The organism is Paenibacillus sp. P32E, assembly GCF_001909085.1.
In the GTDB taxonomy this organism is placed as follows: Bacteria; Bacillota; Bacilli; order Paenibacillales; family Paenibacillaceae; genus Paenibacillus_AQ; species Paenibacillus_AQ helianthi.
Window position 1 is genome coordinate 115,343 of the sequence record NZ_LVYY01000007.1, and the last position, 86,309, is coordinate 201,651.

The 86,309-nt window shown below is 48.3% G+C and carries 89 protein-coding genes (1 of these 89 cut by a window edge); 24 read left to right on the plus strand and 65 right to left on the minus strand.

Annotated features, from left to right (window positions below; all coding sequences use genetic code 11):
* Positions 1–95, plus strand: the final stretch of a protein-coding gene (locus tag A3848_RS08375) for an MDR family MFS transporter (RefSeq protein WP_074084494.1). The gene continues 1,144 nt to the left of window position 1, outside the view; the window shows 95 of its 1,239 coding nt (coding positions 1,145–1,239); its start codon lies off the left edge, out of view; its stop codon occupies positions 93–95.
* Between the two features lie 143 nt (positions 96–238).
* Here A3848_RS08375 and A3848_RS08380 read toward each other — a convergent pair whose 3' ends face one another.
* Entirely contained in the window at positions 239–1,195 is a 957-nt protein-coding gene (locus tag A3848_RS08380) for a helix-turn-helix transcriptional regulator (protein WP_074084495.1), read from the minus strand.
* Between the two features lie 120 nt (positions 1,196–1,315).
* Between A3848_RS08380 and A3848_RS08385 the strand changes: the two genes are divergently transcribed.
* Together A3848_RS08385 and A3848_RS08390 are read left to right on the plus strand one after the other, a co-directional pair.
* Positions 1,316–2,251, plus strand: coding sequence for a Gfo/Idh/MocA family protein (locus A3848_RS08385; RefSeq protein ID WP_074084496.1), 936 nt, complete (start codon positions 1,316–1,318; stop codon positions 2,249–2,251).
* 352 nt (positions 2,252–2,603) lie between these two features.
* Entirely contained in the window at positions 2,604–3,002 is a 399-nt protein-coding gene (locus tag A3848_RS08390; protein WP_256702234.1) for a hypothetical protein, read from the plus strand.
* 164 nt (positions 3,003–3,166) lie between these two features.
* Here A3848_RS08390 and A3848_RS08395 read toward each other — a convergent pair whose 3' ends face one another.
* Together A3848_RS08395 and A3848_RS08400 are read right to left on the minus strand one after the other, a co-directional pair.
* The gene (locus A3848_RS08395; RefSeq protein WP_178381937.1) at positions 3,167–3,982 is read right to left on the minus strand and encodes a hypothetical protein; all 816 of its coding nucleotides are present in this window, start codon (positions 3,980–3,982) and stop codon (positions 3,167–3,169) included.
* A 317-nt stretch (positions 3,983–4,299) separates the two neighbouring features.
* A complete protein-coding gene (locus tag A3848_RS08400; protein ID WP_074084498.1) occupies positions 4,300–4,809 on the minus strand; it encodes a GNAT family N-acetyltransferase in 510 nt (169 codons plus the stop codon).
* Between the two features lie 181 nt (positions 4,810–4,990).
* Here A3848_RS08400 and xerS point away from each other — a divergent pair, with 181 nt between their 5' ends.
* Both xerS and A3848_RS08410 read left to right on the plus strand, forming a co-directional pair.
* The gene (gene xerS / locus A3848_RS08405) at positions 4,991–6,073 is read left to right on the plus strand and encodes a tyrosine recombinase XerS (RefSeq protein ID WP_074084499.1); all 1,083 of its coding nucleotides are present in this window, start codon (positions 4,991–4,993) and stop codon (positions 6,071–6,073) included.
* Positions 6,074–6,106: 33 nt separating this feature from the next.
* Positions 6,107–6,937, plus strand: a complete 831-nt coding sequence (locus A3848_RS08410; RefSeq protein ID WP_083612019.1) for a pentapeptide repeat-containing protein — start codon at positions 6,107–6,109, stop codon at positions 6,935–6,937.
* 173 nt (positions 6,938–7,110) lie between these two features.
* Here A3848_RS08410 and mobB read toward each other — a convergent pair whose 3' ends face one another.
* The 9 genes from mobB to A3848_RS08455 all read right to left on the minus strand — a co-directional run bounded on the left by mobB (position 7,111) and on the right by A3848_RS08455 (position 14,230).
* Entirely contained in the window at positions 7,111–7,683 is a 573-nt protein-coding gene (mobB, locus tag A3848_RS08415) for a molybdopterin-guanine dinucleotide biosynthesis protein B (protein WP_074084500.1), read from the minus strand.
* Positions 7,684–7,702: 19 nt separating this feature from the next.
* The gene (locus tag A3848_RS08420; protein WP_074084501.1) at positions 7,703–9,004 is read right to left on the minus strand and encodes a molybdopterin molybdotransferase MoeA; all 1,302 of its coding nucleotides are present in this window, start codon (positions 9,002–9,004) and stop codon (positions 7,703–7,705) included.
* A 203-nt stretch (positions 9,005–9,207) separates the two neighbouring features.
* On the minus strand, positions 9,208–9,711 hold the full coding sequence (locus tag A3848_RS08425) for a DUF4178 domain-containing protein (protein ID WP_074084502.1): 504 nt from the start codon (positions 9,709–9,711) through the stop codon (positions 9,208–9,210).
* A gap of 56 nt (positions 9,712–9,767) precedes the next feature.
* Positions 9,768–10,178, minus strand: a complete 411-nt coding sequence (locus A3848_RS08430; protein ID WP_074084503.1) for a DUF350 domain-containing protein — start codon at positions 10,176–10,178, stop codon at positions 9,768–9,770.
* 126 nt (positions 10,179–10,304) lie between these two features.
* Positions 10,305–10,976, minus strand: a complete 672-nt coding sequence (locus A3848_RS08435; protein ID WP_074084504.1) for a PspA/IM30 family protein — start codon at positions 10,974–10,976, stop codon at positions 10,305–10,307.
* A 62-nt stretch (positions 10,977–11,038) separates the two neighbouring features.
* Positions 11,039–11,386, minus strand: a complete 348-nt coding sequence (gene lpdD / locus A3848_RS08440; RefSeq protein WP_074084505.1) for a prenylated flavin chaperone LpdD — start codon at positions 11,384–11,386, stop codon at positions 11,039–11,041.
* Between the two features lie 87 nt (positions 11,387–11,473).
* Positions 11,474–12,406 (minus strand): dihydroorotate dehydrogenase, encoded by a 933-nt coding sequence (locus A3848_RS08445; protein WP_074084506.1) that lies wholly within the window; start codon positions 12,404–12,406, stop codon positions 11,474–11,476.
* On the minus strand, positions 12,399–13,103 hold the full coding sequence (locus A3848_RS08450) for a dihydroorotate dehydrogenase electron transfer subunit (protein ID WP_074084507.1): 705 nt from the start codon (positions 13,101–13,103) through the stop codon (positions 12,399–12,401). The genes A3848_RS08445 and A3848_RS08450 overlap by 8 nt, the downstream gene beginning before the upstream one ends.
* An 86-nt stretch (positions 13,104–13,189) precedes the next feature.
* The gene (locus A3848_RS08455; RefSeq protein ID WP_074084508.1) at positions 13,190–14,230 is read right to left on the minus strand and encodes an NADH:flavin oxidoreductase/NADH oxidase; all 1,041 of its coding nucleotides are present in this window, start codon (positions 14,228–14,230) and stop codon (positions 13,190–13,192) included.
* 253 nt (positions 14,231–14,483) lie between these two features.
* Here A3848_RS08455 and A3848_RS08460 point away from each other — a divergent pair, with 253 nt between their 5' ends.
* Complete coding sequence (locus A3848_RS08460; RefSeq protein WP_074084509.1) at positions 14,484–15,377, plus strand: polysaccharide deacetylase family protein; 894 nt, start codon at positions 14,484–14,486, stop codon at positions 15,375–15,377.
* A gap of 90 nt (positions 15,378–15,467) precedes the next feature.
* Here the strand turns inward: A3848_RS08460 and A3848_RS08465 are convergent, their stop codons facing one another.
* Positions 15,468–16,136, minus strand: a complete 669-nt coding sequence (locus A3848_RS08465; protein ID WP_074084510.1) for a 3D domain-containing protein — start codon at positions 16,134–16,136, stop codon at positions 15,468–15,470.
* A gap of 365 nt (positions 16,137–16,501) precedes the next feature.
* On the opposite strand from A3848_RS08465, the gene ppk1 reads away from it, so the two are divergent.
* Complete coding sequence (ppk1, locus tag A3848_RS08470; RefSeq protein ID WP_074084511.1) at positions 16,502–18,604, plus strand: polyphosphate kinase 1; 2,103 nt, start codon at positions 16,502–16,504, stop codon at positions 18,602–18,604.
* Here ppk1 and A3848_RS08475 read toward each other — a convergent pair.
* The 4 genes from A3848_RS08475 to A3848_RS08490 form a co-directional block, all read right to left on the minus strand.
* A complete protein-coding gene (locus tag A3848_RS08475; protein ID WP_074084512.1) occupies positions 18,570–20,099 on the minus strand; it encodes a Ppx/GppA phosphatase family protein in 1,530 nt (509 codons plus the stop codon). The two genes, ppk1 and A3848_RS08475, sit on opposite strands and share 35 nt — an antisense overlap.
* A 117-nt stretch (positions 20,100–20,216) precedes the next feature.
* Entirely contained in the window at positions 20,217–20,939 is a 723-nt protein-coding gene (locus tag A3848_RS08480) for an amino acid ABC transporter ATP-binding protein (protein ID WP_074084513.1), read from the minus strand.
* Positions 20,926–21,585 (minus strand): amino acid ABC transporter permease, encoded by a 660-nt coding sequence (locus tag A3848_RS08485; protein WP_074084514.1) that lies wholly within the window; start codon positions 21,583–21,585, stop codon positions 20,926–20,928. The genes A3848_RS08480 and A3848_RS08485 overlap by 14 nt, the downstream gene beginning before the upstream one ends.
* A 143-nt stretch (positions 21,586–21,728) precedes the next feature.
* Positions 21,729–22,547, minus strand: coding sequence for a transporter substrate-binding domain-containing protein (locus A3848_RS08490; RefSeq protein WP_074084515.1), 819 nt, complete (start codon positions 22,545–22,547; stop codon positions 21,729–21,731).
* Between the two features lie 342 nt (positions 22,548–22,889).
* Here A3848_RS08490 and A3848_RS08495 point away from each other — a divergent pair, with 342 nt between their 5' ends.
* Positions 22,890–24,635, plus strand: a complete 1,746-nt coding sequence (locus A3848_RS08495; RefSeq protein WP_074084516.1) for an alpha-glycosidase — start codon at positions 22,890–22,892, stop codon at positions 24,633–24,635.
* Positions 24,636–24,745: 110 nt separating this feature from the next.
* Here the strand turns inward: A3848_RS08495 and glgA are convergent, their stop codons facing one another.
* Together glgA and glgB are read right to left on the minus strand one after the other, a co-directional pair.
* A complete protein-coding gene (gene glgA / locus A3848_RS08500; protein ID WP_074084517.1) occupies positions 24,746–26,170 on the minus strand; it encodes a glycogen synthase GlgA in 1,425 nt (474 codons plus the stop codon).
* A 42-nt stretch (positions 26,171–26,212) separates the two neighbouring features.
* Positions 26,213–28,132 carry a 1,4-alpha-glucan branching protein GlgB gene (gene glgB, locus A3848_RS08505; protein WP_074084518.1) on the minus strand — a complete coding sequence of 640 codons (1,920 nt, stop codon included), beginning with the start codon at positions 28,130–28,132 and terminating at the stop codon, positions 26,213–26,215.
* A gap of 216 nt (positions 28,133–28,348) precedes the next feature.
* Between glgB and A3848_RS08510 the strand changes: the two genes are divergently transcribed.
* On the plus strand, positions 28,349–29,572 hold the full coding sequence (locus tag A3848_RS08510) for a glucose-1-phosphate adenylyltransferase (RefSeq protein ID WP_074084519.1): 1,224 nt from the start codon (positions 28,349–28,351) through the stop codon (positions 29,570–29,572).
* Between the two features lie 79 nt (positions 29,573–29,651).
* On the opposite strand, the gene A3848_RS08515 is transcribed toward A3848_RS08510, so the two are convergent.
* The 5 genes from A3848_RS08515 to A3848_RS08535 form a co-directional block, all read right to left on the minus strand.
* On the minus strand, positions 29,652–31,079 hold the full coding sequence (locus A3848_RS08515; protein ID WP_074084520.1) for a sensor histidine kinase: 1,428 nt from the start codon (positions 31,077–31,079) through the stop codon (positions 29,652–29,654).
* Positions 31,076–31,774 carry a response regulator transcription factor gene (locus A3848_RS08520; protein ID WP_074084521.1) on the minus strand — a complete coding sequence of 233 codons (699 nt, stop codon included), beginning with the start codon at positions 31,772–31,774 and terminating at the stop codon, positions 31,076–31,078. The genes A3848_RS08515 and A3848_RS08520 overlap by 4 nt, the downstream gene beginning before the upstream one ends.
* Positions 31,767–33,050, minus strand: coding sequence for a hypothetical protein (locus A3848_RS08525; RefSeq protein ID WP_178381938.1), 1,284 nt, complete (start codon positions 33,048–33,050; stop codon positions 31,767–31,769). The genes A3848_RS08520 and A3848_RS08525 overlap by 8 nt, the downstream gene beginning before the upstream one ends.
* Positions 33,051–33,086: 36 nt before the next feature.
* Positions 33,087–33,812, minus strand: coding sequence for a phosphonate ABC transporter ATP-binding protein (locus tag A3848_RS08530; RefSeq protein ID WP_074084523.1), 726 nt, complete (start codon positions 33,810–33,812; stop codon positions 33,087–33,089).
* A gap of 95 nt (positions 33,813–33,907) precedes the next feature.
* On the minus strand, positions 33,908–35,086 hold the full coding sequence (locus A3848_RS08535) for an MFS transporter (RefSeq protein ID WP_074084524.1): 1,179 nt from the start codon (positions 35,084–35,086) through the stop codon (positions 33,908–33,910).
* Positions 35,087–35,224: 138 nt separating this feature from the next.
* Here A3848_RS08535 and A3848_RS08540 point away from each other — a divergent pair, with 138 nt between their 5' ends.
* The 3 genes from A3848_RS08540 (at position 35,225) to A3848_RS08550 (ending at position 37,861) form a co-directional block, all read left to right on the plus strand.
* On the plus strand, positions 35,225–36,142 hold the full coding sequence (locus A3848_RS08540) for an ArsR/SmtB family transcription factor (protein ID WP_074084525.1): 918 nt from the start codon (positions 35,225–35,227) through the stop codon (positions 36,140–36,142).
* Positions 36,143–36,275: 133 nt separating this feature from the next.
* The gene (locus A3848_RS08545) at positions 36,276–37,028 is read left to right on the plus strand and encodes an HAD family hydrolase (RefSeq protein WP_074084526.1); all 753 of its coding nucleotides are present in this window, start codon (positions 36,276–36,278) and stop codon (positions 37,026–37,028) included.
* Between the two features lie 98 nt (positions 37,029–37,126).
* Positions 37,127–37,861, plus strand: coding sequence for a DsbA family protein (locus A3848_RS08550; protein WP_074084527.1), 735 nt, complete (start codon positions 37,127–37,129; stop codon positions 37,859–37,861).
* A gap of 113 nt (positions 37,862–37,974) precedes the next feature.
* Here the strand turns inward: A3848_RS08550 and A3848_RS08555 are convergent, their stop codons facing one another.
* Together A3848_RS08555 and A3848_RS08560 are read right to left on the minus strand one after the other, a co-directional pair.
* Entirely contained in the window at positions 37,975–40,272 is a 2,298-nt protein-coding gene (locus A3848_RS08555) for a type IA DNA topoisomerase (RefSeq protein WP_074084528.1), read from the minus strand.
* A gap of 104 nt (positions 40,273–40,376) precedes the next feature.
* Positions 40,377–42,086 (minus strand): proline--tRNA ligase, encoded by a 1,710-nt coding sequence (locus tag A3848_RS08560; protein WP_074084529.1) that lies wholly within the window; start codon positions 42,084–42,086, stop codon positions 40,377–40,379.
* A gap of 677 nt (positions 42,087–42,763) precedes the next feature.
* Here A3848_RS08560 and A3848_RS08565 point away from each other — a divergent pair.
* Complete coding sequence (locus A3848_RS08565; protein ID WP_256702235.1) at positions 42,764–44,623, plus strand: methyl-accepting chemotaxis protein; 1,860 nt, start codon at positions 42,764–42,766, stop codon at positions 44,621–44,623.
* Positions 44,624–44,752: 129 nt separating this feature from the next.
* On the opposite strand, the gene A3848_RS08570 is transcribed toward A3848_RS08565, so the two are convergent.
* The 3 genes from A3848_RS08570 to thyA all read right to left on the minus strand — a co-directional run bounded on the left by A3848_RS08570 (position 44,753) and on the right by thyA (position 47,805).
* On the minus strand, positions 44,753–46,240 hold the full coding sequence (locus A3848_RS08570; RefSeq protein ID WP_074084531.1) for a glutamate synthase subunit beta: 1,488 nt from the start codon (positions 46,238–46,240) through the stop codon (positions 44,753–44,755).
* Between the two features lie 235 nt (positions 46,241–46,475).
* Positions 46,476–46,967, minus strand: a complete 492-nt coding sequence (locus A3848_RS08575; RefSeq protein WP_074084532.1) for a dihydrofolate reductase — start codon at positions 46,965–46,967, stop codon at positions 46,476–46,478.
* A gap of 43 nt (positions 46,968–47,010) precedes the next feature.
* Positions 47,011–47,805 carry a thymidylate synthase gene (gene thyA / locus A3848_RS08580; RefSeq protein ID WP_074084533.1) on the minus strand — a complete coding sequence of 265 codons (795 nt, stop codon included), beginning with the start codon at positions 47,803–47,805 and terminating at the stop codon, positions 47,011–47,013.
* Between the two features lie 460 nt (positions 47,806–48,265).
* On the opposite strand from thyA, the gene A3848_RS08585 reads away from it, so the two are divergent.
* The gene (locus tag A3848_RS08585; protein WP_143192361.1) at positions 48,266–49,051 is read left to right on the plus strand and encodes an alpha/beta fold hydrolase; all 786 of its coding nucleotides are present in this window, start codon (positions 48,266–48,268) and stop codon (positions 49,049–49,051) included.
* A gap of 154 nt (positions 49,052–49,205) precedes the next feature.
* On the opposite strand, the gene lpdA is transcribed toward A3848_RS08585, so the two are convergent.
* From lpdA to pdhA, 4 genes are all read right to left on the minus strand, one after another.
* Complete coding sequence (gene lpdA, locus A3848_RS08590; protein ID WP_074084534.1) at positions 49,206–50,618, minus strand: dihydrolipoyl dehydrogenase; 1,413 nt, start codon at positions 50,616–50,618, stop codon at positions 49,206–49,208.
* 3 nt (positions 50,619–50,621) lie between these two features.
* Complete coding sequence (locus tag A3848_RS08595) at positions 50,622–52,277, minus strand: 2-oxo acid dehydrogenase subunit E2 (protein ID WP_074084535.1); 1,656 nt, start codon at positions 52,275–52,277, stop codon at positions 50,622–50,624.
* Positions 52,278–52,430: 153 nt separating this feature from the next.
* A complete protein-coding gene (locus tag A3848_RS08600) occupies positions 52,431–53,408 on the minus strand; it encodes an alpha-ketoacid dehydrogenase subunit beta (protein WP_074084536.1) in 978 nt (325 codons plus the stop codon).
* 15 nt (positions 53,409–53,423) lie between these two features.
* The gene (gene pdhA, locus A3848_RS08605) at positions 53,424–54,491 is read right to left on the minus strand and encodes a pyruvate dehydrogenase (acetyl-transferring) E1 component subunit alpha (RefSeq protein WP_074084537.1); all 1,068 of its coding nucleotides are present in this window, start codon (positions 54,489–54,491) and stop codon (positions 53,424–53,426) included.
* A gap of 265 nt (positions 54,492–54,756) precedes the next feature.
* On the opposite strand from pdhA, the gene A3848_RS08610 reads away from it, so the two are divergent.
* Positions 54,757–55,488 (plus strand): alpha/beta hydrolase, encoded by a 732-nt coding sequence (locus A3848_RS08610; protein WP_074084538.1) that lies wholly within the window; start codon positions 54,757–54,759, stop codon positions 55,486–55,488.
* Between the two features lie 152 nt (positions 55,489–55,640).
* On the opposite strand, the gene A3848_RS08615 is transcribed toward A3848_RS08610, so the two are convergent.
* Positions 55,641–56,105: a low molecular weight protein-tyrosine-phosphatase gene (locus A3848_RS08615; RefSeq protein WP_074084591.1), complete on the minus strand. Its 465-nt coding sequence runs from the start codon at positions 56,103–56,105 to the stop codon at positions 55,641–55,643.
* 155 nt (positions 56,106–56,260) lie between these two features.
* On the opposite strand from A3848_RS08615, the gene A3848_RS08620 reads away from it, so the two are divergent.
* On the plus strand, positions 56,261–56,902 hold the full coding sequence (locus tag A3848_RS08620; RefSeq protein ID WP_074084539.1) for a thiamine diphosphokinase: 642 nt from the start codon (positions 56,261–56,263) through the stop codon (positions 56,900–56,902).
* A 276-nt stretch (positions 56,903–57,178) separates the two neighbouring features.
* The gene (locus A3848_RS08625) at positions 57,179–57,685 is read left to right on the plus strand and encodes a C40 family peptidase (protein ID WP_074084540.1); all 507 of its coding nucleotides are present in this window, start codon (positions 57,179–57,181) and stop codon (positions 57,683–57,685) included.
* 69 nt (positions 57,686–57,754) lie between these two features.
* On the opposite strand, the gene A3848_RS08630 is transcribed toward A3848_RS08625, so the two are convergent.
* From A3848_RS08630 to A3848_RS08720, 19 genes are all read right to left on the minus strand, one after another.
* Entirely contained in the window at positions 57,755–58,513 is a 759-nt protein-coding gene (locus A3848_RS08630; RefSeq protein ID WP_178381939.1) for a winged helix-turn-helix domain-containing protein, read from the minus strand.
* Positions 58,514–58,632: 119 nt separating this feature from the next.
* Positions 58,633–58,938, minus strand: a complete 306-nt coding sequence (locus A3848_RS08635) for a Dabb family protein (protein WP_074084542.1) — start codon at positions 58,936–58,938, stop codon at positions 58,633–58,635.
* 15 nt (positions 58,939–58,953) lie between these two features.
* Entirely contained in the window at positions 58,954–60,012 is a 1,059-nt protein-coding gene (locus tag A3848_RS08640; protein WP_074084543.1) for a ThiF family adenylyltransferase, read from the minus strand.
* Positions 60,013–60,081: 69 nt separating this feature from the next.
* Positions 60,082–61,635, minus strand: a complete 1,554-nt coding sequence (locus tag A3848_RS08645) for an ABC-F family ATP-binding cassette domain-containing protein (protein ID WP_074084544.1) — start codon at positions 61,633–61,635, stop codon at positions 60,082–60,084.
* A gap of 154 nt (positions 61,636–61,789) precedes the next feature.
* Entirely contained in the window at positions 61,790–63,310 is a 1,521-nt protein-coding gene (locus A3848_RS08650; RefSeq protein ID WP_083612010.1) for a serine/threonine-protein kinase, read from the minus strand.
* Between the two features lie 107 nt (positions 63,311–63,417).
* Positions 63,418–64,485 (minus strand): SAM-dependent methyltransferase, encoded by a 1,068-nt coding sequence (locus A3848_RS08655; RefSeq protein WP_074084545.1) that lies wholly within the window; start codon positions 64,483–64,485, stop codon positions 63,418–63,420.
* On the minus strand, positions 64,482–65,264 hold the full coding sequence (locus A3848_RS08660) for an ABC transporter ATP-binding protein (protein ID WP_074084546.1): 783 nt from the start codon (positions 65,262–65,264) through the stop codon (positions 64,482–64,484). Before A3848_RS08660 ends, A3848_RS08655 begins: the two co-directional genes overlap by 4 nt.
* On the minus strand, positions 65,264–65,587 hold the full coding sequence (locus tag A3848_RS08665; RefSeq protein ID WP_074084547.1) for a thioredoxin family protein: 324 nt from the start codon (positions 65,585–65,587) through the stop codon (positions 65,264–65,266). The genes A3848_RS08660 and A3848_RS08665 overlap by 1 nt, the downstream gene beginning before the upstream one ends.
* Positions 65,584–65,928 (minus strand): cyclic-phosphate processing receiver domain-containing protein, encoded by a 345-nt coding sequence (locus A3848_RS08670; RefSeq protein ID WP_074084548.1) that lies wholly within the window; start codon positions 65,926–65,928, stop codon positions 65,584–65,586. The genes A3848_RS08665 and A3848_RS08670 overlap by 4 nt, the downstream gene beginning before the upstream one ends.
* The gene (locus A3848_RS08675; RefSeq protein WP_074084549.1) at positions 65,925–66,779 is read right to left on the minus strand and encodes a deoxyribonuclease IV; all 855 of its coding nucleotides are present in this window, start codon (positions 66,777–66,779) and stop codon (positions 65,925–65,927) included. The genes A3848_RS08670 and A3848_RS08675 overlap by 4 nt, the downstream gene beginning before the upstream one ends.
* The gene (locus A3848_RS08680) at positions 66,769–67,584 is read right to left on the minus strand and encodes an Fpg/Nei family DNA glycosylase (RefSeq protein WP_074084550.1); all 816 of its coding nucleotides are present in this window, start codon (positions 67,582–67,584) and stop codon (positions 66,769–66,771) included. Before A3848_RS08680 ends, A3848_RS08675 begins: the two co-directional genes overlap by 11 nt.
* A gap of 45 nt (positions 67,585–67,629) precedes the next feature.
* Entirely contained in the window at positions 67,630–68,418 is a 789-nt protein-coding gene (locus A3848_RS08685) for a TIGR01457 family HAD-type hydrolase (RefSeq protein WP_074084551.1), read from the minus strand.
* 300 nt (positions 68,419–68,718) lie between these two features.
* Positions 68,719–69,681, minus strand: coding sequence for a ribonuclease Z (rnz, locus tag A3848_RS08690; RefSeq protein WP_074084552.1), 963 nt, complete (start codon positions 69,679–69,681; stop codon positions 68,719–68,721).
* 198 nt (positions 69,682–69,879) lie between these two features.
* A complete protein-coding gene (metH, locus tag A3848_RS08695) occupies positions 69,880–73,257 on the minus strand; it encodes a methionine synthase (protein WP_371916086.1) in 3,378 nt (1,125 codons plus the stop codon).
* 186 nt (positions 73,258–73,443) lie between these two features.
* Positions 73,444–73,866 carry a FixH family protein gene (locus A3848_RS08700; protein ID WP_074084554.1) on the minus strand — a complete coding sequence of 141 codons (423 nt, stop codon included), beginning with the start codon at positions 73,864–73,866 and terminating at the stop codon, positions 73,444–73,446.
* A 223-nt stretch (positions 73,867–74,089) separates the two neighbouring features.
* Positions 74,090–74,875: an HAD family hydrolase gene (locus A3848_RS08705; RefSeq protein WP_074084555.1), complete on the minus strand. Its 786-nt coding sequence runs from the start codon at positions 74,873–74,875 to the stop codon at positions 74,090–74,092.
* 36 nt (positions 74,876–74,911) lie between these two features.
* Entirely contained in the window at positions 74,912–75,439 is a 528-nt protein-coding gene (locus A3848_RS08710) for a hypothetical protein (protein WP_074084556.1), read from the minus strand.
* 84 nt (positions 75,440–75,523) lie between these two features.
* Positions 75,524–75,697 (minus strand): DUF896 domain-containing protein, encoded by a 174-nt coding sequence (locus A3848_RS08715; protein WP_074084557.1) that lies wholly within the window; start codon positions 75,695–75,697, stop codon positions 75,524–75,526.
* 110 nt (positions 75,698–75,807) lie between these two features.
* A complete protein-coding gene (locus tag A3848_RS08720) occupies positions 75,808–76,221 on the minus strand; it encodes a LysM peptidoglycan-binding domain-containing protein (RefSeq protein WP_074084558.1) in 414 nt (137 codons plus the stop codon).
* Positions 76,222–76,460: 239 nt separating this feature from the next.
* Here A3848_RS08720 and lexA point away from each other — a divergent pair, with 239 nt between their 5' ends.
* The 3 genes from lexA (at position 76,461) to A3848_RS08735 (ending at position 78,193) form a co-directional block, all read left to right on the plus strand.
* Positions 76,461–77,087: a transcriptional repressor LexA gene (gene lexA, locus A3848_RS08725; protein ID WP_025704214.1), complete on the plus strand. Its 627-nt coding sequence runs from the start codon at positions 76,461–76,463 to the stop codon at positions 77,085–77,087.
* 237 nt (positions 77,088–77,324) lie between these two features.
* Positions 77,325–77,663 carry a L,D-transpeptidase gene (locus tag A3848_RS08730; protein WP_074084559.1) on the plus strand — a complete coding sequence of 113 codons (339 nt, stop codon included), beginning with the start codon at positions 77,325–77,327 and terminating at the stop codon, positions 77,661–77,663.
* Positions 77,664–77,815: 152 nt separating this feature from the next.
* Positions 77,816–78,193, plus strand: a complete 378-nt coding sequence (locus tag A3848_RS08735; protein ID WP_074084560.1) for a hypothetical protein — start codon at positions 77,816–77,818, stop codon at positions 78,191–78,193.
* Positions 78,194–78,288: 95 nt separating this feature from the next.
* On the opposite strand, the gene A3848_RS08740 is transcribed toward A3848_RS08735, so the two are convergent.
* From A3848_RS08740 to A3848_RS08755, 4 genes are all read right to left on the minus strand, one after another.
* Positions 78,289–78,753, minus strand: a complete 465-nt coding sequence (locus A3848_RS08740) for a hypothetical protein (RefSeq protein WP_074084561.1) — start codon at positions 78,751–78,753, stop codon at positions 78,289–78,291.
* Between the two features lie 115 nt (positions 78,754–78,868).
* On the minus strand, positions 78,869–79,087 hold the full coding sequence (locus tag A3848_RS08745; protein WP_074084562.1) for a hypothetical protein: 219 nt from the start codon (positions 79,085–79,087) through the stop codon (positions 78,869–78,871).
* Between the two features lie 126 nt (positions 79,088–79,213).
* The gene (locus A3848_RS08750; protein ID WP_074084563.1) at positions 79,214–79,399 is read right to left on the minus strand and encodes a hypothetical protein; all 186 of its coding nucleotides are present in this window, start codon (positions 79,397–79,399) and stop codon (positions 79,214–79,216) included.
* Between the two features lie 106 nt (positions 79,400–79,505).
* Positions 79,506–79,733, minus strand: a complete 228-nt coding sequence (locus tag A3848_RS08755) for a hypothetical protein (protein ID WP_074084564.1) — start codon at positions 79,731–79,733, stop codon at positions 79,506–79,508.
* Positions 79,734–80,145: 412 nt separating this feature from the next.
* On the opposite strand from A3848_RS08755, the gene A3848_RS08760 reads away from it, so the two are divergent.
* On the plus strand, positions 80,146–80,364 hold the full coding sequence (locus tag A3848_RS08760; protein WP_074084565.1) for a hypothetical protein: 219 nt from the start codon (positions 80,146–80,148) through the stop codon (positions 80,362–80,364).
* 111 nt (positions 80,365–80,475) lie between these two features.
* Here A3848_RS08760 and A3848_RS08765 read toward each other — a convergent pair whose 3' ends face one another.
* The 3 genes from A3848_RS08765 to A3848_RS08775 all read right to left on the minus strand — a co-directional run bounded on the left by A3848_RS08765 (position 80,476) and on the right by A3848_RS08775 (position 82,171).
* Positions 80,476–80,739, minus strand: coding sequence for a hypothetical protein (locus A3848_RS08765; RefSeq protein ID WP_074084566.1), 264 nt, complete (start codon positions 80,737–80,739; stop codon positions 80,476–80,478).
* 358 nt (positions 80,740–81,097) lie between these two features.
* Positions 81,098–81,457, minus strand: a complete 360-nt coding sequence (locus A3848_RS08770) for a YmaF family protein (RefSeq protein ID WP_074084567.1) — start codon at positions 81,455–81,457, stop codon at positions 81,098–81,100.
* A gap of 495 nt (positions 81,458–81,952) precedes the next feature.
* On the minus strand, positions 81,953–82,171 hold the full coding sequence (locus tag A3848_RS08775; protein WP_074084568.1) for a helix-turn-helix domain-containing protein: 219 nt from the start codon (positions 82,169–82,171) through the stop codon (positions 81,953–81,955).
* 510 nt (positions 82,172–82,681) lie between these two features.
* Here A3848_RS08775 and A3848_RS33550 point away from each other — a divergent pair.
* Both A3848_RS33550 and A3848_RS08780 read left to right on the plus strand, forming a co-directional pair.
* Entirely contained in the window at positions 82,682–82,861 is a 180-nt protein-coding gene (locus A3848_RS33550) for a DUF7667 family protein (RefSeq protein ID WP_483874429.1), read from the plus strand.
* Positions 82,858–83,094, plus strand: a complete 237-nt coding sequence (locus A3848_RS08780) for a hypothetical protein (protein ID WP_074084569.1) — start codon at positions 82,858–82,860, stop codon at positions 83,092–83,094. Before A3848_RS33550 ends, A3848_RS08780 begins: the two co-directional genes overlap by 4 nt.
* Positions 83,095–83,151: 57 nt before the next feature.
* Here A3848_RS08780 and A3848_RS31670 read toward each other — a convergent pair whose 3' ends face one another.
* The 4 genes from A3848_RS31670 to A3848_RS08800 all read right to left on the minus strand — a co-directional run bounded on the left by A3848_RS31670 (position 83,152) and on the right by A3848_RS08800 (position 84,505).
* Positions 83,152–83,382, minus strand: coding sequence for a hypothetical protein (locus A3848_RS31670; RefSeq protein ID WP_143186138.1), 231 nt, complete (start codon positions 83,380–83,382; stop codon positions 83,152–83,154).
* Between the two features lie 147 nt (positions 83,383–83,529).
* On the minus strand, positions 83,530–84,003 hold the full coding sequence (locus A3848_RS08790; RefSeq protein ID WP_074084570.1) for a YhjD family protein: 474 nt from the start codon (positions 84,001–84,003) through the stop codon (positions 83,530–83,532).
* Between the two features lie 12 nt (positions 84,004–84,015).
* Positions 84,016–84,249, minus strand: coding sequence for a hypothetical protein (locus tag A3848_RS08795; RefSeq protein ID WP_178381941.1), 234 nt, complete (start codon positions 84,247–84,249; stop codon positions 84,016–84,018).
* Positions 84,250–84,307: 58 nt separating this feature from the next.
* Positions 84,308–84,505 carry a hypothetical protein gene (locus A3848_RS08800; RefSeq protein ID WP_074084572.1) on the minus strand — a complete coding sequence of 66 codons (198 nt, stop codon included), beginning with the start codon at positions 84,503–84,505 and terminating at the stop codon, positions 84,308–84,310.
* Positions 84,506–84,719: 214 nt separating this feature from the next.
* Between A3848_RS08800 and A3848_RS32205 the strand changes: the two genes are divergently transcribed.
* On the plus strand, positions 84,720–85,616 hold the full coding sequence (locus tag A3848_RS32205) for a hypothetical protein (RefSeq protein WP_178381942.1): 897 nt from the start codon (positions 84,720–84,722) through the stop codon (positions 85,614–85,616).
* 176 nt (positions 85,617–85,792) lie between these two features.
* Here A3848_RS32205 and A3848_RS08810 read toward each other — a convergent pair.
* Positions 85,793–86,309, minus strand: a 517-nt coding sequence (locus A3848_RS08810; RefSeq protein ID WP_143192364.1) for a transposase, incomplete at its 5' end; no start/stop codon positions are given.

The following is an 86,309-nucleotide window of genomic DNA, read 5'->3' on the forward strand; positions in this document are numbered from 1 at the left end:
GTACAGCACTGGGGCTTCCTTTCCTCATTACCGCACACAAAAGACTGACTGCCAGAGAGCACACAGAGGCAAAAATCAGCTCGCAAAGTGCTTGACTCCACAAAGGACCTCTCCTGAACAGCATGAAACAAGACCCGTGTAAGCCAAAGCGCTTAGCGGGTCTTGTTTATGAGGAAGAGGGTTGTAATAGGTTAACATAATATATAATATGTTCCTTATGAATATTGCAACACTTCTTTCAAGAATACAACTTCTGCAGGAATACAAGCTGTTCCTGAATATATCTTCTAATTTCCGGGGGAGAGACGATTTCTGCTTCGTTCAGCAGATTCATTACCTGCCTGCTCGCGGATTCATAACTATACAGATTCAGCGTGTACTCCATGAGCTCATCCGATTCCAATACTCCGACAATTTCGTACTGCTTCATCCGCCGCTGCTGGTCCTTTCCGGTTTTCACAACTACAGGATAGTATTCCTCTTGCTTGCAGCTTTGCTTGAAAGACTCACTCCCTCGCAGCCAATATTCCTCCAGAGCGAAATCTTCTGGGATCATGTAATTGCCTTCCGTAACTTCGGCTGATGTGATCCGCTCGCACTTGAATGTACGAATAGCTTCTGCTGACTCGCAGTATGCCGCCAAATACCAATCTCCCTGCTTCACAATCAGTCCATAGGGCTGTACATTACGGCAAGTCAGATCCCCATTTACCTTACGGTATTGAATCTGAATACATCTGCACCTCCAGACCGCAGACCGAAGCTGCTCGAGACAAGGAATCTCAGTCCGTTCCTCCCACCATGGAGTGTTATCGTAATAAAACCGGTCTTTGGCCTTGCGGATATCCTCCTGGTAGGCAGCTGGCAACGTATTTTCCAGCTTCAGCAGCGCATTCCTAAGCATCAGTCCTGATTCAGTCCATGCATCAAAAGGAATCCCCATTCCCGTCAAGTACAGGTTAATTACCTCTTCCCCGTGCAGCTTTTGAAGATTAACGGTGTATCCCTCCATCAAGGAAATCCCGCCACCCGGCCCGGAAGTTGTCACCATGGGGATTCCCGATTCTGCCAAAACATCAATATCCCTGTATATCGAACGAACGGAGGTTTCCAGCGCTTCCGCCAGCTCTTTCGCCTTTATTTTCCCCCTGGATTCCAGTAGTAAAAGGATTGCAATCAAGCGATGCAGCCTCATTTCCAGCCCCCTAATACATTAGTAAAAGATTAAGATTTTCCGCTCTCGCTCTATTCTTGCCACTCTGATGTCAACAATATAAGTGTATGCTGAATGTATCAGAGAGAGGAGCTGTTGTAAATGAATATTGGCATACTGGGAACTGGCTTTGGAGCTTATCATGCAAGCCTGCTGGTAAAAATGAAAGGTATCAACCGGGTTGTTATCTTTGGTAGGAATGAAACCAAGCTTAATCAGCTGAAGGAAGAACTGGGGGTTGAAATCACTAACTCCATCAACGAAATCCTATCGGATGCCACGCTGGATGTGATTGATATCTGCCTCCCTTCCGGCCTGCACACTAAATATGCTATCGAGGGGCTGAAGGCTGGAAAACATGTGTTTTGCGAAACACCGGTTTGTCTGAGCTGCGAAGATGCTGCGGCTATGCTGCAGGCGGAGAAAATCTATGGAAAACGGATCATGGTCAACCAGTTTATCAAATTTGATCATGCGTATTCCTATTTGTACGAGGCAGTGCAGAGCGGGAAATATGGGAAGCTGCTTCACATATCCTTGAAAAGAGAAACTGCACCGTTATGGGGCGACCTTGGTTTAAGCAAAATTGCTACCCATCTGATGATTCACGAACTGGATATGGTATGCTGGCTGCTGGATAACCCTCCGCTCACCTCAGTTTGGGGAAGCAGCAGCGGACAAGACGGGCAGGCGCTGCTTCATGCGGTTTTAGGTACACCAGAGGTTTCAGCAGAGATCTTAGTCACCTCACAAATGCCTGCTTCGTATCCGTTCACTGTTGGCTATGAAGCCTATTTTGAACAAGCCAAGCTTGAATTTCATGAAATAGATTATCCGGACGGCAAGATTGATGCCACACTGTATGAGTATGGAGTTTCCGGGAAACAGGAGCTTGTACTGGAACAGAGTAATCCCTATGAGAAAAGCCTGTGCTATGCACTCCAATGTTTCCGGGACGGATCAACGTCGATGATCTCGCTGAAGCAAGCTGTGCTTGCTGTGGAAACTGCTTTTGAGATTACCCACAAATTATCTTGAGGTTACAGAACAAATATGGAAACCAGGCCCCCCCACCCTTTTTCTGTTTTTTAGTATTGCTGGATCGTCTATTGTTGTGTTTAGGCGATGTATGGTGGGAGGTGTTGCCGGGTTTGCTTTACTATTGTGAATTATTCATATGATGAAATAAGAGAATTTGTTATCCAAAATCTTGATAATTCGGCTTGTCGATTACATTACCGTTGAGTATAGTTTACGTATTCAATGTTATGTAAAGTATTTTGTATTTTATCATCAAAAGTATCCACTTCCCCCTATTTCCAGCAAATCGCCCGACTTCACGGCCCCTTTTTGCTATAATAAGGTAAATAGTGATGGGGAGGAATCTAATTTGAAAGATGACGAAAAGGTAGATGCAACCTATGTGGAATTTACAGGCAAGCCAGTTCCTAATAGGACTGATCTCCCCCACTCCCGGTACAGGAAAGAACCAGAAGATATAATCTGGCATACCGAAACTATGAGTGTAGACAGCTTTCATGAAGCACATGAATGGATAATGAGCGGACCCTACAACGAGATTGGATATCTCTACAATGGCTATATAACAACGAATTGGATGCTGGCCCATGTTCTTGTGTATGAATGGACTTGGCGGAATACAATTTCTGATCCTCAATTTCTGGTGTACACAAATTATGATTATACCCGTGAAGGCATACTGTACAAAGTTTGGGTTACCCCCGTATCAGCAGTCGGTGTACAAGAAGTAAGACCTGAAGAGTCCTAAAGAATTATAGATAAATCCTGATTAACGCAACCCAATTATAGTTAACATATTTATTATTATGTAATCTTACTGTGTAGGATTGGCTCCAATCAGCTTTGACTTGCATGAAAATAGGAAAAAGGCATACCGTTATAATACGGTACGCCTAATCTTCATTCCATTCGTCAATCGATATTCGCAACCTTCCACTCCCCTTGCTTGGTGCGCAGCAATGAAATCGTATAGCTCTGGTCGGCCTGATAGCCTTCATCCGTCATATACTGAAAGCTTACATCGAAATTTGCCCGCTGTGTACCTTCTGCAGGGATACCCTCATAGGTCATCTCTGTAAAACGGTAAGATGTCGAGGTATTGATGAAGAAGCTGAGGTAGTCTCCGGTTTCCGGTGAGTACATAGTGCTCATAAACTTTTTTTTATCATGTGCAACTATGGCCTGGAGACAGATCATGACCTCATTCAGCATCTGTCTGTTCTCTTTGCCCCCTCCAACATTAGGCTCCTGAATAAAAACTCCGGCAACCAGCGGTGTCCGTTTCTTCATGTATTGCACTTCTCTCAGGATATCTATGAACAGGGGCAGGAGCTCTTCCCGCTGCTCTGGTGTGGTTCGGATTTCAGCTTGATAGATTTGTTCTTTGGCTCGGATTCTGAATACATCCACCCTGCTGTTTCCATCGGGATAGCCGCCCTGGTATTCCTTATATTGAAGCAGAGCAGCAGCACCATCGGCTATTTCAGGTTTGTGTGCACCTGCCGGAGCAGAATCATCTGTCTGAATTTTCCGAAAAGAGATCCAGTTCGACTTGTCGCTTGTCCCCCATGCAGTTCTGCCGTTCCTCTCAAAACGGATTAAGTTCTCCGGCATAAATACCGCCAGCGGCAAATTCCGGTCACTGGAATAATCGGCCTTCAGCTCCGTTCCTCCAGTCGTATAGGCCCTTCCGCTTCCGTCATATTCAGGCACTTCGTCTTTGATCAATGAGACTGATTTTGCCGCAGGCAAAGAAGTTGCCCCAGCAGTAGGCACAGTAGTTGCAGTTGCAGATGGAGTGGAGCTAACCTGTGTCGGATTAGCTTTTGACTCCTGAGTATAAGAATTTGAATTACTGCTACAGCCTGAACTTATCGTAGCCATAGCAGATATGCAGCCTATCCAGAAGATTTTTTGGATGCTGGACATGAACAATCACCTCAATATCCAGACGCTGGAAATCTCTACATGTTGCACTCTATCGAACTATTTTGCTGCTTTATGCTCAATGAATGAGTTGTATATTCAATCCTGTTTTGGTTATTTTATTTATTCACTCTATTAATACTTAACGTGCTGAAATATTGACTGGGATTCCCCTGCCTGGAATTAAAACGTTCTTTGAATTCACCGCCTGTGTAGGAACCGATGACCCGGTGCCAGAAGTTGCGTGCGGGAGTATTGGCGCGAATCTGTGATACCTTCCAGTCACCAGGGAACATATCGAACAACCGGTGTGCTGCCCATGTGCCTACCCCGCTGCGGCGGTATTTTTGCATCACAAAAAACTCTGTCATGTAAAATTGCCCCTCCGAACTGCGAAGCAGCCTATCCACTAGGGCGAAGCCGGCAATCTTATCATCCACCGTAAATAAATAGGCGAATTTATTGTTACCGCTATTCCAGTAAGCCTCCAGGCCGGGATATGGCGGGAACATGCCGTCACGGTCCACCTCAAGCTCCAGATAGCGGGTAAAGTCATATAGATAAAACTGCATCAGCCTGCTGATGGTTTGGCGTTGCTCTTTGGGAACCAGCTCGATTCCAAGTTCCATGGGGTCACCTCTGAGATTCACTTTTATTACACATTCTATAACTTTGTCCCTTCAGGAGCAAGGCAGGCCCCTCATAAGAGCTGTGAATTCCGGCCAAAAGCCACGAAACATGATAAAATAGGAGGAAATCAGAAAGACTAGTCCGCTGAATACCAGAACCCTTAAGGCAGGTGAACAAGTTTTGAGCATTCAAAAAAACACTGACCGCACACATCTCGACCAAAAAGTGCTTCACATGCCATGGTTTGTGCAGCAGTTCATTGACTACAAACGTCCAGATCTCTCACCCTCTACCCTGCTGGAGTATATCCGCGACTATGAATCGTTCTTCGGCTGGCTTCGTGGCGAGGGACTTACCCAGGCCGCCAGCCTGGCAGAGATTACTTTGCTGGATCTGGAGACGTTGCATATGGACAGTATCGTCGGTTACCGCCTGCATCTGACAACACGTGCAGATGGTACAAATTCCAAAGTTACCGTCTCGCGTAAGCTGTCTGCCCTTCGTTCACTATTCCATTATTTAAGCCAGATCGCTGAGGACGAGAACTTCTATCCTTTGCTCAAACGCAACGTGATGGCCAAGGTTGAGATCAAGCGTATTCACAAACCTAAGGATACCGCCGCCAAGCTTAAAGGCAAAATTCTGGAGGACGAAGAACTGCTGGAGTTCGTAGGGTATATTTATGAAGGGTATGGGCGCGATATTGAAGCAAATAAGCAAGCCTATTATTCGTTTCAGCTCAACCGTGAACGCGATGCCTGTATCGCCAGCCTTATTCTCAACTCCGGCCTCCGTGTCTCAGAAGTGGTCAACCTTAATGTGGATGATCTGGATGTGAATAACAAGCTGCTGTACGTCTACCGTAAGGGTCACAATGATGAAACGTTCAAGACACCGGTCTACTTCCGGGAGCAAGCCAAAGATGATCTCTCCCTCTATCTAACGCTGCGCCAGTCCCGTTACAAAACGCCCAAGAAAGAAAAGGCATTGTTCATTGCTCTGCCTAACGGAAGTCATGAAGGCAAACGGATGACCAAGCGTGCAATCCAGGAGATGATTATCAAATACGCCAAACGGTTCGGTAAGCCGTACTTGACTGTGCACAAGCTACGCCACTCATTTGCCACGGACTATTATTTGCAAAATGATATCTACAAAACGAAGGAACAGCTCGGACACGCCTCAACGGAAACAACGGAAGTCTATGCCCATCTTACAGACAAAACAATGTCTGAAGCAATTGAGCGGCGTCTGGAGAGCTGAATACCCATCCACGGAGGGAGTTTATTGTCTCAAATGTTTCAACATATGGATTTACAGTCCAACTGTGAAGAGTGCTTCGGCCTTTGCTGCGCCGCATTGCCCTTTGCTGTATCAACAGATTTTGCTATTAACAAAAATGCGGGCCAGCCTTGTCCCAATCTTCGGGATGACTTCCGCTGCGGGATTCATACCGGCCTGAGAGCCAAAGGATTTAAAGGATGTACGGTATACGAATGCTTCGGTGCAGGCCCCAAGGTTTCCCATCACACCTTTGCCGGCCGGGACTGGCGAGCGGCTCCGGAATCAGCGGCTCTAATGTTCGAGGTCTTCCCGGTAGTGCGTCATCTCCATGAGTTGATGTACTATCTGACCCAAGCACTTGAGTTACCAGCCGCGGGGCCGATCCACAGCCAGCTCCATGCCGTACTTGAGCAGACTACGCGGATGACTCTACTGCCTGCCGAGGCACTGCTGCAGGTGGACGTGCCTACTCACCGAGCAGAAATTAACGAGTTGCTGCTGCGGACAAGCGATTTGGCACGTGATGCCGCTAGGCGTCAACTGAAGAATGTCCCCAAACGACCCAAAAACTATGGCAGAGGTGCCGACCTGATCGGAGCAAAGCTCAAAAGATCCGATCTGCGCTGTGTTAGCTTGCGTGGAGCTTATCTGATTGCGGCAGACCTCAGCGGGGCTGACCTGAGGGGAGCCGATTTGATTGGCGTTGATTTCCGAGACGCGAATCTCTGCGGGGCCGATCTCACAAATACCCTCTTCCTGACCCAATCCCAGCTCAATGCTGCAAAGGGCGATGCATTAACCAAGCTTCCTGACGTACTCGCACGTCCTGAGCATTGGGCTTGATTGTAAACCTGCTGTCTACATCTCAACACTTTATTCCAGCAGTCTGTAAGAGCAGAACAGCGGCCTTGTGCTCCTCCTAGTGGGGAGCCGGGCCGCTGTTCTTTATGACGGGGTTCTATAAGACGTAACTTGTTCGATTACTGCTGCATTGTTGGATTTCTATTATGAATTTTTCATATGTTGAAATTTTGAAAATAAGATCGTTGCTGCCATAAAAAGCTGGCTAATTCTGCTTTTTCGTTAATGTCAAATCGACGAATACCCGGATTCTGCAGCAGAGAAGGATGATCTTGAATCGAATTCCACATGGCCGCTGCAATAATATGGCTCGTCCCGCTAAGTATATTAAGGTCTTCTTCACTACGGATCAATACGATTTTGGGATATCGTTCCTGCTTAAATCCCTCTACTAGCACAAAATCATACTCCGCAAAGGATTCGATCAGTTCATCCAGACTGCTTCCCCGTTCCTGAATGACTGATGTCCGTCCCCCGCTTGTGATGGCAACTGCCGAAGCCCCTGCCTGCCGCTGCTTCCAGGTATCCGTTCCCTCATGATCTATCTCAAATTCATGTCCGTCATGTTTAATTACCGCAACAGAACAGCCTCTCTGCCGCAAGAGCGGGATCAAGCCGCAGATAAGGGTCGTTTTACCACTATTTTTAAATCCGACAATCTGGCATACGGCAGGGCTGCTCCTTATATTCTTCAAGCACTTTTGCGATTGCTGTCTACGCCGCCTCATTTCAGCTGCCTCCCACCTTTTATGATCCAGCCATGCTCTCCAAGCCCCTAATTTCCCCGGGCAGCTTAAGCACTTTTACGGAATCACCTGCAGACAGGCCCCGTTCTTCCGGCGGAACCACAATTAAACAGTCACTGTCCTTGATCGTCACCATGACCGATGATTCGTCTATGCTGACCGGATAGGCGTAAAGGCGGCCCTCATGGATCTCAAGCCTGGAGCGGACAAACCGGGTATAGTTGTTCACTTTAGAATATTCTGCTCCAAGCACTGCTGTCCATTCCGGCAGAAAGGGTTGGACGGCTCCCTGCATTTGTAGGATAACTGGCCGAGCGAATAAATGAAATCCAACAAAACAGGCTCCTGGATTACCTGATAGTGCCAGCAAGAGCGTACCTCCACGCACAGCAGCCGTTGTCACACTTCCGGGACGCATGGTTACCTTATTAAACAACATGTCACCGCTGTTCTCGCGGATCAAATCACCCATGATGTCATAATCCCCGACCGATACCCCTCCGGTGGTAATCACCAGATCGTAGCTCTCAAGTGCCATCTGCACCTTGCTTCGTGCCAGTTCAATATCATCCACTATTGCTCCAAGCATTACCGGATCACCGCCGCTCTCCCGGACCAGTGCCTCCAGCATTGGCGAATTGCTGTTGCGTATTTTACCTGGAACAAGCGGTTCATGCACTTCCAGCAGTTCGGTTCCAGTTGCAAATATTCCTACCTTGGGTCTGCGGATTACCTTTACAAAGGGAATTCCGAAAGCCGCCAGAACCGCGATATCTCCCGCCTTAATCATGCTTCCTGCAGGAAGCACAAGCTCTCCTTCCCCCAGCTCAAAGCCACGCGGAGTGACATTCCGGCCCGCCTTGTGCAGCTTGCGGATGCCTACCTGGAGGAGACCGTCTACTTCCCTGCTCTCCGTAGCTTCAAGCATCACAACCGTATCCGCTCCCTGCGGTACCTGAGCTCCTGTCATTATGCGGGCAGCTGTCCCCCGCCGTATATCGACAGCTGGCACTGCTCCGCATGGAATGTTGTCCACAATGTCCAGCCAGAACAGATCCCCTTCATTCATCACCTCAGTATCAGCTGCAATAAGCGCATAGCCGTCCATACCAGAACGGTTAAAGGCCGGGAACGGATGCGGCGCATAGACAGGTTCAGCCAAATAACGTCCCGGACTTTGATATAAAGGCACTTCTTCTGTATCAAGCACCTTCGCATATTCAATGATCCTTGACTGGGCTTCCTTAACCTGGAGCGCCTTACGATGAAACTTAGAATGTGTTACTTCCTCTCTACTGTTCATATACACCCAACCTCTTCTATCCTGTATTTTTATTGCCCGAACAAAGCCGCCACTATTCTAACCTATTTTAACATGACAACCGGTGATACGATATTTGTTCAACGGTCTTACCCCAAAAAACAGATGCCTCCACAAAAAATGGAGGCATCTTGTCATGATCCATATGATAAAGCTGAAATTAGAAGAAACACTTGTACTGGACATCAGGCACGGATGACCTTTACATCTCCGGGGATCACCTTTTCACCCTCGTATAGCATAAACCGTCCATTCTGCCATTCAACGCGGAGAAGACGTGATTCATCGGACTGGTACTGCCAGACATGCTGTTGACCGCCGTTCATATAAGGAGTTTGACCTGTCACTGACGCATATCCCTCATATTCCTCTTCCAGATAATACGTATAATCGTCCAATTCCAAGGTTGCCGGGACCTCGGCAGGATCATCCAGACGCCCGTCAATCGGCTGATATAATGCGTACTGCAGCTGCTCCCGTTCTTCAATATGCAGGTAGGCAATACGGCTGCCGTCACGCAGGGTCAGAACCACAGCATTGCGGCCGCTGGTTTGCGTACGTCCAGTTACCTCATAGGTCACCAGCGATACCTCGCAAATATCTCCGGCAGACAGGTTCAACATGCTCTTGGGTACTGCCGGTGCCTCAGGTTTGGAGAAGATATTTCCAATACGTTTCCATATACTCAAATGAACCATTCCTTTTAAAGGTTTTGTACAACGCTTGATTTTGAATATCTAAGACCTCAGCCCTTGATAAAGGCCGCTATGATCAAAGCACCGGTCACATGCAGCGAGCCTGCCAATACACCGTAGCCTATTTTGCCCAGCATTGTACCATGATCCAGGTCGAGCTTCGCCCAGCGGAACAGAAGCAGTCTCACTAGTTTTTCCAAGAAGAATAACAGAACAAAGGATACTATAGAGACCACCAGTGCATCTCCCAAACTGTTCGTAGAGGCAATGGAGGACGATAGAATATAACCTTGTGCCAGCAGCTTAAGCACAAACCGCATGGTAACCGCCATATTTCCTGCCCGGATCTCTTCCAAATCGTTATAACGGGTAAAGAGCGAATCCACGTACATCAGCACACTCAACAGTACTGAGCCGCTCACCGTCCATACCACCATGGACACCAGAATGTGGAAATCCATTGTTTAGCCTCCGATGTTCAGTCTGCCTGCCCTCACGGGCAGCATAGAGAAGGCGAAGGAGAAACGTTCTTTCTGTCTCCCCTTCGCCTGTGGACACCAGCCTTATTTGCGGCTTATGCCAATATGTTATTGTTGTTTGTCGTACTGCTTCATCAGCGCAGCCAATTCATCTTCAACCGCCTGATCCTTGCCCAGCTTCTCGAATTCATCATCCAGCGATTTGTTGCCGGAGCTCATTTCGTTGCTGGCTTCTGCCTGGGCTTCCGCCTGCAGCATTTTGTCTTCCATGCGTTTCAGACCGGCTGAAGCGGAATCGGAGCTGAAGCCGCTCATGGCTTTATTAATTTCGGTTTGGGCCTTAGCTGCATTGTAGCGTGCAACCAATGTCTCGCGTTTGTTCTTCATCTGGGTAAGCTGTTTGCGCATTTCCTCCAGCTTGCCGCGCAGATTATCCGCAGAGGCCTTGTTCTGGTCAAAACTCGCCTTGTATTCCACAAGCTTAGCTTCTGCAGCCTTCTTCTCTTCCAGAGCGCGGCGTGCCAGGTCAGCATTGCCAGCTTGAGCAGCAGCATGAGCCTGCTGATTACGTTTGTTCACGAGTGCTTCCTGTTCTTCATAGAGCTGCTTGAATTTTTTCTCAATGGCGATTTGGGCCGCTACAGCTTTTTCTGCATCTTCCAAATCCTCCGTCATGTCACGAATGTATTGGTCCGTCATCTTGACCGGATCTTCCGCTTTGTCGATAATCGCATTCACATTGGACATTGTTAAATCACGCAATCTTTTAAATATAGACATGGTTCATTCCTCCAAAATAAAAGTGAGTTGCTCATTTGTTATCTTTTACGCAGGAAGTGCCATTATCGTTTCAAATTTTGCCCAAATAAATATTGATCGACTTTAAAGTTTACAATTTCCACAACCCTTGCAATGCCTTCCTGGGTCAAATGGTCGTAATGAATGCCCATAACTACGGTAACCGTCCGATGAAGTGCAGCAGCAACACGCATTGCAATCGACTCTGTGATCGTATGCTCCTTATGATGGGGTACTGCTGATGTTGTTACCTTGACGTCACCCGCATCCAAATAAGCGGTACTGGCTGCGCCGATGTGACGGGCGCCCCCGGTAATCAGCAGCAGCAAATCACGGCCGACCTCAGTGGCAGACAATTCAATATCGCCTGGGTCCAGCTCTGGAGAAGACATGAGTTTCTCCCCTTTTCCATTATATTAACCATTGCTCATAAAGATATCTCAGGGAAGAGAAGACTTGATTCTTCATACTGAAATCATCTAGATGATGCCACGGATTTCATCCAGAGACGAAATGCTCTCCTCTATCATAAACTGCTGCAATTCTTCAACAAGCGTACTGCCTGCGCGCAAATTCATGAAGTTATACGTTCCAACCTGAATTACTGTTGCCCCGGCCATAATAAATTCGATAATGTCTGTAGCCGAAGTGATTCCGCCCATGCCGATTACCGGAATGGTTACCCGATTCGCTACCTGGTGCACCATTCTCAGTGCCACCGGCTTGATCGCAGGCCCGGATAATCCGGCATATAAATTATTGAATACGCTACGGCGGCGGCGGACATCAATCTTCATCCCAGAGATCGTATTAATCAGTGAAATGGCATCTGCGCCTTCCTCCTGGCACATTTCAGCCATTCCCGCGATATCCTCAGCGTTCGGGGACAATTTCACAGCAAGCGGCAGCTTGGTTGCGGCTCTCACGGCACGGACTACCTCCTGTGCAGCAGGAGTTTTGACACCAAATGCGATCCCGCCTTCCTTAACGTTAGGGCAGGAAATATTCAGCTCAATCATATCCACCGCTGGTTTGCCGGCTGCGCTGCGCACTTCAGCATCACGCTGAATCAACTCCGCACCCAGCACATAGTCATGCAGTGTGTTGCCTCCCAGGTTCACCAAACGGGCAGTATCCAGCGTTTCCCAATAAGGAAGTTCTTTGGCGAGAAATGCTTCAACACCTGGATTCTCAAGTCCGACACTGTTCAGCATGCCCGAAGCCGTTTCAAATACACGGACACCAGGATTACCGGCCTTGGCATGAAGTGTAAGACCTTTGCCGGAGATGCCCCCCAGCAGCGATACATCATAGAGCTTGCTATATTCACGGCCAAACCCGAAAGTTCCGGAAGCCATGATGATCGGATTCTTAAAGTGGACACCTGCTATATTGGCTGTCAGATTAATCATTGAAGATCACCTCATCCGCGAGGAATACCGGTCCGTCAGCACAAGCCTTGCGCTGACCGTCACGGCAGGAGACACTGCATACGAGACAGGCGCCAATTCCGCAAGCCATACGGTTCTCCAGAGATAAATACACGTTAGGTCTCTTGCCAGCCGTTTCTGCGGCTATGCCTTTCAACTGAGCAGCTTTGAGCATCGGATGAGGTCCGCAGACAAAAATATGATCATAGCTGGTAAAATCTACGCTATCAAGCACTAAACCCCCAACATTGACTGTCAGTTCGGCAGCCAGAGGACGAAATGCTTCTGTACGAAATGCTTCTCGGCTGAAGCCCAGATAAATATCACTGCCAGGAAGCTCTTGGGCACAATAATACAGAGGCGCGATCCCAATTCCACCGCCTACCAGAGCAACCTTTCCCTCAACCGCCGGAAATCCGGTGCCAAAAGGTCCTTCGAGCTCAACAGAATCTCCGGGTTCCAGCCCAGCCAGTATCTTCGTTCCCTCACCCACCACATGATACAAAAAATCCACACCATCTTCGTTTACTTGATGTATGCTAAGCGGTCTGGACAGCAACGGATAGGCTCCCCATGCCCGCAACATGTAGAATTGCCCCATCGTTCCCCCGTGATCCCCCTCAACCCGAAGGTGATACACTCCATCCGCCAGCCGTTCGTTACTAATCACCGTCGCCAAGTTATCAAGCTCCTTCAAATTTAATCTTAATAACCATGCCTTAGAAGGAACTTAAAATCTGTGATAAAGTTCACATTCATAAGTGTCTATTTCCGCTTCCAAACTCCGCGTTCGTATGGCTTAGGCACATTAGCCTTATCAACTCCGCCAAGGGCTTCCTCGGCGTGAAGCGCCCAATACGGGTCACTTAACATCCCCCTGCCTACAGCTACAAGCTCTACTTTTTCCTCAGTCACAATAGACTGCGCCTCTTCATAGGATTCAAGGCGTCCGACTGCAATTACAGGGATCTGTAGCCCGCTGCGGATGTACTCTGCCAGATCAACCTGGTAGGCCGGCCCCGCATTGGGTCCACCATTTGATCCAATCGGTCCTTCACCGCCTGAGGACACATGAAACATATCCACTCCAGCAGCCTTGTAGCGCCGGCAGAATTCAAGAGCGTAGGTTTCATCATAACCGCCTTCTACGTATTCCTTGGCGGAGACCCGCATAATCAGCGGCATTTCAGCGGGAAGCACCTCCCGTACTGCCCGGGTCACCTGTTCCCCGAATAGCATCGGGTCTGCACCGTATTCATCATCTCTGACATTGGTCAGCGGAGAGTGAAACTGGTGAATGAGATAACCGTGTGCACCGTGAAGCTCAACGGTATCAAATCCTGCATCCACAGCCCGCCGTGCACCTTCACGGTAGGCTGCAATCAGTTCAACGATTCCTTCTCTTGTGAGCGCCTGCGGCGTCTTGGAGTTGGCGTCGAAAGGGATAGCTGAAGGTGCAACGGGAGGATCGGCATCCAGCGCCTTTCGGCCAGCATGTCCTAACTGAACAGCTATTTTGGCGCCATGAACATGTACAGCTTCAGTCAGTCTCCGGTACGCTTCAATTTGTTCATCGCTCCAGATTCCTGTATCTTGATTTGAAATCCGTCCATCCGGATGGATACCTGTCATTTCCACAATTATGAACCCGGTACCGCCGATGGCGCGGCTGACGTAATGAACGAAATGCCAATCATTTGGAGTACCATCCTGCTTGACTACAGCGTATTGGCACATTGGGGGCATCACGATCCGATTTTTTAAGGACAAAGCCTTTAACTCATAAGGAGCAAATAAATCCGGCATTTCCATTCCTTCCTTTCCGTTGTTCACGTATTCAATTTCGGGTTATTCTCCAATTTAGTATACACGTATTTTCTGCGCCGATAAATCTTAATCAGAAGCACGATAATCCAGCATAATTCAGTCTGCGGAAGGGAATAACAAGACAAGCATAATCATTTCCCGGAGATTCCAATCCCGATATTGTTTTTCTGTACAGGTTCCATTTATATAGTAAAAGTTTGGTTGCAGTATCATAAAAAGGAGGCGTACCTTGATGAAAAGCCTGCAGATAAGCCGATATCTGCTCATTTTAGCGATTGTCTGCTTCTGTCTGCTCAGCCCCGCTTCCGCCGGAGAGCTTGCAGCAGCCCATCCTGAGTTTCCCGGTTTGTTCCCACAGCTGGATAGTGGTACGAGACCTGTAACAGCACCCATAGAAGATCAGGCGATCCCCGCAGGTTCTTCACGTTCAGCGTCCCAATCACAAAAACGGGCAGAAACCCTTACCCTCAGCCAACTGCTGCGCAAATATCCTGAAACGATCAAGACACAAGGACCGCGGCGCAAACATATCGCACTCACATTCGATGACGTGCCGGACCCCCGATTTACTCCACAAGTGCTTGACGTGCTGCGCAGGTGTCATGTTCACGCCACTTTCTTTGTCGTGGGCAGCCGGGCAGAGAAACACCCCGAACTTGTGGCCCGGATGATTAAGGAAGGCCATGTCGTCGGCAATCATTCCTATAACCATCCGAAGTTTGGTGAAATCAGTGTAAATGCTTATAGGACCCAGATTATACGCACTGAAAATATCATCAATACGATGGCCGGCTATAAGCCGCGGCTGATCCGTCCTCCCTATGGAGACATCAATGAACAGCAGCTGAAATGGGCCAAAGCCCATGGGTACAAGCTAGTGAACTGGAATGTAGACTCCCTGGACTGGAAGGGGTTGTCGAAATCACAGGTACGGAATAATATCATTACCCACGCAGGCAAGGGCTCCATCATCTTGCAGCATGGCGGCGGGGGCCGGGGCAGCAATTTACGGGGAACAATCCAGGCTCTCCCTGAAGTGATCAACATCATGCGTAAACGGGGTTATACCTTTGTCACCATCCCGCAGATGCTCCAGGTCAGCAAAGAAAAGGAAGTAAGAAAATGAATATTAAATAGCACTGAACCTGAGATCCAAAAAAAAGGAAACGAGGACTGCCGGGCTTCGGCATGTTTCGTTTCCTTTTGAGTCTTGAGTCTATTCAATCACATACAGCTGCACATATTGGAAACCGAAATCTGAAACAAAGCTTTGACTGCCAGGGATAAAGATATCGATGCGGTTCCCTTTGATCGCACTTCCCATATCCGTTGCAGTGGCAAGAAATGCCTGCTTAGGCAACCCGGGATGGGAATACCCGGTTACCAGTACCTGAGTCCCAAGCGGGATCACACTAGGATCCACAGCAATGGTACCCAGCTTCAGCGGATTGCCAAAATAGTCAACTGCACCCCATTTGCCATTCTCGCTGGCTGCAGAGGAATAGGCTGTTGCTTTCACCTGAAGCACTTTGCCGTAGCTGTATTCTTTACCCCAGGCTTGAACTGTGTTGCTCTGCGGTTCTACACTTAAGAGTGACACTCCTGTTGATTCCTTAGCTGAGGGTTCAGCCGCCGCAACATTCTGTGTTTTGAGAATGCCAGGGATTGAGAGCCTAAGTCCAGGATAAATATTACTCGCTGGAATATTCGGATTGGCATCCATAATTTTATCCATGCTTATGCCATAATGATTGGATAGAGTATAATAGGTGGTAGTATCTCCTGCGATATGTATACTGTCTGCCTGGACGGGTGCGGCTTGTATCAGAGTGCTGATTCCTATGGCTGCAGCGAGTGCTGCAACGGCTCCAAATTTGATTTTCATGATTTCCTCCTTCATTAGTAGCGCAGTCAGACCCGGGGAAGATCCCTGTTCATGCTGCTTCAAAATAACTCCGGACGTATGTATGTTTCCTTATGCCCTGGTGTTTGTAAAACTAACAGTTATTAATATATCACAACTTTGTAACCTATGCCTAAGAAATTGTTACCATTTTGACAGAAATGGAGTTTTGAAGCGTTATCATTTGATTTAAAATTAACATATCTTTCAAAAATGCAGCTGAAAATTCATTATTTCGTTGCATCTTCTGAACATTTTCGCGCAAATTTTACACAGATTTAACATTTCTCCCTTGAGCAAATAGTAGAATGATAGAAGACAAAGACATTGAAGCACTTGGAGGGTCTATGAACGTGAATGCAGAAGAGAAAAAGAACATCCATACCAGCCCAGCAACAGCATATCTGAACCGTGATCTAAGCTGGATTGAATTTAACAGGCGTGTCCTCCAGGAGGCACAGGATATGGATAACCCGCTTATGGAGAGGGCCAAGTTCCTGGCGATTGTCTCCAGTAACCTGGATGAATTCATCAGTGTCCGTGTAGCGGGGATTCAGGATCAGATCCGGGCAGGCTATACAAAAAAAGATTTTACCGGTTACACCCCCTCCGGCCTTTATAAGCGCCTAATCAAAAGGGTCACTAAAATTATTGCCGACCAATACAGAACATACCGGGATATCTCCAGAAGTCTGCATAAAGAAGGTATCGTGTTTGTAAATTACGAAGACCTTACGCAGGCGCAGGAGCTCTCGATTGAACAATATTACCGGGACATTATTTTCCCTGTACTGACTCCAATGGCCGTAGACCAGAGCCGGCCATTCCCGCTCGTTCACAGCCAGTTTATCTATCTTGCGGTCGTGCTGACACGAAAGGGTAGTCTGGAAGAGGATCCTTATTTTGCAATTCTGCAGATCCCTTCCAATTTGCCCAGATGTATTCCACTTCCCCACCGTTCCAACAGCAAAAAACGTCAGTTTGTGTTTATTGAGGATGTAATCCGCCATCATATCCAGACTTTATTCAGCGGTTATGATCCAGTGGCCGTTAGTGAATTCCGCTTAACGCGCAATTCCGACCTTACTATTGATGAAGAAGGTGCGGAAGACCTGCTGGAAGAGATTGAAAAGGAGCTACGCAAACGGCGGAGAGGTGTTCCCGCCCGTCTGGAAGTACAAAAGGGGATTCATCCTTATGCCCTGGAACAGCTACAGGCTGAATTCGAGCTTGAAGATTTCGTGTTTGAGGTGGAGGGACCGCTGGATCTTGGTTTCCTGCGCGGTTTTGCAAACAGTCTAAAGGGCTTCTCCTATCTCCATGATGCTCCTATCGAACCGCTCTATCCGGCTGAATTCGATGAGAACGAGGATTTCTTCGAGGTGCTCCGGGAACGTGATGTACTGGTATACCATCCATATGAATCCTTTGATGCAATGACGGACTTCATCATTCAGGCTTCAGAGGACGAGCAGGTCATGGCCATCAAAATGACATTGTACCGCGTCAGCGGCAACTCTCCACTGATTACAGCACTGGCCAATGCCGCTGAATCGGGCAAGCAGGTCACTGTAGTCGTGGAGCTAAAGGCACGCTTCGATGAAGAGCGCAATATCGCCTGGGCGCGTAAGCTGGAGCAATCGGGCTGTCATGTAGTATACGGTCTGGTTGGCCTCAAGACTCATGCCAAGGTTACGCTGATTGTCCGCCAGGAAGGGCTTGAACTTCGCCGTTATGTACATGTCGGAACAGGCAACTACAATGACAGCACGGCTAAGGCTTATACTGACCTTAGCTTGTTCACCGCGAATAATGAGATCGGCCTGGATGCCTCCGAGCTGTTCAACCAGATGACAGGGTATTCCGCCAATTATGACTGGAACTCCTTCATCGTTGCACCGACCAATATGAGCCTTTCGCTTCAAAAGCTGATTCTGCGTGAAGCTGAGCATGCCGCCGCCGGGCGTCCATCCCGGATCATCGCCAAAATGAACTCCCTCTCCAATCAGGAGGTCATCGACAATCTGTACAGAGCAGCCCAGGCAGGAGTACCGATTGATCTGATTGTGCGCGGGGTGTGCTGCCTGCGTCCAGGGATTGAAGGACTTAGTGAACGCATCACTGTACGAAGCATTGTGGACCGTTTCCTGGAACATTCCCGGATCTATTATTTCGAGAACGGCGGCAACCCAGAGGTCTACTTGTCCAGTGCCGACTGGATGACACGTAATCTTACCCGGCGTATTGAATTGATGTGTCCCGTGAAAGACAGCCAAATCCGTAAACAGATTGTCAAGATTCTTGATCTGACGCTTAAGGATAATGTAAAGTCCAGTTTCCTGCAGCCGAACGGATACTACGAGCGTGCAGACGACAAAAAGGCCCCTTTCCGGAGCCAGTTCGCCGCTATGGATGTTACCCGCTGGAAGGGAAGCCGAGCTTTACCTTGAGCCCCCAAACATTCCTGAACGTTTTGAGGGCATTCTCAATGTCCTCCAGACCGATCAAGAGCTCACCGGCACCCTGCAGCTCCAGATCAAGCGTATTGCCGTGGAGGCGGGCTTCTAGTCCGCTTACGATACCAATCTCGGTACTATCCAGCGCAATGCATAGCTGTACGAGTGTACCAAGCTTATGAATCCATTCTTCGTCGGAAGCAAGTAAAATGTCCTTGTAGGTCTGGGACAATTTCTGCTTCCGGCTTTTTGTGCTGTAGGAGGCAATCAAAGCTCCCAGAATCAGCTGACGGTGGGTTAGTCCGCGGATCGGAGAGTTCATCAGCCAGTACCGCGTATGCCGCTTGGATTGATAATGGTTAATATTGGAGCCGGTCCGATGCAGCATGATTGACACGTAGATCAGCATCCGTTGCTCATCCCGGTCCCCTTCTGCACCAAATGCATCAAAGAGGCTGAGTGCCAGCTTAAAGATATGATCCAGATGCCGCTTCGATGTACGGATATCAAACCGGATGATCGTATTGAGACTGAATTCCAGCGCACTCTCCCGCACAGGCTGCTCCGGTTCGAGCAGGTCATGCAGCATGCCTTCCCGCAGGCCCTCTCCACTGATTAATGCCTCGCTGGCGCCAATATACTTGTAAACCGTGTGGAAAATAATCAGCCCCGAGACGATAATATCCCCACGGCTCTTGGACAGCCCCTCCAAATCTTTGCGCTTCTCATACGGAATAGTAGGCAGTGTCTCCATAAAGTGATCTATGGTCTCACTGGATAAGGTATAGCCGTGTGAATTCGGAAGGGAATAATCCCGCATCTTCTGGTCCAGCTTCCCCAGAGAGCGCAGAGTTCCACCAAGCCCGTAAAGCGGGAGTCCTGCCCCGCTGTTCAGCCAGTCATGCTCTACTAGTCTCCCTATCACATAGGCCTGAAGTTTACGTACTTGGTCTCCGTTCCAATTGCCACCATGGCTGAACATCAGATTTGTATTGACCGCACCGAACGGAAAAGAAATACTTTGCTGGTAGCGTCGTCCCCGAAATAAGGTGATTTCCGTGCTTCCGCCACCGATATCAATTACAAAGCCATCCTGAACATCAAAGGCATTAATAACGCCCAAAAATCCAAAGTAAGCCTCCTGGTGTCCGCTGATGACTTCAATATGAATCTCTGATGCCTCTGAAAGGTAGGTGATAATCTCCTCGGAATTTGCCGCATTGCGGATAGCCGCAGTGGCGCCGGCGCGGATTTTATCAACCTCAAAGGCGCTGCAAATCTCCTTGAACTGGTGCAGAACAGGAACAATGGTATTCATGTCCTTCCGCTCCAGCCTGCCGTCTTTTGTGATCTTTTCACTCAGACGAGCGGAGTATTTGCACTCCTTGATGATTTTGTAGCCTCCTTCTAGCGTAGTATCATATATTACAAGTCGAATAGAGTTGGAACCAATATCAATAATGCCAATCCGGCAAAGATCATCTCTCATCTGTATGTACTCCTTTTCAAGTTGATTGGACATTTATGTATACTATATCACCCATTCCGCTGCGAACCAAAAACAAACGGCCGCCGGAGAAAGGTTCCGGGGCCGTTTGGAGCTAATCTATAGAACTTTACTTAAGAAATCCTTCGTCCGGTCATGCTTTGGATTGCCGAAAACCTGCGACGGTTCGCCTTCTTCCACAATCACGCCGCCGTCCATGAACAAGATGCGGTCGCCTACTTCACGGGCAAAGCCCATTTCATGGGTAACGATTACCATCGTCATGCCATCTTCAGCCAGTTTCTTCATGACCTCCAGCACTTCACCGACCATTTCAGGATCAAGCGCCGAGGTAGGCTCATCGAACAGCATTACATGCGGCTGCATGGCGAGAGCCCGCGCGATGGCAATCCGCTGCTTTTGTCCACCGGAAAGCTGAGACGGATAAGCATCCCGTTTATCTGCAAGACCAACAGTGCGCAGCAGTTCAGTAGCGATTTTTTCTGCTTCTGATGCGGGCTGCTTTCTCACTTTCAATGGAGCCAGCATAATATTCTGCAGTACAGTTTTGTGTGGAAACAGGTTGAACTGCTGGAAAACCATACCCATTTTTTCCCGCGTCACGTTGATGTCATGCTTCTTGTCTGTAATTGATTCACCTTCAAAAGTGATTTCTCCGCCTGTAGGCTGCTCCAGCAGATTCAGACAACGCAAAAAGGTACTTTTGCCCGATCCGCTGGGGCCGATAACGACGACCACCTCTCCTTTTTGGATCTGCAGGTCAATGCCCTTCAGGATTTCCAGCTTACCGAAGCTTTTTTGCAGGTTCTTAACGGTGATCACCTGTTCTTAGCCTCCTTTCCAATAAACCAAGGATCTTAGACAATGTAAATGTCAGAATAAAGTACATTACAGCAATTACGAGCAAGGGATTCAGCCCTTCGTAGCTTATAGATGTAACGGATCTCGCTTCGAACAACAGATCGGCTACCCCAATCATTGAAACGATGGAAGATTCTTTAATGATGGTGATGAACTCATTACCGATAGCAGGCAGTACATTCTTGATGGCCTGGGGCAAGACTATATAACGCATCGTCATCCCTTGCCGCATACCAAGCGAGCGTGCTGCTTCTACTTGTCCGCGGTCCACACCTTGTATCCCGGCACGGAAAATCTCAGCGAGATACGCGGAGCTGTTAATAGTCAGTGTGATTGCCCCGGATTGAATCGGCGAAAACTCTATGCCAAATTCAGGAAGGCCGTAATGGATTAAAAACAGCTGGACCAGCATTGGTGTTCCACGCAGGAATTCCACCCAGGCTGTCGCAATGAAACGCAGTATCCACCACTTGGACATACGAAGCAAGGAAACTACAATGCCGAGCACAAATCCGAAGAATACCCCCAGCACAGCCAACAACAGCGTGTACTTCAAACCGGAAAGGAAAAAATTGCGGTACTCATAAGCAATATCGAATAAATTCATTTTTGGCATAACCTCCTGTCTGCAAAAAAATAGAAAACAGCGGATCACCGCCATTTTCATATCCACTCTTATTATTAAACCTTCCCCCGCAACATTCTGCAGGGGCAGTTAAAAGTAACCCTCCTAAAAGCAAGCCAGAAACATTACTTCTCGGCAAGCTCGCTGGCAGCAGCAACATACTCGTCAATCTTGCCTTCGGCTTTCAGGCGGGTCAGTGTCGCGTTAATTTGTTTCAGCAGTTCATCGTTGCCTTTTTTCACGCCAATTACATAACCGTCATCTGCAACCTCAGGTTTGGCATCTGTAATCGCCAGTCCTTTGACGTTCTTCACGAAAGCTTTGGCAACAGGTCCTTCCATAATAGAAGCATCTACACGGTTGGATTGCAGCTGCAGCACGATTTCGGAAATTTTCCCCAAGGAAGTCAACTGAGCACCTTCAATGCCTTTGGCGATGTCTTCCTGGATGGATCCGGTCTGCACACCCAGCTTGATACCTTTCAGGGAATCCATGGTTGCAAACTTGTCTTTGTCGGCTTCCCGCACAACAACAGCCTGCTCTGCTTTATAATAAATATCAGACAGTCCTACCGCCTTCTCACGCTCTGGAGTTGGACTTAGTCCGGAAATCACCATATCCACTCTGCCGCTGGACAGCTCATTGAGCAGGGAATCGAAGTTAAGGTCCTTGATGACGAGTTCAGCGCCCATATCCGCCGCAATATCTTTGGCAATGTCGATATCAAAACCCACAATGGTATCTTTGCCATCCACTACTTTATGGAACTCATAGGGAGGAAAATCCGCACTGGTTCCCAAAGTAAGTGTCTTGGCAGCAGCTTTGGTACCTGTATTCGCACTGGTGTCCGTAGCTGCACTATTGTTTTTGTTATTGTTGCCGCAGCCGGTCATCAGACCTGCTACCAGCACCATTCCTAGTGAAAGTTTACCCCATTTGTTCATTCTGTGTATCTCCCCTGTTCTCTTTAAGTTCTTAAGTTCTCTAAGTTGTCCCATTGACCGATTTATTATAAATCACTACGCATGAATATGCAAAGACAAATTTGTGACAAAGCTTGCTAAATGCAGAAGGAAAATCAGGAGCACTGCTCAGTCCCCCAACCATTTTGCACATGCTGTTAAAAGAAGTATATACTATATACTATGTACTATCTCCAATTACTCCCGGAATAACCGTGTTGGTTCATGCAGTCTCTGCCGGTGGTATTAACTTCTGAACTCACAAAACCTAAATTTATGTTTACCAAGCGAGTTTTATGCACAAAACTTTTAGGAGGTGCAATCATGCTAGTTGAGGCTATGTACCATGTTCCCCGCGACAAGTGGGCTTATGCCTACGATGCAAAGACTATACATCTGCGTGTTCGCACCAAACGGGATGATGTGGACTGTGTAGTAGCGCTTACCGGGGACAAATACAATTGGAAAGATACTTCTTACGATATTATGATGGAAAAAGCGGCCTCGGACGACATGTTCGATTATTGGGAAGCCGCGGTCCGGCCTAAATATAAACGCCTTAGCTACACCTTTCGTGTGAGCAAAGGCAACGAAACGGTATATCTGCTCGACAATGGCATCCGTTCGGAATGCCCGCAAGCACCCAACCATTTCTATGAGTTTCCCTACATCCACCAAATCGATCTGTTTCAGGTTCCAAAATGGGCCAAGGATGCGGTGTTCTACCAGATTATGACGGAACGGTTCGCCAACGGCGATCCTTCGAATGATCCGGAGGGAACGGAGGAATGGGGCGGGAAGCCGAAGCTGGACAACTTTTTTGGAGGAGATCTGCAAGGAGTGCTGGACCATCTGGACGATCTGCAGGAGCTCGGGATCAATGCGGTCTACTTCACTCCCCTTTTCGTGTCACCCTCCAACCACAAATACGATATTGTCGATTATAAGAAGGTCGACCCCCATTTCGGGGATAATGAGTTGTTCAAAACCGTTGTCGAAGAATGTCACAACAAAGGCATTCGCGTCATGCTGGACGCCGTGTTCAACCACTGCAGTGACAAGTTCCCGCCGTTTCAGGATGTTCTGGAGAAAGGCGAGTATTCGGTATACAAAGACTGGTTCCATCTGAACTCCTTCCCGGCCGAAATTGTCGACGGTATTCCTACGTATGACACTTTCGGTTTTTTTGGCAACATGCCGAAGTTCAATACAGCCAATCACGAGGTGAGGTCCTACCTGCTGGAAGTTGCTGAATACTGGATCAAGGAAATTAAGGTGGACGGCTGGCGGCTGGACGTTGCCAATGAAGTCGACCATCATTTCTGGCGGGACTTTCGCAAAGTGGTCAAAGCCGCCAATCCGGAAGCCTATATCGTTGGCGAAGTATGGAGTGACTCGTTGACCTGGCTGCTGGGGGACCAGTTCGATTCTGTTATGAATTATCCTTTTTCGGGTACGGTACTGGAGTTCTTCAACGGAGGGATGGACGGTATTACTTTCGGTCACCGGATTGGAGGCCTCCTGATGCGTTATCCGCAACAGACCAATGAAGTGGTCTTCAATTTGCTTGGCAGCCATGATACGCCCCGGCTCTTGACCGTATTAAACGAAGACAAGCGGAGACTGAAGCTGGCCGTTGTTTTTCTTTTTACTTTTATGGGTACGCCCTGCATCTATTATGGCGACGAAATCGGCCTTACCGGTAACGAGGACCCGGACTGCCGCAAATGCATGGAATGGGATGAAGCGAAGCAGGATCGTGAGTTGTATGATTTTTACCGGATGATGATTGCGTTGCGAAAGGAAAACAAGGCGCTGCGGGAAGGCCGCTTCCGCATTCTGCAGGCGTGTGAGAATGACCCGTGCATCGTATACGAGCGCTCGGATGACGTGATTCATTTTACGGTATGGATGAACAATTCTCCGGAACCCCGTATCCTTAGCCATCCCATGGAAACCGACGATTGGCAGGATGCGCTTACCGGAGCGTCTGTCGCCCCGGAAGACGGCATGATGCATATCTCGCTCGACCCTTACGGGTACCGGATTCTCAGCCGGGACTTGGGCTAAATGTTCTGAATGGTCGCAGCACTGCCTTTTGGCATCAGATAAACAAAGGACGTTCTGCAAAGATCAATATGATCTGCAAAACGTCCTTTTTATATACTTAAGCTTCTCTTCTACTCCAAAATACGGTTATAAATGTCAATGTACTGCTGCGCCGATACGTTCCAGCTGTAATCACCGGCAAACGCATTTTTGGTTACTTTTTTCCAGTGTTCCGGCTTCTGATAAAACGACACCGCCCGGCGGATGGTGTACATCATATCATGGGCGTTGTAATCCTTGAAGGTGAACCCGTTCCCCTCTCCGGTTTCCTCATTATAGGCATGTACGGTATCGTTCAACCCGCCTGTCTCGCGGACTACCGGAATACTTCCGTAGCGCAGGGCCAGCAGCTGGCCGATTCCGCAGGGCTCGAATTTGGACGGCATGAGGAACAGGTCGCTTGCCGCATAAATTTTGCGGGACAGTGCATCATTGAACAGGATTTGGGACGACAGCTTGGATGGATAACGCCACTGCGCCTCACGGAACCACCGTTCGTAGACTTCATCACCGGTGCCCAGCAGCACAAACTGGATATCATCATAATAGAGCAGCTCATCCAGCACACGCGTTAGGAGATCCAGACCTTTGGAGTCGACCAGGCGGGTGACCATCGCTAACATCGGGATATAAGGTGCGACCGGAAGTCCCAGCTCCTGCTGTAAGGCGAGTTTATTTTCGGCTTTTTTGGCCAAATTGGAACGGTATCGGGTGTAAATTTGCGGATCGCTGGCCGGATTATAGATCTTAGTATCGATCCCGTTGACGATCCCGCTCAGGCTGTCTGCCCGTGAGTTGAGCAGTCCATCCAGCCCATATCCATAATACGCCGTGCGGATTTCTTCAGAATACGTCGGACTAACTGTCGTGATATGATCGCTGTAGACAATGCCCGCTTTCATGTAATTCACATTCCCGTAATACTCTACACCGAGGAAGTAGCTGTCATCCAGACCCAGTAGTTCACCAAGCACCTCGTAAGGAAATACCCCCTGATACAGAAGATTATGAATGGTAAACACGGTACGGATTTCCTTGTAGAATGGATTGTGGCGGTAATGCCCCTGAAGAAGCATCGGAATCACCGCCGCATGCCAGTCATGACAGTGCAGCACATCCGGCTGAAAATCAATAATCTCCAGGCACTCCAGAACCGCACGGTTGTAGAAGGCAAAACGCTCGCCATCATCCATATAGCCGTAAATGCCGTCCCGTCCAAAATAATATTCGTTATCAACAAAGTATATCGGAATGCCGTCATAGACCAACCGTTCAATGCCGCAATACTGATTGCGCCAGCCGATCGGTACACTCAGAACAGCAACATGTTCCATTTGGGAAACAAATTTCTCTGGAATCCCCCGGTACTTAGGCAAAATCACCCGGACATCCACACCTGCTCCTTTCAGCGCTTTGGGCAACGCTCCAATGACATCGGCCAGCCCTCCCGTTTTGACAAACGGATGGGCTTCAGCTGCAGCGAATAAAACCTTCATATCTCGATATCCCCCTTAATTGTATGGACTGCGGTCCCTTTTTTATTTTACTGCCTTTCGGCCTGATTTCTTCAACACCAGGAAGCTTAGTGGGGGAATGGTTAGTTCAATGCTGTTGACCTGATTGTGCCATTCATATTTGGTGCTCTTCATCGGATCATTGTGCATACCCGACCCACCGAATTCTATATTCTCCGAGCTAAACAGCTCCTCATAGGTCCCCGGGCGAGGAACTCCAATCCGGTACAATTGCCGTTCCACCGGTTGGAAATTGATGATGATCAGCAAGGTATCGACCGGTTTTTTGCCACGCCGGATATAAGAGATAATACTCTGGCCGCTGTCGTCGGCATCAATCCACTGGTACCCTTCCATATCATGATCAAGCTCCCACAATGCTCTTTCGTTCACATAGAGCTTATTCAGCGCAGCCGTGAAGGCCAGCATGCGGCGGTGGCTCTCATACTCCAGCAGCAGCCAGTCGAGTTGGTCCTGGTCCTTCCATTCGATATACTGACCGAATTCCCCTCCCATGAACAGCAGTTTTTTGCCGGGATGGCTGATATGGTAACCCAGCAGCAAGCGAAGGCCTGCAAATTTCTGCTCGTAGCTGCCTGGCATTTTGTCGAGGAGTGACTTCTTGCCGTGCACCACCTCGTCATGGGATAACGGAAGCGTATAATTCTCGGCATAGGCATAACAGATGGGAAAGGTCAACAAATGATGATGATACGGTCTCTCCCCGAAATCATGTTCTATGTAACCCAGTGTGTCATTCATCCAGCCCATGTTCCACTTGTAGTTAAATCCCAGTCCTCCCTCATGCACCGGAGCTGTAACGCCCGGCCAGGCACTTGACTCCTCCGCCATCATCAAAGCCTTCGGATAATAGTGGTAGATCGTCTTATTGAGTTGCTGAATAAACCGGATGGCATCCAAATTTTCCAAACCGCCATTTACATTTCTGCGATATTCATGATTCTTTTTTTCGAAATCCAGTCTGAGCATACTGGTGACTGCATCTACACGCATTCCGTCAATATGATACATCTCGAACCAGAACAGCGCATTCGATATCAAAAAGGATGAAATTTCCGGTTTGCTGAAATCAAAGGAAAGTGTCCCCCACCCCGGTTTCTCGGCCAGCATTGGATCAGCATATTCATACAGCGGCGACCCGTCGAACAATCGAAGTCCATGGGCATCTTTGGCAAAATGAGCCGGAACCCAGTCGAGGAGCACGCCGATGCCTGCCTGATGCAGCTTGTCGATCAGAAACATCAGATCCTGCGGTTCCCCAAAGCGGCTTGTCGCAGCAAAATACCCGGTGCCCTGATATCCCCAGGACAAATCATATGGATGTTCAGCGAGAGGCATGAATTCGACATGGGTGTAGCTCATTTCCAGCAGATAGGGAATCAGAAGCTCACTCATCTCACGATAAGTGAATAGTTCACCATCTTCTTTTTGGCGCCAGGTTCCAAAATGCATTTCGTAAATATTCAGCGGTGCCTGATAAGGTGCCTTGCTCCGCCGCCGCCAGGCAGCGTCCCCCCAGGTGTAGCCATCCAGTTCAGCAACAATAGAAGCAGTGGCCGGACGCACCTCCGCTTGGAAGGCATAAGGGTCTGCTTTGAGGAAGCTTGACCCGTCTGCAGCCACAATCCTGTATTTGTAAAAAGTTCCCGCTTTCATCTCCGGAAAAAAACGACTCCAAATTCCTGAATCGGGTATCTTATATAACGAGTCCACGTCTTCAGTTCCATCCCAGCCGTTATGATTACCAGCCAATCCTACATATGTCGCATGAGGAGCCCACACGGTAAAGCGTACGCCAGGTATTCCTTCTTCAGCGGCAATGTGCGCGCCCAGCATCGTATAGCTGCGATAATTCGTGCCCTCATGGAACAAATAAATATCATCGTTTGACGGGAGGTTAACAGTTGCTGATATATCGGCCAAATCATCACCACCTTCTAATATAGGATGCACCTTTAACATTACCCGAATGTGCCTGATTTGAAAATGATTTCGGGCAGAAAATCGGGGGTTCAAGAATTAAGAAAATTATTCATGTAATTTTTGCAGAGATAAGGCAATATATTTCACCTATGCGTTTCAAGTGCTTGCTGAGCGTGTATATTACAAGCATTGACAAAAAAATGGGAGGGATAACAAATGAGTAAAAAAGAATGTATCGCCATGCTTCTGGCAGGCGGGGAAGGCCGCAGATTGGCTCCCTTGACCTCCACCATGGCTAAGCCCGCAGTCCCTTTCGGAGGACAATATAGAATCATTGACTTTCCCCTCAGTAACTGTGTTAATTCCAATATTGATACTGTAGGGGTACTGACACAATATGAAGCTAATTCCTTGCACAACCATATTGGAGCGGGTGAGCCATGGGGGCTCCATACCCAGTCGAACAAAGGTGTGAAGCTGCTTCCTTCCGGCGTTGAAGGCAGAGACAGCTACACAGGAACAGCCGATGCTATTTATAAAAACATTGAATTTATTGACAGCCACAGCCCTGAGCATGTCTTAATTCTGTCGGCGGATCACATTTACCATATGAATTACAAGAAAATGCTCAATTATCATGTGGGCAAATCGGCAAAAGCCACCATTTCAGTCATGGAGGTGCCTTGGGATGAGGCCAGCCGGTTCGGTGTGATGAATGTGAATGAGGAGCTTAAGATTTCCGAATTCGCAGAGAAACCCAAGGTACCAAAGAGCAACCTTGCTTCGATGGGAATATACTTATTCGATTGGAAATACCTCAAAGAGCATTTGCTGCGGGATGCAGCTAACCCTGCCTCCAGCCATGATTTCGGCAAGGATGTGATTCCAGCCATGCTGGATGGCCATGATGAATTGTTCGCATACCGTTTCAAAGGCTATTGGAGAGATGTTGGTACCGTCGACAGCTTGTGGGAAGCTCATATGGACCTGTTGCACGAAGACAAAGGCTTCAAGCTCGATAACTCCCGTTGGCCCATGTACAGCAGAGCCCGCAGGATAAAACCAGCTCCACATAAACCACGCCTTCAGATGCCTACCACTGACAGCCTGGTGAACGAAACCTGCCTGCTGGAGGGCAGTCTGAATCGTTCGGTTGTTTTTGGAGGAGTTGAAATCGGCAAGCTGAGCCTGGTTAAACAGAGCGTCATTATGCCTGGGGTAAAAATTGGCCGTGGGGTATTGATTGAGAACGCCATTATAGGCGAAGGTGCAGTCATTAAAGATGGTGCCGTGATCAAAGGCAGTGCAGAGAACATTGTAGTCGTTGGGCCACATGAGATCGTAGCTGCCAAACCGGTGATTAAGACCCAGCCTTCCCGTCTTTTGCAGGAAGTATACGAAAAAACAGGCCGACTGCGTGCAGAAGGACTTCCTTCTTAACAACCATATATGTTCAAAAAAGGATGAGGAAGCTGTCAACGACAGCTTCCTCATCCTTTTTATCATCTCAATATTCATGTTATAGCAGTTTGTCTTCCTGCGAAGCAGTGACAGTCTGCTCTTCCGTCATAGGCAGGATCACTGTTACCTGCGTCCCCTTGCCAAGCTCACTGTCCATTTCAAGCTTGCCGCCATGAAGCTCCACGATTTGCTGAGAAATCGCGAGGCCTAGACCCGTGCCGCCATTCAGCGCATCCACCTGGAAGAACCGGTCGCGTACTCTGCCAAGATGTACCTCACTGATACCTATCCCGCTGTCACGAACAACGACCGCCAGTTCACTGCCGCTCAGACAGTGTGCGGACAAAACAATGCTTGAATCTTCGGGGGAAAATTTCACAGCGTTATCTACCAGGTTAAGGAATACCTGCTTCAACCGGTTAGCGTCAGCCTTGATATAGAACGTCTCGTCGCATTCCAAAAGCAGATGAATCCGTTTCTTTTCTGCTTTGGCCCAAATGTTCAGAATCGTCTCCTGAAGCAGCACTTTGATATCTACACGGCCCATTGACAACTTCATCTCGTTCTGCTGTAGCTTGGAGAAATCGAGAATCTCTTCCACAAGCCCAATCAGCCGGTCGCTTTCTTTGGAGATAATGCCCATGCCCAGCTTGGTTTCCTCGGGATCATACCCGCCTGAAATAAGCGTTTCGCTCCAGCCCTTAATGCTAGTAAGCGGGGTCCGCAGCTCATGCGAGATGGAGGAAATGAAATCATCCTTAATCTGATTACTGCGGATAATTTCATCTGCCATGTAATTCAGGGTAGAGGCCAAATCCCCAATTTCGTGTTTGTAATCGCCTTTGATCCGCGTTGTGAACTTGCCTTTGGCCATCTGGGCTGAGACCGCCGTAATATTCTTCAGCGGCTTCACAATGGAATTTGCCAGACCGAAACTGAACAATACCACAATCGACATCACCGCCACACCAATTCCGATCGATACCAGTGTCAGGTTCAACAGGTCACTGTCGATTCTCTCCATGGAGGTAATGTAACGGATCACATAAGTTTCTCGCCCGTTGATATGCACCATCTTGGACACCGCCATTACACTCTCATTCGTTCCGGGCTGGCGTCCCACCCAGCGGCCGAAGCTTCCCCCCACCGCCTCTGGTACATCACTTGTTGTAATCGTGCGGTCGGGCTGAAATCCAGTGGAGCTGATGAGCATATTGCCATCCAGTGTCAGCACCTGCAGCTCGGTATAGTCCATTTGAAAGAAATCCAGCAGCTTTTGCAGCTGATTGGGCGAGTGATCCCCGGAAATCTCATATTTCTGGAAATCCTCCGCCATTCCGATATGCAAGGTGATTTTACTGTATACACTGTCATAGTAATACGTCCGGATCGCCAGCAGGAATATAACCTCAACGAGGAGAAGCGCCACAAAGACGACAAAAATATAGTGCAATACAATCTGTCTGCGCATCCCCTTCTTGATCATTGTGCTTGGCCTTTCCACTTATAGCCATGACCCCACACGGTCTGAAGATATTCCGGCTCCGAGGGATTATTCTCGATCTTCTGACGCAGCCGGCGGATGTTCACATCCACAATCTTGGGATCCCCCATATATTCCTTGCCCCAGACATGATCAAGCAGTGAATCCCGGCTAAGCGGGGTATTCTCCATCTCCAGAAAATACTGCACCAGTGAAAATTCGGTCGGTGTCAGCTCAATGGCCTCTCCGCTGCGCTTGAACTGCTTGGAAATCAGATCAAGCGTAAAGGGTCCGGAATGAAAAGATACCTTGGCGGACTGCTCACGGTGAACATTGACCCGGCGCAGCAGTGACTGGATGCGTGCGATCAGCTCAGTAGGACTGAACGGTTTGCTGACATGGTCATCTGCTCCTACCGACAGGGCATATACTTTATCCTGTTCCTGAACTTTGGCCGTCAGAAAAATGATCCCCAGACGCTCATTGGTCTCCCTGATCCGTCTGCATACCTCAAAACCGTCGATGCCTGGCACCATGACATCCAGAAGTGCAATGTCAATATCCGGCACCGTTGTCAGCTTGTGAAGGGCTTCATTACCGTCTGCTGCCTCCAGTACTTCAAAACCGTTCCGTTTCAGATTAATCACGATAAAACTCCGGATGGATTCTTCATCCTCCAGGATTAATACCTTACTCATCGATTCCCTTCCTTTCAATAGGCGAGGTGATTTTATTGCTTTCTCCTCCGCTTTTGCTCTCATCCAATTCTCCACGGTAGCCGATTATTTTGTCCATATCGCTTCCTAACAGCTCCCAGCCTTCATTTTTCTCCCGCTCCCATTCAACAGGAGTAAAAAAAGAAACCTCAGCGACCGTTTTTCCGGTGTCCAGCATAATAAATCTTAGATATTTATCCTGAACGGACTTGGTGTCAACCGTCACCTTCTCGAACCACTTCGGTAAAATGTTAATCGTGAATCGGTCAGACGGGTCCTGGTACAGCTGATCGGAGAACGTAAGACCGTTCTTCCCATCCCATTTGTAATAGGAATTAAAATAAGGGATCGTCTGCGGATCGAAATATTCCCAGCCCTTTGGCGGCTCGAGCAGGCCGATCTCCAAAATACCGTCACCGTCGATGTCTTCACTGACAATCTTTCGTTCTTTAAACGTCCGCGCGTCTCCCGGAACAACCACCCGCAGCTTGTTGTTATCCATCACAACCATGGTTGTGTATGCCGAATGGGAATCCACCGCAGCATCCAGGATAATACCTTCTTTGTTCTCTGCTACTTTTCCTGAGACAATATTGTAATAATTACTGAAATACGGGTCCAGATCATCCAGTTCATCCAGAACCTTGAACCCGTCACTGTACTGATAGGTTGTAATTGTGGCAAATTCATTACGCTTGAAATTCACAACTGTGATGTCTTCAATGCCATCCTCGTTCAGGTCATCCAGCAAATATTTGGTGTAAGGCTGGGTCAGCACTTCCTCCAGGACTCCCCCCGTATAGCGGTACACTACCATGCCTTTTTCTTCACCGCGTGAGTATCCTGCAATGATATCCAGTTTGCCGTCGCCGGTCACATCCTGGATATCAACAGAATCGAGCTCCATCCCGTTGCCGTCAAATACAAGCTTCTTCACCCAGCCTTCATCCTGCTTCTCCAAAATCATCCCGTGAATCTGTACCGTTTCGTTCTTGGTAAGATAGAACACCAGCGTCTCCATGACGCCGTCCTTATCCAGATCCTCCGTGAAAATAGAACTGTCATCGTCATTCGCCGGACGAATCAGTGTGGAGCCGGCGGGCTTCAGTGAATTGATCGCTGTCATCAGTGATGCCTTGTCAGCCGACAGCTGGGGTGCCTTCATCCGCGAAACAGGGTCACTGATAAAGGTGCAGCCTGACAGCACAGACAGTGACAGTGATAACGCCGCCAGACGCTTTATAACATGTCTACTCAACTTCATCACTCTTTCCCGGTTACGTGGTTCGATCTGTTATAAATGGGCACGCTCCTGAGAGGTTAGGCGGCGGCCTCTGACATCATGTTTGATTCTTCCGTCTTCCAGCACCCAAATGCGTGTAGCATATCGCTCTGCCAGCTCAATCGGAATCACGGTAATCACGGTAAGCCCTGTCTCCTTGCACAGCTTGCGCAGCGTCTCCAGCACATTCTCCGCTGTTTTGGGATCCAGGCCGGTAACCGGCTCATCTGCCAGAATAACCTTGGCACCATGCACCAATGCACGGGCAATCGCCACACGCTGACGTTCCCCGCCGCTGAGCTGGCTGGTCTTCATCTTCGCCTTGTCAAGCAGGCCGAGTAAATCCAGCTCGTCCATTGCACCCATGTAATCATCTGAACGCACCATGCCGGTAGCCATCCGCCAGAGAGGCGTCTGGGAGGACTGTCCAATCAGCACATTTTTGAGCGCTGTACGGTTCGGATTCAGTTCCGCATTCTGCTCCAGATATGCCCATTCCCGGTGGATCTTGCGTTTGCCGGCAAAGACACTTTTCATGATATCCGTTCCATCTACCCTGAAGTTGCCCCTGTCCCATTTCTCCTTGAGCGCCAGGCATCGCAACAGTGTCGATTTGCCGCTTCCGCTGGCTCCCAGCAGAACCACAAGTTCACCTTCTTCTAATTGAAAGCCAATATCCTGCAGGACCGGATTCTTCTCTTCTCCTACTGCTTTGGCCAGATGTTCAACTGTAATCATAGTTCAGCCTCTCCCTGTCTTCATCTCTACTCTACTCTATAGTGTACTCTGAAAGCGGGATCAAATTCCATGCGAGCACTCGTTCTTATCTTACCTCAAATCGGCTTCCGTGGCGAGAATAATAACCCTGCCAGGCCGAACACAATATATAAAACACCCAGAAGAACAAAAACCCCTCCACCCCAGCCAAATTGCAGCAGCACGCCGCCAATTCCCGGACCCATAATGCTGCCGAAACTATAATGAAAAGATGAGACTACGTTAGCGGCAGGCAGTAAATTGCGGGGAAGGATATCTGCAGCATAGCTGAGCCCGAGTGAGAAAAAGGAACCCACAAGTCCGCCCGCTGCCATAAGCACAGCCAGAGTCCATAAGAAGCGGTCTCCCGTAAGCGGCAACAAGGCAAACGCCAATCCCCCGCCCACACCGGAGAAGATCAGTATTTTTTTCCGCCCGTACCGGTCGCTCCATATACCTAACGGCATTTGAAGCAGCAACCCGCCTATTCCCGCGAATGGAAGGAGCGCTGCAATCTGGTTGGCACTGAAGCCGATACGCAGACCATAGACCGGAAAGTTGCTGTTCAGGCTTGCCTCCATATATCCGTATAAAAGAGCGGGAATCAGCGCATACCACGCAAGAGTATAACTGCGGGCGAAACGGCGTGCCTGCCCTTCCCCATGTTCCACTTTGTCCGGATGAGAGTCGGGAAGCTTCAGCGCCACCAGGATCAATACGAACAGAAATAATAGCGCAATCACAGCAAAAGGTACCGCCTGCCCGAAACGGAGCAGACTTATGCCAAGCGGCCCCAGGCTGAACCCTAGCCCGTAGGACATACCATACAGGGATAGATTACGTCCCCGGTGCTCCGCAGGTGTCATTAACAGCACCCAAAGCTGGGCAGCGTAATTGATTGCTGAATCCCCGATCCCTACCAGAAGACGCAGCACGAACCATGCCTTGACACCTGGAAGCAGCGGAAAACATATTAACGAAACCAGCACAATGCTGATGCCTGCTGTGATTAGTTTTTTGAAACCGATTGCGCTGAGAATCCGTTCCGCTACAAGCGTCATGGCAAACGAGCCTACATACAGTGCGGCGGCATTCAATCCGTTGAGTGAGGATGAGACCCCTTTTTGCTCCAGCAGAATGGATAAGACCGGCAGCAGCAGGCCTTGGCTCAGTCCCGCCGCAATGATAACAGTAATCAGAATGAGATAATTGAGCCTGCTGCTCTGGTTCGCTGATATTGAGTGACTGTCTGACACAGATGAATCCTCCTATGTATTTCTTTGGTTATGGCTGGTGTAACCGCCTGGCAAACACGGAACATTATAGTGGACAACCTTCTTCAAAACAAGAGATAATATATAGAAGTGACCGATTTTTCTGGGGGTGCAAGCTTCATGAACTATAAATTAGAAATTGATGTTTCGCCGGTATATGAGCTGCTTGACAGTTTTATGTTATATGTAACAAAAAAATGGATTTCGAATCTTGACATCGGTCCTGACTGGATCCGTGATGTGGACAGCCGTATCGCTCCGGTTCAGATTTCAGTCTTGCGTCAGGCCGCGGAGTGGCCTTTTGATGACTATGATGTGCTCTACGCATGGGCATACACCAGAGGTACGGCCTCCAAAGTAACGCAGTTCCTCGATGACCTTGAATCCTGCTCGCTGGAAGAATGCTTCGAGCGTACAACACCTTTTTTCCAAGAGTTCACTCTGGAAGAATGCGCCCGGATCAAATATGGATACATTCCGCTCTTGCGCCTGTGGTACGAGCAGTATTTCCGTCATACGGAGCAAAAGATTCTGCCGCTGCTGATCGAGGATGCCTCCGAGAAAAAAATGCTGGAGAGTAAAATGGACATTGTGCCTCTAATTGAATATGCCTCCGGCGGAATTGTCGTGGAGGACATCCCGGAGCTGGAAACCATCGTACTGCTGCCCACCGTCCATAATCGGCCGATTAATACCTATTGCTTCTATAAAACAATGATGCTGGTACAGTATCCGGTCGATGTACCTCTGGACAGTGAAGATGAGCCGCCTACAGTGCTGCTCCGCTTGACAAAAGCTCTTTCGGACCCGACCCGGCTGCGCATGCTGCGCTTTATTGCCCATGAGCCTAAGACCCTGTGGGAGATGCAGTCAGAACTCAGCCAATCCAGAGAAATGCTGATGCATCACCTGCTCATCCTGCGTGTCGCCGGCTTGCTGCGTGTACACCTCCGGGGAGAAGGCACAGAACGCTACAGCATTAGGCCTGACGGTGCTTCGGAACTTCAGATGTTCCTGGAGTCCTATATTCGTCTATAATAGGTATACAAATTCAGAAAGAGATACAGATACAGAGCAGTTGCTCTCAAAACATGGCCTATGCTTCCGAAGCGAGTTTTGAACGAAGCCAGTCAAGGAGCAGTTGCTCTCAAAACATTTAGGAGTGAGCATTATGAAATATTTGACACAGCAAGTGATTTTTGATCTAGACGACACCCTGGTGCATTGCAACAAATATTTCGACCTCATTCTGGGGCAATATTTCGAGCTGATGTCCGAGTGGTTTGGTGAATATGGCGCAACCACCGCAGAATTCCGCAGCAAGCAGGTGGAAATCGATGTACAAACCGTAAGCACAAGCGGCCTCGCCAGCGATAATTTCCCGAAATCACTCATTGCGACCTACCGCTTTTTTTGCATCAAATATAACCGTCCCGCTGAACCTTTTCATGAACAACAGCTGATGAAGCTCGGGATGAGCGTTTATGATCAGGAGGTCGAAGCTTATCCGGGCATGGTGGAAACGCTGGACACGCTGAAGCAGGACGGTCATGCCCTATATCTCTACACCGGAGGCGACGATACCATCCAGCAGCGCAAAATTGAGCAAATGAAGCTTGACGCTTATTTTGACGACCGGATCTACATCCGCCAGCATAAAAACATCGAGTCGCTGGAGAATATTCTGAGTACGCATAGCTTCGACCGCAAAAACACCTGGATGATCGGCAACTCCCTGCGCACAGATGTGCTCCCGGCTTTAACCGCAGGCATCAACAGTATCTATCTGAAGCAGAAGAATGAATGGCTATACAATCTCATTGAGCTGCAGCGCGAGATGCAGCAGTCCGTCCAGACGATCTCCAGCATCATCGAGGTGCCTCCGGTCATCCGGTCTGCAGTACAGTATAAGAGTCACGGCTGATGCGCTCCCTGGTTCGTTGTTACAAATGACATATGCAGCCTGCGGCGGGTATGATTATACTATTTGAGTAGATTTTCATCCCACGCAGGAGGTTAGCAATGAATAAGAAAACAAACCCAAACACCTCAGCGAATACCAGACGATTATTGCCAATGCTGCTCGGAGTCGTTGTCATTCTGCTGATTGGTGCTCTTGTCTTTGTCACTACAAAAGGCAAAGCCAGCGAAACAGGCGAACTAGACCAACTCCCGAACTACACAGATGTCAAAAGAACCATCGTTGTGGACGGGCTGAAATATGAAAAACAGCCGCATCTGGGAAGCGAAGATGCCAAAGTGAAAGTCATTGAATTCGCTGATTTCAAATGTCCCGCCTGTAAAAAGTGGACCGCCGCTTATCTGGATACATTCATTAAGGATTATGTGGATACCGGAAAAGTACAGTTCTATTTCATGAATTTCGCCTTTCTCGACCGTGACTCCTATCTTGCCGCCAGTGCCGGCGAAGCCATCTATCATCAAAGCAATGAGAAATTCTGGGAGTATGTGCACAAGCTGTACGAGAACCAGGGTGATGAGGGCAAAATATGGGCGACCCAGAAATTCATTCTAGGCTTCGTGAAGGATAACATTAAAGGCATTGACTACAACAAGTTCGAGCAGGATCTGAAGAACCAGACCTATATGTACGATGTAAAAGAAGACTTCAAAATTGCCGGCTCATATGGTGTTAACGGCACGCCGAAGTTTATGGTAAATGGAAAGCTGCTGCCTGACTCCTCCTATGAGGGACTGACCGCTGCTATTGAAGCCGCCACGTCTGACAGCAAATAAATTCACCAAAAGAGGATGCGACCCGGCCAGGAACCCTGGAGGCTGGAGCGCATCCTCTTATATATTGTTTCGAGATGAACATTCAAGCTGCGGATTGATTGCTGCAGATAATCTTACTCGACGCCGAGCTGTCCCGTGTCACTGCTCTTCAGAACCAGCTTGCCCTCCAGCGGTGAGCCGTCCTCCGCAGTGAGCTTCAGCTTACCGGTGCGCCCCTTCTCAATCAATGCCTTCACTTGGGCATCGGTAAGCGTCCGTCCAAAGGTTTCTTTCCAGATCACGAACTTGCAGCCTTCCTTGTAATGGGAGCAGCCATAACCTTTGCGTCCCATAAAAATCAAACCGCCACAACCCGGACGTGGACAAGCTCCGATAACCTTGGGACCGTTATCCGTTTGGCTATCCGCTGCAGTCTGCTTGCTTCGGGAAGGCTTAGCTGCTGTAGCTGTGCTCCCCTCATCCCCACTGCGCTTCCTTGGCGCTGACGGCTTGTTGACTGGAGTCCGGGAGCCTGCGTTGCTACGGCTCTTGGCTCCGCCGCTGAGGGCAGGCGTCTCCCCTTCGAAAGAGGTTCTGTCCGCCCGGGACTGCACACGGACCTTATCCACGATCATGGAGGCGAAGCGCTTCACATTCGCCATGAACTGGCTGTCTGCTGCTGTTCCCCGGGCGATTTCATTCAGCCGCCGTTCCCACTGACCGGTCATTTCCGGTGAAGTCAGCAGCTCAACACCCGCTCCACGGATCAGCTCAATTGCGGTCCGGCCTTTTTGGGTGATTGCAATTTTTTTACCCTGCATTTCCACATAACCCACATTCTTCAGCCGTTCAATGGTTGCCGCCCGGGTAGCCGGTGTGCCGAGCCCTGAATCCTTCATGGCGTCGCGGAGCTCTTCATCTTCAATCTGCTTGCCCGCACTTTCCATCGCTTTGAGCAGCGTCCCTTCGGTATAGTGCTTGGGCGGCTGGGTATCCTTCTCTTTCACAATGGCATCCCTGCAGTGAACCTCAGCGTTGGGATCCATCGAGAATGGTTCACTAACCTCGATTTCCTCCTCTTCCTCGTCCTCCTTACCCTTTCCTTTGGCCGGTTTGGACTTGTCCTTCTTCTGATCGCCGTAGATCACCTTCCAGCCCAAACTCAGCAGTTCCTTGACGGTTGTTTTGAAGTGTTCCCCTTCAACCTCGGTAATGACCGTATGCACCTTATACTCCGCAGCCGGATAGAATTGCGAGAGAAACCGCCGGACAATCAGATCATAGAGCTTAGCCTCATCGGCGCTTAGTCCGGAAGCCTTACGGTTCGTTGGCAGAATGGCATGGTGATCCTCAACCTTGGAAGGGTTACAGATGAATTTGTTGCCCTTGTGGACCAAGTTCCTGTTCGCTCCTTTGACCCATTCGTCATAAGCCGTTCCCTGAAGTGCGGACAGTGTCTTGTGCATTTCCGGAATATTCTGCTCAGTCACATAGTTGGAATTCGTACGCGGGTAAGAAATCACCTTATGCTTTTCGTAAAGCGCCTGGGCGAGATCTAGCGTTTTTTTGGCAGAAAAGGCATATTTGCCGTTGGCTTCCCGCTGCAGCAGCGTCAAATCATACAGCTTGTTCGGATATTCTTTGGTTTCTTTCACCTCGTATGAAGCAACCCGCGCCGGTTTGCCCTTCACCTTGGCAGCAATTGCTTCAGCCTTGGCTCCGTCCGTCATCCGTTCTCCTTGCCACATGCCTTTGTAGGCCATCTCATTCTGGGCAAAATGACCCTCGACTTCAAAAAATTTCAGTGAGGAAAAGGCCTCAATCGTCTTTTGCCGGTCATATATCAGCGCAAGCACAGGGGTCTGTACCCGCCCTACTGACAGCAGCACATTATGTTTGGTGGTAAACGCACGCGAACCGTTCATTCCAATCAGCCAATCCGCTTCACTGCGTGCCTTCGCAGCCTTGGTAAGGTTCTCATACTCAGACCCGTCCTTCAGCTCCTGGAAGCCTTTGCGGATGGTTTCCGGGGTCAGATCGGAGATCCATAGTCGCTTCACGGGCTGTGCAAGCTGCAGGTGACGCTGAATCAGTGAAAAGATATGCTGGCCCTCACGCCCGGCATCGCAGGAATTCACCAGCAGATCACTACGCTTCGCCAGCTCCCCAATCACCTTCAGCTGATCCAGCGTACGCGCATTCGGCACCAGCTTGAACTCCTCAGGAATGATGGGCAAATCGTTAATATTCCATTTTTTGTACTTCGAATCATACGCTTCCGGCTCGGCCAGACCGATCAGATGACCAATAGCCCAGGTAATGATATACTGCTCACCTTCCAGATAAGAACGGTAGTTTTTGGCCTTCGGTTCTATTGCGGCGGCGATATTCCGTCCCATATCCGGTTTCTCCGCAATAATAAGTGTCTTCAAAAAGATTCGCTCCTTAGCCTCATTCTTCCAAAATACGTCCAGTAGTCTATTATAACATTAACTCCGCTACTTTTTAACGTATTCCAGGAAACTTTGTCCGGTCATCAGATCTGCCCAGAAGCAACACGGGACAACGCTTCAGCAATGTCCATAACCTCTTTACTGCCCAATCTCCGGTCCATGTACTCCACTTTGTGCTCCCCCGCATCCTTGCCGACAACAATGGCCACAGGTATGCCTATCAGACTGGAGTCTTTAAATTTCACTCCTGCCCGTTCATCCCGGTCATCCAGTAGAGTCTCAATACCGAGCTCTATAAGCTGCTTGTACAGTGCTTCTGCAGTTGACTTCTGTACCTCGTCTTTAACGGACAACTGCAGGATATGCACCTTATAAGGCGCGAGTGCCATAGGCCAGATGAGCCCCTGCTCATCGTTATTCTGTTCAGCCACCGCAGCCAGCAGGCGTGAGATGCCAATACCATAGCAGCCCATAATCATAGGTTTACTTCTGCCGGTTGCATCGAGGAATGAAGCGCCGAGCTTATCACTGTACTTCGTCCCCAGCTTAAATATATGTCCGATTTCAATCCCCTGATGAAAGTGTAGGACCCCTTTGCCGCAAACTGGACAATGCTCCCCTTCCTGGGCTGTACGAAAATCCCCCACTTGCGAAAGACTGAAATCGCGGCCAGGCACCACTCCACTGAAGTGGTAGTCCTTTTCTCCAGCTCCTGTAGTCCCGGAAGTCATTGCAGCTACCGCCCTATCGACCAGCACAGGTAGTGAGAGTCCCACAGGCCCGACATAACCGTTCTCCACTCCTGCAGCTGCTTGTACAGCCCGGGCATCAGCCAGCGCGATCTCACTAGCTCCGATAAAGTTCCTTACCTTGACCTCATTAACCTCATGATCTCCTCGTACAAGGACTGCAAAGGTCTGGCCCCCGCCTTGATAGATCAACGTTTTGATTACCTGCTCCGGTGCAATCTGCAGTTCCTGCTCCAGTTGAGCTATGGTGCGGATACCAGGAGTATGGAACTTCACTGCAGCAGGGAGGCTGTCCGTTTTGCGCAGCATATCCTCCTCCCCATAATAAACCTCAGCCTGTTCCAGATTGGCGGAATAATCACAGGCAGGGCATACAGCAATCGTATCCTCGCCAATACTTGATAAGGCCATAAATTCGTGGGTTTCCCCTTCGCCCCCGATGGCTCCGGCATCCGCTTGTACGGCCCGGTAAGAAAGTCCACAGCGCTCAAAAATCCGTTGATACGCCTTGTACATTCTTGCATATGTCTCATCTAGTCCTTCCCAGCCTATGTCAAAAGAGTATGCGTCTTTCATCAAAAATTCTCTGCCACGCATCAATCCGGAACGGGGACGGCGCTCGTCACGGAATTTAGTCTGGATCTGGTAGACAGTAACCGGAAGTTTCCGGTACGAGCTGATCTCTCCCCGAATAAGAGAGGTAATTACCTCTTCATGCGTCGGTCCCAGTACAAACTCCCGCTCGTGCCTGTCTCTCAGCTTCATCAGTTCCTTGCCATATACCTCATATCGCTCTGATTCTCTCCACAGCTCGGCGGGCTGCATGGAAGGCATCAGCATTTCCTGTGCACCAGCTACGTCCATTTCCTCCCGCACGATATTCTCAATTTTACGCAATACCCGTCGTCCCAAAGGCAGATAAGTATAAATTCCGGCAGCCAGCTGGCGGATATATCCGGCACGCAGCAGCAGTTGGTGATTAATGGTTTCCGCTTCCGCAGGCGCTTCGCGAAGGGTTGTTGCTAACAGATTACTTTGGCGCATACTTATCAGCCTCTCTTGTGGGAATAAAGTGAATGTCCGGCCCCTGAAATCAACGCAAAAAAGACACATCCGTCAGGGACGAATGTGTCGTGATACCACCCTAATTCAACCGCCAGTACATACCTGGCAGTCCTCGATACGGATAACGGCCGATCCCGGCAGCATAAGGTGCTGCAGCTTCCAAGGCAGGGTATGCTTCTCTCGTTCTTTGAGGGACCTTTCAGCCGGTGAATCCCTTCTCTGTTCTAACGATCCTGGAAACATAGATCCTCGGTCAATGCTTTTCGATATAATGATTGCTTTTAATCTATATGATTTTACTGGCAACGTCAAGTTAAGCTTGTTTGGCCCACTACCTTGATTCAGATACAAGAGGATCTATTCAACAAAAACCTAATGTGTAAATAAATTTTTTCTCATATCTTTTGTTAGATATGAAATTAATGCGTCAAACAACCGAAATATCTATAGAGTTAAATAAAGAACGATTGCGCAAAGATCAAATGATCATTTCGCGTATTCACGGGGGAGCCAACCATATGAAGCTTATTCAACAACTTGTCCAAAAAATCTCATCCAGATCATTGCAGAAACGATTAATGCTAATATTCACCTTAATGTTGGTTATCCCCATTCTACTTGTAAGCTACTTCTCGTATTCCAGCTCAAAGAAACAATTGGAAACTAAAATGCAGGAATCAACCCGCGATAGTGTAGAGATGCTGCAAGGAACCATTAATGAGACCGTATCTGCTGCAACAAAAAATGTCCAGCAGCTCAGCCAGCAATTCACATCCAGTAACATCGATGCCAAAACACCGGAGGCCCGCGCGCTGATGGATTTATTCATGAAAGAGCATCCTGAACTTGAAATCCTAATCCTCGGCAATGAGAATGGTGCCTGGATGAAATCTCCCAATGGCGGCAAAAAGGACTATGACCCCCGAGCCAGAGATTGGTACACAGCCGCTATGAAGAATACCGGCAAGGTTACGATTATTAATCCTTTCACATCCGCTACAACAGGCAATTACAATCTCTATATCTCCGAAACCCTTCAGGATGGCAAAGGGGCAGTCACAAGCAGCCTGAGCCTTAAACATATGGGTGAAATGATCAACAAGATTAAACTGGGCAAAGACGGCTATATTTTCATAGTCGATGGCAATCACAAGTTTGTCTCCCATCCCGTCAAAGCAGCCGGAGAAGACGTTGCTCCTGATGTAGTCAAGCTGCTCGACAAGGACAGTGGCTCCTTATCCTATACCAGCCCGGATACAGGTCTAGTAATGCGTGGATACTATACCACCGACAAGACTACAGGATTCAAAATTGTCGGTGTACTTTCCACCCAGGAATTCTCCGACGCTTCTTTGCCCATTCTTTATAACGGACTTATGGTCCTGGGGGCAGCACTGCTTATTGCATTGGCGTTGATGTACTTTATTATTCAGGCCATTACCCGCCCAATTCTTAGCCTTAACCGTTCTGCCCGCCGGGTCAGCGAGGGTTATCTGAATGAACAAATCCAGATTAACCGTTCGGATGAGATCGGGCAGCTGGCCCAGAACTATAATCTGATGGTTGGCTCACTCCGCAACATCGTTGTCGATATCTCAAATACCTCCGGTTTGCTCGCTTCGTCCAGCCAACAATTGACGGCTACTACAGAAGAGAATTCCAAAGCAACCGGTTATGTTGCTGAGCTGGTACAAGATTCAACTGCAGGAGCAGAGACGCAGACAGCAGCGATGGCCGAAACGGCCCGGGCCATGGAAGAGATGTCTTCCGGCATTCAAAAAATTGCAGAGGCTGCCGCTACGATTGTAGATTCCTCCGCTGACACCGAAGCTGACGTATCGACAGGCAGCCGCAAAATCGAGCAGATGACCCTTCAAATGGATGCCATCAGCCTTTCTACTCATCAAGCCTCTCAGCTAATCGGACAGTTAAACGGATTGAACAGTCAAGTTTCGGCGATGAGCAGCGCCATCTCCACTATTGCAGTCCAGACTAATCTGCTCTCACTGAATGCAGGCATTGAAGCTGCCCGGGCAGGCGAACACGGCCGGGGCTTCGCCGTAGTGGCTTCAGAAGTTCGCAAGCTGGCAGACCAATCCAAGACTACTGCTGACAACATTCAGGAAACGATTGAACAGATGACCGCACTCATTGACCGCACATATGAAGCTATTCATCACACCGTCGCAGCCGATGTTGAGCTTGGCATTAAAGCCACTGTTGAAGCAAAAGAAGCATTCCACAGCATTGAACAGTCCACAGCCAAAATCAATGGGCAAATCCATGATATTTCAGCCATCACCGAGCAGATGTCAGCCGGTGCGGAGGAGGTTGCAGCCTCCGTTCAGGAAATTTCCAATATCGCACGTTCAACGTCCGATGCCTTTCAGAACGTTACAGCAGCTACAGAGCAGCAGCTGGCCTCCATGGATGAGATTTCTGCCTCCTCCACAGAACTGTCCAAAATGGCAGCCGACCTGCAGCAAAAGATCGAACATTTCAAGTTAGAGGAGTAGACTTACGTCTCTCCTCACCAAGCTATTTAGGTAATCTCAAATATTGCATCCGGATATGAATGTACAACAAAAGCCGTCGCTCCCGCATGATGCGGAAGAAACGGCTTTTGTTTGGCTTTTATGTCCGGCTTACACCAGAACTGTCGAGCCCATCAAATATTTATCAACTTCACGAGCGGCTTCGCGCCCCTCATTGATTGCCCATACCACAAGGCTTTGTCCACGGCGCATATCCCCGGCAGCGAACACTTTGTCTACATTGGTATTGAACTTGCCATAACGGGCCTTCACATTGCTGCGGCGGTCTGTATCCAGCTTCAGTTCTTCAATAATATCCTGTTCCGGTCCGTCGAATCCAATAGCGATCAGCGCGAGCTGAGCTGGATATACAGCCTCTGTTCCCGGAACCGGCTGATAGATCTTGCGGCCGGTCTCATCCACCATGCGCCGGATTTGCACCGTATGAAGTTCCTTCAGGTTCCCTTCCTCGTCACCAACGAACTTGGTAGTCATGATGGAGAATTCGCGCGGATCATCGCCGAATAGGGCTTTAGCTTCTTGCTGGGCATAATCCAGCGTATAGACATTCGGGAATTGCGGCCAAGGATTCGCGATTGGATCACGTTCAAGCGGAGCCTTGTCATGCGTACCGAATTGGGTGATGCTGCTGCAACCATGACGCAGGGACGTGGCTACACAGTCAGAACCGGTATCCCCACCGCCAAGGACAATTACATCCTTGCCTGCCGCTGATACAAAGTTCCCATCTTCCAGATTGGAATTGAGATAGCTCTTAATTGTTCCGTTCAGATAATCCATCGCGTACATAACGCCCTTCAGCTCAGCGCCTTCGACATTGAAACGGCGGGCTTTGGTCGCACCGCCACACAAAACGACTGCATCATATTCATCAACCAGCTGCTGGGCAGGAATATCCTTGCCGATCTCTGTGCTCACCACAAACTTCACACCTTCAGCAGCCAGCAAATCCACACGGCGCTGAACCACACGTTTGTCGAGTTTCATAGTTGGAATGCCGTAGGTTAGCAGTCCGCCAATACGGTCACTGCGCTCAAAAACCGTTACCGTGTGCCCGGCTTTGTTCAGTTGCGCCGCAGCCGCAAGCCCGGCTGGTCCGGAGCCTACGATAGCCACTGTTTTGCCTGTACGCTTCTCTGGCGGATTCGGTACAACCCAGCCTTCTTCAAAGCCTTTATCAATAATCGCCAGCTCAATTGTCTTGATTGTAACCGGTTGTCCAATCAATCCAACAGTACAAGAGCCTTCGCAAGGTGCTGGACAGATACTGCCGGTAAATTCCGGGAAATTGTTCGTCTTGTGCAGCCGCTCCAGCGCTTCCTTCCACAAGCCACGGTATACCAGATTGTTCCATTCTGGTATAAGATTGTGAACCGGACAACCCGAAGTGCCTCCGCTCATATCAATGCCGGTGTGGCAGTAAGGAGTTCCACAATCCATACAACGTGCACCCTGTGTCCGAAGCTCGTCCTCGGTTAGGTGATGGTGGAACTCTTCCCAGTCCATTACGCGCTGCTCAGGATCACGATCACCTGGGAGCTGGCGCTTATACTCCATAAATCCAGTAGGTGTAGACATATTTACGATTCCCCCATCCGATCTCTTCGTGTTGATGTATAGTACATTGTAGCATATTGCGGCGTCCATATGTTTTTCAGCGCAATGAAGTACCTGCACATTCTATAATACTTAAACGTTGGGCATTTGTAATTTTAATAATTATAGTAGCATCCAATACTTTCGCACTGTAATGGACTAATCTGCTGATTATTTGTACTATTTCACATGTTGTGTCAGAGAAAACGCTTTTTCCTCAAACCGAACGCTCGTAAACGAAAAATCGGTAATCATACGGGTTTTTTTCATCCCGAATTCCCTGAATACTGGAGATCTCTCTCCACATGCTCCAGTCCACATCCGGAAACTTTGTATCCCCTTCAATGTCCTCTTCGATCCGGGTTACGATCAGCTTGTCAGCAAAGGGAAGCATCATCTTATAAATTTCCGCACCGCCAATAACCATCAGCTCATCGTCCTTGTGCCCTTCAGCTACAGCTTCCTCTATGGAATGTACGACTCCAGCCCCCATAGGAGCAAAGCTGTGGTCTCGTGTGAGAACAACGCTCGTTCTGCCTTTTAACGGCTTGCCGCCAAGAGAATCCCAGGTTTTGCGTCCCATCAGCATTCTCTTACCAAGGGTCTGGGACTTGAAATAATCAAAATCCCGCGGCAGATGCCAGGGCATGTCATTATCCTTGCCGATCACATGGTTGGCAGCCATGGCCCAAATCATGCTAATGCTCACAAAAATCCTCCCCTACAACGAAATATATTCCACTTTTCAAGGATTATATAGCCACCGGTGCTTTGATTCCCGGATGATAGACATAATCGGCAAACTCGAAATCTTCGAAGGTATAATCAAAAATACTCTCCGGTTTTCTTTTGATCACCAGCTTAGGAAGTGTAAATGGCTCTCTGGCCAACTGAGTGGCCACCTGTTCCAGATGATTTGTATAAATGTGCACATCTCCACCGGACCAGACGAACTCCCCTACCTCAAGCCCTGTCTGCTGGGCAACCATATGTGTCAGCAGCGCGTAACTGGCTATATTGAAGGGCAATCCCAAAAAGGTATCGACGGAACGCATAGTCAGCATGCAGGACAGCTTGCCATCCGCCACGTAAAACTGAAATACAAAATGGCAAGGCGGCAGCTTCATCTGCTCAATCTCCCCCACATTCCACGCACTGACAATATGACGGCGGGAATCAGGGTTATTCTTTATCGATGCTATAACAGCTGAAATCTGGTCAATATGGCGTCCATCCGCACTCTCCCAGGCCCGCCATTGCGAACCGTATACGGGTCCAAGCTCACCATTTTCGTCAGCCCATTCATCCCAGATCGAGACTCCATGTTCCTTCAAATAGGATGTATTGGTATCACCCTTCAGAAACCACAGCAGCTCATGTACTACCGATTTCAGATGGATACGCTTGGTGGTAACCAGCGGAAATCCTTCAGCCAGATCAAACCGGAGCTGCCGTCCAAAAACCGATCTAGTGCCAGTCCCGGTCCGGTCGCTTTTGGAGGCGCCGTGGTCCAAGATATCCTGAAGTAAATCCAAATATTTACGCAATTGTTCAGCACCCCTCTCCACTATTTTTCTTTTATCATTTTACCATGACCTTACCATCCTTGTAACTTGTTAAGACGCAGAAAAAGTAATTTCCATAACAGGTTGGACTGCTTTGCTTTATGGTTTTACCTCTTCATGTAAATAGTGGATATTTAAGAGGGACACTTACCCTCCAGCCTTCCGGCCTTAGGATTCTTCGGAATTCCTCAAGTGCGGAATCCAGCTGGAACCGGTGGTAGCTGTTGGCCGCCACAATCAAATTTGCGGACTGATCCGCTAAAATGTTGTGTCAGCAGCCCTGTGCCTCCTCCGATATCCGCAACCGCACCAATACCAGATATCATCCTCAATAAATGGACTAACATTATTTTCTTGAGTGAGGAAATCTGATCATTCACAAAATATAGAACATCAACCTAAGGTGGGAGACAAATCGATAATTGGAAGAAGGTGATATCCAGTGCCACTAGCCAGTGTTAATGGGTACAGCATGTATTATGCGGATTGCGGTCAAGGAACAACGATTATATTTATCCATCCCCCAGTATTGACTAGCTTGAATTTTCTATATCAGATGAACACATTATCGCAAGATTTCCGAACAGTCTCTTTTGATATCCGGGGGCATGGCAGCAGCGAACCTTCCAGAGAAGAGATTACTTATCCGCTGATTGTAGAGGATATTAGGCAGTTGATGAATCAGTTGAAGATTGAAAAAGCATTTTTGTGCGGTTACTCTACCGGCGGTTCTATTGTCCTCGATTTTTTGTTAAACTGCCCCGAGCGGGCATTGGGCGGTATTGTGATAAGCGGAATGTCTGAAGTGAAGGATAATAAGCTAAAAAAGAAAATAGCCCAAGCGCGTTTCTTGTCCCGAATCGGCGCGGTCGGTGTAATTGCCCTTTCCACCTCTTGGAGTCAAGCAAAAACCAAACTGCCGCTGCTGCGGACAATGTTCTACGACGCAAAAAAGGCAAACGCCCAAAACGCCGAACAGTATTATCATTACAGCCTTCATTATAACTGTACGGATCTATTGGAAAAGATTTATCACCCTGTTTTGTTGGTCTACGGAGAAGAGGATACTTTATTCCATCCATATGCTAAGTTGCTGCAAGAGCGATTGCCAAAGAGTGAGCTTGTATGTATCCAAAAAGCCAAACACCAGATTCCCACGAATGCTGCGGGTAAAGTGAACGAGCTAATCAGACAGTTTATTTATTGCTGTGAATCGTCTTGTTTATAGCCAGCAAGCTTAGAGAATCTGCTGTTGTTCCCCGATTCTGAGCTCCAGCCTTCTTTCGGAAGTCCTACAAGTATGAAAAGAGGATGCCCCCAGCAACCGTCAACGGCTCTGTAGAGCATCCTCTTCAATCACTTAAGTGACAAGCGTGAAGTTATTATTTCACAACGTGAATCGGGTGTCCCTCAACCAGTTCAGCAGCTTCCATGACGATTTCGCCAAGGGTTGGATGCGCATGGATGGTGAGTGCGATGTCTTCGAGCGTTGCGCCCATTTCAATCGCCAATCCCAGCTCAGCAATCAGGTTGGATGCTTCAATACCAACGATTTGTGCGCCGAGTACCAGGTTGTTCTCACTGTTAGCCACAATCTTGATGAAGCCTTCAGGAGCGTTCAAGGAAACCGCACGGCCATTGCCTGCGAACGGGAATTTTCCGGCTTTTACTTTGTAGCCCTTATCTTTAGCTTCTTTCTCAGTCAGACCTACGCTGGAGCACTCAGGATCGGTGAAAACAACCGCCGGAATGACTTTGTAGTCAACAACGGATTTGTGACCGGAGATGGCTTCAGCAGCGATCTTGCCTTCGTAGGAAGCTTTGTGTGCCAAGGCCAAGCCTGGAACGATATCGCCGATAGCATAGATGTGAGGGATATTAGTGCGGCCCTGGTGGTCGACTTTGATCAGACCGCGTTCGTCTAACTCTACACCGATCAGATCAAGTCCCAGTTCGCCATCTGTGTTTGGACGGCGTCCTACAGTAACGAGCAGGTAATCCGCTGTAATCTCCTTGGACTCACCGCCCACGGAGTATTTCACGGTTACTTCCTTGTCATTCTGAACAGCACTTTCCGCTTTGGCATTCGTCACGATCTCAATGCCTGTCTTCGCCATGTTTTTGGCAACCAGACGGGTCATATCTTTATCGAAGCCTGGCAGTACAGTATCCAGACCTTCAATAATCGTTACTTTAGTGCCAAATTTGGAGTACATCTGGCCAAGCTCGGCACCGATGTAGCCGCCGCCGATAACAATCATGCTCTTAGGGATCTCAGGCAGATCCAGAGCTTCGGTCGAAGACAAAATGCGTCCGCCGAACGGGAAAGGTTTCAACTCAATCGGACGGGAACCTGTCGCGATGATGCAGTTATTGAATTTGTAGCGAGGGGATTCATGCTCATTGAACAAACGGGCTTCGTTTGTGTTGATGAACATGGCTTCTCCGCTGAACACTTCAATTTTGTTGCCTTTCATCAGGCTGGTTACACCGGTGGTCATTCTTTTCACGACACCGTTTTTGAATTCCTGAGTTTTGGACCAATCGACCTTTACATTCTCGGCAGTTACACCGAAAACTTCGCCGTGCTGTGCAGCTTCGTATTGATGGGCTGCAGAGATCAGAGCTTTGGACGGGATACATCCACGGTTCAAGCAGACACCGCCGAGTTCCGATTTATCCACAATCAGTACCTTCTGGCCGAGCTGGGCGGCACGAATTGCCGCCACATACCCGCCGGGACCTGCACCAATTACCAATGTGTCGATTTCGATTGAAGCGTCTCCGACTACCATTTATTACACCTCCATAACTAACATATCAGGATTTGCAAGCAGGGTCTTAATGTAATTCATAAAGTTCTGTGCTGTTGCACCATCAATGATGCGGTGGTCAAAGCTCAGGGACAGCGCCATTACAGGAGCAGCAACAATTTCGCCGTTCTTAACGACCGGTTTCTCGGTAATACGTCCGGTACCCAGGATCGCCACTTCAGGGAAGTTGATGATCGGAGTGAAGAACATACCGCCTGCGGAACCGATGTTGCTGATGGAGATCGTGCTGCCTTTCATTTCATTAGGAGCCAGTTTACCGTCACGTCCGCGCACAGCGAGATCTGTGATGGCACTTGCAATCATCCAGATACTCTTACGGTCAGCGTCCTTGATTACGGGAACGATCAGACCATTGTCTGTATCTGTAGCAATACCGATGTTGTAGTATTTCTTGTAAACAATCTCATTTGTCGCTTCATCAATCATTGCGTTAAGCGCCGGGAATTGACGGGAAGCTGCAACAAGCGCTTTGACGATGAATGGAAGGTAGGTGACCTTCACGCCTTTCTTCTCAGCAACAGGTTTCATACGGGCACGGAAGGCTACGAGCTCGGTAACATCCACTTCGTCCATGATGGTAACATGCGGAGCGGTGTATGCCGATTTAACCATAGCATTGGCAATGGCTTTACGGATACCCTTGAACGGTACACGTTCTTCTTCGAGACTCACGTTACCGGAAGCTGCTGCTGGAGCCGCTACTGGTGCCTTGGCTGCAGGCGCTGTCGCCGGAGCAGTTGCTGCGGCCGATGCCGCGGCTGCTGGTGCCGCCGCAGGTGCTGCGGAGCCGCCTTTCAGGAAAGCTTCCACATCTTCATGGGTGATTTTCCCGTTCTTGCCGGAGCCATTCACCTTCGAGAGGTCAACGCCTTGTTCGCGGGCTGACTTGCGGACACTTGGTGTAGCCAATACATCGCGGTTAGGAGCTGGAGCCGCCGCTGGTGCAGCCGCAGGAGCTGTTGCCGCCTGTGCAGCCGGAGCTTCAGCATGGCCGCCTTCCTGATGAGGAACATCGCCTTCTGCAGCAATAATTGCCACAACTTCTCCTACGCGGCAGACCTGTCCGTCTTTGGTGAACACTTCAAGCACTGTACCATTGACCGGTGAAGGCACTTCTACGACGGCTTTATCATTTTGAACTTCCATGATAATATCATCGTCTGTAATTTTGTCGCCGACTTTGATATGCATTTTGATAATTTCACCTTCATGCAGACCTTCGCCCAGCTCAGGGAACTTGTATTCAAAATTGGAAGTTCCGCCGGTTGCAGGGCTGGTCGCTGCCGGAGAGGAAGTTGTATCTGCTCCGCCTTTGGCTGCATCCGCTTCTTGAGTGGATTGCGTTTCGGCATGGCCGCCTTCTTGTTCAGGGACATCGCCTTCTGCATCAATGATTGCTACAACTTCTCCTACACGGCAGACTTGACCATCTTTAGTGAAGACTTCAAGCACTGTGCCGTTAACCGGACAAGGCACTTCAACTACCGCCTTGTCATTCTGTACTTCCATTACGATATCGTCATCGGTCACTTTATCGCCGGCTTTGATATGCATTTTGATAATTTCACCTTCATGCAAACCTTCGCCCAGCTCAGGGAACCGGTACTCAAATTTTGCCACCTTAATTACCTCCTAAAAGTTTGGATAGCATACACTTCATTAATTTTTCTTCGCAAAACCCGCTTCGGAAGCGTACGCTTAGTTCCGATAGCAGTTCAATATATTGCAGACACGGGTGCCGCCCTTTTACAAGGACGGCAAGGTCAGTTACTCTTAGAATTCCATAACTTTCTTAACTGCTGCGATTACACGTGCAGGGGTAGGAATCCATGAATCCTCAATTTGTGCGAACGGGAAAATAGTATCAGGACCTGCTACACGGAGCACAGGCGCTTCCAGATGCAGCAGAGCTTTTTCGTTAATCTGAGCAATAACCTCTGCGGCTACGCCGGAGCTCTTCTGTGCTTCTTGTACTACAATTGCACGGTTGGTCTTCTTAATCGAAGCAACGATAGTATCGATGTCAATCGGGCTAACCGTGCGCAGGTCGATAATTTCGGCCTTGATGCCGTCTTTTTCAAGCTGATCGGCCGCTTTGGTAGCAGTATGTACCATCAGGCCGTAAGTAATAATCGAGACGTCAGTACCTTCACGAACGACATTCGCTTTGCCCAGTTCAACGGTATATTCACCTTCAGGAACTTCAGCGCGAAAGGCATGATACAAGTTCAAGTGCTCCATGAAGAATACAGGGTCATTGTCGCGGATAGACGCGATCAGCAGTCCCTTGGCATCGTATGGATTGGAAGGAATAACAACCTTGATACCCGGACTTTGGGCAATCAGGCCTTCCAGGGAATCGGTATGAAGCTCGGCTGCTTTTACGCCGCCGCCGAATGGAGTGCGGAAGACTACAGGAGCATTGTATCTGCCCCCGGAACGCCAGCGCAGGCGCGCAGCCTGAATGACGATTTGATCGAGTGCTTCAAAGATGAAGCCGATAAATTGGATTTCAGCAATCGGACGGAAGCCTTGCACCCCAAGACCGAAAGCCAAACCGCCGATTGCGGATTCAGCCAGCGGAGTATCGAATATGCGCTCCTCGCCAAATTCCTTTTGCAGCCCTTCCGTTACACGGAATACGCCGCCTACATTACCAACATCCTCTCCGAAGATAAGAACATTAGGGTCACGAGTCAGTTCAACGCGCATTGCGTCACGGATTGCTTCTTTCATATTCATCTGTGCCATTGCCTGATATCCCCCTTATTCAAAATCGGCTTTTTGTTCTTCCAGATGTTTCGGAGTTACCTCGAACATGCTGTCGATCAAGCCGGGAATGGTCATTTTTTCGGTCTGCTCTGCCTTTTTGATCTGCTCGTTCACAGTAGCCTTCGCTTCTTCTCTAACACGCAGCGTGTCCTCTTCGGTCCAGAGACCCTTCTTCTCCAAGTACTTGGCCAGACGGGCAATCGGGTCCTTCTCATTCCATTGGCCTTCTTCTTCCTTGGAACGGTATTTGCTGGCGTCATCAGACAGGGAATGCGGACGGAAACGGTAAGTTACAGCTTCAATCAGCGTAGCACCTTCACCTTTGCGGGCACGTTCAGCAGCATCCTGTACCGCAGAGATAACCGCAAAGATGTCCATGCCGTCGATCTTGATACCGGGAATACCCGCAGCAACAGCTTTGTGGGCGATTGATTTGGCTGCCGTTTGTTTGGCAAACGGAGTCGTGATAGCATAGCCGTTATTTTGTACGAAGAAGATGACCGGCAATTTGAAACGTCCGGCAAAGTTCATACCTTCGTAGAAGTCGCCTTCGGAAGAACCGCCGTCACCTGTATAGGTGATTGCTACATTCTGCTGTTTTTTAAGTTTGAAGCCCATTGCAATACCAGTGGCATGCAGAATTTGTGCGCCGATGATGATCTGTGGCATAAGTACATTTACACCCTCAGGAATCTGTCCACCATGCTGATGTCCGCGAGAATATAGGAAAGCCTGGTATAATGGAAGTCCGTGCCACACCAGCTGTGGAATATCACGGTAACCCGGGCATACAAAATCTTCTTTCTGGAGAGCGAACTCACTGCCGATCATTGTCGCTTCCTGGCCGGACACCGGCGCATAGAAACCGAGACGGCCTTGACGACCAAGGTTGACAGCTCGGTCATCCCAGGTCCGGGTAAATACCATACGATACATGATTTCTTTCAGCTGATCGTCGGTAAGTTTAGGCATCTTATCCTTATTGATAACTTCTCCATCGGGGGAAAGCACCGTAAGGGCCTCTACATCCTCTGTATACACTTCGTAAGGAACTTTAGTCATCATCTTCACCTCAATAAAAAAATTTGAATATCAGTGTCCTCTGTTATAGAATTATTATACACCTGTTTTATCTGTTTCGTCAAAGAAATACGCATAAAATTTATGTTTCCATAAATTTTGTATGTATAACAGGAACTAAAATATCCTATAACAGATAGACAATTATTTGGCAAGTAAATGATATTTAACACATTCACCACTTGGGTAATTTTAACGCAACCCCGAGACTAATGCAAAATCCGACAAGAAAGGTGACGATTCAGCTATGAGCGAACCTGTTTTTCTGAAACGTACAATTGTAAAACAAACCTTATGGAGCGAACATCTTAATGAAGAACGCAAACTGCGTATCTATCTTCCTCCCGGCTATAATGAGGTGCTCAGCTATCCCGTAGTCTACTGCCAGGACGGAGAGGAGTTTTTCAACTTCGGCCGTATTGCCACCCTTGCCGGACAGCTGATCCTGGAGCAGGATATAGAGCCGTTCATTATTGTCGGGGTAGAAGTGAATGTAGCCGTCCGGACACAAGAGTACGCCCCCTTCGGCAGCCGGTTTAAGCAGTACCTCTCGTGCTTTGCCGAAGAAATTATTCCCTTCATTGAACATAATTATCCGGTCCGCCGCACACCGGAAGAACGAATCATCGCCGGTGATTCGCTTGGCGGCAGCGTATCGCTGCATCTAGCACTGTCCTATCCTGCTTTGTTCAGCCGCGTACTAAGTCTTTCCGGTGCTTACTATCCTCAGACACGCGATATCCTCGCTCAGGAAGAAGATCTCTCCTGGCTCGATATCAACATGGTAGTGGGACTGCAGGAAACGGAATATAAGACTGATACCGGTGTCTACGATTTTGTGCAGATGAACCGGGATACCAGGTCTCTGCTGGAGTCACGTGGGGCAACCGTTTCTTACCGGGAAAAAGACGGCTACCATCTCTGGGGATTCTGGCAGAAAGAGCTTCCAGAATCGCTACTCTATTTCTTAAACCAATAAAACAAGTTTGAAAGACAAAAAAGTGAACATCTTAAGAACATATGTATCTTTTGTGCTTGATCACGCTTTCATAAAAGGATGGGCACTCCGGTACCTGTCCTTTTTTTAAGGACGGCAGCCGAACAAGAACCCTTGTCTACACATACATTCCGTTATATCCTATCCTTAATTATCTGATCCAGCAGCACTTCACAACCGGCGTTGATCAATTGATATACCTGCTCGAAATTCCCTGTAAAATAAGGGTCCGGTACTTCCCTCAGCTCCTCTTCAGGCAACAGGTCCATGAAGAACAGGAGCTTCGCTTCTTCCCCACCCGGAATTTTGCGCACATTTTCGCCATTAGACTGATCCATGCAGAGGATGTAATCAAAATCATCGAAATCATTGCCGCTTACAAGCCGTGCTTTCATATTCTCATAGCTGATACCATGTTCATCCAGAATATGCCTTGTTCCTTCATGCGGCGCTTTTCCAATATGCCAATCTCCGGTACCGGCAGAATCTACCGCAATCCGATCTGTCAGCCCCCGTTCCAGGATTTTGTGACGAAGAACAGCCTCTGCCATCGGCGATCGGCAAATATTGCCCAGACATACAAACAGCACCTTAACGATCCTTCTCACCTCCAGCACCTTTTTTCACTTCTTATACAGCACCTAGTTGTACTATATTTATTTTAGCGCGGGAGGATCATTTGTACAACTTTTCGTTCTGCATTATACTGGGTCTGGAAAAACTAAGTACGCAGTCACAAATCAGGAGGTACTCTATGCCAGTCAAACGGGTTGTTATTTTTGCCGGTGGAGATCTGTCGGCGGATTATTTGTCTTTATTAGATGAAGAGGATTTTGTTATTGGAGCAGATCGGGGAGCTTTATTCCTGATTACGCACGGGTTCGTTCCCGACATTTCGGTAGGTGATTTTGATTCCGTGACTCCTGATGACCTGGAACATATTCAAGCGGGGAGTAAAAAAACCATTACTTGTGATCCCATAGACAAGGACTTAACCGACAGTGAAATGGCGCTTGATCTGGCACTGGACACTCAGCCGGAATCCATCCTGCTGTTCGGGGTAACGGGCACCCGGATCGATCATACCCTTGCCAGTATTCAAATGATGACCCGAGCGCTGCAGCGCCAGGTTCGTTGCTCCGTAATGGATTCGCATAACTACATCACCTTAACCGGTTCAAAGGCCGAGATTTGTGAAGCTGGGTATACCTATGTTTCTCTGCTGCCTCTCACCCCGGAAGTGACCGGAATTACACTGGAAGGCTTCCAGTACCCTTTAGTCGATGCGACTCTGAAACTGGGACAATCCCTTGGAGTAAGCAATGTTTTATCAGCGAAGAACGGAACCGTTTCTATAGACAGCGGACTGCTGCTGATTATTCAAAGCAAAGACTAAGTACATACGAATCAGAGACAGCTCTGTAACCATTGTTTCAAAAGTATAAAGTCGGGAATCCCTTTCTGCAAAAGGGTTTTCTGACTTTTTTTGTTCACGCAATGCTTCAAATATTAATTTTTTGTAACTTTTAATGAGATTTTAATAAAACGCTTCCATCCCAATCCCCGCAAGGGTTTGAACCCCCTTCTCCAAAAAATAGGAGATTCATAACCTGCTATACTACGAACAGGCAAGAAGATAGATATTTAGATATAACCTGGGAGGAATTACAACATGAAGAAACATCAATGGTTTAAGCAAGCAATTGTAGTAGGTATGTGCACCACGATTGGCCTGAGCACACTGATGGCAACAGGAGCAGGTACAGCACCCGTTGCTGCCGCATCTGTGTCCTCTTCAACGGGTCAAAGTATTGTAAACTTAGGAAAAAAATATATGGGAGTGCGCTATGATTTCGGAGCCTCCATTTCATCTACCAGATCCTTTGACTGTTCATCATTCACCAAATATATTTTCGGCAAATATGGTGTGAACCTGCCCCGTACCTCTGTAGATCAATCCAAAGTGGGAAGAGCCGTATCCAAAGCAAATTTGAAAGCAGGAGATCTGTTGTTTTTCTCCAGCGGCAGTAGAGCCAACGGTTCAAATGTAACTCACGTAGCTGTATATATGGGGAATGGTAAAATCCTTCACACTTATGGTTCACCTGGTGTAACCATCTCCAACCTCAATTCCGGCAACTGGAAAAGAACTTATCTGAAAGCACGCCGCGTTCTGTAACAGCTCTATAATAACCTCTTTCAGACTTTTTCGGCGGTTGCATACAAACAAAAAAGTGGTTGGCTTTGTTCAGAGTATGGTGTCAGCATGTGGCGCGCCTTCCGGCGCCCTCATTACATATCCGGTTCCACGTACTGTATGAATCAATTTATTCTTGTGCCCTTTATCCACTTTGAGCCGGATATGCCTGATATAGACATCAACCACGTTGGTGTCTGCATGAAAATGATAGCCCCATACCTGCTGCAGGATTTCATCGCGGGGGCATACCTCCCCCAGATTCACTGCCAGATAATAGAGCAGATCAAACTCTTTAGGTGTCATTTTCAGATCCATTCCATCCCGTTTAACCATTCTGCGGGCGGGATCCAGCATCAGGCCATCCACCAACAATAGAGACGAACGGTCGCGGTGGCGGCCTGTAAGTCTTATAATATTGTCCACTCTGCATTTGAACTCACCGGTATGTACAGGCTTCACCATATATTCATTGCCGCCCGCTTCAAAAGCTGCAACCGCCGCCTCGCCATACGCTTCACTGGAAATCACCATCACCGGAATTCTTTTCCCCTGATCCCTCAGATCCGATATCAGCCCCCATCCAGTCCATTCTGCGGCATGATCCAGCTCAGCAATCAGCAATACGGGCTCCACTCTGGACAGCAATAATCGAAGATCCTCGAGATCTTCGATTATTGCTGTATGCAGTCCGAGGTCCTGGAGAGCTTGTAGCAGATTCATATGTTCCCCTTTGTCACGTCCCGCTTCCAAGCCCTTAAGGGCACCAGCGGGCTGCCCGGACACAAACCAGGCAATGGTCTCATTCACTGTTATCCCCCGCATCAAGTCAGCCTTGCACCGGCATTGCCGCTGCAGAATAGGCTTAGATTTCCCGTAAAGCAAAAAGGCCATTCCCCGGAATGGCCTTTTCATATCAGAATTGTTAATTATGATTCCATGAGGTCGATTTCCTGGAAACGCAATACCTCGGTTTCCCAGCGTTCACGCACAAACCGCTGATGATCCGGATGTGCATTATAGGCATCGTATGCCTCCTGATTCTCAAACTCCATGGAGAAGCTATAATCGAAATCGCATTTCACACTGATCTGAAGCAATACCTCAAAGTTTGCAACTACCGGAATAGAACTGAGGATTTCTTCCCCGTCTTTCAGGAACGCAGCCGCTTCCGCCGAACCCGAATTATGCTTCAATGTGAATAATGCCATATGTCTGATTGCACCGTTCGTCATCATCCTGCCTCCTCTTTATCCGAAATACCGGTGATAAAAACTGCGGGCAGCAGCAACATCACTGGTTCCATGAATCAAAGCCCTTCCATCTCCAAAAACTACCATCCGGTACGGCTCTTCCGTAAAAGAAACCAAGTAAGCATTACTCTCGACCTTGCCGCTGCCAAGCTTGGAGAGCCTTGCAGCCGTTTCCAGCAAATTCAGCTCCTGGCGGACCGCTGGCCTGATTTGCACTGTATCCCTGCCGCACAGCACATCACTGCGCTCAGTATTGGCTGCTGTTAAATAAGGATATACAGGATGGTTTCCGCATGAAGGACAGCTAGCTTTTTTGGCAGCCTTGACACCGATTTCCTGGTGCTCATTGCGCCATACATCAAACGACAGCAGTTTGCCTCTAAGCTGTTCATGCCGACCGCCCAGCAGTTTTAGAGCTTCCGCTGTGGCATTTGCGGTAACCAGCTGCACAGCCTGCGGAAGAATACCCGCCGTATCGCAGGTATCGCCCCCAAGCGGTACAGCGCCCAGCAGACAGTTCAGGCATGGCGTTTCACCCGGCAGAATTGTGAATGTTATTCCATAACTGCCTACACAAGCCCCATAAACCCAGGGTATGCCATGTTTTTGAGCCATATCGTTAATAATCAGGCGTGTGTCGAAATTATCGGTTCCATCCATGATAAGATTCACACCGTCCAGCAGACTCTCCAGCTCTTCGGCTCGCACATCCAGCACCTGGGCCTCAATCGTAATCTCTGAGTTAATCTGCTCAAGCCTCGCCTTGGCCGCTGCGGCCTTGGGCACCCGCTGCAAGGCATCCTCTTCTGTATAGAGCTGCTGGCGCTGGAGATTGCTCCATTCCACATAATCCCGGTCAGCCAGTATGATCCGTCCTACTCCACAGCGGGCTAATGTCTCGGCAATCCCTGTTCCCAGCGCACCTACGCCAACAATCAGCACTGTCGAGCGGGCAAGTCCTGCCTGCCCTTCTGCACCAAAAGGGGTGAATCTTACCTGTCGCGAATACCGGCCGTCCCGGCCAGCTGTAGCTTGTTCTTTATCCATGTGGCTCATTCTAAGGTCCCCCCATATATTTAAAGCCGGAAAGGAGCATGTGCTGCTCTTTTCCGACTTCAGATGATATTAGACCGTCTGCGCTGACCACTGCTCAACATCCCAAATTTTGGTGACCCAATCCTCGTAGAAATCCGGCTCATGGGAAACCAGCAGAATCGTGCCCTTATATTCCTGAAGTGCCCGCTTCAGCTCAGCCTTGGCGACAACATCTAAGTGGTTCGTAGGTTCATCGAACAGAATCCAGTTGCTATCGCGCATCATCAGCTTGCACAGACGCACTTTGGCCTGTTCTCCTCCGCTCAGCATGCTCAGCGGACGAGTGATATGCTCATTCTTCAATCCACAGCGGGCCAGATGTCCGCGCACTTCATTCTGGGTGAGACTGGAGAATTCATTCCACACATCATCGATCGGTGTTAGATTTGCAGCCTTAACCTCCTGCTCGAAGTATGCAGCATTCAGGAAATCTCCAAGGTACGTTTTGCCGCTGTAAGCAGGGATTACGCCCAGGATAGACTTCAATAACGTGGATTTACCCACCCCGTTACAGCCTACAATGGCAATTTTTTCTCCGCGCTCAATCGTCATATTCAGCTTGGGCAGCAGCGGACGGTCATAGCCAACCTGGAAGTCAATACCTTCAAAAACCGTCTTCCCGCTGGCCCGGCTCTCTTTGAAAGAGAATGTGGGCTTGGCGGCTTCATCCGGACGTTCAATCCGCTCCATCCGGTCAAGTTGCTTCTCACGGCTCTTCGCCCGGCCTGAAGTAGAAGCTCTTGCTTTGTTGCGCTGGATGAAATCTTCTTGTTTTTTGATGAAATCCTGTTGTTTCTCATAGGCATCAATATGCTGGTTCTTGTTCATGTCGGCCATATCAAGGAACCGTTCATAGTTGGCTGTATAGCGGGTCAGCTTGGCAAATTCCAGATGATAGACGACATCAACGACCTTATTCATAAAGTCAGTATCATGGGAAATAAGGACGAACGCATACGGATACTGCTTCAGATAGTTCGTCAGCCAGTCAATATGCTCCACATCCAGATAGTTGGTAGGCTCATCGATTAACAGTACATTCGGTTTCTCAAGCAGCAGCTTTGCCAGCAGAACCTTAGTACGCTGTCCACCGCTTAATGCTGTTACGTCACGATCCAGACCGATAGCGGCCAGACCGAGTCCGTTAGCCATTTCTTCTACTTTCACATCAATCAGATAGAAATCACCGATATCCAGCTGTTCCTGAATTTCACCCATCTGCTCCAGCAGCAGTTCCAGCTCTTCAGGGGTAGCCTCACCCATTTTCTCGGTAATGGCCATCATTTCATTTTCCAGCTCAAGCAGTGGCAGAAAAGCATCCTTCAGTACATCACGGACGGTTTTGCCCGCAGTTAGAATGGTATGCTGATCGAGATAGCCATAACGGACTTTCGGGGTCCACTCCACTTTCCCGCTGTCTTTAAGCAGCTTGCCGGTCAAAATGTTCATTAGTGTAGATTTGCCGACGCCATTCGCTCCTACCAAGCCAACATGCTCACCGGGAAGCAGCCGAAAAGATACGTCCTTGAACAGCTCACGGCCTCCGAAGTTGTGCGAAACGTCTTCTACTGTAAGTAAACTCATAAATTCTCCATATGCTCCTATCTATATTTAAAAATGAGGCAGTATTCGGTTCTAACTAAACATACAACGATTCATTTTAGCACAAGTAAGCGCCACACTGATACAGAAGTTTCGCTTAAAACAGCGAAATGGAAAGAAAAAGGATGTGTTTTTGCTATTTTTTCTGAAATAATCCACCGTTTTTCGCAAACATTCTTCTTTTTCCTTGTTCTTTTATCAGACGTTCTAGAGCCTCAGACAGCTTGCCCCTAGCTTGAAAAGGGTCCGGCTGAAACGGTAAGCTGTGTACCTTGATTCCGCCCAGGGCGGAGCCCAGCAGACCCGCTGCGGCCTGAGTAGAGAGCGGCAGACATATCCTCCAGTCCGGCAGTGGAGTGAGTCCGCTGCGGGCCAGCCAATGCAGGGTATCCTCCAGCCGCCAATCTGCACCAGAAGCCACGAGCAACGGAATATCGCTAGCCGTAAATTCCTCCATTGCCCCCTCATACTCGCCTATACCCAAATCCAGAATCACAAAATCGTACGCTCTTCCCGGCAAGAAACTGATTTCGCCTTCGGACGGCCTATTATAAAAATGTACCCCTTTCCATATAACAGGGGTCTTGGCTTCATCTGGGCCGCGATCTGACACAGGTGTCCCCAGCATACTACAGATTCGGTTATAGACCGTGGATAACGGGTTGAAATCTACCCAAGCAACAGTACCAAACCGGCTCAGGCAAAGGCTGACAGCCAATGAGGTATGCGTTGTTCCCAGTCCCGGAGCTACACCAAGGAGCGCAACCACAGTCGTCTCCTGCTTTGGACGAAATGAGGCAGTTTTGCTGCGCAGATATTTTGGGCTGGCTGCAGGCTCTGCTTCGGCTTCAATAGACACCAGAACACTAAGAACAGCTTCAGCATTCGGATATCTTTCTTCCGGATGCTGACGCAGCAGCCGGCGTATCAACGGAATCATCGCCTCCGGTAACTGGGTACGTAGTTTATCCTCCAGCCCCGCCTGCCAACGGCTGTACTGGCCGCCGGATGCCATATACAGCAGCAGAGCACCTAATCCGTACAGATCCGAGGCAGGCCCGCTTTGCCCCCCACCATACTGTTCAGGAGCGGCAAAACCAACCGTCCCGAGCTTCTCAGTATCTTCACTCCCGTCTCTTCTAAGCTTACGTGCAATGCCAAAATCAATCAGCATCAGCTCATCCCGTCCAGTCAACATAATATTTCCAGGCTTCATATCCCGGTGAACAATCGGCGGATGATGTCCGTGCAGATACTCCAGAACCTTTAGGAGCTGCTGCGCGTACCGGATGATGCTTTTCGCCGGCAGCGGCCCGGGGTTATCCGCAAGATATTGGCTTAACGTGATGCCCTCGATATAATCCATTACCAAATAACAATACCCCTCCCGGTCCGGCGGGAAAAAATCAACCACACCCGGCAGCAGCGGATGCCTCAGAGAGATCAGCAGTTCAGCTTCTGCCTGAATATCTCCAAATGAGCCCTCTTTGTCGATGCTCTCCTTCACCGCCCAGCGTTTTCCAGGCAGACGCAAATCCTCTGCCAGATAAACATGACTCATCCCCCCTGTTCCTAGTATTCCAGCAATGCTATATCTATTTCCCAGGGTCACTCCAACCTTGAGTTTTGTACCGAAGATCACAATACACTCCTCCATTCTTTCTGATGCAAAAAAGGGAAAGCCCCCGTTATCCTCACATACAGCGGCATAATGCCGGATGTATAGGTAACGGGATGCTTTCCCTTTGGGTAACCCTATGCTTCCTAATACTTAATCATATAAAGTGTAATTTCATCACGGTTATGGAACAGCTGTTTGGCCCGCTGAATCTGCATCCGCTCGCCTTCGAACATGGCGATAATTTCCTTAATCACCGCCAGCGGCTTCTTATGCATCAGCTTCACCGTAACAATAGCTGTTCCGCCAGGTGACAGACTGTGTAGCAGCCCTGTTACCAGCTTGGCCATCAGCTTGGGACTCCAGCTCATATCGCAGACCAGCAAATCAAACTCATTGTCCGAGAATTTCACTTCTCCGGCATTTTTGCGGAGAATCTTAAGTGAAGAATTCTTGCGGAGCGACTCGTGCATCAGCGCCGGGTCAATGGCTGTCACCTTAAGCCCCCGTTCCAACAGAAACGAAGTCCAACCGCCCGGAGACGCGCCAATATCCACGGCATTCCGGAAGCTCTGGAACGGAATCGAGAACTCTCTTTCCGCTTCCATCAGTTTGAACTTGGCCCTTGAGATCTGCCCGTCCTCTTTACGAAAACGGATCATGCCGCCATTCCAGCTCGACAGGTTGTCCTCAGGCCGGGAAACACCGGCATACAGCGCCTCACCATCGGCATACACCGAAATTATCCAATCCGGATCTTGCACGGTGAACTCCGCACCGAGGTCCTGCAGCCGTTCCTGAAGCCATTCACGCAGTTCCCCTGGGCTGTCCGGCCAGAAGGAGCTACTGCCCTTCCGGACATGCAGGGATACCTTCATCCCTTCAAGTTCGCTGCGGCGGCCCAGATAAACAGCGAGCCGCTCCAGCGCAGCCCCGTCGCCCTGGTCTTGGAACTGGACAGGCTGAATGTGCCGCAAAAAGATCGGCAGACTGCCGGCCAGTTTGCGTGACACCTCTTCTGGTTCGGCTTCCAGCGTGGCCAGGAATATTTCACCCGGCAGCAGCAGCGTGCTTTTCACCGACCCGAACAAGCGGCGCAGCTCTTCCTGGGCATATGGAGCAAAGCCGTGGTTGGCGGTGCAAATATACCGTGAATGTACTTTTTCTTCCGGAGCAGAGGTCTGCTGGGGAGTTACTTCTATCAAATCACTCAAAGGGTTGTGCCTCCAGGTCTTATTTTAATCCAGGGACGACCGCTATCCCATTCTATATCAGCAGGAATATCGTAGGTGGCCAAGATCATTTCTTTCGTTAATACTTCTTCTTTGGGACCAGAACCGGCCAGCTTGCCGCCCCGGATCAATGCCACATGTGTAAAGAGCGGCACAATTTCCTCAACATGATGTGTAACATATACTACGGATACGTTATGCTGCTTCAGCTTGTCGATTTCGGCAAGCATTTTTTCACGCTCGTACAGATCTAGTCCGGCACAGGGCTCATCCAGAATCAGAAGCTTGGGCTCAGCCATCAGGCAGCGTGCCAGCATTGCCTTTTTACGTTCCCCTTGGGATAGGGTTCCAAACGGATGGTTGGCCATCTCACCGAGATTCATGTCCTCCAGCAAACGGATGGCCCGCTCATGCACGGAACGCGGAATATCCTGATAGAAGCGAAGATAAGCATAGGCGCCAGTAGCAACAACCTCCCATACGGGATCAGTCAGCGACAGCTTTTCCATCAATGACGGTCCGATATAACCGATTTCCTTGCGTACCTCGCGCAGATCGCACTGGCCGTATTTATAGCCAAGCACCTCGACAGAACCTTTGCTCGGAAACAAATAACCAGTCATCATTTCCAGCAGCGTGGTTTTGCCTGAGCCGTTACGGCCCAGAATCACCCAGTTTTCGCCCTGCTTCATTTCCAGAGACACATCATCCAGAATGAGGCTTTGCTCTCTGCGCAGGGACAGATGTTGTAATGATATCATTATGAGGTCACACTCCTTATGTAGTCCAGCACCCGTTCCACTGAGCCCATTGAATAATAAATAGCCGGTTCCCTGCCGCGGTCAGCCGATGCAACCAGCAGGGCAGGCACACTGGAGATCTGGTAAGAATTCACCAGCACCGGCAGTATGTTCACATTCCCCGTTGCAATCAATAGTTCCTGCGGCAGCAGATGCTCCGCCACCTCCAGCATACGGCGGGCAGCTGTACAAGTTCCGCACAACGGAGTATACAAAAACACAACGAGAGGTTCACCCTCCCGTTCCAGTACCTTCAGCAGCTCCTGTTGATTCATCTCTATCATCCGTTTACCGCCCCTGAGGCAATCTCCAGAAGTCTGGACGGATCCAGCGGACCATTGTGGAGCCCAACATCAGCAGGAATAGCAGGATACAGAATTTCGTACATCTCCCGGCGTCCCTGCAGACTGGAGGTATGAAGATATATTTCGCGGGGAAACAGCTTTTCCAGTACGATTCTTTTCGCTACTTCACTTCCGCTATAATCATCAGGCCCCATGTCATAATCCAAAGATAAGAGTTCAACTTCACATTCACGGAGCAGCATCAGACATTCCTCCGTAGAACGTGCCAGCGCGAAGCCCTCGGGCCGTTTTCGGTAGTCGTCCATGAACAGATTGATCATTGCTGCCCCTCCTCTTCATACCACGTACGTACTGCAGCAATCTCCTGCCGGTGAGTTCCATCCGGTCCCTTCCCGGTCTCCAGAGCAATGGCTACCCGGCGAAAAGGTTCCGCAATCATCAGACTGCGCAAGCCATCATCACCGATACAGCCCATGCCGACGTTAGCGTGCCTGTCCCTCTGTAAGCCGAATGCATACATTGAATCGTTAAGATGAACAGCCACAAGATGCTCCCAATAGCCAAGAACTGTGCCTCGTTGAATGAATTCTTCCGTATGCTCCGGATTCCAGATCCCGGCGGCGAATGCATGGCAGGTATCCAGGCAAAAACCGATTTTCTCCGGGTAACGGCTTAGTTCACGGATTTTGACCAGTTCTTCCAGCGTTTTGCCCTCCTTGCCATGATTGCCAGCCTGATTTTCAATCAACAGTTTGGCCTGCCCGTCCCAGTTTTCCAGCGTTTCATTAATACATTGTATAATATTTTGATAGCCCTGTAACGGCTCTATGCCGCTAAAATGTCCAAAATGAACCACAATGCCCAGTGAACCGCAGGCCTCGGCAATCTCCAGGTCGTTCAGCAGAGATTCCACCATGATCGTCCTGGATGCCGCTGTGGCCGCCAGATTGGTTGGATAAGGAGTATGCGCGATCGACACCATTCCCTTATCCCGGCAAAAGGACGCACAGCTCTCCGCATCGCTTAAGTCCAGCTGCTTCAACCGCAGACTGCGCGGATTCTTCGGAAAATATTGAAAACACGCCGCACCGCTCTCCCAGGCAAACCGGGCTGCACGCCCAAATCCGCCGCGAGTGCTGACATGTGCCCCAATTTTGGGCTTATTCGTCATGCTGGCAATCCGGGCAATAAAACACCTTGCGTCCGGACAGCTCTATTTTGACAATGGTTCCCCCGCCGCGCAGACATGGCTCGCCTTCACGGTCATACACTTTGCACTGATCATTATAAGAACCGGTAACTGTATCCCCGGTCATAAACGGCATCTCCATATAGCCGCCGATTTCAGTGGCTTCCGTCAGCACCTTGCGTACACTATCATACAGCCGTCCCACCGTTTCCGGTGTCAGGTTCTGTACTAGTGTTGTTGGCAGGAGCTTGGCATCATAAGCGATTTCATCAGCATAGCAGTTGCCAATGCCAGCCATAACCTGCTGATTGACCATCAGGCTCTTCAGCGCCCCCCGGCGTCCTTTCAGAAGTCCAGCGAACCGTTCCCGCGTCATGCGCCGGTCCAGCAGTTCAGGCCCCAGTTTGCCCATTGCCGCTTCGCTCTCCTTAACGGACAGCAGATGCAAGTATCCCAGCCGTAGTCCCATAAAATACAGAATGTGCTCTCCAAATGCAAGCTCTACCTGTGTTGAGCGTTCAGGCCGTTCTTCCTCCGTCCCGTAGAACAGAAGTCCTCCGAGCATCAAATGCAGCAACAGCCTGCGGCCATCGTGAAGATGGAACAGAATATGCTTGGCTCTGCGCTCCACAAATACAATGCGTGCCCCAAGCAGCGCCTGGGTGAATTCTTCGGTCTCCATATTGATCGTTTTCTCCCGATTTACGGTTACACCTGTAATTGGGACATTTATAAGATGCTGGCTAAGCAGCTTTCTGTAATTCTCCATTTCCGGCAATTCCGGCATAATGATATCTTCCCTTCGTAGATAGGTATAAGCACACCTTTGACATTATACACCGAGTGCAAGCATAAGTTCAGCTAAATCGGCACAAATTTCATCCGGGTTCACTCCGGTAAGGCGCTGATAGTCTTCCAGATTGTCTCTAGTCGTAAGGCCCGTCAGCACAAGGATGGTCCGGCAGCCTGCGCGCGCTCCTGCGGAAATATCTGTGCGCATATTGTCTCCAATCACAACGGCCTCGCCCGGATCAATTCCCAGCAGGGACGTAGCGTAGGTAATGAGATGCGCCTCAGGTTTGCCAATGACTACAGGAGAAAATCCGCTTGCCGCTTCGATTGCAGCCCCCAGCGTCCCTGCTCCAGGCATGACGCCGTCATCGGAGGGAAGCATCAGATCCGGGTTCGTTAACACAAACTTTGCCCCCTCACGAATCCAGCGGGAAGCCCGTGCCAGGGTATCATATGTAAAAGACCGGTCAATGCCCTGTACAACATACTCCGGCGCTTCAGTCACCAAGGCAAGCCCCGCTTCGCGGCAGGCCTCGATCAATCCCTCTTCCCCAAGTATCGCCACAGTTGCTCCTGGTGATTCTCCGGCAATATAGCGTGCAGCCGCCAATGAAGAAGTGCACACCTCATGCGGCTCTGCTTCAATGCCCATTCCACGTAAATGAGCCGCTACGCTAGCCGGAGTTCGGGAAGAGTTATTCGTTACAAACAAATAAGGTATTCCAGCCTTGCGAAGTGAAGAAATGAGCAGATCTGCACCGGGAATCATCCGGCCTCCGTGGTATAATGTTCCGTCCAAATCAATCAACAAACCCCCAACAGATTTCATAGCTTCCCTCCTAATCTATTTTTAGTTCACTCCATTAATATTAAATCTTATTAATTTTCTGTTTTCCTCTATAGCTTTCAACCAATTAGCCAGTCGTTCTATATGGAAAAAGAATTGGCTTATGGGTATTCCACACGCATAACATGAAGCTTTTTCGCCAATATCTTTGCTTCTTCGTTTCTTTTTCATCCTGCTAATCCTTAAAATTTAACACACCTCGTCGAACACTATCGAACGCCCGCCCCGCCAGTCTTTTTTTGGCATGGCACTGTCATTTCCTGCGCTTTCCCGGAAAATAATTCACTTTCCCGGATCATTCTCCTGAGGATTTCCCGGAGATCTGCGGTATACCGGAAAGGTGCCGAACTCTTCAGCCAGCAGCGTCTGAGGAAAGATTGCCTGCGCTTCCATAAGCAGCGGCAGCAGCTCTTCCTGTGAAGTGTAGCGGGAACTGAAATGAGTCAGCAGCAACTCCCGCCCACCTGCATCGCGGGCCAGCTCGGCGGCCTGTACGGCAGTGCTGTGATGATACTGATAAGCCATATCCTTCAGATCGTGGCCAAAGGTTGCCTCATGGATGATCAGATCCGCATCCAAGGCAAGCGGTAAAGCCCCCTTACAGGGTCTTGTATCTCCCAGGACGGTTATAATTCGGCCTCGTTTCGGAGCATTCACCACTTCAGCTGCACGGATCAGGACGCCTTCCTCATTCGTTACATCTTGCCCCTTTTTTAATAAGCCATAGAGCGGTCCTGGTTTCAGACCATAGCTTTGCAGTATTTCTGTATTCAGGTTGCCCGGACTGTCTTTCTCCGTCACCCGGTAACCATAGCTGTCGATCCGGTGTTCCAGCAATCCAGCCTCAACCTTAAAGCTGTCATCCTCAAAGATCAGGCCTCCGCTATGTTCAACAATCTCAATTGCATATGGAATCCGGGACTGGCTGACTGACAAGGAGATATCCAGATAGGCTTTTAGACCAGGAGGTCCATACACCGTAAGCGGTCCTGTACCGCCTTGATATCCGCGGCTGGATAACAGACCCGGTAATCCGAACAGATGGTCACCATGGAGATGGGTGATGAACAGCTTTTCAAGCTTTCCCAGCCGAAGCGGGGATCGTAGAACCTGGTGCTGCGTACCTTCTCCACAATCGAACATCCAGAAGCTTCGGCGTTCTTCCAACAAGCGGAGTGCAACCGAAGTTACATTCCTCTGTAGCGTTGGAACCCCGGCATTTGTACCCAAAAAGTATATTTCCACTCATGCTCCTCCTCTCTATATTTTTAAAAACGCTTCAAATGCTGTAGAGCAGAATCTCATGCAGAGAATTTTACCCTTTTTGGGACAAAAAATCATCTTTCCGGTAAACGTATAGCTCCAGCAAAAAACCTCCCGGTTACGGGAGGTTCCGCTCTAATAGGGTGCAATCCCTACAGAATGAGTATACCGGACGGAAGCTTATTGCTTCTCCACATTAAAATACTGCGCTTCCGGGTGCGCGAACACCATCGCCGACACCGAAGCTTCGGGCTCCATCATGAAGCCTTCAGTAAGCTCGACACCAATGTCCTCAGGTGACAGCAGCTTGAATAGAGGTCCCTGATCCTCCAGATCCGGGCAAGCAGGATAACCGAAGGATACGCGAATGCCTTGATACCGGGCTCCGTGTCTTTGCTTCATGGTCATATCCGCCGGGTCCGGGAACCCCCATGTATCCCGTATCATATGATGAACGCGCTCCGCTAAACCTTCAGCTACCTCCAGCGCAACCGCCTGCAGGGCGTGGGAACGCAGATAATCGCCTTTGTCCTTCAATTCAGCCGACATTTCGCGGACACCATGACCTGCCGTAACCACCAGGAAACCGACATAATCCATAATTCCGCTGTCAACGGATTTCAAGAAGTCTGCCAGACATAGATAAGGCTCCACATTCTGTCGGGGGAAAGTGAAGGTATGGAGTACCTTGGCTGTATCCTGCGGATCGTAGATCAGAATGTCATTGCCATTCCCTTGAGCCGGGAAAAATTGATACATGGCTTGCGGAGTTATCGTACCTTCCAGCATCGCTTTATGCAGAATGTTATCCACGGTCTCCTTGAGTTCCACTGTGCGTTGGTCACCAGCAGCAAGCTGAGCTTCCACTGAACCCTTCAGTCCAAGATGATGACCCAGCAGCATCTGCATATTTACATAAGGAATAATATGTCCTAACGGGTAATTGCGCAGGACATGCCGCTCCAGATCAGGCGGCGTAAAGACCGGAGCATCCGCCGAAATCTTGGAACGGACCGCCCTTGTCAGCACTGGCAGCTCCTGCTGTGGAGCCACGGCTACCGCCGCCTCAGCTTCAAGGCGCACTTCCTCTTCAATTTTCAAACGTTCATCCGGATTCATCAACCGGTTGGCGATATCCAGGCCGTCCATGGCGTCCTTGGCATAGAGCACCAGACCGTCATATTCCGGCCGGATACGTGTCTTGGTGAACTTGCGTGTCAATGCAGCGCCGCCAACCATGATCGGCACATCGATACCTGCGGTACGCAAATCCTGAGCAGTCAGCACCATTTGCTGCGCCGACTTCACGAGCAAGCCGGACAGGCCAATCGCATCCGCTTTTTCCCGCCGAAACGCTTCGATGATATTCTCCGGTGGTACTTTTATACCCAGATTGATAATCTCGTAACCATTATTGGAGAGGATGATCTCCACCAGATTTTTACCGATGTCATGCACATCACCCTTAACCGTAGCCAGCATGATCTTACCCTTTACAGATGTCTCATCCTTCTGCATGAACTGTTCCAAATGGTTGACAGACGCCTTCATCACTTCAGCGCTTTGCAGCACTTCTGCAACAATCAGCTCATTGTTGTTGAACAGTCTGCCAACTTCAGACATTCCAGCCATCAACGGACCGTTAATGATCTCCAGCGGACCCGACTTGTTCAGAGCTTCGTTCAGATCGGGAATCAAGCCTTCTTTGGTCCCTTCCACTACATAGGAGGCCAAGCGCTCCTCCAAGGAGAGACTGGAGATTTTCTCCTTCTTCTCCACCTTCTTCCCGCGAAAAGCGGCAACGAATGCGGACAACGTATCATCATTTGTATTATAGATCAACTGCTCAGCCAGATAACGGTCCTGTTCTGAAATGGAGGCATACCGCTCTACCTTTTCCGTATTCACGATGGCATAGTCCAGTCCGGCCTTAGTGCATTCATAGAGGAATACCGAGTTAAGCACCTCGCGACCCGCTTCAGGCAGACCAAACGAGACATTGCTTATACCCAGGATGGTATGCACCTCAGGAAGGGCTTCCTTGATTAGACGGATACCGTCGATTGTCTCCTTGGCGGAACCGATATACTGCTCATCCCCGGTACCTACAGGAAATACCAGTGTATCAAAAATCAGATCCTCCGGCGCCAGACCATACTTATTAACCAGCAGCTCGTAAGAACGTTTCGCAACTTCCAGCTTATCCGTAGCTTTAATAGCCTGTCCCGTTTCATCTATGGTGCCCACAACAATGGCAGCGCCATATTTATGGATCAGCGGAGTGACCAGCTCGAATTTTTCTTCACCATCTTCAAGATTAATGGAGTTAATGATCGCCTTGCCCTGGCAGTACTGTAGTGCCAGATCAATTACCTTGGGATCGGTGGTATCAATCATAAGCGGAACCTTTACCTTTTTGACCACCAGTTCCAGAAATTTCTTGATATCTTCACTCTCATCACGGTCCGGGTCCTGAACACAGACATCTATCACTTGTGCACCACTCTTCACCTGAGCCCGGGCGATTTCGGAAGCTTCTTCATATTTCCCCTCCACAATCAGCCGCTTGAACTTCCGCGAGCCAAGAACATTCGTGCGTTCACCCACCATATACGGGCGGTTGTCACTCTCAATATATACAGGCTCAATCCCGGAAAGTGCCGGCGGATGCTGTCCATCCAGACCACGGGGCGGATACACCGCAAGCGCCTCAGCCATTGCACGGATATGGTCCGGTGTGGTTCCGCAGCAACCCCCGGCAATATTGAGCCAGCCCTTCTCGGCAAAACCGGCAAGCTTACGGGCAAGAGAATCCGGCGACTCGTGATAATTACCGTTTTCGTCGGGCAGACCTGCATTCGGATAGCAGCTTACTGCTGCTGAGGAGATTGCCGAGAGTGAACGGATATGGTCACGCATAAACTCAGGTCCGGTCGCACAGTTGAGCCCGATGGAGATAGGTTTCAAATGCTCCAGTGAAATGTAAAAAGCTTCAATGTTCTGCCCGGCAAGTGTAGTCCCCATCGGTTCTATCGTCCCGGAGATCATGACCGGCAGCATTACCCCCGTCTGCTCAAAAGCATTGCGGATGCCGATACTTCCCGCCTTCACATTGAGTGTATCCTGGGAAGTTTCGAGCAGCAGCGCATCCACTTTCCCGTCGATCAGCGCGACCGCCTGTTCCTCATAGCTCTTCACAAGTTCATGGAATGTGACACCACCAGTCACTGAAAGGGTCTTCGTTGTTGGTCCCATAGCCCCGATAACATAGCGCGGATGGTCAGCTGTATCATATTTGTCTACGGCATTCCGGGCCAGTCTGGCGGCTTCGAGATTGATCTCGCGTGCCCGCTGTGGAATATCATATTCGGCCAGCACGACAGAAGTCGCACCGAAAGTATTCGTCTCAATTAAATCCGCACCGGCTTCCAGATATTTCTCATGAATATCCTGTATGACCTCAGGCCGGGTGAGCACCAGCATTTCATTACAACCGTCAAGCTCTTCTCCGCCAAAATCCGCACCGGTAAGCGGCACCTGTTGAATCATCGTACCCATTGCTCCATCAAGAATCAGTATGCGCTGTTGTAAGCTTTCAGCAAGTGTGAATTTAGCCACTTTCTATCCCCCCAGTAAAACATTAGAGTAAGTTTAGCAGAATATAAGGAATTCGAAAAGCCTTCCTTTCCAATCTACATTATCTGTTATTGCTGGCGGCAGCCCCCCGCCTTAGGTTTTGTTGTATTATGGCTGAACCACAAGCTTTTTACTGGGCATAGAATGCTGTGTCCGAGCAGTTACATGGGAAGTCACCGTAAACTCGCCAGCTGTTTCTACTATTCCTTCAGCCTTATATGTACCATCCCCTGCTGCTTCCCCAGCGAACTCCAACTTCTTGTCCGTATTGCTGTTACTTCTGATTTCAAAAAGAACCTCTTTTGCATCATTCACTGGTTCGCCTTCCTGTGTCACCAGCGCTTCAAAACTCACCTTCTGGCCTGCAGTAACCTGCTGGGGGCTCCAATTCAACTCTACTTTTATAGGCTCCATAGACATGTTTGCCACAGTATGCATATGACTCTCCGTCTTCCCGCCTCCTGAACAGCCTGAAAGAGCTACTGTAATCATTACCGATAAAAATGCTGCCAGCTTCCTTTGATGGATCATTTGGAATCCCTCCGAATCAAGGTAGGTTAATATCATACTGACATATCTGTGAAGCATTTCTTTTCTATTATACACATAATATTCAGATAATCAGTAATCCAACTCTTTTTCCCGCCCCAATTTGTGAGAATGGTCACATCGCCACTGATACACACGAGATTTATTTACATGCTAAAAAAACCGCATCCCCATTTGATCAGGATAACGGTTTTTGGAAGAGATACTATAAAGATTTCACAAGCGGAAGAAGCTCACTAAGATGACCAATCTGATAGTCCGGTGTAATTTCAGGATCAGTTTCTTTACCGGTGCGGTTAATCCATACGGTAGTCAGGCCTGCGCCAAGACCGCCAAGGATATCAGTAGTCAGCTTGTCGCCAACCATAATTCCTTCCTCCGGCGAAATATCAAGCAGTTCCATCGCATGTGTAAATATCCCTTTGTCCGGTTTGCCTTTACCGAAATTGCCTGAAATCACAATATGGTCAAAGTACGGAATCAACGCAGGCACACCATCCAGCTTCTCCTGCTGCAATGCAGGACACCCGTTCGTCAAGAGCAGCAGCTTCACCTTACCCTTGAGCTGATCCAGTACATGCAGCGTTTCTTCATACATGTATGGGTGGCTTCGGCGTTCTGCGGCAAATTTAGCAGCCAGCTCTGCAGCCAGCGCTTCATCCTCCACACCCAGTGCTGCCAGCCCGCGGCGCCAGGATTCGTTACGGTAGACAGGAGCAAGCTGCTCCATCTTCCGGAATTCAAGCTGTTCACCTGCTGTAAAATTCCCCCACAGCGCTTCAAAAGGATTGATCCCAATCAGCTTGGTGAACGGAAACGTTTCATATGATTCATACAGATTCCTCGCTTCCCTGCGGACAGCTGCTTCCAGTTCCTTAGGATCGACGGATTCACCTGCTGCTTCACTGGCATAACGAAATGCTTCTTCAACGCTACGCTCATCCCAGAGCAGTGTGTCATCAAGGTCAAAGAGTACGGCGGAAATCGGCATTATAGTTCTCCCTCTCCCTATGCAGGACGTATCTTTCTATTCGTTCACATATTCTACATGATTCTGCTTGGCGAACTGCTCCAGACGCTCACCCATTGCATTAATGTCATAACGGTTGAACAGCCTGGAGAATACCCACTGTGTGCGTTTACCTTTATACTTAATGGAAACTGCACCACGGGTAACGGTAATTTTTTCAATATCCGCTGCTGGAAGCTGACGCTCACGGTTGTATTTAATGGTGGCAAGTCTGGCACGTTCAACCTTCAAATATGGACGGCGGAAAAACAGCAGTGCCGCAAGCAGGAAATACAGTACCACTCCCAGCCAGTTGGCAAGAATGCCGCTGCCTTTAGCTTCATCTATGGAACCAACTACCCAGAACATGATGCCAAGCATCAACAATATTACCGGAAATACAATATTGCGGCCTTTAAAAATATCGCTGCTCTTTGCAGCGGCAGAAGTGGTTGATGCATAGATGGAATCTTTCCCTTGCTTCTTGCGTTGCTTGTTGATTTGCTGTGTGTTGCGTTGAACCATTCTTTCCCAAGAACGGGCCATGTCAGTTCCCCCTAGTCATCCTATAATATCTATGAAAAGGAACAGAGCATCATTAACTCCTGCCTTGTTGCCTTGTTCATGCGCTTATTTGTCCACAATTTCAATATTATTAAGTTGAGCACGGAAGTTACTGCGGATATTACCCAGGTAGATCTCGCGAAGCTTGGCTCTTTCCGTAAGCTCCTCTTCATTCAGGCCGTCACTCTTCTGTTTGCGCGCTAATTCATTGATGCGGGCGACCAATTCGTCAATGTTCAATATGTTCCCCTCCCCTATAAATTCATTCTAACTTTGCCATGAGAAAAAGAGCTTGTCAAGGTCTACCCCCTGAAAGCTCCTGGTATCCATCTATAGGTACTCTATCAGTATTAATATACAGGTAAACTCAGCACATCGCCGGCTTGGATATTGCTGTTCTTAAGACCGCTCGTCCGTTTGATTCCTTCTATATATACAGCCGTTTTCATATGAGCCGGTTTATTCTTAAGTGCTATGCTCCAAAGTGTATCCCCGCGTTCAACAACAACCCTCTTCTCCTGCTTGGCCGACAACACCGATCCCGCAAAAACATTGCCTACCACAGTAAATCCGGAAATCACTAACAGAAAAATCAAGGCCAGCTTTACAATTGTGTCCTGGCGGAGCAATCTGCGGCAAGGTGCTGTTAAAGAGGAAAGAAGATTCTTCATATCTAGTCTATCATTGTATGCAGAACGGGCTCTCGCTGTTTGGTCCTCATGAACCTCGTCGTAAATACTACGGTATGTGCTGTACTTTAACATATTAACCGACCTCCAAACACTTGTTCTTACTTTCGAAATTAATATAACACGAACATGTGTTTTGATCAATACTTTTTTCGAACAATTGTTCCCTTATTCTTCGAACCTCTTTTTCTGTTATATCCACTCCGCTTTTCCATTCTCCAGCTGCCATTCCCGATCGTTTTAGAACTTATGTTTGTACGAACGGAAGTTCTATGTTATAATTTTCCCAAACATAGTATATGGGGTTGATTCCGATGTCAAAGATTTCGAGTCGTCAACTGGCGATCCTGGAATTTATTCGTAACGAAGTCCGCAGCAAGGGGTATCCGCCTTCTGTCCGGGAAATCGGTGAAGCTGTAGGACTGGCTTCCAGCTCCACGGTACACGGTCACCTGGACCGGTTGGAGAAGAAAGGGCTTATCCGCCGTGATCCAACGAAACCGCGTGCAATAGAACTGCTGGGACAAGAGGATTCCGAGAATGTTCATCAATTTGTTCAGACGGTAACACGCATTCCAGTCGTTGGAAAGGTTACCGCCGGGGTACCGATTACAGCAACAGAGAATATCGAGGACTACTTTCCACTGCCTACTCATTATGTAGGTGATAACAAAGTGTTCATGCTGTCTGTTCTTGGTGACAGTATGGTCGACGCTGGCATTATGAATGGTGACTATGTAATCGTCCGCCAACAGCAGACAGCAGATAATGGCGATATCGTCGTTGCCATGACTGAAGAAGATGAAGCAACAGTTAAGACCTTCTACAAAGAACGTGACCATATCCGTCTGCAGCCGGAGAATCCGGCTTATGAGCCTCTACGTCTGAATCGAGTTACGATTCTGGGCAGAGTTATCGGCCTATTCCGCGATATTCATTAGTAAGTCCCCGTCTCATTTATAACTGTTCCGCTCAATAGCGGAACAGTTTTTTCATTTTCCTCCAATCTACCAATTGTTTTCTTTACACTATTTAGTACTAATAGTTGGCCTATATTGTTACCCTCTGCCTGATTAACCGAAGGGGAACAACTGTTCGCTATAGGTTTTCTATCTAATTTTCCAGAACTCTCTCTACACTCCACTCATATCCTGATCATAAAAGGAGTGTTGATCAAAATGCCCAATTATCGAATCATTATCGATCTGTCACAGCGAATGCTGTATCTTCTGGACAATGACACTGTAATTAGAGGTTTTCCTGTCGGCATAGGCAAGATGCTGTCCGTTTCTCCAGTTGGAGAATATACCATTATCAACAAACAGAAAAACCCCGGCGGCCCTTTCGGAGTTTTTTGGATGGGCCTATCCAAACCCCATTATGGGATTCACGGAACCAATGACCCTTCCTCCATCGGTAAAAAGGTCTCCCATGGCTGTATTCGCATGTACAATGAAGATGTGTTATCCCTCGCAGCAACAGTTCCCATTGGAACCCGCGTAACTATTCGGGAATAACTGCACAAAGGACACCTTAGCGAGACATTTATCAACGTCTCACTAGGTGTCCTTCATGTTCAAACATTTATTTTGCATACAAACAGGAAAAGCGGAGTAATATGTCGAAACCTGTATATTGGTAAATTAAATCTTGAAAGGAAGTGTCTGGTTTGAATCAATCCAAAATAAGAACCCATGTCGACTTCAAGGTCGACGCATTAGGTAAGCTCTCCAATCTTTTACTGAACAATAATCATGGGGAACGCAGAGTCAATATCCTTACTGCCTTCGGCAGCATTCAAGGCAACGTAGCTTCGAACACCAGCAGTAATGAGGATGTATTTAACCTCAAATCATTGATGGACGATGTCATCGTTGATGAATACATTTCCTACTTGGGTGCTGAGCATCCTGAAAAGACTTTCAATTACAATTTTGTAGTTTTGGATAATGTAATTGTACGGCCTTTCGCCAGCTTTGGAACTGAAATTGAATATAAGCAGCTGATTGTCTATGCCGAGCAAATAACGTCCTTCAACTTCATGTAAAACCTGTTTATGATTACATATTGAAGTAATAGACGGATAATGTCTCCCGGTGAATCTCAGGCTTATACCACTCACGACCCGGGAGCACATTGTTCTTATTGCTGAGTCTGCTCATATCCAAGCTCATCCAGAATGCCTTTAGCCAGTACAAGCTGCACCTCTTCCGGCTCCTTCAGCTTCCTGGCGTAGACTACTGCACTTTTGGCAACTTTCTCAATCAATCTTCGGCCCTGTTCCTTGGTGATCGACACTTCTACCCCAGAGCGCCCTACCACTTCAGATAAGCAGAAAAAGACAATGCGCATACTATAATTCTCCCTGCTTAAAAAGTAGAACAAGTGAGGAACATTTTTCAGCAGACGATCCACCCAATTCGTAATCTCACGGATCTGATAAATCTCCCTGCGATCCTGCTCATACCCGTTAAATATGAGCTTTACCTTCCCGCGCATTTTCTTTTTCTCATACTTCTTGAATTCCCGTAAATAATTCTCCAGTCTTCCCTTTTCCACATCTTCCCTAGAAATATTCATCACTGTAACATCTTCATCTTTTTCCATCTCTATCACCTTCCACTTATGTAAGATAACCGGTTTCACACCTATGAAAAGGCATCCCGGGGGATGCCTTAGATTCCAAGACTTCTTTTAAAGGTTAAGATCTAAGCATTAAACCTTACAGCACACTTCTAAGCAATCGGATAGCCGCAGCGTTTAAGCGTAACGCTTCCCGTATGGAAGCTCTCGCAGCCAGCAGCTCACGTCTGGCACGGCTTGGGTTTGGCACCCGGCGCAAGTTTTCATTGATTTCTTCCAGTCTTTCCAGCAAAATAGCTCTTTGTGTCCGCAGCAAACTGATAGCTCTGCGGATTCTCGCACGTTCGCGTTCTGTCATCATTACACCTCTTTTACGTTTTATAGTATAAGAGATGCAAGAGCAGACACATTGGTATGTGTTATCTGGCAACAATAACAGATCATAAAACGAAAGAGCCGCTTTTCAGCAGCTCTCAGAGTCAGGTTAAGCTTCCTTGACCTTTATAGAGATCACATTCGCCGGATTAATGTGTTTGCCGCCCGCCATAATCCATTCTGTAAGTCCACTAGATTTCAGATGTGCCCGTGCTTCCTCCGCCGTCTTGAATGTGGATTCCAGCTCTTCAATTTGTCCATTCACATATTGAAGCTCATAATGAACTGCACTCACAATGAACCACCTCCTATTTCTATCTATTCTATTAATTCGACACTTGGAATGGTTTACCTGTATACCCAGGCTGTCAACTGATCTGGACTAACGTTGAACTTGTCCGTCATTCTTGCTTCTTTGGCACACGGACTCTGAACTCAAACCCTTCCCGGCTGTAACACATTCCTGCAACAAGTACATCTTCAGGCGTCCATCTCTGAACAGGACCGGCATAATCTGCTATGACATGCGGCTTGCCTTCAATCAATTGAACAACGTATACCTTCACTTGTGCGAGAGCTGCCGCGAACAAATCGGCATCGCTCGTCAGAACCTTATATGTTGATTTCAAAACAGCTCCTCCTTATCTACTGTTTCCCACTGCTCATAAATTACACATTTTCAAGCAATTATGTACGAATCCCAAGCAGCAAATCCGTTCGGACAAGTATTACACTACAATAACAAATAATCACCTACATAGTACCACGATTATCATCCCAATAATCAGAGCTGAACCACAAAAATATGCATGCGGGTCATATTTCATTCTATAGGTAGTATACAGCCGCATGGAACAATATGTAAACGATTTAGCAGGCTTATTTTGTCAAAAACATTATTCTTCTTTTTTTGGTATTCGTTCAAAATGATGTGCTTCCGCGGATATGCGTGTCATTTTCATGACTTTGCTTGCCTTTCTGCCCGTGATTTGATAAGACTAAGGTAGTTTGTTCCCAGATTGGATATGAGGAGGATGCACATTGGAAGAAGTACGGATACAAAAAAAAGACCGTGCCGTCAGCTTTAGGGTGATCGAGGAGGAAGGCGAGTATATCGTTTTTGACATGTCACTCTCAAACCCGGCCAGCAACCGCACCCATTATACCGGTAAACAGTTCGCAGAAGCCTGGAAAGCCGTTGAATCAATTCTAGGCGAAACCGAGATCCCTGATGAAATAATAAAATATGCAAATTCTTAACTCAGAACTTAAAGCGCCCCGGCAAACGGGGCTTTTCATTTATTTAGCGATATCCATTTACGAACAATTGTTCCCTATCTAGTTATCCGCGTATTTTTTAAGTTGAATCGGTTAGTGCTTGTCGCGCGGGGTATCTACATACTGCCCGGTCAGTGGATCAAAGCGGGGACGTGGACCCGCGATCCGATGTTCAATCCGCAGTATAGAACGGAGCAACTCCCCAAAACCAATAAAAAACATTCCCGCAATAGACGACCACATAGCTATATACACACCAGTCAGTACACTTTCTGCGTCGACTGCTATTGGAATAGAGACAATTAATCCCGCCACCAATAACAAACCGCCAAAATATTGGAGATATTCACTTTTCACAGGATTCACTCCTCACACTATTATTCACGGCTGCAATCAATGAAACTTTATTTTCGCCTTAAGCTCCACTAAGGTGGCCAGCGAAATCCCAATGATCAGTAAACAATTCTATATAAGATTCATAGACAGCTTGATCGTCCCGCCTTTAGAACGGCTTGATCGTGAAACCCTTTACGCTTGTGATCAGAAGTAAATAACAGCCTAAGTATAATTGATTTCGGACATTCTGTGAATGAATAGTACATCACCGATACGCCAGAAGCCCATCCACATTAATAAAATACTCATTTTCCCTCTTCCTTATTAAGCGCACCCACCATTAAAACCCCGCCATTACACTGACGGGGCAATGATCATTTTAAATAAGCGGTTCTTGAATCAAAGTGGCAAAATTAAATTGGTGCTGATGGCCATCATTTAAAGTAGTGAGACCCGTAACAAAATGGACATGCTTGCCATTACCAACCGAAATCGCCGGCCCCGTCCGAATCTTTTTGAGATTATGAAAATGGTTTAAGAAATCCGTTTTAGTGAGATCAATTTCATGAACATGGCTTTTTCCTACCCGAATCGCTTGCCCCGTAACGCCTGCGAACCGATGGTTATGTCGATCTGCTCCTTCTTCCGCCAGTTTGGTACTACCCTCAAATTCATGGACATGCCTCTGCGTCAATTTAGCAGATCTTACTTTCTTTAGTATAGGATTTTTTTTCTGCATTCGTACCTGCCTCCTTATAGTAGTAAACAATAACATCCTATTGAGGCAAGGGCATGTATGTGTTAGGCAACCGTTAAAATCCAAAAGATTTTTTACAACATCAATTCATTTCATTTTGTACCCCTAATTGGGTATTAAAATCGAAGTTTGCTTTGATTTTGTAGGCATTTTATGGGCGCCGCCTTTTGAAGGGTTCTTAAAACTCCACATGCACAAACAAAAAAAACCTCGACGCCAACGGCGCCAAGGGCTGCTTCATCCTAGTAAAGAGTCATGTATTGATCTCTTTCCCATTCGTGTACTTGTGTGCGGTTTACAGTTTGGCCTTTTTAGATCCATCTGAACGCTGCTGAATGCCTTGAACAAAAGGGAACTAAGAGAGGTAACTTTCTAAATATACTGCCTTACTTCTATTATATGTGGGCATTTTGTGGGCGTTTATGTGGGCACTACTTTTGAGTCATATTAAAGCTATAAAAATTGAGCCGTCCAGGATTACTCCTGTGGCGGCTCTTTTACATACTCAATCAATTCAGAAATGTCTTTCAATCCTAAAGCAATCATAATCTTGTTGAGATTTTCCGGGGACCAAGCTTTCGATTTATTATCAGCCATATCTGAGATAGTAGGGTACCGTATTCCTGTCGTTTTAGATAGTTGGTTTGCATTTAGCCTTTTTTCATAAAGTAGCTTGTCCAGTTTGAGTCTTAACATATGCTCACCTCACCTAAAATATACTCGATTTACGTATAAAATTCAACGAACACCGAATATTTTTATACGTTTATCGTTAATTAATATACGTTTTTCGTATATAATTAAGATAAGAAAGGAGGCGAACACATTGGATAAAACGAGAAAAGAAAGGCGTAAAGAGTATCAGGTTGAAACAATCAAGACAGTGACTGCAATCATCGTCCAGATTAACTCGATACTCACCCTCATCGTCCTGCTCACCAAGTAGGAAAACCCGAAACCTTGGCCCCGAAAGGGGCTAAGGCGTAGGGGGATGAAATACAAGGGGCGCCTTTCCCTCTCGATTATAACATAACGATAAGGAGCGATGAAACGTGACCGTTAAACAAAAAATCACCTCGGTTATGACCTATGCCGCCCTAACTATAAGTATTGCAAACATCATTATACTGCTGGTGAAGTGGTAATGTTGCCCGTACACGTAAGGCTTGCAGAGTTTTACCACCTGCATAAGCCGGCAAACTCACAATCGAGCACTGTCCGGAGCTGCTGCAATGTCTGTCCGTCAATGAACGGTATTGCTGGGATACTCTGAAGCTACGGCAGCTCACAAACACGGCAGCAGTCATACAGGACACAGAATGGCTGAGTGAACTCCAGATCCGTGAAAAAGCCCTTCGGCTAACTGGGAGGGCACCAAAACTATGATGCTGCAGAAGCTAAAGCCCGGGCTAGTTGTTCGGATCATCGAAGGACATGAGAGTGGTTTTGGCGGTCGGCAGGGGAAGATTATCGCTGTAGGAACTTTTCAGGGAGGACCTAAACATATAGGTGCGCTGGTGGATATTAACGAACCACTATTAATTAACATTGAATCAGAAGGATTAGAAGAAGCATATGATGACCCATTGCCACGAGGATGGGAGGAGTTTGAAGTATAACAAAAAACGCCTTGTTGGCCTTAATGGTCTGCAGGTCGTTTTCAACCGGAGATTCTATTATGGATGCGTCTTGGTTCCTTTTTTTCCGTTTGTAGGATTAGTATTACCCTTGGTGCTCCAGTTGTTGTTAAAACTATGATCTGGATCTGACCGGTAATGCGGAGCCACATAAGTCCCATTTTTCTTAGTATACCCGTGAACATAAACCCTTGCAGATGCTGAACTCATGAAACTTAGGGACATAACTGCAATTAATAAGATGACAGTTAATCTTTTAAAATATTTCAATTTATATACCTCCTAGTAATATTCACCTAAAAGGATATATCTAAAGACCTATGAAAAAATATGACGTTTTACACATTATGTAAGTATCTCTTGTACCAATCCAGCATACAGTATAAGTCCATCAGTATAATTTCTGAAGAGTTTTACTTATTTAAAGTTATCTTTTAATAAGTCTCCAAGATCCGCTGTATAGTTGGTCAACCGCAGACTAATCTCTGTACGCATAACATCCCGGGTCATTCCAAACCGCTCCTGGTATCCACGGCATAAGATTTTATGATACACCAAGAATTCCTTTTGCTCATCCGTAAGCACCTTCATATTCCGCTGCTTCAGCTCCCGCTGCAACTGATAGGTATCTTGTATGATGCGGCGCTGAATAGCTTGATCGGCCATCAGATAAGCCCGTTTAAGGATGTTGTTGGATTGTTCGATCTCTTTCAGGCTCTTGCCAACCATTGTATCTATGTAAGGAAGCAAAATGAGGTCGCGTACCATCGTCCGCTCGTCAATCGTGATCAATTTATCTACAGATTCGCGTTGCTGCCCCTCGAACTGTTCGACATGTTCAGTCATGATCATTTTGCTTTTCCACCGCTCGTTCCCCTCCAGTTTGGTCACTGTGACCCCTCCTTAATGATACAACCAGTAATCAATGTTATTCCCCTCTCTGCCGTTCTGTACGCCTCGTTCCTGGGAGGTGTCGTATGGAACGTTACGTTCCCAGCCCTCAAGGATGGATGCTGTCTGGATAGGCATGGATACGCTCCATTGTATGTAATTTTCGGCGGCCAGGACTTTAAACGCCTTTGTGATCTCCACTGGCCGCCGTCCGCTCAATCGTCCCAGCTCCTTGATGTTTGGCATCCTTTTGAAGTGATATCTGAACTGAGATAAGATCCGCAGCAGCTTACGTGGGGTATCATCAAGCATGCCGCTTCTCTACTACCAGCCTCCAGGAAAGTATGCTGGCAGTTAAGAATACGCGCGGCGCTCCGGTGGTCAGGCAGGTAGCCCGAATACGGCCGTCACAGATGCCGTTAACTTCGATTTTCCGCTGCGTAATCTTACCCGCTTTATCCTGGTATATAATTTCGATGGTTTGGCCGATACCCATTTTCATGTGATCGCCTCCAAAAAATAAGAACGTTTGTTTGTATTATAACCAAACATATGTTCCTTATACAATGAGAAAGATATTCTTTGATTGGGATAAAAAAGAAAACAATTGACTTCGCTCACTTTATTGCAGATATAGACATAAATGTTTAGACAACCCTTGTTAAGTTTTGTAAAGTGGGTATTTATAATACATACTAAGGAGTGCAACTAAACAAATGAAAAGAATGAAGATTGTTCTTATGTTTCTACTTATTTTCACTGTAATTCCTTTAAACGGTGCCTTCGCTCAAACTGGTGGTATTTTTAATGGTTATGCTGTAAATAATGGAGATTGGGATCTTCGTACTCAAACTTATACTTACCGCGGTACCATTAGCTCTATTACAGATAATAACGTAAATACTGGCAAGGGCTTATCAAATGGAGGTACCGATAATTCAATTCAATTTGACTTAGGATCTCGGGGGACAGCGAATATAAGCTCATATTTCTTTAAATCTTATTATGCTTCTGAAAAGGTTGAAATCAATTTTTTGGATAGTCAAAATAAAATTATAGCAACACGCTCTGATATTGTTACAACTGGTGTTTTGACAAGTTTAGGGACTACATATTCCGGGGTAAAATCCATTGTTGTAGTTAACAAATCAACAACGGGTGCACTTAGTCTTTATGAAGTTGACTTTTGGGGTTCAGTAATCCCCCCTACCCCTGAACCAACAGAAACACCTACAGCAACACCGACAACAGCACCGTCTCCTACACCTACGGCTACACCAACACCAACGGTTACACCAACTGCTACACCATCTCCAACTCCTACAGCCACTACAACTCCGAAACCAACAACTACACCAGAACAACCGACTGGTGATAGAGCTATTCTCACGATTACTCTTATTAATGGAGTTGAAAAGGAATATGACCTACCCATTGCTGAAGTTAATGCCTTTTTAACCTGGTACGATAACCGTGATGCAGGAAGAGGACCTGGTATGTATGCGATTGACAAGCACACAAACAATAAAGGCCCCTTTAAAAAACGTAAAAATTATGTTGTCTTTGATAAGATCCTTACCTATGAAGTAAGTGAATACACAGCAGCAGAATAAACAAATCGAGTAGGAGGGGGCGGTAAGCCCCCGTCCTCTCACCTATGAAAAACTGCAAGTCCCAATTTGCGAATAAAGGAACTAAGTCCAACTAAACCTAAAAATGCCAACACTAAGCTAAACCAGGCTACTTTGTTTTTTTAGCCTGGTTTAGCTTATAGCTTTGGGTTCATCTTCTATCCGACTCCTCCAAGCCATTCCTCACTCGTTACTATCGGTTCTTCTGACATCATTTCAAGCGCTTCAACAACTTCGCTCAGCTCGGGCATAGCGTATTCATTCGCGTTTTTTTCCATACGCTTGAGCTTGCGTTCAAGCAGGTCTCGCCGCAGATCCCTGTATTCTTCTTTACGACTTAACACCGCCCAAATGACGTGGAGAAGTTTACGAGCAGTCGCAACAATCGCAACCTTATGCCCCTTTTTTTCCTTCAGCGCTAGATAAAACAAACGCAATTTTCCAGGGCTTTGTACCGCTCGTTGGGCACACTGGACCAGAATCCAACGCAGTGTACTCCGGCCTTCCTTGGTAATGTTACCGGTATAGTACGTTTTCCCCGATTGATGGACCGAAGGGACCAACCCACTGTATGAAGCCAATTTTTTGGGAGAGGAGAAACGTGAAATATCTCCGACCTCAGCGAGGATGGTCAAGGCGCTTAGTACAGATATCCCAGGTATACCCATAAGCAAG

Coding starts and splice junctions, on each gene's coding strand:
- A3848_RS08520 (WP_074084521.1), bottom strand. CDS start 31,774: ATGAGTAAGGTATTAATCCTGGAGGATGAAGAATCCATCCGGAGTTTT.
- A3848_RS08800 (WP_074084572.1), bottom strand. CDS start 84,505: ATGAAAATGGGTATCGGCCAAACCATCGAAATTATATACCAGGATAAA.
- A3848_RS08660 (WP_074084546.1), bottom strand. CDS start 65,264: ATGATATCATTACAACATCTGTCCCTGCGCAGAGAGCAAAGCCTCATT.
- lexA (WP_025704214.1), top strand. CDS start 76,461: ATGTCAAAGATTTCGAGTCGTCAACTGGCGATCCTGGAATTTATTCGT.
- A3848_RS08775 (WP_074084568.1), bottom strand. CDS start 82,171: ATGTTAAGACTCAAACTGGACAAGCTACTTTATGAAAAAAGGCTAAAT.
- pdhA (WP_074084537.1), bottom strand. CDS start 54,491: ATGACTAAAGTTCCTTACGAAGTGTATACAGAGGATGTAGAGGCCCTT.
- A3848_RS08420 (WP_074084501.1), bottom strand. CDS start 9,004: ATGAACAGTAGAGAGGAAGTAACACATTCTAAGTTTCATCGTAAGGCG.
- A3848_RS08650 (WP_083612010.1), bottom strand. CDS start 63,310: ATGGAGGAGTGTATTGTGATCTTCGGTACAAAACTCAAGGTTGGAGTG.
- A3848_RS08710 (WP_074084556.1), bottom strand. CDS start 75,439: ATGGCCCGTTCTTGGGAAAGAATGGTTCAACGCAACACACAGCAAATC.
- A3848_RS08730 (WP_074084559.1), top strand. CDS start 77,325: ATGCCCAATTATCGAATCATTATCGATCTGTCACAGCGAATGCTGTAT.
- A3848_RS08600 (WP_074084536.1), bottom strand. CDS start 53,408: ATGGCACAGATGAATATGAAAGAAGCAATCCGTGACGCAATGCGCGTT.
- A3848_RS08770 (WP_074084567.1), bottom strand. CDS start 81,457: ATGCAGAAAAAAAATCCTATACTAAAGAAAGTAAGATCTGCTAAATTG.
- A3848_RS08410 (WP_083612019.1), top strand. CDS start 6,107: ATGTTTCAACATATGGATTTACAGTCCAACTGTGAAGAGTGCTTCGGC.
- A3848_RS08685 (WP_074084551.1), bottom strand. CDS start 68,418: ATGAAATCTGTTGGGGGTTTGTTGATTGATTTGGACGGAACATTATAC.
- A3848_RS08490 (WP_074084515.1), bottom strand. CDS start 22,547: ATGAACAAATGGGGTAAACTTTCACTAGGAATGGTGCTGGTAGCAGGT.
- A3848_RS08530 (WP_074084523.1), bottom strand. CDS start 33,812: ATGATTACAGTTGAACATCTGGCCAAAGCAGTAGGAGAAGAGAAGAAT.
- A3848_RS08675 (WP_074084549.1), bottom strand. CDS start 66,779: ATGACGAATAAGCCCAAAATTGGGGCACATGTCAGCACTCGCGGCGGA.
- A3848_RS08635 (WP_074084542.1), bottom strand. CDS start 58,938: ATGACGAACGGTGCAATCAGACATATGGCATTATTCACATTGAAGCAT.
- A3848_RS08620 (WP_074084539.1), top strand. CDS start 56,261: ATGCCAGTCAAACGGGTTGTTATTTTTGCCGGTGGAGATCTGTCGGCG.
- A3848_RS08665 (WP_074084547.1), bottom strand. CDS start 65,587: ATGATAGAGATGAATCAACAGGAGCTGCTGAAGGTACTGGAACGGGAG.
- A3848_RS08780 (WP_074084569.1), top strand. CDS start 82,858: ATGATGCTGCAGAAGCTAAAGCCCGGGCTAGTTGTTCGGATCATCGAA.
- lpdD (WP_074084505.1), bottom strand. CDS start 11,386: ATGTCTTCTCCAGAGCTGGACCCAGGCGATATTGAATTGTCTGCCACT.
- A3848_RS08485 (WP_074084514.1), bottom strand. CDS start 21,585: ATGAATTTATTCGATATTGCTTATGAGTACCGCAATTTTTTCCTTTCC.
- A3848_RS08540 (WP_074084525.1), top strand. CDS start 35,225: ATGAACTATAAATTAGAAATTGATGTTTCGCCGGTATATGAGCTGCTT.
- A3848_RS08495 (WP_074084516.1), top strand. CDS start 22,890: ATGCTAGTTGAGGCTATGTACCATGTTCCCCGCGACAAGTGGGCTTAT.
- A3848_RS08700 (WP_074084554.1), bottom strand. CDS start 73,866: ATGATCCATCAAAGGAAGCTGGCAGCATTTTTATCGGTAATGATTACA.
- A3848_RS08610 (WP_074084538.1), top strand. CDS start 54,757: ATGAGCGAACCTGTTTTTCTGAAACGTACAATTGTAAAACAAACCTTA.
- A3848_RS08720 (WP_074084558.1), bottom strand. CDS start 76,221: ATGTTAAAGTACAGCACATACCGTAGTATTTACGACGAGGTTCATGAG.
- A3848_RS08385 (WP_074084496.1), top strand. CDS start 1,316: ATGAATATTGGCATACTGGGAACTGGCTTTGGAGCTTATCATGCAAGC.
- A3848_RS08680 (WP_074084550.1), bottom strand. CDS start 67,584: ATGCCGGAATTGCCGGAAATGGAGAATTACAGAAAGCTGCTTAGCCAG.
- A3848_RS08640 (WP_074084543.1), bottom strand. CDS start 60,012: ATGAGCCACATGGATAAAGAACAAGCTACAGCTGGCCGGGACGGCCGG.
- A3848_RS08510 (WP_074084519.1), top strand. CDS start 28,349: ATGAGTAAAAAAGAATGTATCGCCATGCTTCTGGCAGGCGGGGAAGGC.
- A3848_RS08570 (WP_074084531.1), bottom strand. CDS start 46,240: ATGTCTACACCTACTGGATTTATGGAGTATAAGCGCCAGCTCCCAGGT.
- A3848_RS08670 (WP_074084548.1), bottom strand. CDS start 65,928: ATGATCAATCTGTTCATGGACGACTACCGAAAACGGCCCGAGGGCTTC.
- A3848_RS08705 (WP_074084555.1), bottom strand. CDS start 74,875: ATGCCGATTTCCGCCGTACTCTTTGACCTTGATGACACACTGCTCTGG.
- A3848_RS08445 (WP_074084506.1), bottom strand. CDS start 12,406: ATGATTAATCTGACAGCCAATATAGCAGGTGTCCACTTTAAGAATCCG.
- A3848_RS08745 (WP_074084562.1), bottom strand. CDS start 79,087: ATGACAGAACGCGAACGTGCGAGAATCCGCAGAGCTATCAGTTTGCTG.
- ppk1 (WP_074084511.1), top strand. CDS start 16,502: ATGAACGTGAATGCAGAAGAGAAAAAGAACATCCATACCAGCCCAGCA.
- A3848_RS08400 (WP_074084498.1), bottom strand. CDS start 4,809: ATGGAACTTGGAATCGAGCTGGTTCCCAAAGAGCAACGCCAAACCATC.
- mobB (WP_074084500.1), bottom strand. CDS start 7,683: ATGAGGCGGCGTAGACAGCAATCGCAAAAGTGCTTGAAGAATATAAGG.
- A3848_RS08795 (WP_178381941.1), bottom strand. CDS start 84,249: ATGCCAAACATCAAGGAGCTGGGACGATTGAGCGGACGGCGGCCAGTG.
- A3848_RS08435 (WP_074084504.1), bottom strand. CDS start 10,976: ATGTCTATATTTAAAAGATTGCGTGATTTAACAATGTCCAATGTGAAT.
- A3848_RS08465 (WP_074084510.1), bottom strand. CDS start 16,136: ATGAAAATCAAATTTGGAGCCGTTGCAGCACTCGCTGCAGCCATAGGA.
- A3848_RS08460 (WP_074084509.1), top strand. CDS start 14,484: ATGAAAAGCCTGCAGATAAGCCGATATCTGCTCATTTTAGCGATTGTC.
- A3848_RS32205 (WP_178381942.1), top strand. CDS start 84,720: ATGAAAAGAATGAAGATTGTTCTTATGTTTCTACTTATTTTCACTGTA.
- A3848_RS08740 (WP_074084561.1), bottom strand. CDS start 78,753: ATGGAAAAAGATGAAGATGTTACAGTGATGAATATTTCTAGGGAAGAT.
- A3848_RS08515 (WP_074084520.1), bottom strand. CDS start 31,079: ATGATCAAGAAGGGGATGCGCAGACAGATTGTATTGCACTATATTTTT.
- glgA (WP_074084517.1), bottom strand. CDS start 26,170: ATGAAGGTTTTATTCGCTGCAGCTGAAGCCCATCCGTTTGTCAAAACG.
- A3848_RS08475 (WP_074084512.1), bottom strand. CDS start 20,099: ATGAGAGATGATCTTTGCCGGATTGGCATTATTGATATTGGTTCCAAC.
- A3848_RS08560 (WP_074084529.1), bottom strand. CDS start 42,086: ATGCGCCAAAGTAATCTGTTAGCAACAACCCTTCGCGAAGCGCCTGCG.
- metH (WP_371916086.1), bottom strand. CDS start 73,257: ATGGGTACGATGATTCAACAGGTGCCGCTTACCGGTGCGGATTTTGGC.
- A3848_RS08455 (WP_074084508.1), bottom strand. CDS start 14,230: ATGCCGGATTTATTTGCTCCTTATGAGTTAAAGGCTTTGTCCTTAAAA.
- A3848_RS08645 (WP_074084544.1), bottom strand. CDS start 61,635: ATGAGTTTACTTACAGTAGAAGACGTTTCGCACAACTTCGGAGGCCGT.
- A3848_RS08550 (WP_074084527.1), top strand. CDS start 37,127: ATGAATAAGAAAACAAACCCAAACACCTCAGCGAATACCAGACGATTA.
- A3848_RS08430 (WP_074084503.1), bottom strand. CDS start 10,178: ATGGATTTCCACATTCTGGTGTCCATGGTGGTATGGACGGTGAGCGGC.
- A3848_RS08380 (WP_074084495.1), bottom strand. CDS start 1,195: ATGAGGCTGCATCGCTTGATTGCAATCCTTTTACTACTGGAATCCAGG.
- A3848_RS08625 (WP_074084540.1), top strand. CDS start 57,179: ATGAAGAAACATCAATGGTTTAAGCAAGCAATTGTAGTAGGTATGTGC.
- lpdA (WP_074084534.1), bottom strand. CDS start 50,618: ATGGTAGTCGGAGACGCTTCAATCGAAATCGACACATTGGTAATTGGT.
- A3848_RS08545 (WP_074084526.1), top strand. CDS start 36,276: ATGAAATATTTGACACAGCAAGTGATTTTTGATCTAGACGACACCCTG.